Raw genomic sequence first — 105,000 nt, 5'->3', positions numbered from 1 at the left:
TTCTCTGCTTTTTTTGTTAATCTTCGGAATTGAACAATGGTGGCTTCATTGGTCCCCACGCGACGATAGATTATGAACCCCGTCAGGCCCGGAAGGGAGCAGCGGTAGTAATTGATTCGGGCGCCGAGGTGTGGCTTCTGAAGCTGCCGCCATATTACTAAAGAATGTCTATGAGTTATCTTGCGCTGGCGCGTAAATGGCGGCCACGTTCTTTCTCGCAACTGGTTGGCCAAGAACATATTAATAAAGCCATTAGCAAATCACTGGCCCAGCAACGTATTCATCATGCCTATCTTTTCACTGGAACCCGCGGCGTGGGGAAAACCAGTATCGCGCGCTTAATGGCCAAAGCACTTAATTGTGAACTAGGTGTCAGTGCCGAACCCTGCCTTTCCTGTGATACATGCCTCGCCATTGAGCAGGGCCGGTTTATCGATTTGATTGAAATCGACGGCGCCTCAAAAACACGTGTTGAAGACACTCGTGAACTTCTGGAAAATGTACAATATGCGACAACGACAGGCCGCTACAAGATCTATTTGATCGACGAAGTTCATATGCTTTCGCAGCATAGTTTTAATGCCTTACTCAAGACACTGGAAGAACCCCCTGCACATGTCAAGTTTTTGTTAGCGACCACCGATCCGCAGAAGCTGCCTGCAACTGTTCTATCCCGTTGCTTACAATTCAATCTTAAACCATTGCAGCCTGCGGTTATCATTAGTCAGATGGAACTTATTCTTAAAGAAGAAAACTACAGTTTTGAACATCAGGCTCTTGAGATTATTGCGCGAGCGGCTAAAGGCAGCATGCGGGATGCACTTAGTATACTTGACCAGGCTATTGCGACTGCTGATAATCATTTGACCGCTGAAATTGTGAAAAGCCTTTTAGGACATACAAAACAAGATTATGCCCTGCTGCTGCTGCAAGCTTTGCTTGCTGAAGATGCGGGAAGCATTATTAAAATAAGCCGCCAGATTGCTGCCGAAGGGGGGCATTTTATTTTTGTTCTTGAAGAACTGATCAATCATCTTCACCAGATTTCGGTCAGCCAGGCGTTATCTGGTTCTCATCCTTTGCTTGATTTTCCAGTTGAGACGCAAAGCCTGTCAAAGCAAATAACACCAGCAGATGTGCAATTGTTTTATCAGATTGCCCTTAAAGGCATTGATGAGATTCATTTGGCTCCCAGCCTTTTAATCGGTTTTGAAATGACACTGCTCCGCATGCTTAGTTTCAAGCCGGTTACCTCCCCTGTCATTCCTCCGCTTACAGGTGAGCAATTAGAGTCAGCTCCCCTTTCCAGAACACCAGAACCGCTTAAGGCTTTTGCCCAAGCAGAGGAAATTTCCCGGGATGAGCCAGGACCATCTGAAGATATTGCAATTCCCCCGCAGGAAATTGTCATGCATTTAGAAGAAACACCCGTTAAGGCCATGCCTTTACCTTCAGAGGCTCAGGAGGTTGCAATTAATACAGCTCCGACTCTCGTCGAGGAAAACTGGGCGCAAATTATACCCCAGTTAAAATTGAGCGGACTAGCCCTGACTGCAGTAGAAAATGCTGAATTTATTAAACGCAGCGACAAGGATATTTTTTTGCAAGTCGCCAAGGGACACCACTCCCTGTTTTCGCCCGGGATTACACAACGAATAGAACAAACTCTGTCTGCATTTTATAAAACCAATATCCGTATTAATCTGAGTGTTCAGGAAACCATACAAAGTTCACCCGCGCAGGTTAAACAAATAGAGCAAACAAAAAACATGCAGGAAGCAGAAAAACACTTAGAGGAAGACCCTTTTTTACAACAGTTAATTCAGGAGTTTTCCGGAGAGATCGTCAAAAATTCTATTGTACCTAACAAAGATACATTATAATTAGTTAATCAACTTGAATGAGGTAGCTACACATGGATATTAATCAAAATCTTGGCAATCTAATGAAAGAAGCCCAAAAAATGCAGCAAAAAATGCAGGAAGCACAACAAAAATTGAATTTGCTGACCGTTAGCGGCGAATCTGGCGGCGGCTTGGTGCGTATTAAAATGAAAGGCAACCATGATGCGGTCGAAGTAAAAATTAATCCTTCCCTGCTTGATGAAGAAGTTAGCATGCTGGAAGATTTAATTGCAGCAGCTATTAATGATGCCAATCGTAAAGTTGAAAAAGCATCTAAAGAAGAAATCAGCCAACTGACTGCCGGACTGAATATTCCAACCGATTTCATGAAAGAAAAAGACAAGGAATAATAAGTTTTATGAATGCGTTGACCAGGCTAGTTGAGGCACTGCGCTGTTTACCAGGGGTGGGTCCAAAATCCGCCCAGCGCATGGTTTTTCACCTGCTGCAACACCAGCGTCAACGCGGCCTGCATCTTGCTGCCTGTCTGGAGCAAGCCATGCAGCAAATCAGGCATTGCGAACGTTGTAACAATTATACAGAAACCGAATTATGTTCATTATGCCGTGATAATGGCCGTGAGCACACTGTCTTATGTGTCGTTGAAACACCTGCTGATGTGGCTGCAATCGAACAGAGCAGAGTGTTTAAAGGAAAATATTTTGTACTCATGGGTAAAATTTCCCCACTTGATGGATTGGGTCCTGAGGACATCGGCTTGCCGCGCTTACGCCACCTGGCACTGTCAGAGCAAATTGAGGAAATTATCCTTGCCCTGAGTCCATCGGTTGAAGCTCAAACCACCACCCATTTTATTCGAGAATTGTTTAGCGACTGCAGCATTCGCATCAGTCAGCTGGCACGGGGGATCCCCTCTGGCGGCGAGCTGGAGTTCCTGGATGTCACTACTATTGGTAATGCACTACGTAATCGAGCCCTTGTGAATGAGTAAAAGCCTTAGAATTACAGTTCTTTTTTTATTGCTTTTTATAACAGGTAATATCTTTGCCTCTTTCAACAAAAGCTTATGGCCTATCTGGGAAGTTAACAATCCATTGTCCAAAGCAGTTATTCAACATTCAGAATGGCAGGAATTTCTGCAAAAACATCTCATTACCAATGAAGAAGGAATCAATCTGATTGATTATCCCAATGTCAGGGAAACCGATCGTCTGCTATTAAAAAAATACATTGAGCGAATGTCAGGCATTAATATCAGCGAGTACAATCGAGCAGAGCAACTCGCTTACTGGATCAATGTGTATAACGCAATAACCGTGCATACTGTTGCCAGTTATTTCCCGGTAAACAGCATCGATGAAATCAATATCTCGCCCGGTTTATTCAGTATTGGACCCTGGGGGGCCAAACTGATTACTGTCAATAATATTTCATTATCTCTGGACGAAATTCAGAATCGTATCATTCGCCCTATATGGAATGACTCTCGTTGCCATTATGCCTTGAATAATGGCGCGATTGGTGCTCCAAACCTGGGGAAGCAGGTTTATACCGGCGAAAAACTGGAACAGCAATTAAATCTGGCGGCCTTTGACTATGTCAATTCTTTGCGAGGCGTGCAGGTTATTGAGGGTGAATTGGTCGTTTCCAAAATATACGACTGGTTTAGTGAGGATTTTGGGGAAACCAAACAAAATGTAATTAATCATATCAGGCAATTTGCCAAAGAACCGCTAAAACATCAGTTAAAGCATGTTAATACCATCGACAATTATGTTTACAACTGGCATTTGAATACAACTGTTAAAAATCAGGCGGGTTAAGATTACTTGCTATTCCAGCCTTTCAAGCTCAGAATGCCATTAGGGTTAACGAATATTCTACTCATCGGATGGTAACGCGTTTTAGGCAGATTATAAAACAGGGCATTTATAGCTTTGCAGGATTTAACCTGTTATTTCTCTTATTCCAACTTATTTACAGCTTCTCGTTAAGTGCCAGTTTTATCCACGCTGTAACCTTGCCCTGGAAAGTTTATGCAGAGTTAATTGCCGCCTTTTTGCTGCAAATTATCCTGCACGCTCTCCTGGCTCTGTTTCAGGTTTTCTTATTGTGGGGAATTACACCGATACCCATCTCCCAAAAGCACCTGGACCGGCGCATTCTTACTATCCTAATCACTTCTCTGAGTGCCATTCTAAGCCTTAACTGCTATTTTTTTCCCTTAAGCGCCTTTAGCAAATTGTTTGTTCCGGGACTTCCGCTCTTTCTGATCACTACAGCCCTTCTGATCTCATTGGGCTTATTATTGCTGGCAAGTCTGATTAGCCTTTATCGACTCTGTTTGCTAAATACAAAAGTGAGTATCAGCATAACAATATTACTGATTATTCTACTCCTGCCCTGGCCAAAAAAAGAGACCCGTTTCAGCACCAGTAAATCGCCCAATATTATCATTATCGGCGTCGATTCTTTAAGTCCAGACCAGGTTAGCAAGGCTCATACCCCATTCATCGCTCAATTTCTTGACAAGAGCGTGCATTTTACCAACACGGTCAGTCCTTTGGCGCGAACTTATTCTGCCTGGGCAAGCATTTTAACCGGACTTCATCCACTTCATCATCGCGCCAGAGAAAATCTTATCTCAAAGAAAGAAATTGACAGTGCCGCAAGCTTTGCCTGGACTTTGAAGAATGCGGGGTATCAAACTATTTTTGCCACAGACGACAGACGATTTAATAATTTGGGGGAAGAGTTTGGTTTTCAAAAAATTGTCGGCCCTAAAATTGGCGCCAATGATGTACTGCTAGGCTCCTTTTATGATTTTCCGCTCAGCAATTTTCTAATTAATTTTCGCCTTAGCCGCTGGCTGCTTCCTTACAATTACATGAATCGCGCCGGACATTTTGCCTATTATCCCGAAACCTTCGATAAGGAATTACAGCACTCCATTCTTGAGCTTAATACTAAAAAACCTGTTTTTTTAGCCGTACATTTTACCTTACCTCATTGGCCCTATGCCTGGGCAGCCTCTTCTGCAGCACAAGTTAAAAATGAATATAGTCTGGAAGAGCGGGAGGGACTTTATTTTACAGCGCTGCATAAAGTCGATCAGCAAGTTAAAACATTGGTTGAGTTCCTGCAAAAAACCGCAATCACTGATAACAGTCTTCTTATTTTATTAAGTGATCATGGTGAAGTCTTATATAAAAAAGGCTCCAGGAAAATCGATCCCCGGCTATATCAGGGCACCGGCTCAAGTCGCCTCGAGTCCTATTTTCCTCAAAAAACCGCTACTGAATTACAACGCAGCGCCGGACATGGCTCCGATTTATTAAGTCCGGACCAGTTTTTCTGTGTTCTGGGTATGGTAAGTTTTCAGCAGGGGGCAACCATTAGCCCAGTAAAAACTGTGCAGGACCGTGTGGTATTAATGGACATCGCACCCACTGTCTACTCTTATCTTAAAATTCACCCAACCTTGGTATCTGACGGCGTATCACTGGCAGGTTTTTTAGGAACACAAACCCATTTGAATGAGCAAAGCCGACCGGTTATGCTCGAAAGCGGATTTCTACCCAACTCTGCTCTAAGTAATGAAAAAGCAGTCGAATATGGCAAACTGCTTTTCTGGGTGAATCCACAAACCGATGATCTTGAAATTCGTCCCGATCGCTGGCCGCTTATCGATGCAATGAAGCTTTATGGAATATTGGATGGCGATTGGCTGCTTGCTCTTTATCCCGATAATGAGACCTATATTACGGTGATCCTGAATTTAAAAACCGGGGAATGGACTGATGAGGCCCAGTCGGCTTTCGCAAAACACTCACCGAGACAAAAACTGCTCGAACAATTGCTTAATTTTTACCAGAAGCAATTGTCAAGTTATCCGCAAACTCCGCCAGCGTTTAAAGAGATGCCGAAGATTTCTAATCCTCCCACATGAACGGGGTGACGACCGCCCGCGGAAGGCTTGTCTATCCCTGCTGAAGCTTTTCCAAGGACTTAAATAATGTCTCCAGCCTCGAATTCTTATTCATCTCTGGTGATGAATAAAGCGTCAGAATACGGCTTAGAGCCTGCAGGTTTCGCCTTCCAGGCTTTACTACTGTATCATGTTTGAAATCAGGGTAAGCCGCCATTAGAATATGGCGATTTTTTAATTCGCATAGTAAAGCGGCCATCAAGTCTTCCATAACCTGGTAGACACGAATGACTGCTAATCGCTCATTTTCCTTGAGCAACTCCACATCACGAATCATCTGACCCTGCGCCGCAGCCTGTAAAGTTCTGAGCAAATAGCGTGTATCTTTATTTGAAAAATAACCATACAGGTCGATACATTGCTCTGTGCTTAGCTGCTGATAGAGAATAATCATTTGCTGTAAAAATTCATTGCCTTCCGGTTCTGATACAGGAGAGACCAACTGACTTCGCAGATACATAGCGGCGTCAATCAGGCGATTGGGATTAAACCAGTATTTATACGCACGAAACAAATCATTAAGGCCCTGATGGATAAGATCATTGGTGGACAGGAAATTGGGCATTTCGCATTGCTGGAGAGCCGCCTTGATAATTTCTCTTGTCATCTCATTTATTTGAACGCAAATCCCGGGAGGTAATTCATCTCCATGAAAAAGATAATCCTGCACGGGATTATAGCCACGCTGTTTTAGATTATGCAAAATCGTTTGATGAATGACCTCGATAAAATAATGTAACTGACAGAGCGTATTTTTAACTTCGATTTCCTTTTCGGTACTCAATCGATTTCCGTATAACAATCCCGGTTGCGTTTTATAAAAAAACAGGGCATTGACCAGCTCGACATATTCAGGATCAGTCAATTGCTGATAAAAACCCAGACAATCGCGTTCGTTTAAATGCAAAAACTGCTCTTTGGCCATACTGACCTTGTCATTAAAGCGATTGGCAAAATGAATAATTGCGCCAAGCCATTCACTAACGGATTTCGCCTGTATTATTTTTCTCAGTAAGGGAGCCAGCAGTTCATTATCGCCGCAATTACCCTTTGGATCGTGGTCAAGGACCAAGGCTATTAAATTCCTGTAGTAAAATAATAAGCTATCAACGCTTCGGGCTTCATTTTCATCAGTACTGCCCTGCCTCCATTTAATGCGGCATTTTTCAATTCTGGCAATACATTGTGAATAAATTGTTTCAAACAAAAGCGGTGACTCCCAAACGGGATTAGCTACAGAGGAGTTCAGACGGGATAATTTTTCATACAGTCCAATTAGCTGATGGCAATATTCAACAATACTGCTCGTTTTGTAGGACGGGGTCGGCGACGATTCCAGCAAAGGTTTCAGCTTAGCCTCGTTAATTTTAATCGCATATTTTAATTCAGCCTTTAATCGGCAATTTTCATCAATCAACCAAGGTAACGGTACATGCATGGTTTCTGTCATCCCTTACCTCCTGCCCCCTCTCTGAAAGTATTGCTAAACTGTAACTGTGTCTGGCCTCACTGCCATTAATTTAGGAATTATTGTAAGTTGGGCCCTTGGCCTAATGGCGCTGCCTTAAGGCCTTCACCACTACTCTCTACGTCCCTCGGCTTGTCCCTGAGAGATGGTCACAAAATTTAACCATCCTATTAGAGCCTACGTAGGTAAAGTCTTAAAGCATTATCCCCCATTCCCTATGTCCCTCGGGCGCTTATTATTGATTGTAGCTTAGTCCCAAGGCTTTGAACAATAACAATTTTCAGTCGAAAATGAAGGTCCAGACTCCTTTAACACGCGATGAAATTAAAGTGTAATAGGTATATAATTGTCAAAATACTGTCTGTTGAAAATTACTGGAGTTTATTTATGCCCATGCATCGCAAGTCCCTGCTTTTCATTGACGATGCGCTCCCGGAAAGCCAAATGGCTGATTATTTTAATAAATTCAATTTTAATATTGTCTCGATTAAGAGCTTGTCAGAACTTGAAACAACTTGTGAAGTGCCTGTCGCCTTGCTTATTTCGGCAACACTTCTTGAAGCAAACCCGGCCAAAATTCATCAGATCTATGAACGTTTCAATGTGCCGCTAATTGTTATCAGCAATCAAGTCAATGAAAAACTCTGTGTAAACATGCTTGAAGCCGGAGCTGATGATTTTCTGGTTAAACCAATTCATCCGCGCGAATTGCATGCTCGTATCGGAGCGATCAGCCGACGAGTCGCAAGGGCAAATCAAAATGCAGAAGCAGAAAAAGAAGTATTACTTTTTTCAGAGTGGCGTCTTTATCCAGCATCTCGACAGGTTTTTAGCAATGATCACCATGAGCTTCTGTTAAGCGCGGGGGAGTATGACCTGCTTCATGCATTCGTTCGGCAGCCGCAGCAAGTCCTGGGGCGAGAGTTTTTGTTACAGATCACCAAACACTCCGATCTCCATCCATTCGATCGCCGTATTGACGTTCAAATTAGTCGTTTAAGGCAGAAAATTGAACTGGATGCCAAAAAACCCGCCCTGATAAAAACGATTCGTAATGGCGGGTATTTATTTACAGCACCGGTCGAAGTGCTGAAAGAGTCAGTGGAATCCCATTAAAATACCTTATCAATAAGTTGTCCAATCTCTACCGTAGTTGTGTTAGGATAATCCATCCTCGCTCAGATATTACCAATGATTAGAGAGTCCGATGATGGCAAATTTTAGAGTTAAGCCAATTCGATTAACCAAAAAACACATCCTTTTTGTGATATTGTCTCTTGTGATTATTGCCTATTGGCTTTTTCATACAAGCTCTGCCAAGGACAATAGCAACCCGGTAAAAGTAGTTGAAACACTGACATTAAAAAAAGCCGATATTCACGAGACCATTCATTTACTAGGTACTATTAGGCCCAAGCATGTTGCGGTGTTAACCGCAAAAGGCAGCGGAATTCTCGATATCATGGCCAACCCCGGCGAAACAATTTCCAAAAATGGATTAATTGCCAAAATCGATAATCCAGATAATGAAAAATCCCTGCAATTATCAGAAACTGCTGAGCAAATTGCTCGTCAGCAATATCAGCGCCTTGCGGATCCCGCGTTGATTAAAAAAGGCTATGTCAGTCCGAAAGAGGCCGATGAGCAAAAACAAATCTGGCTTACCGCCCAGAAAGAATTAGCTCAGGCAAAGCTTGATTTGGACAATCTGCGTTTTTATGCGCCTTTTGATGGCGTGATTGGTGTCTACAAAAAACGTGAAGGCATGCAAGTCACCCAGGGAGATGCAATCGTTACTATCTATGATCCCAAATCGCTGGCCGTCGATATCGATCTGCCTTGCAGCACCCTCCCAACAATACGGGTGGGGCAACCCGTGAAATTATTGAACCGGAATTATAAACTTTCCCATGTGCAGGCAATGCTGGATGAAGAAACGCACATGTGCCCTGCCGATATCGACATTGTTTGCAAAGATTGTCTGATTGGTTCAACCGTGGAACTGGATTTGCTTGTACGCGAACAGAAAAATGTAATCGTGGTACCCTCATCCGCCATTTTTCTCCGAAATGGCGCTCCATTCGTCTACATTCTTGATAATGGAAAAATCAAACTGGCATCCATTAAAACGGGACTCAAAGATAAATCGACGGTAGAAATTACTGAAGGCTTGCAAGAGGGGCAGAAACTGATTATTAAAGGGCAGGAGCGCCTATATCCAGGAATGTCAGTCAGTGAATTCAAACCACAGCCAACAAAAAATGCCTCATTATGAAAATCACCAGTTATTTCATTAAACATCCGGTCATAACCATTATTCTTAACGCACTCGTTGTGGTAGTGGGGTTACTGTGCATTCAGTCGCTCTCACTCAGAGAATATCCTGACATCACCTTTCCAACGATCAGTGTTAGTACCAATTACCCCAACGCCAGTCCGGATTTGGTCGAAACCGCTGTTACCAATATACTTGAAGACAATTTATCAGGGATTGAAGGTCTGGACACCATCACCTCTCAATCACAAAGCGGCTCTTCTGAAATCACTCTGAGCTTTCGCACCGGCACTCCGATGGACAGAGCATTAAGCGCCACCCAGGACGCGGTAGGTCTGGCGAAATCCTACTTACCCGCCGAAGTAAAATCCCCCCGCATCGAGCGCCAGCGCCAAAATACTGGTCTGCCATTTATTGGAATCGCGATTGAATCCAGGACGTTAGCTTTCGCCGATCTCACCCATTTTGCCAATCTCCGCTTAAAAAATGAGTTTCGCAGTGTTCCAGGCGTTTCATCAGTGAGAGTATGGGGACAGCCTTATACTTATAATATCAGCCTTGATCCTAAAAAATTATACGCGTTTGGCATCAATGTAGATGAGGTAATGAGCGCCCTTGAACGAAGCCGTGTTTCATTACCGGCAGGTAATTATCAAAACAAAATACCGAGCACCCTGAACTCTGACTTAAAATCTGTTGAGGATTATGAAAACCTGCTCATCAAAGCAGATAAAAAACATCCTGTTTTTTTAAAATCAATTGCCGATATTCAATTGATGAGCGATAACAGCCAGTTTCGAGTGCGCGTCAATGGCCATTCGGGTATCGTATTATCCATCAATCGCGCGAATGACGCCAACCCTATTGAGGTTTCCAGGCAAGTTCGAGCGACCCTGCAGGCGGTCCAGCAAAGCCTCCCCTCTTCAGTCCATGCCAGTATTATTCTGGATCAATCGCAATTTATTAATGCCTCTTTGCATAATATTCAATCGGCAATTCTTGAAGCAGTCATTTTGGTTCTTATTATTGTTTTTCTTTTCCTGAGAAATTGGCGTGCCACACTCATTCCTCTGGTAACCATTCCCATTTCATTGCTCGGCGCTATGATTTTTCTAAAGCTGTTCGGTTTCTCGATCAACTTAATGACGCTCTTAGCAATGGTGCTTGCGATAGGCTTGGTCGTTGATGATGCCATCATTGTTCTGGAAAACATCTGGCGTCACATTGAAAAAGGTGAAACTGCATTGAATGCGGCAATACTGGGTGCCAAAGAAATTGGCTTCGCCATTATAGCGATGACCTTTACCCTTGCCAGCGTTTACATGCCTTTTGCTTTCATTGATGGGATGCTTGGCCAGTTATTTGTTGAGTTCGCGGTGGCTTTGGCCGGCAGCGTTTTTGTCTCCGGCATGGTGGCTCTTACCTTATCACCGCTCATGTGTGCAAAATTTCTGGGTCATCATGCAACGCCCCGTTGGCCTCAAATTGACACACTGTTGGCAAACCTGACAAAACGGTACAACCATGCGCTTACGCTTGTCCTCAGCAAACGCTGGTTTGCAGCACTGGCCTCAATCCTCACCATCAGCATTTGCATTCTGTTATATTATAATACCCCTGCAGAAACCGCTCCCAAGGAAGATCGCGGCCTGGTTGGCATTTATACGCCGCCTCTTAGCAGCGAATCCCTGGATGATTTGGATGAAAAAGTCAGTGCGTTTGAAAAAACCACTAACGCCATCAAAGAATCGGATTACAAATTAACTTTTATGGGTGATTGGGGCGCTAGTATTTTACTCCCGCTGAAACCTCATTCTCAGAGATCACAATCGGCAGAGCAGATCGTTGAACATCTGCGCCCACAGTTTAAAGACATTCCCTCCGTAGATCCTTCCGTGTGGAGCTGGAATACTGGTTTGCCAGGGATTGATGATGCAGGCCAGGGAGCTGAACTTTCTCTGATTATTTCAACACCTGACAGCTTTCGTGATTTATTTGATCATGTTGAAAAATTAAAAGCGGTGCTCGACAGCAGCGGACAATTTGAATCTGCAAGTTACGATTTACGTCTGGATACTCTCGGTTACTCCATTGAGCTCGATAATAATGCCTTAAGTAAACTGGGATTAACCCCCGCCCAGGTCGCCAAAACCATTGAAGTGTTTTTCAGTGCCGATAAATCACTTACTTTTCAAAAAGATAGTGTGCTTTACAATTTAACAGTTAAAGGCAATCGTGCTCCCTGGACCTTAAACGAGCTTTATCTAACCACCCCGGAGGGCAAGCGGGTTTCCCTGGGAGCATTTACCGCTATGAATGCTAAATCCCAGCCAGCCACCCTTGAACACTATAAGCAAATGCGCTCCACCACCTTGCATGTCCAGTTTCCTGCCAAGAAATCTATTGATAAGGCAATGAAGCAGTTATGGAAATTATCCAAAACTGAATTGCCTTCCCAATACAAACTGACCTGGAGCGGTGCTGCAAAAGCGTATAACGAATCGTCTCATACCATGCTGTTCCTGTTACTTTTATCGATTTTGTTTATTTATGCCATTTTGTCGATTCAATTTGAAAATTTTATTGATCCGCTAATTATTCTATTTACCGTACCCCTAGCCTGTTCAGGGGCCTTAGCCGCTACCTATTTCTCCGGGCAATCACTGAATGTCTATTCACAGGTGGGTTTAATCACTTTAATTGGGCTGATTAGTAAGCATGGTATTTTGATTGTGGAGTTCGCCAATCAGCTTCGTGCGAAAGGGCTTGCTGCCCATGAGGCCGTGAGGCAGGCTTGTACTCTTCGCCTGCGTCCTATATTAATGACAACGGGGGCGATGATTTTTGGTGCAATCCCCTTACTGCTATCCCAGGATGCGGGCGCTGAGTCACGACATGCAATTGGAACAGTGTTAGTCAGTGGCCTGGCAATCGGCACTTTGTTTACACTCTTTGTACTGCCCGGTATTTATCTGCTGATCAACAGCAAACGCAAAGACAGGGTTAAATCCTGAAGCTCAGTGCCTCAGGGTTTGACTTTGGTTTCGCTCGTCCTGTTTACTTTTCGTATTCTTGCCGTTTTAACCATATTATCCCCTACCCTAAGGATCTCGATTTGAAAATCTTCAATTTGCAGGCAACTATCAGCTGTAGGAATATAACCCAAATGCTCAATAATAAGTCCACTGAGTGTGCGCGGCCCAATCATGGGTAATTGCCAGCCTAAACCGCGTTTCAAATGCCTGAGAGTGATGCTGGCGTCGACAATAATAGTCTCTTCATTTTCCTGCACAATGTCTTTACTCAGGGCGGCGATGTCCGTTGTAAATTCACCAATCACCTCTTCGAGAATATCTTCTATTGTAACCAGCCCCTGCAAATCACCATATTCGTCCACCACGAAACAACTGCGCTTTTTTTCCTTGCGAAAATTCAAAAGCTGCACATTTAAAGGCGTGGCCTCGGGAACAAAATAAGGCGCGTCCGCAATTTTCAATAGACTGTCCTTGTCCAGCCTTTCTTCAAGAACAAGATTTAACACATTGCGCACGTGCACCATTCCAAGCAAATCATCAATGCTGTGACGAAACAGAGGCAGGCGGGTATGCTGAGCCGTTTCCAGCTCATCAAGAATCTGATGCCAGGGCTGCTCCAAATCAATGCCAATCACATCAGCCTTGGGTATCATGATGTCTTCAACGGTCGCCTCTTCAAGATCCAGTAAACTAATCAGCATCCCCTGATGCTCGGCGGGCAATAAACCGCCCGCCTCATTAACGACAGAACGCAACTCCTCAGCGCTTAAGGCTTCTCGCTGAGCTTTATCCAGAGAGATACCAAACAGACGTAAAATCCAATTAGTGATAGTGCTAATCAGATAAACCAGCGGCGCCAGAATTTTTTGTAGAAGCAACAATGGCAAAGAGGAGCGAAACGCTACCTGCTGGGGATGCAATGCCGCCAGCGTTTTGGGAACCATTTCCGCCAAAACCAGAATAATCAAAGTGAGTACAAGGGTCGCCAGGGCGACCCCGGCATTTCCGTACAGCCTCTGACCTATCAGAGTAGCAATCATGGAGGCCGTGATATTGGCAAAGGTATTACCTATTAAAATCACTCCCAGCAATTTATCGGGACGTTGCAGCAACCTGGAAACCCGAACAGCCTGGTGATGATTCGTTTTAACCCAATGCTTCAGGCGATACCGATTAATCGACATGATGCCGATTTCCGTTCCCGAAAAAAAGGCGGAAAGCAGGATCAGAATAAAGAGAATAATCGATAATGTGACCAGTGAAAACTGCACTTGGATTCCTTATCCGGTTAAATAACAAACCGAATTATACTCTTTATAAAGTAAAGATTACACAGAGGGAAACACCTGTGGTACTATGATTATTTTTGAAATCAGGCAGACATTCCATGTTTGATAATTTAACCAAACGGTTGAACCAGGCGTTCAAAACGCTCACTGGACAAAGTCATTTTACCGAAGAGAATACACAGCAGGCGCTTCGCGAAGTGCGCATGTCCTTACTGGAAGCGGATGTTGCTTTACCTGTTGTTAAACAATTTATAGAGAAAGTCAGGGAAAAAACACTTGGCCAGGCAGTCGATGATAAACTCAAGCCCGAGCAGGCACTGATCAAAATTGTTCATGATGAATTAATTATCATTCTGGGCAGTGAGCGCTCAGAACTGAATTTTAAAACGCAACCCCCTGCTATTTTTCTTATGGCTGGTTTGCAAGGTTCCGGTAAGACAACCACTTCAGCCAAGCTCGCTCGTTATTTAAAAGAGCAAGAAAATAAAAAAGTCATGCTGGTGAGCGTAGACGTCTACAGACCTGCGGCCATTGAACAGTTGCAATTACTCGCCGAACAGCTTGATATTGCTTTTTTCCCAGCGCAGGCGCATGAAAACCCGCTCGATATTGCTCAGCGCGCGCTCGATAATGCTAAAAAACAATATATGGATGTGGTTATTTTCGATACAGCAGGCCGTCTGCATATCGATCAGGACATGATGGACGAAATCAAAGCATTGCATCAAACGGTCAAACCCGTTGAAACTCTGTTTGTCGTCGACAGCATGACTGGGCAGGATGCAGCCAATACCGCCAAGGCCTTTCATGATGCCCTTCCCTTAACAGGTATTATCCTCACCAAAACCGATGGTGATGCCCGTGGCGGAGCGGCTTTATCCGTGAAGGAAATCACTGGTCAGCCCATTAAGTTTATGGGAACTGGCGAGAAAATTGATGCCCTTGAACCTTTCTATCCTGACCGTGTCGCGTCCCGGATTTTGGGTATGGGCGATATCCTGACGCTGATTGAAGAAGTTGAGCGTAAGGCGGATAAAAAAAGCAGTGAGAAACTGGCACAGAAACTCAAAAAAGGGAAAGGCTTTGATCTGGAAGATTTCAAGCAGCAGTTATTGCAAATGAATAATATGGGCGGCATCAGCAGTATGATGAGCAAACTACCCGGCATGAGTCAGCTGCCACAGCAGGCAATGTCGCAAGTGAATGATAAAGCATTGGCAAAAACAATTGCTATTATTAATTCGATGACCAAAAAAGAACGTCGCCTGCCCAAGATTATCATTGGCTCCCGCAAGAAGCGCATTGCAGAGGGTTCAGGCACACAGATTCAGGATGTTAACCGCTTATTGAAACAATATGAGCAAATGCAGAAGATGATGAAGAAAATTTCCAAGCCGGGCGCCTTAAAACAAATGATGCGCGGCTTGGGCGGCCTTACTGGAATGAAGGGTATTTTACCCGATGATTTCAAATAATTGTCAGAATGTCTTCACATGTCGTGTGAATTTTCGTACAATACACGGCATTTTTACGTAACCACTCTTAGAAGAGGAAAATAATGGTCGTTATACGTTTATCAAGAGCTGGCGCTAAAAAGCGTCCATTTTATCACATGGTTGTTACAGACAGCCGCAAACGTCGTGATGGAAATTACATTGAACGCATTGGTTATTTTAACCCGGTCGCTCAGGGACAAGACATTCGTCTCCATATCGAAATGGATAAATTAACGCATTGGTTAAACGTGGGTGCACAATTATCCGATCGCGTAAGCGCTCTTGTTAAAGAACATAAGAAAGCTGCTAACGCTGAATAATGTGAGTGATTTAACTGATTGGATAATTGTAGGTCGTTTTGGTCGAGTTCATGGCATAAAGGGCCTTATTACGGTACATTCCTTTACTGAACCCCGTAATAATATTCTTGACTATGCTGACTGGCATATTTCTATCGCCAAACAGTGGCAACCTGTTGAGCTGTCACAGGTTGAACTCAGCGATAAACACATTCTCGTAAGAGTAAAAGGTTACAATGAGCGAGAAGAAGCGGCCAAACTGACCAATGTGGAAATTGCGATAAGCAGCAAGCAATTACCCGTGCTAGAGCCAGATGAGTTTTACTGGCACCAGCTTGTTGGGCTGAAAGTTATTAATCAATCCAATGAGCTATTGGGTACAGTCAGCGAGGTGATTGCGACTGGCTCTAATGATGTGCTGATTGTAAATGGTGAACGCCGTCATCTGATTCCCTATTTACCTGGTCATTACGTTATAAAGGTCGACTTAAGCCAGCAACAGATTCTGGTTGACTGGGATGCGGATTTTTAATGTTGCATCTTGGTGTGATTAGCCTCATTCCGGAAATTTTTGACAGTTTGAGCTATGGTGTAACAGGACGGGCGCTTGAACAAGGCCTTGCCCGAATTGAATACTGGACGCCGCGTGATTGGGCAAAAAGGCCTTATCGTCAGATTGATGACAAGCCTTACGGAGGCGGTCCTGGAATGGTTATGATGTATGAGCCCCTGCATGCCGCAATAGAGCATGCCAAAACGGCTCTGCCTTCAGGGTGCCGTACTATTTATTTGAGCCCGCAGGGCAGGCAGATTAAACAGAACGACCTGATTAGAATTGCCCAGGAGAAAACCCCTCTGCTTTTTATCGCAGGTCGGTATGAAGGGATAGACGAGCGAATTATCCAGCAGCACGTCGATGAAGAGTGGACGGTTGGCGATTTCGTAATGAGCGGCGGAGAATTAGCCGCAATGATTTTTATTGATGCAATTTTGCGGTTGCTGCCCGGCAGCTTGGGGCACGCGGGCTCAGCAGAGCAGGATTCATTTATGAATGGCTTGCTAGATTGTCCGCATTATACCCGCCCCGCGCTGGTTAACGGGCAGAAGGTTCCAGACGTTTTACTGAATGGTAACCATCGAGAAATTGAACGCTGGCGACGTAAGGCATCTTTAGGAAATACCTGGTTAAAAAGACCGGATTTATTAGAAAAAATCGAATTAAACGATTTGGACAGGGAATTACTGAGTGAATTTCAAAATGAACACAGTGATTCCTGCTAAAAAACGGAGCATTTTTCTACTGCAGCATACTGTTTGCAGCATTAAAAGGCTTTTAAAATGAATGCTCTCACGGAATAACCGAGAGAAGTAACAACCGGCAAGCTATGGACATCGATATATACCTGAGCTTGCAGCGACAGACCATACTTGAGGAGTGATGATTCATGACTAACATTATTGATCAGCTGAATGCCGAGCAAATGCAAGGCAAAAATATTCCTGATTTCAGCCCGGGCGATACCGTTTTAGTACAAGTAAAAGTAAAAGAAGGTACTCGTGAGCGTTTACAGGCCTTTGAAGGGGTTGTAATTGCCAAGCGTAACCGCGGTTTAAACTCAGCCTTCACCGTGCGTAAGATTTCTCATAACGTCGGTGTAGAACGTGTATTCCAGACTTACAGCCCAATCGTCGACAGCATTACTGTCAAACGCCGTGGTGATGTTCGTCGTGCCAAATTATATTATCTGCGTGATCTGGCTGGCCGTGCTGCTCGTATCAAAGAAAAATTAAGCAGCCGCAAAGACGACTAAGAGCAAGATGAGGCCTGTTGCCAATCAACTGACCTGCTTGCCTGAATTACCGCTCCATCATGCCGCGACTTGTCGCGGCATTCCTACATCTGGATCAAAGAGATCTTCACCTATTTACCAGGCGTTGTTTGCGCCAAAAGCCGTCTTTGCGAGCGTTAGCGAAGCAATCCATCTCCTTACTTTGTTCAAGTTTCGACCTGGATTGCTTCACTTTGTTCGCAAAGACAACAGATTAGTTGCTTGATTCTATTTGCGCAACAGCACATGGTGGAGGTCACAGTGTAGGCATTAGATAGAAAAAGCCCTGATTCCGCTTTGCATGCTCAGGGCTTTTTTAATCAGATGGATAAACCCTCTTTCTCCGCTGGGGCTTGAGCTTTATTGCCCTTATTCTCTGGCTTGTTATGGAAAAGGGAGAAATATTGGCGCGCCGTGATTGGATCCACAACAGGCTCAGCAATTACCTGCTTATAGGCCGCATGTTCATCCATTGCCACATCCGTCATTTGTTGATGACGAATGCCTTTCATATATTTGCGATGCATATCATGACAAATGGCTATAATGTTATAACTCGATTGGGCAGAGGGCTGATGATCAAGGGATTCCCTATCGAATTCATCGACAGCCTTAATACCTAAATTAGCAAGTTGTCGCATGCCGGTGTTGTCTTCGATTTTTTTAGGCCCCCAGAAACCTTTGTAGATTAAGGTGGTTATGCCTCGGGTAATTGGCTTGAGCAGCCAGGTCAGCGGGGTGGTCGCAATTTCTATCGCTCCCCTGACCAGACTGAATATCCCGTCCAAAAATCGCCAGGGATTCAAGCTCAGCAAGCCGACCAGCGTTTTAAGTAACCCACTGCCTACATTCAGCAACCCAACCAGGGGTTGTCTTAAGTCTTGTTTGAATGGATGCCATGAAGCAGATGTTTTATAAGGTCTGAAAAAGTCCGTAAACAGTTTAACAGTCTTTTTAAAATGATGAGTTAAAGGAATATATTTCCAATCACCCAAACCGACAGGATCATAGCTGCGATGCGGGTATTTACGCCATTGCTTTTCTCTGCTCACCTGATGCGCAGGGGCCTGCTGTAAATTAAAATACGCATTAAGCAACTCTTCAGATGAGTCAATGTCGTCCATCCATGAAATGCCCTTTACCTTTTGTACGGCTTCCATGATTCGCATTGGAGCACGAATATTGCGGCGGCTGTACTGGGACACTTCATGCACTTTTTTAGGTGCATAAACTTCGGTAAACCAGGTTTGATACTGATTGAGACTGAGCTCGAATTGTTCTTCATTAGCAAATCCATTATCAATATGCTTTTTCATCTGCTCAATAAAAATTGCAGTCGCCTCGTTTCCGGCGTTCAACCCCTTGAAATAGGAAAGTCCTAATTGGGCATCACCAGCCAGCTTAACATGGACTTTGGAGCCGTCTTTTCTTGCGACCTGCGTACTGATTTGTTTGGCATAAGTCGCCGGCGCTTCGTTGACGCTAACCCGCACCGAGTTCCAATCGATGAGAGAGGAATCTTCATGGCATTTTTCAATTTTAAGCTCAAGATAGCGGGTGAGAAAACTACGAATATCCTGAGGAAGATTCTTTGCCTGCTCGTTGTTTTTAAGATGAATAGGCTTTTGCGAGGTAGCGATGGACTTCAAACGATCAAAGACTTCTTTTGAAATCATCATTTGCATGGTAACAGGAGTTTGACCTTTTGCGAAATGCCCCACATATTCGCTGGCAATCATCCCGCCACGCGCCATATTCTGATAAAAGTTGACGGCTGCAACTTCTTCATTTTTATGTGAACCATTGACTTCGTAACGAAGCTGCAATACATAGTCAAATTCCTCCTTAACCTGATTATCTTCTCCAAAAAAGTGTTTACTGACGACGCTGTGAGTTCCATCCGCGCCAAGGATCAGCTTGGCCTCAGGATGACCTTCAAGAATCTTTTCTTCAATATTTTCCGGCGTGATGGCCTCGTGGATAATCCTTGTAGGCTCGCATCCTTCTTCACACTCCAGAGCCAGCTCTTTGAATATTTTTTCAAGTTCGCTAGTGCGAATATGCGGATCTTTTTTAAGTCGGGCCAGCAGAGGTTTAAGTGTTGGATGCTCCTCGGTTCCCGTCGCTTTCATTAATGAGTCCAGGTGTTGCCATTGCATGCTAAGCGTATGTTTGCGCTGGTATTCCGTATATTTTTCATAAATGACAATGCTTAAGTCGGGATTTAACTTCTTCATGGCCCAGGCATGAGCCAAACCAATAGGACCCGCACCCACTATAACCACATCTACCATAACTACACCACGCCAACTGATCAAATGTTGCTCTATTATACATAACAATGTTCAATAATCAAGCAGATTGAGATTGTGAAAGCACAGGCTTTAAGATTGGGGACCTTCCGATGAAGCGCGAAGAGAAGACGAGTCACAGCCAATGATACTTTGCAAACAGTGCATACCAAAAAACAAAAGCTGATTTTGTTTGTCAGCAATAACCTTCCCCAGGCTAAAAGGCGGTTGCAACCTTTTCAGATAATTAAATTCCCAGTCTAGCGGCTGTTGTGCCTTTATTTCATCAAGCTGTAACCTTATCTTATTCCAATCGATTTTGTTGGCCATTGAAACTCTGAAATACTCATTCAGAATTTTAACTAATCCAAAACGCACCGCAGTTACTTTCGCCTCATCGGCACGGTTCCTGGATGTAGGTGAAACCTGTTGCTCAAGCGGATTTTCTTCTTTTCCAGTGTTAAGGGAGTCGAGTGCTTTTGATAATAAATCTGCATACTCATTACAAAGGTCACAGTAGGGCTCAAGCGACTCAATATTTGCCCTCAACTTTTGAATTTCGCTGTTTCCCTTAAGTTCCTGAACTTCTTTTAGCAGTTTTTGCGTGCGTTTATCGAGCTCCTTATATTCTTTACGTAAAAATTTACTGTTAGCTTCTGCAGACAAAGCAGGGCATTGTCTTTCCATATGCTTAATTACGGCAGCGTTGTTCCAGGACTCATTCGACCCCCAGTCTTCATTAGTCGCATAGAACATCAGGAGCTGGTGTTTGAAATAAACCATATATTGCAAAGCGGCACTTATAAGATTAGTGCAGCCATATCCCGCAGCCCCCTTGAAAAGATTGACCCCTTGCGCCGCATAAAGCAGTTCAATATGCTTCATATCTTCAGGACGAAATCCATAGCGAATTAATTCAAAGACGCCTATCGGCAGCAAATCATCTCCTCCTCCCGCTTTGACACCGCATTTTTTTTCGAGATAAGCCGTCCAGTCCAGCGCACGGAGATAGTCACCATCCCTTAGAAAATCGAGATAATCTTTAGTCGTTAATGTCACGTTGATACTCCTTGCAAAATCAATCATCCCGTTAAAGAAATAATGACAACCGCCGATATTAAGTCAAACAATAATAAAAAAAGAGCCTGCCATGAAAAAAAGTATAGCGATCCTTTTGTTCATCTTGCCAGTTTCCTTAACATTTGCAAACTGTGATCCTGGTCGATTTCGCTGGGAGTGTGATTTACCCTTAAAGCCCAAGCCTTCAGCGTCTGCCCATTCACTGGTATATTGTGGAAACAGTTACGGTTATATGAGCACAGCTCAGTATGATATTTTGTCTCGCTATCATCGGCGAAGTATCAACATGGTGCTCAAAATTAATGGTGAATACGTCGACAGCCCCTGTATTCCAGCAGAACGATAGCCACACTGGTTAATTCAGATATAATAGGCTTTTTTCTATTCGGATATTAAGTGGCTCAACTGATCAATGAACAGCCTGTCAGAATTATTAGGAAGTCAATTAAACATCTATATTTAAGAATTAAGGCGCCGCATGGTGAAATCATCGTCAGTGCACCGCATAGAATGAGCGATGCCGCGATTGAGCAATTTTTACAGAGCCGCCAGTCCTGGATTATTGAGAAGCATAAAGAGGTTGCCGGGCGCTCACCTCAGCAACCTCTTGCTGCAAATCAGATTAAATTTCTGGGAAAAGTTTACTCTCTTGTGCAGAATGGAAGCTCAGGCAATCAAGTTCTCGGTATCGTTAATGAACAATTGCATTTCTCGAGCACTTTAAATAACGCTCAAAATCTTACCAGGATACTGGATAACTGGTATCGGCAGGAGCTTGGGCGTTTAATGGATACTCTGTTAAACAAATGGCAACCGATCATTAAGGTGTTTCCCAAATTCCTTGGCATTCGCGCGATGCGAAGCCGCTGGGGATCCTGCAATACCAGCAAAGGCCGCATCTGGCTAAGTCTGCATTTGATTCATCATCCACTAGCGTGTATTGAATATGTTTTTGTGCATGAAATGGTTCATTTGATCGAAGCAAGTCATAACCATTATTTTAAACAGCTGATGACGCAATTTTTACCAGACTGGAAAGAAAGACGAAACCTTCTCAATGGCAAATAGACTAATCTCGGCCCTACGCTAAAACTTCTCGCTCTCTTTAGCAAAATGGACTATGATTTCTGCTTTTTTCGAGGCAGTCGCAATAATTATTGTGTAAAGCTCTCGTATTTCTGGATGTTCATGGTCGATTCAAATCTGATTGATAATCTTTGTAATCAAGGGTTTCATATAATTGAGAACTTTCTGGGCGAAGAGCATGCCAGGCAACTTAGAACCAATGCCTTGTGCGGAGACGCTGATCAACGTTTTAAACAAGCTCGAGTAGGTAATTCCTCTGTTAGCCGGCAGCAGGAAATCAGAGGGGATAGTATTCTCTGGCTTGATCCCGATGAATTTGATTTGGCGGTAAACTATTATTTTCAGAAAATAAACCAAATCAGCCGCGAATTAAATAATGTCCTGTTCATGGGCTTGAATCAGTTTGAAACCCATTATGCCATTTATCAGCCCGGCACTTTTTATAAAAAGCATGTGGATCAATTTCAAAATAACAAGGATAGGCGTATTTCCTGTGTTTATTACTTAAATGAGGGCTGGAAGGCTGAAGATGGCGGAGCCCTGAAGGTGTATAACCAGGAAGAACAACTCCTGGTATCGATTTTACCTCAGGCTGATCGCTTCATTTGCTTTACAAGCGATCTTCCTCATGAAGTGGAGCTGACCCATCAGACCCGTGTCAGCATTGCCGGATGGTTAAAACGAGTAAGTACTCAACAAATTATTAATTCAGTCTGTTGAATTTATTTGCCGGTTGCTATTAAATGGATTGATGGGCTATTGCCGCATCAATCCAGGGAGCCGGAAATGAGTGTAAGCAAAGAGTTTATTTCGTTATTTAACGATTTAGTTGAGCAATACGGAAACAATAACCTGAGCCGGTATTTAAAATGGAATAAAGATACTCATGCTGATACGATCCTTGAAAATCTTAAATTTCTGCAAAGTTGTTTTGTAAAAACCCCGGATATTTTTGACGAAGACGACCTGCTCAATTTTTTAAAACACTCCGCTGTTATGTTGTTTAGCCAGGACCCTATTTTTCTTGCCCACATGGGCACATTCACTAATAAATATGCAGAGATCACACAAGAAGACCATCATATTGGCGTCACCCTCTCAATTAAATTCAATACTAAAAATTCCAAAGTCAGCCTGATTGGTAATTTAATGCAGGCGATATCCAGAGAGAGAGAAGCCCATTGTCTGGAAATAGAAGTCTATAAGTTAAAAATTAAGGAGCTGGAGGCTGAGAAAGCCAAGCTCTCTAATGAAAAACGTGAATTACAAACTCATAATGAAGAACTGGAGCGGCACAAAAATGACAATGAGGCAGAGTTGCATTCATTAAGAGAAAAAGTGACCCGCTATGAACATGCCTGGGATATGATTGAAGAAGCCAGCCATGCAGTTAACTTACAAAAAGTTATTGCAAATAGCCCCGCACCTCAACGGGTGCCTGAACCGATAATCAAGGTAGACAACTCGCCGGTTAAACAGCCGCCCATCCTCTCGCCTCCGCCGACAGGCTCAGATTTACCGACCAAACTCTCACCTGTTTTAAAGAGTGAAACAGAAGTTGAACCGCCAACCCAGCGCAAAGCACCACCAGCACCGCCTGTGCCTCCGCGGCCATTAAAAAAAGAAGGGGAAACCGCCAATACAAAACCCCCTTTAAAATTAAAGAAATTAGCCTCAAAACCAGGGCAACCACAATTTTTTGCCACTATGCAAGATGAGCTGAATTTTGTACTTAAAGCCAGGAGTTCTGCTCCAGTAAAAGAACCGGAAGAAAAAAAAGGGGAAAAAAAAAATTCCTGCCCGAATGGATCACGCCTGAGTTTATGAGCAAAATGGAGCAAATCAGGCAGGCCAACATTGATGCGGGATTAACAAACAATGATACCGACGATGAGTTTGATGAATTTAGTGAAGATCGCAATTCATTACAGCCGAGGTAAGCATTCGCTTTCGATTCTGCATAAAGCCGCGTTGCGGCATCAGAATCAAGCAACTAACCTGCTCTTTGTGAACGAAGTGAAGCAATCCAGATCGAACCTTGAACAAAGTTAAGAGCTGGATTGCTTCGCTGACGCTCGCAAAGACATTTTTCTTGCACCTACGATCATTCATGCAATAACGCTGCATAAAGTGCGAAACGGGGTAGCATACACTAATAGTGCTTGCTATTCGCTCCATTCAACGTTATTTTTCCTTTTCAATAGGCCACATTTTCATAATGAATTTGTTCACGGAACCTGGCAATGAACGCTTTGGAAATTAGACAATTACGTAAAATCTACGGCAATAAAGTTGAAGCATTAAAAGGAATTGACCTGACTGTAAAAACAGGCGATTTCTTTGCTTTACTGGGAGCTAATGGAGCTGGGAAATCAACCACTATCGGGCTTATCACCACATTACTAACCAAATCCTCCGGCAGCATTCGCATTTATGGTTATGATTTGGATGAACATCCCTATCTTGCCAAATCCTGTCTTGGTCTGGTTCCTCAGGAATTTAATCTTAATATTTTTGAGACCTGCGAGCAGATTTTACTTAATCAGGCTGGCTTTTACGGGATTTCACGCTCTACGGCGAGACCGCGGGCGCATTTACTGCTTGAACAATTGGGAATATGGGAAAAACGCCGCAGCATAGTGCGGCATTTATCAGGAGGTATGAAACGCCGACTGATGATTGCAAGAGCCTTAATGCATCAACCGAAAGTGCTCATTCTGGATGAACCAACCGCCGGAGTTGATATTGAAATTCGGCGAAGCATGTGGGACTTTCTGAAACAAACGAACGCGGAAGGGACAACCATTATTTTGACCACCCATTATCTCGAAGAGGCAGAGCAGCTCTGCAAACACATTGCAATAATTGACGAGGGGGTGATTATAAAAAACACCTCGATGCGCAGTTTGCTAAATAGCTTGAATCATCAGACCTTTGTATTTAACACACAGGAACCCATCGAACAATTACCCGTAATGCCGCTGTTTGAAACAAGCCTGATTGACTGCACGACTTTTGAGCTACGAGTGAATAACAGTGTCTCGCTGAATGAGGTATTCGCAGAACTTTCGGCGAATGGGATTAAAATTCAAAGCCTTCGCAATAAAACCAATCGGCTTGAAGAACTCTTTCTGGATTTAATCAATCATGACCATTAATCAACAGTTGATTGCTTTTTATACCGTAGTAAGACGCGAGCTAGTGCGTATGTTTCGCATCAGCTCACAGGTGTTTTTGCCGCCGGTTATCACCACAGCATTGTACTTTTTAATTTTTGGAACCTTGATAGGCCCGCGAATTGGAAACATCCAGGGGGTCAGCTATCCCGAGTTTATCGCCCCTGGTCTGATTATGATGACAGTCATTACCAATGCCTATGGCAATGTATCGACTTCGTTGTTTACCGTTCGCTTTCAGAAAAGTATTGAAGAAATCCTGGTCAGCCCGATGCATGATGGCCTGCTGCTCCTGGGATATGTAATTGGCGGTGTGCTTCGCGGTGTCATCGTCGCCTTTCTGGTTTTTCTGGTGTCCTGGTATTTCGTGCCTATTGATCCGCACCACCTGCCGCTGACCTTGCTTGTAGTGCTGCTGGTTTCTGCCATCTTTTCTCTGGCGGGTTTTACCAATGCAATGATCGCCAGAAATTTTGACGATGTCATGCTAATCCCTACTTTTGTGCTGACTCCCCTGACCTATCTGGGAGGGGTGTTCTATTCGACCGCTATGTTGCCCACATTCTGGCAGAAGCTTTCTCATTTAAATCCTATCCTTTATATGGTCAGTGCGTTACGCGGCGCAATGATTGGCAAACAAGAGATGAGCATGTCTTTGTCGATGTGCATTATTTTTGTCTTGATCGTACTATTAATTGCAGCTAATATGATATTACTGAAAAAAGGGGTCGGATTGCGTGAGTAAAACCTCACAAGGGAGGTCAGATGGCAGCAAATATTTTGACAAGCTATGGGGATGAGCTCGCACGCTTCATCAGAGAGCACAAGGAAGATGAACAAGTTTGCAAGCGTGCTTTGGAGCTCAAAACTGACCTGGAGAAAATTACCAGCCCCGAGGCGGCCCTGGAGCTATTTCGCAACTACAGCAAGAATAAAACTAATGCCAGCCAATTTACTCATTTTGCTCCTCTGTCGCTTTCGGGTATAGTTCAACGATGGGAAAGGGTGTTGACCACAAACGAGGCCAATAGAAAAGCGACCCGCAGTAAAATCGCAGAAATTGCTTTAACGCCAGAAGCTGAGGCATTACGTAAACTCTGCCTTGAGTTACTGGACAATAGCCATTGTATTCTGGAATGCCGCTTTAATGCAGTCATCGGACGATTAAACAAACCCGAGTTTACGGTCTTGGCAGATTATATGCTCGCTCTGGAAAACGCAGCGTTTCCAGTAATACTAAGACCAGGTGATATACTCGCGAGAACTCCCAGAAACTCTTTGCATGCTCAGGGTTTGCAATGGATGGCTAATATCTCAGCCAAATACTCTTTTCGGCATTTGCCGGAACATGCCTTAAACAGTGACGCCAATGATTTCATGCAAGACGTTTTAATTGTTTACAACAATATTTTTCCGGTTCCAAGCGTACAAACAGTTCAACAACCGGATGAGGACGATGAACGGCCCTGCTGCATAGTCTCCTAAACAATAGCATATTGGGATAATTACGATCTGATAATCCCAATATGTTTATATTAAACCCATCTCCAAATTAAAGTTCATTCCCACTACAGGGATTAGAGTGACTTTGCTACACTATAAAATCGAGCTGCTTATTCCCGTAATAAATTGTTTTTTTTATTCTCAACGCAAGCGTTGACGTCTTCATCAAACCTGTTATATGGTTAACAAATCAATGCTGATTTAGACAATACGTTGAAAAATTCGATGAATTGTTTAAGCGTTTTCATGGAAGAGAGCATTCATTGATGCATTTAGGGAGATGAACATGTTTGGACTTTTGGCGACAATGATCGGCACCAAGGTTGTTTCCGGTGAAGTCATCGCAGGCACGGCTGGTGTAATGGCCGGAACATTTCTGGGGAGCTATTTAACCTCTTTAAAAGCGCAATCTGACCAAAAAAAGCTTATTATGCAAATGAGCGGCCTGAATAAGGCGGCCGGAGAATTCATAAATTTCAATTTTGCAAGTATCCTTGAAATCACTGTCAAAGAATTAAACCTGCTGGATAAAGGCTGCGAGCTGCAATTAAATCTTGGAACCTTACTAAAGCCAGAACTGGACAAATTCTGCCTGCTTCATGAGAGTCCGGCAGACGGGAATATTTTCCAGATTCATATGCTGCAGGAGAGCAGCCAGCTCATGACCCCGCCCGATACGCTTGCCTCTTCCATTGAGCGAACTATTCACGAATATTTTGACAGCTACCTGAAAAACCGCGAGGTGATTAACTCTGAAAATCGCGCACTAGCCAAGGCTACTGTGCAAATCATGCGTAACACTACAGTGCTCCTAATCCAGGCAATGAAAGGAATAGCCCAGTTGCCGGGGTATGAAAATGAAGAACGCCTTGAAAAATTCAGAACTATTATCACAAGCTATTTTCAGAATATTTTAGACAATGAAGGTCTTACCGAAAATTATAATAAAACGATTGCTGATTATTTTGTAAAAACTCAGAAGCAGCGCACCACGCTCGCCCAAGAGGTACAGAAACATTTTGGTGATTTAATTGATCAATTAATTGTCGAGCAGCGAGAAATTAGCGTACAGACCATGTCTGTCCATTGTACCCGCGATCTCTATGACTTGAATAATCATTTAATGGAGTTATTTGCCCGTTTGTTTGATGCCCAGGCAGGAGCAGATGCCACCCAACTTTCTGCCTATAAAATAACCCAGAATATGCTAAGAGCAGATACTTCCCAGGCAACCGGAAAGGTTCCCTTTAATGAATATGGTATTTTTAAATTACTGAAACCGCTGGCAAAAGTCTCAGAAGGACTTAACCGTCTTGCCCAAGAGGAGGATGGATTATCTTTTGTGCGTTATCAGGATATTTTTGATAATCCCAAATCCATGAGTGATATTGCATCCTGGGATCCCAGATATGGTTTCTTAATTAAAACGCCTATCGATCAAAATTGCAGAGATCAGTTATCGCGGGAAATGATAGCCATTTTCAAGCTTTTATTTATTTGTCAGGCACTCGAGAAAGACTTTCTTGAGTCTGCAATTCAATATGGCTTTAAAGGGATGTCCGAAAAGGGGGAATACAAAGCCAGACGTTTGGTAATACATATTTTTTATCGAGAGGCAATGAGGCGCTTATCCGAATTCTTTGAGTATGCGCAGGTTAAGGAATTGCTGGATTTGATGAATGATACCAAATGGATGAGAAGCAAGAAGATGCCGCTCGTCAATCCCAAACAATCTTTCATGTCGATTACTGAACCTCTTGATGACAATAAGCTGATAAAACGCACCAGCTTCATTACTAATTCGGTATTCCAAAACAACCTTGAACAGCTGGAGTTTCTGCGCCGACGCATGCAGTATCTTCATGATGGACTTGATAAGCTTAAGAGTTATGAGACGGACGAACAAAGAACACCCTTTGATGCCAATAACCTCACTAAAGAAGACCGAATTTATCTGTTTAATATTGCCAGGACCTTTGAAGAATATGGTTTAACCCGCTTACTTGGCTTGAATCCTGAATTACCGTCACAGTTTTCAGAAATTGATAAGTCTGAAAATGAAGTATTCACTTCGCTCAAGTTTACCCAACTGCAATTGATGAATGTGAATGGTGCAGTTAATAAACTCTGCGGTAAATTGCGTATTTCCTCTTCATATACTGCTGGGAAAATTGCAGGAGGTCAGGTCAGCAGCTGTAAAATTACCTTTGGGGAAAATGAAGCGGAAATACCAGAGGGGCTTTATCAATTCCTCAAGCAAATGAACAGTCCGGTATATAAGTGGAACGCGACCAGCTCCCTGCTCGGTTTAGGAGCTGAACAGCTGGAATTCGTTTTACTTTATCCCAAACATGGGAGTTTGCTTTCATTTATTGAGTTTTATAAACGGCTGCGAGATTTTGAAAATAAGATCAGAGAGAAATGCCGGGAAGAACTTGCGCCTCCCCTGCACCAGTTTTTCCAGGCACTCGGAGATATCACCGCCCATATGGGAGAGCTTATCAGACAGATTGATATCAATGGTGAGCGTGTCAAAAAACTGCAAACCCGAAACAAGCTGTTAACAAAGGAAAATATCCAACAGCAAACGCAAATAGTCAGCCTTTCAAGTGATATTGCCAAAGTAAAGGGGCAATTTAGCGAAACACAGGATTTGGTCCAGCAATTGAAGGCAAGTAATAAAAAACATCTGGAAGATGTAAAAAAAATTGAAAAGGCAAATGAAGATCTTTTCACGACTATTCTTGCCGATTTTCATCGTAATGTGAAAGATATTAAAGAACTGAAAAGCACTCTGGATGATAAATTAAAAGATGTGCGGGAAATTCTTTCGGGTGATAACTCCAAAGTAGCCCAGGAAGCAAGTAAAGAGTTATCGCTGCTTAAAGAGAACATGCAGGGCAGAATTGGCAGCATTCTCGAACGGTTCAAGCTATACGAAGAGAGTTTTAATAGAGCGAGCGAGAATTTAAGAAATGATTTTCAGTCCTTGAAACTAAGCATGAGCAGGGAACAGGAACTCATTGAAGCGCTGGAACTAAAATTGAATGAAGCCTTGGTTGAATTGCAGAAACAAAAGGATCGCGCTGATTTTTATGAGGCCAAGGCGGATCAGGCCAGAGTAATCGTTCATAATTTTTCCAATCTTTTTGACTTCCTGGAAAATAAATTCAGCTCGCGTTTAAGCTTCTGGTCGTCTTATCGCACTGTAAAAACGGAAAACATTCTGAATTTTATCGAGCTGGTATTAAGTAATCAGCAATTTTTGAAGAATCATCTGGCTGAACATTCAGAACAGGATATTGAGAGGGAAATTAATACTTATCTGGATAAAAGTCAGGTGATTAACCGATACCATGGATTATTCAACAATAGCTCATCCAGAGCGCTGATCAAACATATCATTGTGCTGTTTCAAAGGGGTAATTTAATTAATGTATTGAAAAATGACGGGATTACCTATCATGATAGGAAAATCACGCTCAGCAATACGAATGAGCTGCATTTTACTGAACCTCAAAGCAATAAAGAATATTCAATAGCCTGCCGGATTCAGCCAATTAGTTGATATAAAAAGAGGTTTAAAATCAACCCTCACCCTAGCCTCTCCCAGCTTGGGAGAGGGATTTTCTTTTAGTCCTCTCTCCCCTCAGGGGAGAGAGTTAGAGAGAGGGGCTTTAAAATTTCCAGCATGGAAAGATAGCTTAGCCTTTAGCTTTTTTCTTTCTTTTTAAATCCAATCGCTTCCAGACGCTGCTCGGTGAGCGGATGAGTTGAAAAAGCACTGGTCAGTGATTTAACCGGGTCAATACTGGAGGGATCAAATAAATAGGAGGCCTGTCTTAGCTGTTCATGGGCAGTTCGTCCATATTCCTGAGTGTATTCCTCGGCATTGGCTGCATGATCTTCCGATATTTTAAGCAATGCTCTAGCCATTGGTTCATTATCGCGCATGAGTTCGACTGCCCCCGAGTCAGCCATATATTCTCGCGTACGGCTTAAAAATAATGCCAAAACGACAGTCAATATAGGCAATACCCAGCGCAACACCATAATAATCAGCAATAAACGATTATCCTGGTTTCGGCGATCGCGTTTGTAAATCATCGAATAAAAAAGCACATCAATCACTAGCAGCAAAATATTGCTCAATACAGCAACCATTAATGTCAGTTTAATATCCTGATGGCGGATGTGGCTTAATTCATGCGCCATCACCGCCTGCAATTCGGCGCGATCAAGCTTGTCTATTAAGCCTCTGGTTATAGCTACCATTGCCGATTTTTCGCTGTAGCCGCTGGCAAAGGCATTCATGTAGTTGGCTTCAATGAGAAATACCTTGGGCATATACTTCAGTCCCGCAGAAACGCGCATTTCTTCCACCACATTGTACAACTGCTTTTCCTGGAGATTCTGCGCTGTTTCCGGCGTAATTTCCCGGTATTCAGTGCCCATTAACATAATCCGGTCATACATAGCATAGGTGATAAGCAAGGAAACAACCGCTATACCTCCCATGATCAAGGTCGCGTAGGGAATTACCTGAAGAGTCAACAAGGCGTGAAAGGCCTGGCCCACAGTGAGGTTGGGATTAGTAGACTGCAGAACAAATGCATCGGCTACCAAACCCACCCCGGTATAGATCAGGATGAAAAGGAAGATAACTATCCTCGTTTTGCGCTGGTTTTTCTGTAACTGGGCTCGCCAGTCACCTACCGAAGCATGGTAGTCTGATAGCGGCATGGCTTACTCGGAAAACTTGACAGTATAATCTTCTCGCGCCTTGATTTGATCCTCCGGTAAAGACCAATACTCGAACTCTTTATTGAGCTTATCGGAAAAGAAATTAACCACCATTGCTTCTACGAAGGATTTTTTCTTGGCATAGTAGCGCTCGATGCTGTCATTATAGGCTTGTTTGGCGTAAGACAATTTGTTTTCTGTATTTACAATTTCCTCTTGTAGCTGAAGCATATTCTGGCTTGCTTTCAGATCAGGATATTGTTCAAATACCAGATTGATTCCAGATGCGATTTGCGAAATCTGATTCTCTGCGTCCATTCTCGCTTTTTCATCGCCAGAAGCCCTTGCGGCCTGTGCCTGATTACGTAAAGCAACCACATCTTTCAATGTCGTTTTTTCATAATCCATATATTTGTTAACTGTTTGTATCAAGGACTCAAACACTTTGAAACGGCGATCTAACTGGATATCGATTTGCTTTTTATTATTGTTAATCGCCTCGATCATTCCGATGAGGGTGTTATAGATGCTGATAACCCAAAAGGCCAGCAGCGCCAGGATAACCAAAACGAATAGCAGAAACTTTCCCATGTTAATCATCCAATTTTGTTTTATATTGAAGTTATAGCTATTTTTAGATAAAAATCAAATTGCTTTGTTTTATACCGATAGGTCGGCTTGCAAAAGCAGTGACTTGACTTTGTTTTTTTTGGTTCATAAAATGACAATTTTTAAAATTTTTCTTCTATGAGCGAACTTCATACTCACACCGAGCAAGACTCTTTTAGTACATCATTCAACGATGTCATTGAGCATGCCCGGTTTATTCAGGGGGCGAGCGATTCTTTTCAACCCCACCCATCAGGCATGCTCTGGGGTCTTGGATTCATGTACCTCGGTGTAGCCACTTCAACACCCGCCTTGACCATGCTTGGCTTGGGCTTATTTGTATGCCTTGGTTTGCGCTGCCATGAACGATTAAATCTTTACAATCCTTCTTTTTTTAGTTTCAGGCCAGAAAGACAGACGGATGAATTGGTATCTCCAGCAATGCAATGGGTATAAGAAGCCGCTTAACTACCTTTAAGCGAGTCTTTAAGACAAAACTGCCTCTTTTTTCTTCTTCAATAGAGCCTTCAAAAACAAACCGGTATAAGATCTCTTGTTTCGGGCGATATCTTCCGGGGTACCTGTGGCAATAATTTGACCTCCTTTGCTGCCCCCTTCCGGTCCCAAATCAATAATCCAGTCGGCCGTTTTAATCACATCAAGATTATGCTCGATGATAATAATCGTATTCCCCTGATCCCTTAAACGGAATAAAACGCTTAAGAGTTGCCTCGTATCATGAAAATGTAAACCAGTGGTCGGCTCGTCCAGGATATACAAAGTATTTCCTGTGTCGCGTTTCGATAATTCACGCGCCAATTTGATTCGCTGGGCTTCACCGCCCGACAAGGTGGTCGCGCTTTGCCCCAAACGAATATAGGACAAACCCACATCAATTAAAGTCTGACACTTTCTGGCAATGACTGGAATTGCATCAAAAAAGCTGCGCGCATCCTCAACCGTCATATCCAGCACTTCATGAATATTCTTACCTTTATACTGGATTTCCAGGGTTTCGCGGTTATATCGTTTGCCTTTACAAATGTCGCAAGCCACATAAATATCCGGCAGAAAATGCATTTCCACCTTAATCATCCCATCGCCCTGACAGGCTTCGCAGCGCCCGCCTTTCACATTAAAGCTGAAACGCCCGGGCTGATAACCGCGAGCCCGCGCCTCCGGCGTGCCGGAAAATAATTCCCGAATAGGAGTAAACAAACCGGTATAGGTCGCGGGATTTGAGCGCGGAGTACGCCCAATGGGGCTTTGGTCAATATCAATGACCTTGTCGCAATGTTCGAGACCACTTATTTTCTTAATCGAGCCCGGGGTCATCACACTGGCACGATTTAATTGATTTGCTGCCAAAGGATACAGAGTGTCGTTAATCAAACTCGATTTACCCGAACCTGAAACCCCCGTTACACAGGTCAATACGCCTAATGGAATACTCACATTGACATTCATCAGATTATTGCAGCAGACACCGGTCAGATGCAGCATGCGCTCATCGTCAACGTGTTTGCGTTGTCTGGGCACTTCAATAGAACGAACCCCTGAGAGGTATTGCCCGGTCAGAGATTTCTCTTCTGCCATAATTTCTTCCGGGGTTCCTGCGGCGATAATACGTCCGCCATGCACACCGGCTCCGGGTCCGATATCAAGAACAAAATCCGCAGAACGAATCGCGTCTTCATCATGCTCGACCACGATGACGGTATTACCCAGATTGCGCAAATGGGTGAGCGTTTTTAGCAGGCGATCATTATCGCGCTGATGCAAACCGATTGATGGCTCATCGAGAATATACATGACGCCTACCAGACCGGAACCAATCTGGCTTGCCAGACGGATACGCTGCGCCTCTCCCCCGGAAAGGGTTTCAGCGCTGCGGGCTAAGGACAAATAATCCAGACCCACATTGACCAGGAATCCCAGGCGCTCACAAATTTCTTTATTAATTTTACCGGCAATCTCGCCCCTGTTTCCACTCAGATGAAGATGCTTGAAGAATTCATAGGCCTTTTCAATAGAATAGTTGGCGATTTCTGGCAAATTGATATCATTAATAAATACATTGCGCGCTTCCTCTCTCAAACGAGCTCCCTTGCATAATTGACAAGGACGGGAAGATAAATATTTGGCCAACTCCTCACGCATCATCGATGAGTCTGACTCGCGGTAGCGGCGTTCCATGTTGGGGATCACCCCCTCGAAGCGATGTTTTTTAACCAGATAGCCGCCATGAGAGCGATGGTAACGGAATTCAATTTCCTCTTTACCGCTCCCATAAAGAATAATGTTTTGAACCGACTCAGGCAGATCTTCAAAGGCAAGCTCGATATCGAATTGGTAATGCTCGGCCAAAGACTCTAACAAGGGGTAATAATACGTGGTTTTTTTATCCCAGCCGCGAATTGCACCCGCACCAAGACTGGCTGTGCGATCATGTATGATTCGCTCTGGATCAAAATACTGATCAACACCCAGGCCATCACAGGAAGGGCAGGCTCCCACCGGGTTATTAAAAGAAAACAAGCGCGGTTCTAACTCACTCAAGCTATAACCACATTCCGGGCAGGCAAACTTGGATGAAAAGACAATGTCCTCGAAACTCCCATCAAGTGAAGCAACGATGGCAATGCCCTCTGCCAGGTTGAGCGCGTTTTCAAAGGACTCACTAAGCCGCTGCGCAATGTCTTCCCGAATTTTAAATCGATCAACCACCACTTCGATGCTATGTTTTTGACGCAGCGCCAGTTTAGGGGGATCGTCAAGTTCGCAGAGTTCGCCATCAATTCGAGCCCGTACATAGCCCTGAGCCTGCAATTGCTGCATTAACTGTAAATGCTCGCCCTTACGCTCTTTCACCACCGGCGCTAAAATCATTGCCCGCTGCTCTGCAGGGAGCGTCAGCACCTGATCTACCATTTGGCTTACCGTTTGAGCATGTAAATTATGATGATGGACAGGGCATCGCGGTTCTCCTACCCGGGCAAATAACAAGCGCAGATAATCATAAATTTCAGTGATTGTTCCCACAGTGGAACGCGGATTATGAGAGGTCGCTTTTTGCTCAATGGATATCGCCGGGGAAAGTCCCTCGATCGAATCCACATCCGGTTTTTCCATCATGGAAAGAAATTGTCTGGCATAGGCCGACAAAGACTCCACGTAACGGCGCTGCCCTTCCGCATATAACGTATCAAAAGCAAGGGATGATTTTCCGGAACCGGATAAACCCGTAATGACTGTTAACTGATTTCGCGGAATGTCCACATCGATATTTTTCAAATTATGTGTTCTGGCGCCGCGTATACTAATCCTGTGCATGCCTGACCTGCTTAAACAAAAAACAATCAATTATACCCTTTTGATTCCAGCTTGTGGAGTTAATTAAAGCGGATTATGCAACTGACGATAACAATAATAGCCTATTAGCAGAGATTATGATGACCAAACTGATAAAATCTTTTCTTTTAAGTCTTCTTGTATTTTCTTCGTTCAGCCACGCTGATGAATTTTCTTCATTAATTAGCGGAAAGGTGAAAGCCCGCCAGGTAATTATACCCGGGGGTGAAGAAATTCCAGGCAGATGAGTTGATTACTTCTGCGCACAAAGGACAGACCGCCCCCAACTGACTGAGCGATGCTTACCTGTGACAATGGCAATCTATGGTATAATTCCGTAAACTGGATTGATCTTTAGCCTGCCATGCGAATTTTTCTTTATTTTATTCTGCCTTTCTGTTTTTTAGGTTCAATTCACTCTGTCTATGCTGAACCCAATCTGAAAGAAATCGAACAAACCATCAGTGATTCAGTCATCACTGCTAAAATTAAGGCCAAATATACAAAAAACACGGATTTGAACCCCTTAAAAATATCGGTGTCTACAGAAAATGGCATCGTCACTCTAAGCGGACACGTTAATGATCGTCAGGCCTTTGTCGATGCCTTAACGCTCGCCAAATCAACCAAAGGCGTTAAATCGGTAGAGATTGAGGATCTGGTTATCAAACCGGTTAATATGGGATTAACCGATGCCTATATTACGGCAAAAGTTGAAGCAGCCGTTTTAAAAGCCAAGGTGTTTGATGATGAATCCATTCCGTTAGTGGGTATTAAAGCCAGCACCAGCAATGGTACCGTGACCCTGAGTGGAAAGGTCAAGCAGGAAAAATCGATTTTGGTTATTATTAAGCGCGTCAATCAGGTACGCGGGGTAAAAAAGATTATCTCTAAACTACAGGTAAACAAGGACGACTCATGACCTTATTTAAACGCTTCAAATATTTCCTATGGTATTTTGGAACATTCCAGGTGCCGCTGATTGGCCATTTACGCCCCAAACTTCTGGTATTAAATGATGATCAGATTGTAATGAAAATCCCATTGCGTCGACGAAGCCGAAATCACCTCAACTCTATGTATTTCGGCGCACTGGCTGTTGGCGCAGATGTCGCCGGCGGACTCCACGCTTTTTATTACGCCAATAAAGAAAAATTAAACCTTTCCCTGGTTTTCAAATCATTCCATGCCGAATTCCTTCGACGTCCGGAATCGGATGTTTTTTTTGTTTGTGATAGCGGCAAAGAAGTCAGAGCGGCGCTATTTGAATCTAAAGAAAGCGGCGAGCGCGTGAATAAAAAAGTAGCAATCGACGCCTTTGTCAATTATCCGGACAAACCGGAAAAGATTGCGGAGTTTATTCTTGAGCTATCGGTTCGCGTTAAATAAGCAATTCCGAGAAGATCCTCTCTCCCCTCTGGGGGAGAGAGTTAGAGAGAGGGGGCTTTAAAAATCTCAGGACAATCCCGAGAAACTATTTTTACCACCCTGCTTGACTTTATACATAGCATAATCCGCGCCGCGTAAAATGTCCTCGATGTTCTGACCGGCTTCTGGATACGTAACACAGCCTATACTGACCGATACTTTCACAATATTATTTTCCAGTACCAGAGGACGTGAAAGAGATTGAATCAACCGATTAGCCAGTACCGCCAACATTTCCTGATCAACTAAATCATTTACAATAATAATAAACTCATCGCCGGCAAGACGTGCCAGATAATCTTGCTTACGAATCGCTTTTCTAAACAGCTGACTTACTTCAATCAGCAGTAAATCTCCAATATGATGCCCAAAGCTGTCATTGACCTGTTTAAAACCATCCAGATCAAGAAACATCAATGCAAACCGGCTATTACTCCGCTTCGCACGGCTCAAGCTCATTTCGAGCATTTCAAGACATGCTCTCCGGTTGGGCAGTTGAGTGAGCTCGTCATGTAAGGCTAAATGTTTTAGCAGGTAATCCGCTTTTTTCCTTTCCAGTGCCAGACTTAATTGTGTAGCCAGAATATCGAAAAGACCTAACTCACTCTCATTGATGACTAATTTTTTTGTTGGATAAAACTCAAAAATACATTCCACCTTATCACTTAAAAAAAGAGGCACCGCAATCACCTGATTTAAAGTCAGTTTATTCCACTTATTAACCAGAACTGCTTTGAATTTTTCAATGTCAACGCCAGATAATTGTGACTTTCCTTCCTGCCATGCTCTCCCCGCCAGCCCTTCACCATAGGCCAGCGAAAAAGGAGGGAATTCCCCCTCCCCTAACAATTCAGGCTCAATCTCTTTTCTGGCCCAGATAGCCGTAGCCGCCATGACATTGGCGGCGGGGTTATAGCGATAAAGAACACCTTTGGAAAAGGGTGTTGTAAGGCCAATTAGCGATAAGCAGTTCCTCAGCGCCGAATCGATATCATCAGACATTAAAACCAAATGGGTTGATTGATCAATCAAGTCCATTTCCTTAATTTTTTTTGATAATTTGGCTTGAGTTAACTTAAGGGCACTAATATCGACGTGCGTACCCACAACCCGTCGAATTTTACCATCCGGATCGAGAATGCCCTGACCACGGCAGAAGATCCATACCAGCTTTCCATTCTGATGTCTGTAACGTACTTCCTGCTTGAAAGGAAAACGGCCTTTGGAAAGCAAATGTTGTTTTAAATTGTTTTCAACAATAGCAAAATCTTCAGGAATCACATGCTCTCTAAAAAAATTCACATGTGAACGAGAATAACTTTCATTTAAACCTAAAGAACGCAGCAATTTTTTAGACAAGCGGCATTCTTTCGTCTCCAGGTTAATATCCCACCAGCCATCAGTCGTTTCGTCAAGAATGTGATCGTAAAGAGCAATATTCTCGCGGAATAGGTTGACACTGTATTCACGAGCCATTAATTCCTGTTTTAAGGCATTGATATCCGAAATATCACGTAAGCTAAAAGAATATCCCAGGAACTCTTTTTCTTCATTCAGAAAAGGGCTGGCTTTTAACATTACCAGCGATTCTTCTCCATTGAGATTGGTCAACGACAGTTCCAGGTTTTTTATTGCTCCTCTGTCAGCCAGTATTTTAGCTATATCCCTTTTAATTTTTTTATCTTTTAAATGCAATACATCAAATAAACTACGTCCTATAATACCATTTTTTCTAAAATAGCCCATTGAATCCACAAAAGTTTCATTACACTCCGTAATTAGATTGCCCGTATCAATGAATAAAAGCATATCTGGGGAGTATTCATAAATGCGTTCATACTTGGCTTTCATTTCAGATAATTGCTGGCTTCTGTTTTGCATCGTACTGCGCAGCTTTTCATTTTTCATATTGACACTGTGTTTTAAATAATTAATGAATGCCAAAAGGCCGGTTATTATGAGGCCAAAAAATAAAAAGAAATCGGGCAGAACAGGGCTATTGCTGCGTAAATAATTGTTACTTGGCCAGATGAAAAACCGCAGTTCACCCGCCAGAGAATACACCTCCAGTTTGTGGGCAAACCGCAAATTGCCGCTGTTGCTTGTCTCATTAGACAAGCGTTCAAAAAGTACATGCTTGTTATCAGAAATCCTGAGATTAAAGCCTCGCGGCAGAAGACTGTTAATAGTATCGGATAGAAATTTTGTCAAATCGAAAAGCATAAGCCTGTTTGAGTCATTAGCACTCAGCAAACAGAGGTAATAATGATTATTGGGCGGCTTCAGAGAAATTACTGTTCGTATTCCGGAGTTTGGGGAAAGAGCATTATCACAGAGCCGCGACATCTCATCCTGATTCATCACCAATTGACTGCTATTGGACATTAAACCCTGGTTTGCCTGCCATTGAATATATACCAGACTTGGCATATCTTCCAGATAGTGAACAGCATCTTTTTTTAGCCGCTCATCGTCTATTGGCGAATCACTGACCCGATAAAAAAAGCGCCTCGCGGCTTCAGCCTGGGAGCCAAGAATTGCCTTGATTTCATTACTGACAACCATCGCTTCATTTTGAATTTTTTTCCGGACATTATATTCAAAATCCATATATAAAAACTGCCAGAACAGGATAAAAGCGAGCGTTCCAGTAACTACTATCGCAATAGTTTCGATTAAACCCACATAAAAACGCCGAAAACGCAGAAGAAACAAAACAATAAGTGAACTGCTTAAACATATAATGCCCAGAGCCGTTTGAATCGACATAGCGGTCAAACCCGACCACAGATAAACGGTTTTAATCTCAAGAAAATTAGAGATAGTAGACAGGAAAGTCAGGCCAAATACCACACAAACCAGGGCGAGTTGGGTGAAACGTATAATTCGCGAATGACATTTAAGGTGCATTAGAAGAGCAGTATTTAATAAAATTAAACACAAGGCCGTATTTGGAGCCATTCGTCCCGGATAGGTCACGTTTAAGTCCACATAACCAAACAGATCATCTACAAGAAAATTCATGTCGGTGAGATATTGGGCAAAGGTCAAAATTACCAGTAGATTGGCAAACTGGCTTAAAATTAAGGCGAGTGTTTTCCTGGAGGGCAAGGCCAATACAGAAATGCTGCTTAAGGCGATGCACAATGCAGTGTTAAACTGCATTGGATAGTGACTTCCTGTAAAGATATGAATTTTCGAGGCAGCCACTATCCACATCAGCATACCAGAAAGACTGATTAACAAAGACAGTGAAGCCAGTATTTTTATAGTAATGATATTGCGCAATTTCTGCATATTATTTAAAAAGAGCACTTCCTTGTCACTCCGTTTTTTTACCCCGAAAGGCTTTTGCTGATTACCAATTACTCCTCTTAAGTATAGACAATATAAATTTCATCCAATTTACCGGCTTTTTTTCACGCCCAGAATTTTGAGCAGTTGATCCGTAAGCTGACGAAAGAACTGACGTACCAATTGCCGAAACAAGGTGTTCTTGCTCAATTGATCAATCATTGAAGGGTCTGCCTGCTCCTTCGGTTTTCGTTTCTTACTTTCCTCAAGGGTCACATCGATAGTATTCTTTTTGCGCTCTGCAAGAATTTCGGCTGCTGAACGTGTATTGACCTTTCGCCGGTATTGCGATACCAGTGAGGATTGGTGAACCACTGAGCTTAGCTCTTGCTCAGTTAAAGCGCCCATACGCGATTCGGGCGCTCTAATCATGCACTGAATTAACGGCGTCGGCTGGCCTTTTCCATCCAAAGCACTTAGTAGAGCTTCTCCTATCCCTAAAGAGGTTAATAGTTGCTCCGTATTATAATAGCCCGTCGGTGGAAAGTTCTGAGCCACCAGCTTCATGGCCTGACGATCTTTAGCCGTAAAGGCGCGCAAGGCATGTTGTATTTTCAAACCTAACTGGCTGAGAATACTGTCAGGAATGTCTTTGGGCGTTTGCGTACTGAATATCAGACCAATCCCTTTTGAACGGATCAGTTTGACGATGGTTTCCAGCAAATTAAGCAGGGCCTTACTGGCATTTTTGAAGATCAGATGCGCTTCATCTATAAATAACACCAGTTTCGGCTTATCCGGATCCCCCAACTCGGGCATCACACGATACACATCCGATAAAAGCTTCAGCATAAAAGTTGAGAATAACTTGGGTTTATCCTGCATATCCATTAGTCTAAGAATGGAGATGATGCCTAATCCCTGATTCGTTGTGCGCATCAAATCCATCACGTTAAACGCGGGTTCTGCAAAAAAACTGTTACCGCCCTGTGTTTCGAGTTCGATAATTTTACGGGTAATAATACCTATGGACGAAGATGCGATTCCCCCAAAACGGGATTCTATCTCTGTCTTACCGGCATCTGTCTGCACATACTGTAGCAAGGCTTTGAAGTCACTTAAATCGATTAAGGGCAGTTTCTCTTCTTTTGCATATTGGAAGATAACGGTTACCACACCGGATTGCGTTTCATTAATGTCCAGCATTCGTGAAAACAGAATGGGGCCAAAATCAGCGACTGTCGCCTTGATAGGAACACCTTGCTGTTCCTCATTCAAAGTTAGAAACTCTACCGGAAAACCGCGTGGGATAAACGATAAATTCAAGTCCTGGCAGCGCCTTCGTAAAAAATCATTTTCCACCCCCGGAACCGCTAATCCAGAAACATCACCCTTGATATCCATGACCAGACTGGGAACGCCGGCGAGTGACAATTGCTCGCAAAGCACCTGCATGGTTTTGGTTTTACCACTTCCGGTGGCGCCTGCAATTAGTCCATGCCGGTTGAAAGATTTCAGTACCAGATTCACCGGAGAGTCAGGCAATAGCTTGTTATCAAGCAGAATTCCACCAATATCCATTACCGGATACTCAGCGGCGGCATATGCTTTGCGTAATTCCTCATTCATTTTTGCAACATCCTTGAAAAACTTATCTTTTGCCTAAGTATAATGCAGTTTACCGGTAATCAAGAGAACTTATCTTTATTCATCACCTTCTTGTAAAGAGTCTAATCATTTAATCTGGCAATTAGGGCAAAGACCATAGATATTCAGCGCATGGTCAGTCATTTTAAAATTGGCACGTTCAGCAATCAGCCGCTGACGTTCTTCAATCACCTCGTCGACAAATTCATCCACCCGCCCGCATTTAACACAGACCAGATGATCATGATGATCACCCTGAGTTAATTCAAAAACTGAATACCCTCCTTCAAAATTGTGTCGGGCAACCAGACCAGCAGCTTCAAACTGGGTTAAAACACGGTATACCGTGGCCAGGCCTACATCCTCGCCCATGTCTAATAATGCCTTGTAGACATTCTCGGCGCTAAGATGGTGTTCTTTAGACTGTTCAAGGATTTGCAACACCTTGAGTCTGGGCATGGTAATTTTTAATCCAGCGTCTTTTAACTGTTGGCTCTCTTCCACACAGGCTCCTTAAAAAGCTAATCGATTGGAGTGTCTTTCTATGAATGACATGCTATTATGGCGAAATTTTTCAGGACAGGCAAAATTATGCGATTGTTACGTTTATTACTTGCTCTTACAATTTCATTCGGCATTGCATCGTGCGCCTCTTATGATTTTTCAAGACGAATCGTTCAGCAGGGTAATCTTTTACCGCAATCCACTGTATCTCGGCTTAAGACAGGCATGAGCAAACAAGATGTCGCTATTTTATTGGGAAGCAGTCTTTTGAGTCCCACCTTTAATAATAACCGTTGGGATTACGCCTATACCTGGCGCAAAGGCAGCTCGCCACTTAAGGTAAAAAACGTTTCCTTATATTTCAGTAATGGCGTGCTGACTCGTATTGAACATTTTCCCTAGGCTTTAACGGTTAAGCCTGGCTGCAAGCCGGGTTTAACCAGCATACACAGCCATTTCATTTTACAGCTTTGGCTCGAATACGCCTTTTTTCTTTGGGGTCATTGGTTAATTTGCGATAGATCTCCACCCGATCCCCGCTTTTCAATCGCGTATCAGCAGATACTTTTCTTGAGAAAATCCCATAATCTAATTCCAAAACCTCAGGGTAGACGTCCAATACCCCAGATTGCCGAATGGCATCCCCCACAGAGGCACCGTCAGCCAGCGAACATCTAACCTGAAATATCTCTTGTTCCAACGGAATAAACACCACCTCAACGTCAAGCATACAAATTCTCTGCCCGGTCACAAAACGCATCTACCATCTTATTGGTAATCTGCTCAAAAATAGGGCCCAGCAACATCGAAAACATTCTGCCGGCAAACTCAAACTCGAGGTCGAAAGAGATTTTGCAACCGTCAGAAACCTCATCAAAACGCCAGAAACCTTCTAAATGGCTGAATGGCCCGTCTACCAAGCGAATTTCAATCATTTTATTTGCTTGCAAACGGTTACGAGTTGTAAATGATTTGTTCATTCCGGCAGCCGAGATGACCAATGTCGCCTGGACCTCGTCAGCATCTCGATGATGGATAATACTTTGACTGCAATATGGAAGAAACTCGGCATAATGTTCCACTTCATTAACCAGTGTATACATTTGCTCGCAACTAAATTTCACAATGCGTGACTTTTGTACAATCGTCATGCCTTTTCTCCTAGCAATCTTTTTAACCAGCTATCTAAGTCATTAATCTCGCTTTGACAGATAGAGTGTTCCATCGGATAGTCTTTTATGGTCAGATCATGATAACCCCTGGATTCTAAAAACCTGCAAGAGTAGTTAGTCCACTCGGGTAAAACGACATTATCAAAACGTCCATATCCCATAAAAAAAGGCGTTTCGCGGGGTAAATGGAACTGGCATTCACTGGCAAGAGGCAAATAGCCGGAAAGCGACACGACACCGCCAATTGCCTGGGGGCGGTTCAAGGCGGTATGCAAAGCCATCGCGGCCCCTTGGGAAAAGCCAGCTAATATAATCTGCTTTTCTGTCATTCCCGTTTCAAGCTGCGACTGGATAACCGCATTAATTTGCTTTTCGGATTCCTTAATTCCCTCGCCGTCTTCTCGATCGGTTAACTCAAAGCCGACGATGTCATACCAGGCCGGCATGTGCATGCCGCCATTTATCGTCACTGGCCTGACAGGCGCATTCATAAATACATGACGAACTGGTAAGGCGCTTATTGGATATTGAGATGCCAGCCCCGCCATATCAGAGGCATCCGCTCCCAAACCATGCATCCAGATTACCGAAGCCGTGGGAGATGTATCTGGCTCTTTTGTGTAAACGTTCAACAAAGATCTCCGAAAAAAGGGAAATTATCACCAATGCGCTACCACAGTGCAAGAAAAAGCAATAATTCCGTACAAAACCGACTTACTGACTCAATGATTGCCATTTATCCCTGAACAAATTGATCTCTGTTTTAAGCTCCACCATCTGGCAGAGTCATTAAAAGCATGATAGAATAAATCCCTATCTGTATTATCTATAGCCAAACAGTCCAATGATAAAGCACATTGAATCCTTTCTTTTGTACCTGAAAGACACAGAGTCCAAAAAACTGTCTTCTCAGGATTGGAAAGAAGCATGCCGCCTACATTCGACTGCCGATTCAGAAAACTCCGCTAAACGCTTGACAAAAGGGCTTGCAGATCAGCTCAATCTCCCTGAAGACTGCATTGGCCAATATATCTCAAAAACCGACTGCAGCAGCGACACCAAATGGTATCATTTTAATTATTTGCAGGAGAATTTTAATCAGGAAAAACTGACTTTATTTGCGATTCAGGCCTCGTCCCTGCTGCCTGCCGACAACGGTTTAAACCTGACGCCCTATGTCTGGTTTGAATTATACAAGCGCTTTGACACACAGGAAAAAAAGCGATTATCAAGGCCTTTTTTACAGCTGCATTTAGCTCGCCTTCAAAATCTTAATCATGATAATCTGATTGCCGCTTTGGCAGAAAAAAAACCGCGACGAAGTTGTACTCCCTTTTTTCATTCTCAACCCCCGCAAAAAAGAAAACGACAGGCCGAAGAGGAAATCGATTATTCGACTAATCGGCTCATTCTGGCGAAAACCGATTCTAATACATTTTGCCAGTCGCCGCTAAAAGACAAAGGCGTTCGCATAGCAGAAATTCAGCCGCAAAGCCCGAGAGAGAGCTCCGGAACTTATATAAAAGTAGGAAGAACGCCGGGCGGCCGGGAAGCGCGTCTTGCCTATAGAACAGAAACTTCCGAGTTATGGACCCATTCGACTCCTGATAATAATCCGCATTTCAACGGCGCACTCAGAGTACCCGGGCAGTCTGTGGCCACCTTAAAAGCACGATTCAAGCGAATCTGGGAACGGGCTGGCAAGGTAACATTCACGGCAACGCTTCATCAGATTGAAGAGAATCAGAATAAAAAGCGTCCATGCAGTCAGTTTTCAATCTTCCGAGCTGCCTGCAAGGACGTGTTTGAAGCACATGGCGTTGAAATCGACGCCGAGTCCACAGGTCATATGTTTCACTGGACGCATTTAATTGCCTTATTCCTGGGAGGCGGCCATGATCAGCAATCGGTTGTCGCTGCAACAAGAGCTGCCAATCTCAATATACTGGAAGCTATCGAAAACGACACCGCAGAAAAGCTTAAGCAACAAGAACCAAAAGTTCCTTATGTACACATTGAAGTGACACCTTTCTATCAGCAAGATAATTTAATTCCCCAATCCCTGCACTTTGTGCTGCGCTGGGCAGAAACCAATGCGCTTGGAGTAACCGTTGCACGCCAGAAAGAGCATTTTATCAATGCCTGCTCTCATCAACGTTACAACAAGGCCATGCTTGATACCTTTAAAACACTGGATCAATTGGAAACGGAGCGAATCAGTACGCTGGTGATGGCCTAATCTTTTCGAAGTCAGCATATCCTGGCAAACCGCTCAAGAAAATGCCTTGTTTTATGGATCGCACACTAAACAGACTGTGAATCATTTACACCGCGGCTCTTTTATATCAAACTGACGATGATTATACTTAAATACAGACATGGAGTTTTCTATGAAATTATCAGGAAAGATCCTTGGGCAAGTGCTGTTGCTAGTTGTGTTAATAGCCAATGTATCAGCCTGCGGCCAGAAAGGCCCGCTTTATTTACCAGAACAAACAGCCCCTGAATCCTGACCAACCCGAGAGCCAAAACATGAGTCTGAAATTCACAAAGATGCACGGTTTAGGCAATGATTTTATCGTCATAGACGCAATTAACCAAACTGCCAATTTAACTGCCAAAGAGATTATCACGCTGAGTGATCGTCACCGCGGCATCGGCTTTGATCAATGCCTCATTGTTGAACCGTCAAAAGATAAATCACTTGATTTCTTTTATCGCATCATTAATGCGGACGGGCAGGAGGTGGGGCAATGCGGAAATGGGGCACGCTGCATTGCCCGCTTCCTCTACCATTACGGCCTGACTACCAAAAAGAAAATACGTGTCGGGACGCATACCACTAAAATGCAATTAATCCTGAATAAAGATGACTCTGTAACCATTGAAATGCCGCCGCCCAGCCTGAATCCCAGGGAGATCCCGTTTCTGGTTACTCAGCAGCAGGACTCTTATATATTATCATTGGCAAAGGGAAACAATGTCGCCGTTCATGCCATCAGCGTCGGCAATCCCCATGCGGTAACCCTGGTAAATGACATTCAGAAGGCCCCGGTAAATACTCTTGGCGAGGAGATCAGCTTTCATCCCCTGTTCCCGGAGCAAGTCAACGCAGAGTTTATGGAGATTATCACCAATGATCGCCTGCAAGTCCGTGTCTATGAGCGAGGCTGCGGTGAAACACAGGCCTGTGGAAGCGGGGCAGTCGCAGCAGCAGCCATCGGCCGTCTTTTTTACCAGATGGAAGAAACTATTCAGGTCGATTTACCCGGCGGACAGCTCCACGTAAAATGGCAAAATCAGGCTTCACCCATTTATCTGACTGGTCCTGCCACTTTTGTCTATGAAGGAACTTTACTGTTATGCGGATAGTGATTTTGGGAGCAGGTCAGGTCGGTGGAACGCTGGCACAGAATCTGGCCAGAGAAAATAATGATATTTTCTTAATCGATCAGGACGAAAGCCGCCTGCAGGAGTTGCAGTATCGTCTTGATATACAGACTGTGCGCGGAAATGCGGCCTATCCCAGTGTATTAATTGAAGCAGGTATTGAACAAGCTGACATGCTTATTGCGGTTACTAATAGCGATGAAATTAACATGATGGCCTGTCAGATTGCCTACAGCCTCTTTCGTACACCGAACAAAATCGCACGCATCCGCTCCCATAACTATTATAAATATCCAGAGTTATTTCAGGATGAGCATGTTCCGGTTGATGTATGTATCAGTCCTGAAAAACTGGTAACTGATCATATTGAAAATCTTATTGATTATCCCGGTGTATCTCAGGTTCTCGACTTTGCTGACGGCCATGTACTAATGGTGACTATCAAGCCGTTATCCTCTGGTTTAATGGTAGGCAAGACTATCAGACAACTTCATGAACATCTGCAGGGGATTGAAGCGCGCGTTGTGATGATCTTTCGCGATAAGGACGTACTCTCACCGCAGGATGAGATGCAGGTTGCCAGCGGCGATGAAGTCATTTTTATTGCCTCCCCAGAAGCAATTAAAGAAGCACTGATAGCTCTTGGACGCTACACTCACCCCAATCGACGTATCATAATTGCTGGCGGCGGACATATTGGTACCGAACTGGCGCAGGCTCTGGAGCGTCGCTATCGGATTAAAGTGATTGATCGCAGCCCCGATCGGACCCATGATTTGGTGACGCAATTGCACAAAGGCACTGTATTACAAGGTGATGTCGCTGATCGTGATCTTTTAGTCAATGAAAATATCGAGTTTACCGATGTGTTCTGCGCAGTAACTAATGATGATGAAGTCAATATCATGTCATGCCTGCAGGCAAAACGTCTGGGCGCCCGCCAGGTAATGGCTCTGGTTAATCGCAATGCCTATGTGGATCTCATTGAAGGCAGCAACATCGACCAGGCAATTTCACCCCAGCTGATTACCATTGGCAGTATTCTCACCAAACTGCGCCGCGGGAATATGGTTAAAGTCTATCGCTTTCAACATAGCGAAGCAGAGGCTGTAGAATTAGTCATTCATGGCGATGAGCACACTTCTAAAGTGGTTGGACGTCCAGTCAGTTTATTGAATCTACCTGCAGGCTGTTCAATAGCAGCCTTATTTCGTGATGGTCAGGTATTAATGGTTAATCCTGAACTGATATTGCAATCAGGAGATCACATCATCCTTCTGATTTTAAAGAAAAAATATATCAGCAACATTGAATCGCTCTTCCAGGTGAGTTTGAGTTTTGTAGGTTAGTAATGCAAATTAAAACGATTTTACGCATTCTTGGCATTTTGCTCATGCTGTTTAGTATCAGCATGCTCACTCCTATCCTTTTTAATATCATTTTCCGGGAAGATTTTCTATGGCCCTTTGTAATAGCCTTCCTTTGTACTTTTGGTACAGGCGGTTTGTTATGGCTGCTCTTTCGCCAAAGCAGAAACGAACTTAAAACCAGAGATGGCTTTCTAATTGTCGCCCTTTTCTGGACGGTTCTTTGTTTATTTGCATCGCTGCCCTTTCTGTTTGCAATACAGAGTCCCAATCCCATTACTGATGCATTTTTTGAGTCGGTTTCGGGTTTAACTACGACCGGTGCTACAATTATTAGCGATCTTGACAGCCTTCCGCATGCTGTTTTGTTTTACCGCCAGCAGCTGCAATTCCTGGGAGGGATGGGTATCGTAGTCCTCGCGGTGGCCATATTGCCTATGCTGGGAGTTGGTGGTATGCAGCTCTATCGGGCTGAAACCCCTGGCCCAATGAAGGATAGCAAACTCACCCCGCGGATTGCCCAAACCGCCAAAGCCCTATGGTCAATCTATGTGTTATTAACTTTGCTGTGCATGCTTTGCTATTGGATAAGTGGAATGGATTGGTTTGATGCGCTGGGAGAAAGTTTCTCCACCGTTTCCACGGGAGGCTTTTCCATGCATGATAACAGTTTTGCTTTCTATCAAAGTGAATTGATTGAATCGGTCGCCTGCTTTTTTATGCTGTTGGGAGGAACAAACTTCGCACTTCATTTTTTTACCTTCAAAAAACGAAGTCTTAAACATTACTGGCAGGATGAAGAATTTCGCACCTATATCAGCTTTTTATTAGTTTCCACTCTGATTGTGACCGGCAGCCTGGTCATTTATGACTTCTTTGATATCAGCCATAATACTGTGATTACCGTATTGTTTAACATCATTTCTCTGGCAACCACCACAGGCTTTATTGCCGAACCATTCAATGACTGGCCTACTTTTACACCTATCTTGCTAATTATGCTCGGTTTAATTGGCGGCTGCGCCGCCTCGACCAGCGGCGGCATCAAAGTCATTCGAGTGCTGCTCATATTTAAGCAATCCAGGCGAGAAATGATTCGCTTAGTTCATCCGAATGCGATTGTGCCCATTAAAATTGGCAAGCATTGTCTGCCTGAACCCATTTTGCAATCCATGTGGAGTTTTATTTCGGTATTTATTGCTTTATTTATTCTCTTGCTGTTAATTTTTATGGGATTCGGCAATGATTTCCTTACTGCATTTTCCGCAATTGCCGTTTCTATTTCCAATTCAGGCGCTGGTTTAGGAGCAATCAGTGAAAATGTGGCCGTCTTAAATCACTGGAGCAAATGGGTTCTTATCTTTGCTATGATTGCCGGACGCCTGGAAATTTTTTCTTTATTGATTTTATTTTCCCCTCGCTTTTGGGAACGCTAGGTTCTGTGAATAAATTTTATTGTGAGCGAAAATGCGGATAATTGAGTGCTAATATGTTTTTGAATGAGGCGAATAGCGAGCTCTATTTAACGAGTTCAAAGACATATTGGCACCAGTTAGCCGCATTTGCAGCCACAATTAAAATTTGTTCACAGAGCCTACAAGTTGCTGTAACAAGGAGGTTTTAAATGCCCAATCAATTTGTCGACTCATTACTGGCCAAAGCCGATCTTCCTGCTTTATTAATTGCTTATCAATCAGACAAACCGGATAGCAGCCTCTTAAGTAAGCTTGTTGATGATTTGGCTCAACAACATTCATTTGATTTATTGGAAACTTTATTAAGAGTGATTGAAACGGGAGGAACGGAAGACAAACTGGAGGTGATTACCACCAAAATATCCATTCATTTTCTTTCACGACTTCTCGAGCAGGATCAACAGGAAGCACTTAAAGCAAGCTTCGATAGAATCAATGAAACTCCTGACTTATGGCCGCAATGTCTGCTTGCTCTAAGCACCTGGATTAAGTCAGGCGAGCGCAGGACTGCCTTAACCAGTTTGCTGGCCATTTTATCTAATACGCAGCGGGAAACGCTTTATGCCGCCCTGACCGATAGACCCGAAAAGGATGCTGTCTGGCTCGGTGAATTGATTGGCTACATCCTGAAGAATGAATCACTTCAAGAACCCGAAGTGAAAGCGCATTTGCAGCGCCTGAGCACCTGTCTCCTGCTTTCTGCAGCGGAAGTACCGGCACAATCCATTAACAGTCTGTCACTCTTGCTTGAGGATGAGGTGCTCATTGACAGTATTTTAAAGCTGCGGGCCATCGCCTCTACCTATGCCAAGGAAAATCAGGAAGCTCACGGACGATTTGCCTCATCCAGACAGACTTATCTAAACAAGTATGAAAATCTTATTCAGGCGCTCGCCATCAGAGCCAAAGCCTCAGAAGGTGCATATCAGAAAATTATTGCGGATAGACCGAACCTGGCAAATTGGCTAATGATCGCCCGCTTGAAAAGTCCAGCTGAAAAATCTTTGGAAAATCTGGTCTCGGAAGTCCTTACTCATTATCTCCTGTTTAACTGGGAAGACTCACAGTTTGTTGCCGAAATAATTCCGGTGATGGTTACGGTCTGCAAGGAAAGCAGCGGAAAAGAGCTGTTCAAACAGTTTTTCAAACAAGATAAGCTCAATACGGTTTTTTGTATCCGCTTTTTAAGTGAGTATTACAAGAAAACTGAGGAACTGGAGCAATTGCTCCAGTTCGTGAAAGATATAAGCCGGAATACTCCAGACCAGAGTTTCACCATCAACTTTTTAACCCAGAACTCCGGTCAATCCCAACGACTGACTGAAAGCTTGCTCAATCTGCTCGAATTAGATCAGTTAATTCCTATTTGCAGCCACATTCTGGCATTGCAACAAATTTTTCACCCAGAGGAATCGCTTTGTAAACAATATTGCCGCGTGCTTTGCGATAAATTGAAATCGTCCGCCAATCAGGCAGCGGATTGCAAACGGATAGCGCAGACAATTGCCATTTTACCCAAGAAATCCAGAGCACAGCCTTTGGAACTTATTTCCTCTCATCTAAATGGGGTTTCCAAATTATCAATGGCATGGCTTTCCGCCCTGTTTGAAACCAATATAAAAAAAATCCTGCTCTTTCCTTTTCTTTTAAATTTGATAAGGACAATATCGGCTAAAGAACAACAGCAACTCCTTGAATTGCTCAGCAAAGAGGAATTTTATCGATTTTATATCCATTTACTGCGTAATCAAAATACTGACGAAAAGTTTAATTTCTTAAGTGATTATCTGAGAAAGAAAGAAAAACATTCTTTTTTTGAACACTTACTACTGCTGACGCCTCAGGTCCATCAGGAAATTCTCGACGCTGTACTGCCAGAAGTTGAAACATCCCATCTCATCCAGCTAATCGTCAGTTTAATTAAAAAAGCAAAACAGGACAGCAGTTATCTGGCGCCCTTACATCAGTTACTGATGCAGTTTTGCACTCGCCTGCAAGCGACGCTGGATAGTTCGGCTCCAATACATCAATGGATTAAATATAATGATGAGGGTGACAGGAATGTGGTCACGCTCATTGCAGAACAGCTGTTTACCACACCAGCCTGTTTTCACTCTCTGTGCTCACGCTCGTCCCTCCTGCAAGACTACACCCCGCAAATTCTTCAGGGTGTACTGGTTAATAATGCGGATAATGACCTGAAGTTACGTGCAGTCCGCATCCTCGATTTAATTACTTATAATCCGGAGAAAATGGATGAACACGCCTTGCGCCTCTTACATTTCTACAGAAACCAAGCCTCTGTTTTGCAAAAAATCTTTAACAATCTCTACAAAGTGGAGCATTTGCTAAGCGCTGCTGGCAAGAATAATTTCAATGCACTAAAGCATAGCTGCTGGAAATTACTGCATGCCGGACAATACAGTGAAAACGCATGCCAATTATTACTTTGTACACAACTAGGGCAATGCCAAACTCTCAAAGAGCTAACTATCACGCTTACCAACCATCCTGGCTCCATACTCAGCCCTGATTACCTAAGCCAGATTGATGATGAGTTACTTGAGAAAATTCCCAAGGCGGATCTCATCAACATACTGTTTCAATCACTGGAAGGCCCTACCTTAAATAACTGGGAGAAGGTGAGAAAGACAGTAGACTTACAGGAAACAGCGCAATTATTTATTCATCAACTTATTAATCAAACCAAGTCGCAGGCTGAAAACCCTGTTTTGGACAATCAGGTTTTTCAATTTATTGTAAGCCTGCGCCATTTTAAAAAAGCTATATCAGGCCTTTCCCAAGAGGAACTATTTTGGCTCGTTGATACTGGAAAAACCGAAGAAATTGTTCAAAACTTCCCCGACTGGCTGAAACAGCTTATCAAAAATGGCCAATTCGATACGATTGACCGGGCAAGCCTGTTCTCTTTATTGCCAAGAGATCAACACTTTCTGCAAACGGTCTATGCGTTGCCTGAACTACAGTTTTATTTGCCGAAACTTTTCATTGAATTAGCACACAATGCACTCTCAGCTATCCATTATCCAATTCTGGCTGAACAGTTAAAATTGTTTACCCCGGTAGACAGAGAGAGGCATCTTGCAGACGCACAACGGCAAATTAAACCGGAATTAGTGAATCTGGATGTGATTCCCGTGTTTAACCGAATGTTAATGGAGCTCGATTTAAATCATGAGCAGGAATCTCATCGCGCATTGGTTTTAGACCAGATTGAATTTTTTGCGAAACTATCCTCTAACTCTGCGGTTCATAGAGCCAACCACTATCAGTTTGTTCAAGAGTTTCAGCAGGTCACATTTAACAATATAGCAATTTTGCGGCAACGGCATCCCGCATGGACGGCGATTATCCTTGGCAGCCAGCAATTTCCACAGGCAGTTAATTTTTGGCTTACCGACCTGCCCGAGGCTGATATTGAGCATCATCCGTTCACCAGCACGCTGCTTGAGCATTATGACATTATCCAAAATCAAGACTTTATGGATAGCGATTGCTGCCAGGAGTTTGTCCAATCCCTGCTTATGAAACCTCCTGCCAAAATAACAGAAGAGCAGTATGTTCTCTTGTTTCACAAGCTTACACCCGAAAGGCAAAAAAAACTGGCTGTCAATGTCTTGGAACAAAGCAAACTCGAGGACGTTCAATGGTCTTCGCTGATTACCCTGGCCAGAGTATTATCAGTACAGGCTTTATATGAGATTTTTTTACACAGTCAGACACTTTTCGTTTTTGTCGATCTAATTGCCAGGCATCCGGAAGGTATTCACAGCCTGGCACCCGCGCAGATTGACAGATTGCTGTCTGAGCTAACCTCTGCGGAGCAGCTGTGTCGGATATTGAATAGCCAGACACAGCCCAAACTAAAATTTAATTTCGTCAACAGTCTGTTCCAATGTTTGCAGCGCAATCATCTGGCCCTTGCCGACTGGTTGAATAAAATTAACGCAGACGAGCAGGCATTTGCTGCACTGGCAAATTATACAGAAGCAAACGCCTGTCAGGAGCAGCTGCACCAACTCATTATGAAGTCCGCTGCACGACGCCAGCAGATACAGAGTTTTTTAAAAAACCCGGATTGGGAAATGCCTATTGAGAGTGCAGGTCTTCTAAATCAGTATATGCGCGATGCCTGGCTGCATCCCTGGAAAGGCTGGCAATGCCATCCTCTTCTTTTTAAGTATTTGGGTTTTGCCGACGAAGTAATCGCCATGCAGGCACAAATGGAATTCCTTGAAGAAATCATAAAGCTCAATCAATTTTACGAACCATTGGCCAATACGGGAAATGTTTCTGAACATACTATCGTGTCAGCCCGTTGGCTGCAAAGGCTGCCCCTGATTGAAGGCGTTCTGATGGAACTTGGGGAGGAGGCAGCTAATCCCTCTCACCCATTAGCGAATACCGGACTCGTTAAAAATATAATGCAACCCTTGCTAAAGCAGGGAAAAGGAATTGCTGAACAGGTCGTCAATGACTTGCCCAACTTAGTCAGTGATATAATTAACTCCTTCGATCCACTCGGTCAATCTCAAGGCCTGCCGTTTGATGCGCTTAAACAGGAACAAATTCAAACCATTCAAAGCGCATGGCGAAAATTTAAGCTCCATCTTACAGCAATTGAATATTATTCCTCACCTCGTCTGCATGCCTTGTTTAATCCTGAGTCTTATTTTGCGCGAATTAATATGAAGCGCATTAGCCTGCTACCTAAAGCAGAAAGTGATGCCTTGGCTAATGCCCAGACTATTCATAAAGAATGGCAGGAACAACAGCAGTTTTTAATCAGCATGAAATTTAATGAGCTGCTGGATGTTTTTTTTAGAGATCCCCATATTCTACAGGATATAAAAGTCCAGGAATGGATTTTGGACAACTGTTTGTTTACACAATCAGGAATAAACATTATTCCTCCCTTGTTATACAAACTACTCAGTGCCGTATCTCCCTCATTACTAATAACTCATCTGCAGCAAAGAGAAAATCCCGTACATGCAGCGAATCTGGCTAAATTTAGCAAGCTGCTAACAAAATATCCAAGTATTGAGGAGTTAGTGTCGGTACTCTATGGCATGGACAGTGAAAGTCTCGAAGAGTTATTGACCTGCACCCGTTTTTACCGTTTAGCTTATGCCCCCTTACTTTTGTCCATGGTACAGAAAGCCCAGGCTTCAGGCATTTCAAAAAGGCAGGCCGGGCTTGTGACTCTACCCGAATCCCTAAGCCAGCATTTGGAACTGCAATGGCTGCACACTGAAATTCAGCATTTACACATCAATGAGGAAAGGCTAAAAAAACACGGACGAATGATTGCTGCTGAAGTATTAAAGAGCGGGCATAATCATTATGATACAGAACGCCTGGCTGCGTTAAGAAGCCCAGGTCTTAAGCTTGGTGCGGCTGAGCTTGCTGTTATTTTTAACAGTTATGCGCCCGCCTTCAACCCGCCTAATGAAGAGATTACCCGAGAATTTTTACTAAGCTTTAGTTATTTGCTTGAGAATGAGCAAAATCTAAACCTGATTCATGCCCTTAATGAGCGGCTATTACAACATACCATTAGAATTGCGCTTGAAAATCCAGCCTCTCACTATCAATTTCTGAATACCCTAAGCCATCACCCCAGCTCAACCAGGTTTTGTATTGAGCACATCAAAAACCGTTTACAACAACACTTAGCGAATTATTTTCCTGAAACTGCGCCTGCCCCCGCTTGTCTGGCCGAATTGACTGCGGCACAGTTTGGACAATTAACCAGAGAGTCTGTTGCCTCGCTTGCGACCTTGCAAAAACTGATTTTCTCTGTCGAACCCGCTGCTGAATTCACTATGTGGCTGAATACAGCGTCAGCCTCTGTAAAAAAAGATGTTATCGATTTCTCTGCTATTGCCTCTATGAATTCCATTCTTCAGCATTGGAAGGAGCACAATAACATTGAGGTATCGGCACAGCTAACCGAAAATCTGTTGCTAGTGGAAACCTTGCTGTCATCAGACGATGAGGCGTTTTTACAAAGAATAAATGAACTTTGTACCTCAGTCTATCGAGACTATCCCGCGGTGTATTTTCATTATCTGGCATTAAGTTTTAACAGAACAAAACAATCGCATGATTTGCTGGACAAGCTCAAGCGATGGATGCTCGATATTGGTGAACAGCAAGCTGATCAACTTCAATGGCTGGACAAATTAATTGGACTGCTTATTCATGCGGGATTAGTAGAGGAATTTTGCAATGAATTGCACTTGTATCCTGAACCATTACGTCAGTGCATATTGATTAGCCTGGACCAGAAAACGGCTATTGATGACCGGATTTTGACGTTATTTACTCCGTTAATCAGCTGGAAATGGATCAAAGAGCAATTACTGGCAAAGAAAACAGGGGCGAATCCTGCCTGGCTAAGAATAGCCTTATTGGAAAAGCAGCATCAGCAGGCTGTTTTAGAAGACGAGCAATCAATTAAGGAATTTCTTGACCTGTTAATGGTCTGCCGATTCCCGATTGATGCGCTAATGGCTCTTTCTAAAGAGATTGGCAATTCCTGTTTAAACAATTTACTAGTCTTCCATCTGCTGAGCCGCGCAGATTGCCTGCTGCAATTTCCGGGACTAACACTGCTTGACAGTCTGAGCTTAACCGCAAGTCGTCCCACTCCTCTGCGCCTCAGCTCATTGTCGCAGCATATCAAGCTGCCACTGGTGCCGGAAGCGAGTCTCAGCGGCTTGCAGGCAGAGGCCGCAGCCGAAATACTTTGTTCATTCAGACAATTTAATCATTTAACGCCCGAAATCTTGAACAATCTGCTCGAGTGTATTGCTGAACAAAGGTCATCCTTCCTCCTCTATTGGTTTATACATTATGCCCGCCTGCCTGGAGCTCAGAAGCCTTTAATCATCCTGATGAATAGTCTGCCTGATTTTGCGATACTCCTGGAACAACTGGAAAATAAGATACGTGAGGAGATCCTCTTTCGGATTATTGACGCGCGCTTTAAGAACAAACTGCCTGATATACAGCAGCCCGCTTCTTTGACGGACTTATGCAGCGGAGTTCATCTGGATCACTGTATTCATTTATACCTGCACCGAAATCAGGAAGAACCTGCCCTGGTTCAGTTTATTGGCGAGCTCATCCATTCTCTGAAGCAGAGAGAAGCTAAACTGACCAATCAGAGCATGCAATTATTACTCAGTCTCTATGAAGATAATCATTTTGAGTCACTCAAAGAATCAATTATTGAGATTACAAAAACCTACCGATATAGCAATACCGTTTTTTCAGACTGCTCTATTTTTTATGATGATGGACGCATTAATAGCAAAAGAATGCTGGAGCCTGTTTGGCTTAAAGCAAAAAGCGAGGGAACTACCTCATCCAGCCCAGCCAAAAGACTCTGGCAAACCAGTAATCTCCCGGCAACAGAAACTACAGAAAGCGAATTTCCATCCCCTTGGGAAAATAAGGCTTTATTAAGCGCAATTAGTCAGACTGAAGAAACCATCAGTTTTTTAAGTTATTTTTTGATTCATTTCAATGGCAAGCCAGAAATGTTGCAATTATTTCTGGAAGATTACCTGGACTCTCATCCACAGTCTCTGGTTTCATCAGATCAGCAAGAACTGCTCGAAAAAGTCAGCTGGCTGTTAACACAGCCTGACTTAAATAAAGAGACAGGCAATGTGTTGTTCAATTGTCTAACTAATTACCCGCAGTTGTTAAATAACCGAATCAAATTTCATTTGCTCTGTTTTAATGCGGAAAAATACTTACAAATTCCAGGAATGCAGAAAAAATATGATGAGCTGGTTCAATTTTGTAAAGAAATGAAGCCCTTCGCTCAAGCCTATCCCGAGGTAGCGGCTCATCTCCAACGCGCAAAACAGGAAGCAAAGTTTGAACGCAAATTAATGGCAAAATCAGGATGGTTCTTATCGTTTCGATTATGGTGCAGGCGTTCACTGTTCTACGGGTGGGAAAACTGGTTCAAACCAAGGTCACCCCGTTATGTGCTTCCATTTGAAAACACAGTTGATTCATCCCGCTTTAGCTATCAGAAAATGGATGCCCTTGCTGAAGGTTCAGTCTTGCCCAAGGATCTGGAACAATTGCTAAAGCATACCCGTCAGGACGTCTCACCGAGGAGCCTGAACGCCTTATATGAGGCATTACGCCAGTTTGAATGGCAGTCTTTGCCATTCAATGAACTGAACCTGCGTGAGCAGATTGAAAAAACCTACCAGAAATTAAGTAATCTAATGCCTGGGAATTCAAAGATAGAGCGCTGGCTAACTAATCATAAGGAGTTGTTCATCGGCAATCGCCATCAATTACTTAGCTTGTATATACAAAATAATCAGTTAGACGCAATTCATTTAATACTGGAACAGGAAAATGAGCTTTCCTCATTTGGTCCTATGGTCAGCCAGTTAAACAATGTGCAGGATATAGCCAGTGAGCAACAGCAGCAGAAAACGACGCCGATAAGAGGCCCTGGTCAGACACGTTCTGTCTGTCATTTGTTTGGCTCTGGTTCTTCTTTTGCTGTTACGGGCGAAAGTCTGCCAGCTACCGCAGATTTCGCTTTAAGCTGAAAGCGAAGTTTGATGCTAAGAATATTAATCACGAGGCCGGAGAGCACGAATAAAGCGGCCTTTATTTTCCAATCCTGAAAAGGCTCATCCAGGAACAAGGAAGAGCTAATCATACCCACAACAGGAACCAGTAAAGTGTAGGGAACAATCACCGCTATGGGATAACGGCTCAATAGCCAATTCCAAAGCCCATAGCCCACCCAAGTCGAGATGTATACGATATAAAGCAACGACCCAAGACCTTTCCAGCTGAGATGATGGAGGGTATTGCCCAATGAGTGAATACCATCAAAAGCCAGAGCCAGAATGAGCATGGGGATAAAGGCAACAAAACTGCCCCATACCACAACCGCCATCATATTCACTTTAGGACCTTTTTTGATAATTAAATTACCTAATCCCCAGGACGCAGCAGCACCGAGTAAACATAAAAATCCACCCAGGGAGACCTGACTGTCAAAGTGCAAGGCAACCAGGCCAATTCCAATAAAAGACACTAGCGCACCAATGATTTGCCAGAGCCCGGGTTTTTCTTTAATAATCAGGAAGGCAAACAACATGCTAAAGAAAACCTGAGTCTGGATAATTAACGAAGCCATTCCTGGCGTCATTCCCATGTACATGCCTACAAAGAAAAAAGAGAACTGCAGAGCAAAGGTTATCAACCCATAGAGAATAATAGAACGAAGTGGGATTGCAGGCGGCTTGATGAATAAAATAGCGGGTATACTGGCAAGCCCAAAGCGTAGCGCACAAAGCATGAGCGGTGAAATTTCCTGAAGCCCCAGTTTGACAAAAAGAAAATTGACTCCCCAAACTACGACAACTACAAGCGTAAATAACAAATGTAATGCAGGCATTTTTTGCTGATCAAAGGGATTTAGGGAATCATTCTAGCTCAAATATATTAGTTTGTACCAGTAAGTATAATTTTTTTTCAAATTTATTACATATGGGCTGATCTTGAAACTAAGCTTGATCCTTTAATTTCCAACGCTTATGCAGCCATAACCATTGTGCTGGATTGGCAAGAATTATCTTTTCCAAAGCCTGATTATAAGCCAGAGTATTCTGATAAAGTGATTCCTGGGTATTGCCATAATCCTGCCAGACGATAGGCTCATAGAACTCCAGAACATGCTTGCCGTTCGGCAAACGATAACCAGCAGCCGGAACTACCGGAACCCCAGTATGACGGGCAAAACTGGCAAGGCTGCGATAGGTTCCGGCCTTTTTTCCAAAGAACTCGGCAGCAATCCCATCCCGATTTACCAGCGAGGCATGCTGATCCAATACAAAAATGACTGCATGGTTATTATCCAGGGCATCACAAACCTGTTGTAAAGAATTCTTTTTAGGAATAACGTTCAACCCGGCACGGTAATATCTGCCAAATAGAATTCGCTCAATCGTTTTATTACCTAATGTGCGTCGAATAAAATGAAATTGTCCCTGAAACTCCTGGAAATTAAGGATTCCACCAAGCGGTGCAAACTCCCAATTACCAAAATGACCTGTTAAAACCAGCACTCCCTTTCCCTTACCGGCAACGGCCAGCATGCGCTCATGTCCTCTGACTTCCACACATTCCTTGAGTTTTTTCTGGCTCATAAAGCGCAATTGCAGGCCTTCCTTTATTGAAATCAGCAGGTGCGAGTAAAAGGCCTTTGCCAAGTGCTGCTTTTCAGAGAGGCTTAATTGATCACCATACACCTGATCGATATTGGCCATTACTACCGCTTTCCGATAAGGAAAATATCTGAACATTAAACGGCCTAAACGGGTAGTCGGCAAACTATTGATTGTATGCACTGATTCAGTCACAGGATTTAATCACCACACAAACATTCATACTGGCAAAGCCACGGTTGATGATCAACGCAGTGCGCTGATTCGCAAACTCCCGAGTGCTTGCGCTTAAGTTTAGCTCGGCACACTGAGCGTCTGGCTCAGTCAAATTGGCAATACCAGGAATGCATTTTTCAGTTATCGCCCTGGTCGTTAAAACCGTATCCAGCAACCCGGACGCGGTCAGGGTATGCCCCATTGCCCATTTATAGGCAGTTACCGGAACAGGCGCTCCCTGAACCAGTTCCTGAATGGCAAATGCTTCACTTAGATCAGATTTGGCATTGCCATTTCCATGAGCCACAATGAGATCGATATCAGCAGCACTCAGATTACAGGATGTCAGCGCTTGCTGGAGTAAACGCGCAAGTGAAGCTCCCTCCGCTTCCAGGGAAAACAGTCCAGCGGCCTCGGTGGAAGCAAGCCCGCCTGCGACTTCGGCCAGGCACACCGCTCCACGCGCTCTCGCGCTTTCTTCACTTTCGAGAATTAACGCGGTAGCTCCCTCAGCTAATACGGTGCCGTCATGCTCTTTATCAAAGGGCTTCAGGTGGCGGTCACTTAAAACGCCCAACTGGTTATAATAGAACAGCGCCTGCGGTTCGACGCCGGCGTCATAGGCAACCACGACCGCCCGATCAGCCTGACCTTGCTGTATTGAGTGATAGGCCTCAATCAAAGCCTGAGTTCCGCCTGCCGCATGGTTGGTTATATTATGGTTCGGGCCTTTAAAGCCGTAGGTAATCCCTGAATAGGCGAGCACATTGTTTGGAAGTATGCGTAAGAGCCACATGGGATGGACTTCATTAAATAATTGTGCGGCAAATTCCTGCATATTACCTTGTGACTTGGCAAGCAAGGGCAGAAAATCATACTGCTGGAAGTATTTGTTTCCCGGCGAGCCCACAAAAACGGCTGTTTGCTCATTGAAATGCTCGGCAGATTCCAGACTATCCCGATAGTCAATCATGCCGCTATGCTTAATCGCCTCCACCGCAGCATGTATACCCATCGCATCGTGTCTGGATATCACTTTCATTAATTTGCGATCAGGCAAAGCACGGCCAGGGTTGAAGTCTTTTAGTTCGCCGCCTAAACGAGCGGGCCACGAAGATAAGTCCCACTGGCGAATTTCTTCAATTCCTGTTTCGCCGGTTAAAACAGCATTCCAGGTTTTATCAAGGGTTTCACCGCAGGCGGTCAAAGCACTCAGACCAGTTATAAAAACCCGTTTTTTTTCGTTATTCATGAACAGATCCGCCAAACTCAGGATGTTTAAATAAAAGACAACTATTGGAGCCGCCAAATCCAAATGAATTGGACAACACAACGCCAAGGGATTTTTCGCGAGGGCCATCACTTACATAATCCAGATCACAATCCGGATCCCGAGTGGTTAAATTGGCCGTCATGGGAACTTGCGCATGCTGTATGGCAAGCACCGACAATGCGGCTTCCAAAGCCCCTGCCGCAGCAATCAGGTGGCCGGTCTGACTTTTGGTGGAGCTGACAGGCAAGCTATAAGCTCTCTCTTTGAAAACGGCTTTAATCGCATTGGTTTCACTAAGATCATTCATCTTGGTTGAAGTACCGTGTGCATTAATATAATCCACATCGCGGGCGGTAACGCCAGCATCAGCCAAGGCGCGTTCAATTGCCTGGCGGGCTCCATCACCATTGGGATGAGAGTCTGTGATGCGGTAGGAGCTGAGCGAATTCCCCTCTCCTGCAAGTTCCGCATATATCCTGGCACCTCGCGCCTTCGCCCTGTTCCAATCCTCAAGAATCAGAAACGCGGCACCTTCACCCAGTACAAAGCCATTGCGAGTGCCATCAAAAGGCCTGCTGGCAGTTGCTGGATGTTCATTATAAGTAGACAAAGCACCCAGAAGACAGAAACTGGATAACCCCAAAGGATTAATCATCGAATCAAAACCACCGGCCAGCATATAATCAGCCTCACCTCGGCGCAGCACCTGCAATGCCAGACCAAGCGCTTGCCCTCCTGAAGCACAGGCAGTATGTACTGAATTCGCATAGCCTTTGATTCCAAATTGCTGAATCAAAAGAGAAAGCCCTGAATTGGAGGTGGTTTTTCCAAAATCAGTCAGTTTATAGAAATCCTGCGTGTTTTTATTTAGCTCTGCCCAGTTGATATTTCCGTCAACAGCACAGGCTTTCTGGAAGCGTTGCAAGTATTCAAATTCAGCAGTCATCATGCCGCTGCCAGTGACTACACCCCAACGCGCTGCAGTATCAGCCTGCGGCTGAATTCCTGCGTCAGCAAATGCCTGCCGCGCCGCCTCCAGCGCAAAGCGGGTAAATGACATCGCAAAGCGGGTATCTTTGCTGCGCAGGGATTCGCAAAGCTCAAAGGATTTTACTTCGGCAGCGATATGTGCTGGAAATCCGGAGGCGTCAAATTGTTGAATTGTACTAATTCCCGACTGACCCGACATCAGATTTTGCCATGTGGAACTCACATCATTTCCCAATGGAGAAACAATGCCCAATCCGGTAATCGCTACTCGCTTTTTAGACATATTAATTTACCTTTCGCTGCCAAACCATTTCAAGAACACAGACTCTTTTCCCGTCAACTTCACTGCGGAAAACAAGTACCAGCTGCTCTTCATCCTGTTTCTTTAACTGAAGCTGGCATAGCACAGTATCGCCAGGATGCACAAAATCATTCATCTTGATTTTACGGAGTTCTTTAATTTTGAATTGATTCAATAATCCCATTCGCTCAATGAAATACCTTGCCAAATGGATTTTACACTCCAGCAAGACGGTCATCGGCAGTACTGGATTGCGGGGAAAATGATCTGGGAACCAGGGCGCTGCCCGGGTAATGCGCTTCTCAGCAGTCAACGCCAGACCAGGCTCTTCCTTCAGCACGCGGTCAAAAGTCATCGGATAGGCAATCGGTTGCCGCGTCGCATAAAACAGATTCTCGTCAATAGCCTGACTGCCGGCATTCCAGTCACCGGGGCGATTAATTTCAGCAAATTGCTCTCTCACCTCTTGTTCGGCAATAAACTGACTCATAGGCAGCAATGGGCCCAAGGCGCCATCTACTGTAAACACGAGGTCATCATTCACACGGGCAATGCTGTGATATTGAACCGCAGTATCGTCCAGCGAGTCGATAAACGACTCGAGATACAGAGTTTCTCCGAGATAGGCTGGACGATGCAGGCTGGCACTGGCAACAACCCCGGCAACCGGCCGATTGGCAAAATCCTGGGTATGCATGACATTCCAGGCCGCAAGCTGCCCCAGGGTTTCGCCTATAAATGAAGCAGGAAACACAAAGCGTCCTGTTTCATCTTGCTGTAAGTAGCCATCATCAGCAGTGATATGTTTAACACCGCGAATAAATTCACCCGGCGATAAGTGCAAGATCCTGTCGACAAATAGAAAACGCATCAAGCTACAGATTCGCTGGTTTTTTGTTCCTGTACTGCACTTACAACCAATTTGCAGAACGTTTCTACAGTAAACAGCATTGGAATTTCATTTACTTTCATGTTCGCTTTGAAATGCTGGGCAGGAACTTCACTTAAATAATTTTTCAGTGCCTGCATTCCCTTAACACTTAAGACACCGCCTTTCTCAAACTCGTCTTCAGGCAGATCTCCCCGTGCATTTTTCTCCAGTTGACCCCGCGGTATCTTAATACCAAACTCTTTTTCCAACTGAAATACCAAATCGAGGAAGTCAATTGATTCTGCGCCCAAATCGGCAATTAAACGGCTGTCAAGCGCAACATCTTCTTCATCAATAACCAATACATCAGCGATAATTTCCCGAACCTTGGGGTAAACGCTTTCTACATTCATACTTAATCCTCAGCAGTCTTCTAGCTTACAAATTTCAGGATTATAACATAAAATTTTCGCAATCAGCTACGAAATTGACGAAGCTCAAAGCTATCTGATAAATTTTACCAGTCAAAGCCCAGGCTTCTCTAATCAACCGACCTTGCTGTAGCCCGCGTCGACAAATAGTGTATGCGCATTAATCATTTGTGCCTCAGGCAGACAGAGAAGATAAACCGCATTTGCCACATCCCCTGTCGTTAATGGTCTGGAGGCCAATGAATGCGCCTGATATTCATCGAGAAGTTGTTCACGGTTTGGAAAATGTTTCAGAGCATCAGTATCAACCACCCCTGCTGAAACGGTATTAACCGTTACCTCATACTCAGCCATTTCCAGGCTCAGAGAACGGACCAAGGCTTCCAGGGCAGCCTTTGAAGCCCCAATAAAAGCATAATTAGGAATCGCGCGATGAGCGCCAAGGCTTGACAAAGCAATCACCCTGCCGCCGCGCTGCATCAACTCTCGTCCTTCAGACACTAAATGATTGAGGGCCAGAGCATTGGTTTCCATACACCAGCGCCAGTGTTTTGTAGACATTTTTAGGGCGGGCTTCAATACACCGCTAGCCGCATTACTGATCAGAAAATCAAGCCTGTCAAAATGCTCGCGAAAAATTGCAAACATATCCTTGACCGAGGCGTGATCAGCGACGTTTGCCTGAATGGCACAGGCTTTTCTTCCTAAGGACTTAATCTCCTCTACCAGTTCCAGGGCTTCATCCGAACTATTATAATATACAATTGCTATATCACTACCCGCTTTTGCCAATTTCAGGGCACAGGCTTTGCCAATACCTCGGGCGCCGCCAGTAATCAAAGCCACTCGATCATGAAACACTAAGGACATATTCAATTTCCCAAATATAAAAAATACGCAAGCTACCCTGATTAACGAGTACTGTCAATCGTTCAAAAGGCTTGTGTCAAGGGCATCAAATTTGTACCATCTGTGCTTTGTAATCATTGGCTTTGTCTGAATGAACTATTCTCTGCCTAAAACTGTTGTTCCCATTGCCATGCTGTTCTCTTTTCGCATGCTTGGTCTTTTCATGCTCATTCCTGTATTTTCTGTTCTCGCAGTTCAATTGTCCGGAGCCACGGCGAGCCTGATTGGAATTGCTTTGGGCAGTTACGGATTAAGTCAGGGGATTTTACAAATTCCCTTCGGTCTCCTTTCTGATCGCTATGGCAGAAAGCGCATGATTACCATTGGCTTGATTTTATTTGCCGCGGGCAGCCTCTGGGGCGCATTGACCCACTCTATTTATGGAATGATTGGAGCACGCATTGTGCAGGGTATGGGCGCAATTGGCAGTGTGCTTATTGCATTACTGGCTGATCTGACTGAAGATAAAGATCGTACCAAAGCCATGGCTATTTTAGGATTAACCATTGGCACGTCCTTTATTGCAGCAATGATAATAAGTCCTGTACTTACCCATCACTATGGGCTTTCGAGCATTTTCTATCTGACCTTTGTTTTATCGCTGCTCGGCCTGACATTTCTTTATACCCTTGTTCCTACACCGGCACAGGAAAGCTTTCATGCAGAAAGCGAAACCAATCCGCAATTGCTGCGTACTGTATTGCGGGATAGCAAATTACAGCGCTTAAACGCCGGTATTTTCTTTCAACATCTGGTTTTAACCTCCACCTTCTATGTGGTTCCCATGCTTTTAAAAGCCCAAATACAGCAAGGTAATTTAGGCCAGCAATGGCATTTCTATTTACCGGTATTACTTTTGTCCTTTATAGTCATGCTCCCCTTCATTTATATTGCAGAACGCATGAAAAAAATGCGTTTAATCTTCCTGACAGCAGTAGGCCTTACAGCCCTGGCCCAGCTCTTACTGGCAGTTATTCCATCAACACTATCCGCTTTGTTTATCCTGATTTTTATATATTTTGTCGCCTTTAATATTCTTGAAGCGTCTTTACCATCCATCATTTCCCGTCAGGCGAGTAAAAGCAATAAGGGCACCGCGATGGGGGTTTATTCAACCAGCCAGTTTCTAGGAATCTTTACCGGTGGTCTGCTGTCTGGTATCAGCTATCAATATGTCGGTATTTCAGGTTTATTCATTATGAACACTCTATACAGCCTGATTTGGCTTTTGCTTAGCTGGCCAATGAATGACATCAGTGCGAAAAGTGAAATTCAGAGTCGTACATGAATCGTAAAACTGGTTCAAAGGTAGAGATCAGAGGTCCTGATGGCAGCAAGGAATTGCCTGATCTCGATATAGCATAAGATTTGTTTCAATCACCGAAGCTCTATGAATTGTTGGCTTAAATTCGTTATAATCCTTTCCTAACTCGCAAGAACCTCAGGAGAAATGTAAAAATGGCACGTGGAATTAATAAAGTAATATTAATAGGCAATATTGGCGGTGATCCCGATGTTCGGTATATGCCTAATGGAAACGCAGTAACCACCTTATCAGTGGCTACCAGTGAAGCATGGAAGGATAAACAAACTGGTGATAAACAGGAACGCACTGAATGGCATCGCGTAGTCTGTTTTAATAAACTGGGTGAAATCGCCGGCGAATACCTGCGTAAAGGCTCAAAAGTCTATGTGGAAGGCAGCCTGCGCACCAGAAAATGGCAGGATCAACAAGGCCAGGATCGCTATACTACCGAGATAGTAGCCAATGACATTCAAATGCTTGACGGCAAAGGCAGTGCCTCCTCTAATTACAGCGATATGCCACAGCAGGCACCCGCTCAACAAGGAATGGGAAAGCCGCAGATGAGCTCCGCTGCTCATAATGCCTTTGATGAACTGGATGACGATATCCCCTTTTAGTAAGCACTAGAAGTAAACGTGTAAATTGTTTTTCCAAGAGCCCATATTTAATGGGCTTTTGTTTAATGAGCAGAACCAGTATCGTTAATGATATAGAGAATGCCCAGATTAATATCAAAATTGAATCAATCATGAAATATACCCGAATCGGCTCCCTTTTTTTTATCTTACTCTTTTCCGGGGCGTCCTTCTCCATTCAAAATCCCTCGCCTCATCTGGAATCGCTGACCATAGCCTCCATTCATAAGGGAATTCAAAATAAGCAATTCTCTTGCCTACAGCTAGTAACCGCCTATCTTGAACGCATTAAAAAATATGATTTAAGTGTCAATAGCCATGCACCTATCAATGCCTGGACTGAAATTAATCCTTCCGTTCTAACGCAGGCAGAGCAGTTGGATTTGTCTTTCAAAGAAACAGGTCTAATGTCAGGAACACTCCACTGTATTCCCATAATTTTAAAAGATAATATCGATTCCTTTGATACGACCACAACGTCTGGCTCTTACGCTTTATTAGGTAGTCAGCCGGTACACGATGCTTTTCTGGTAGAGAAATTGCGGGGTGCAGGTGCTATTATTCTGGGCAAAGGAGGGATGGATGAGTTTGCCTGGGGGATGTTTGGGATCAGCAGCCGCAGTGGAAGAATCGGGAATGTTTTTGATACCAGCAAGAATCCCGGTGGCTCTAGTGGCGGGTCAGCAGCTGCCGTCAGTGCAAGCTTCGCTTTGCTTGCTATTGGCACTGATAATAGCGGCTCGGTCAGGATTCCAGCTGCTTTCCATGGGTTAACAGGGCTTCGTCCAAGCACCGGATTAATTAGCCAACATGGTATTTTCCCTATGGGCAATCTGGACGGAACAGCGGGTCCAATTACACGTACCGTACAGGACCTGGCAATTTTACTGGATGTTATCGCCCAATCCGACTCCAGGGATCCAAAAACAATGAATATTCCGAGGGTAAAAACCTATACCGCGTTTCTCAATAAGAAGGGCCTGGTTGATAAACGAATTGCTGTTGTACGTAACGTTAATGGCCTTGATCCATTCAATAAAATGCCAGCGAGCATCAACAGAATAATCAAGAGTGCTATTGCAAATATGCAGCAAATGGGCGCAACCATCGTTGATATTAACCTGCCAGCTTTCGATAATGATCGTCAGAATAATCAGGCGGGAGAGATTCAGGATATTGATGCCTATCTTGCATCTTTTCCATCAACAAGAAGAAGTTTCCGTGATATTTGCCAATCCAATCGCACGAGAAATTTCGGCTCACTTAAAGATTGTCTTCACTTTATGGCAAGCATGGCCGACAAATCAGGCAGTTCGCATCAAAGAGCTTTAACCATTTTTGCCCAAAACAGAGCCTATATACAAAAAGTAATGGATCAAAACCATTTGGATGCCTTACTGATGCCCATTACTAGCCAAGGAACAGCTACCTATGATGCCATGACGGTGAACACCTGGCGTGCGCCCATCCCATCGAACGCAGGCTTGCCGTCTATTAGTATTAATGTGGGATATAGCGATGCTTTGCATATGCCGGTTGGAGTTGAACTGATTGGCAGGCAATTTGAAGAAGGGAAGCTCATAGAAATGGCCTATGCTTATGAAAGTCAAACATCTAAAATATCACCCCCAATGCCAGAAGAAAATTCGGCTTTATCAAGGCTGTCAATCCCTGAATTGAATAATTTATTTACTTTGTTAGGTAAAAACGCTTACGAAGAAATACTTATAAACAGCGAAAAGAATACCGACAAAGGAAGTGAATTGACTGCTGAAAAATTCAGAAAAATCACTGCCGACACGATTGAGAGAATGAAACCAGGCCCACAGAAATAATCAGGCTCTTGGCGAACAAATCCATTGTCACTACCAGGCCTATGTACTCGCAAACCAGGTTCGCACACTGAGAGATCTTGCATTCTCAGTAAAAACAGGTTATGACATGAACCAGAGTCAAGCCAGAAGTTCTACCACTGATAGACTTTAATCAGGAGAGTTACACTTAGAACATAGGATGAGCCAGCCTTGTATTTCCTGTGGTTCTACTGCAATAGAATTACTAAATTAATCCGAGCAGGAGGCCATATGCCAAAGAATTTTCTCAGTTTTTTTTGTATAGCGAGCAGCAGATCCAATAGAGGAGAATCATCTGAACCGGTTCGTTCTCCATTGGCTGACCATATTTACTTTCCGGATGTTGCCTATAAGGGTCATCCATTTATCTGGAAATATAATCGGCATAACAATACAGCCTCCACAAATTTTAAACTCTTGGGTACCGAAGAATACAATAAAGAGGAATTATCTAGTTATCTACGCCAGCATAAGGCAGATATTACCGTAACAGAGAGTCAGGCAATCATCCATGATGTACGGGTGCTTCGCGTTAAATATCCGGCAATTTCAATATTTGAAAAAACAGACACGGCGCTTCGCAGCACCCGCGCTGAAAATGGATCAACTCTGGCTGAGCAAAGACGAAGTTCGGCGGAGATTTATTTCCCGTCTATTTCCATGAATGGAAATCCATATTTATGGTACTTTTACCGCAGTCGCAACATTGCCATTTGGACTGGCACACTCGTTAATGGCGCTGAAGGGTATAATCACGAGGAACTCAAAAGTAAACTCATGATGATACCCGGGATAACTATGGAAAACGAAGAAATCGCGGTAACAAATGTTTATGACTTCTCAATTAAGCATTCGCTGAAATATCATGAGGATGAGGCCGCTCTAGCAGATGTTCACAACAATCGAAGAGTTAGTTACCCTTGAGAAAATAAAGAATATAAAAAATTGAAGAAGAAATAATTGGCTAAAAGCTTAGAGATGAATATTGCAAGTCGGTACAAATAAAAAAGCCCACAACTGTGGGCTTTTTTATACAACGAATCTATTCTTCGTTTTGAGCAGGTCTATCGACAAACTCAACAATGGCCATTGGTGCATTATCGCCTGCACGGAAACCACATTTAAGAACGCGCACATAGCCGCCTGGGCGTTTATTAAATCTTGGCCCCAGGATAGTAAATAATTTACCAACTGCTTCTTTTGATCTTAAGCGATTGAAGACATGTCGTCGTGAAGCAACTGAATCTTTTTTACTAACAGTAATCAGAGGTTCAATATACTTACGGAGTTCTTTTGCCTTAGGTAAGGTAGTTTTAATAACCTCATGCTCAATCAGAGAATTGCACATGTTAGAAAACATTGCCTTTCTATGGCTACTTGTACGGCTGAAACTTCGGCCAGAATTACGGTGACGCATTTGATAAGACTCCTATTAATCGCCTAGATTAGCTGGCGGCCAATTTTCTAATTTCATTCCTAAAGATAAAGAACGTGATGCTAAAACATCCTTTATTTCAGTTAAGGATTTTTTTCCTAAATTAGGGGTTTTCAAGAGTTCATTTTCAGTTTTTTGAACCAAATCCCCAATATAATATATATTTTCTGCTTTCAAACAATTTGCTGATCTTACAGTCAACTCCAGATCATCAACTGGTCTTAATAGAATAGGATCAAAATCATTTCTTTCTTTATTATCCGCTCTTGATTCTTCGAATTTCATATCGACAAAAGCATGTAATTGACGCTGCAGGATAGAAGCTGAAATACGAATAGCATCTTCAGGATCCAATGTTCCATTGGTTTGTAAATCAATGGTCAGCTTATCAAGGTCAGTACGGTTTTCAACACGAGCACTATCAACAAAATAAGCGACTTTCACTACAGGAGAAAAGGAATTGTCAATCTTCAATTTACCTACAGATTTACGCTCCAGATCATTCTCATAGTCACGAACAAATGAGTCAGTGGAATGGAAACCAACACCACGCTCTACTTTAAGCGTCATATCCAGTTTACCATTCTCGTTCAAAGTGGCAATGACCAAATCCGGGTTCACAATTTCCTGCCCTTGATTCAGTTGAATGTCACCTGCAGTAACTACACAAGGACCTTCTTTTACAAGACTTAAAGTGGCTTCATTACCGGAGGCAACTTTAATAGCCACTTGCTTCAAATTAAGCAGTATGTCAACAACATCTTCCTGTACACCTTCAATAGTACTGTATTCATGCAGAACACCAGCAATCGATACTTCAGTGATTGCCCATCCTGGCATAGAAGACAAAAGAATTCTTCTTAACGCATTCCCCAGCGTATGGCCATAACCGCGCTCGAGAGGCTCAAGTACGATTCGTGAACGATTGATTGAATCAGTTTGCACCTTAAGCACTGTTGGCGTCAGCATTTCGTTTATTTCAGTATACATTCAGCTATGTCTCCGAGCTTACTTAGAGTAAAGTTCAACAACCAGATTAACGTTAAAATCAGATGATATATCATTTAACGTAGGTGCAGATGTAAATGTACCTTTCATTGAACCAGAGTCAGCAGTTAACCAATCGCAAGGAGCACGTTGTTCGGATAAAGCGATAGCTGCTTTAATACGACCTTGTTCTCTTGCTTTTTGTCTAACTTCAACTTTATCACCAGCACTCAAAATGAATGATGGAATATTTACCAGCTGGCCATTCACCAGAATAGCTTTATGAGTAACAAGTTGTCTGGCTTCAGCTCTAGTGCTGGCAAAACCTAATCGATAAACAACATTGTCCAATCGGCTCTCAAGAAGGACCATCAAATTTTCACCTGTAGAACCTTTCATGCGAGCAGCTTTTTTATAGTAGTTTCTAAACTGACGTTCGAGAATACCATAATAAGTTCTGATTTTTTGTTTTTCGTCTAACTGCAGACCATAGTCACTCAAGCGACCTTTTTTGTCACCATGCTGGCCAGGTTTCTTTTCAGAACGGCATTTGGATTTAAAATCACGAACGCCACTTTTTAATAATAGATCAGTGCCTCTTCGTCTTGACAATTTGCACTTTGGGCCTAATTTTCTTGCCATTAGTTACTCCTGAATCTTATACGCGACGTTTCTTGGGAGGTTTACACCCATTATGGGGTATCCCTGTGACATCAGTAATTTCAACAATTTTGAAATCCTGAGAGATAAGCTCTCGAATCGTTGACTCACGTCCTGGGCCAGGACCATGAACGAATACTGCAACAGATTTCATACCATATTCTTTTGCAACAGCAGAGGCACGTTCAGTAGCAACCTGTGCAGCATAAGGAGTGCTTTTACGCGATCCTCGGAAACCAGAACCGCCTGACGTTGCCCAGCACAGAGCGTTACCCTGTCTATCAGTAAAAGTAACAATTGTGTTATTAAAAGAAGCATGAACGTGCACAATACCATCGGAAACGACACGTTTTACTTTTTTTCTTGTCTTTTGCTGCTTAGCTTTATTTGTAGCCATCTTACTATCCTGAATTATTAATTACTTGTGCCTTTGCGTCGCCCTTTACGGGTTCTAGCATTGGTTTTAGTTCGTTGTCCACGCAGAGGGAGTCCACGTCGATGTCTAAGTCCTCGATAACATCCGAGATCCATCAATCGCTTGATATTCATGGAAACAACTCGACGCAGGTCACCTTCCACAGTCATTTTAGCAATTTCGGTACGCAAGGCTTCCAGCTTCTCTTCAGGAACCTGGAATACTTTAGTGGACTCTTCAATACCCACTGTTTTACACAAATGTTTAGAAGTTGTTTTACCTATACCAAAGATTGATGTCAGTGCAATCACTATATGTTTGTTATCTGGTATATTTACACCTGCAATACGAGCCATTAATTTCTCCGTATGTTTACTTTGCTCTGCCGGAAAGGGACAGAAGAATACTATTTTATTGGATTAAAATCAAGCAAGATTAACCTTGCTTCTGTTTATGTCTAGCATCTTTACATATAACTTTGACATTTCCATGACGCTTAATAATTTTGCAGTTACGGCAAATACGCTTAACTGATGCTCTAACTTTCATTCATAACTCCGAGTAATAATCATAAAAGACCAGGTAATTTAGTACCTTTAAAATTGGCCTTTTTCATCAGTGAATCATATTGTTGAGTCATTAAGTGCGCCTGAACCTGTGCGACAAAGTCCATAATCACAACAACAATGATTAAAAGTGAAGTTCCGCCAAAATAGAAGGGTACATGCCAGGTGTACATTAATATCTGTGGCAGCAAGCATACCAGTACAAGGTAAATAGCGCCAATTAATGTTAGCCGGGTCATTACCGAATCAATATATTTTGTCGTCTGCTCACCAGGTCGAATCCCTGGAATATAAGCACCTGACTTTTTCAAATTATCAGCTGTATCTTTAGGGTTAAACACTAAAGCAGCATAGAAAAAGGCAAAAAACAGAACAGCTACCGCATAGACGATCAGATATAAAGGCTGACCGGGCGATAAAGCCATTCCAATATCAGCTAACCAGTCCATTCCTTTTCCCTTAGCAAAAAACTGTGCAAGTGTCGCAGGCAGCAGAATAATGCTGGAAGCAAAAATAGGCGGGATTACTCCAGACATATTTATTTTCAACGGCAAATGACTGGTCTGTGCGGCATATACTTTGCGACCCTGAGTACGTTGAGCATAGTTAACTCTGATACGCCTTTGAGCTCGTTCCATGAATACAACAAACCCGGTTACACAAACTACGATCAATGCAATCAAAATCAGACTCAGAGCCTGCATTTGCCCCTCTTTGACTTGCTGGAACACAGATGCAATTGCATTAGGCATACTGGAAACTATTCCAGAGAAAATGATAAGCGATATACCATTCCCGACGCCCTTTTCAGTAATTTGTTCACCTAGCCACATCAAAAACATCGTACCAGTAACCAATGTGACAACAGCCGTAAAATAAAATGTGAAATCAGCATGCAAAGCAATGTGCTGTCCAGCTAACCATCGAGCCATACCTAATGATTGAAAAACTGATAACAACAATGTCAGGTAGCGCGTGTATTGGTTGATTTTACGACGCCCTTGCTCACCTTCTTTCTTCAACTGCTCCAACTTGGGAGAAACGACTGAAAAAAGCTGAATAATAATCGATGCGGAAATATAAGGCATTATACCAATAGCAAATACAGTGACTCGGGATAATGCCCCACCAGAAAACATATTAAAGAGGCCAAAAATAGTATTTTGTTGTTCGCCAAAAAAATTGGCCAGTTTCTGTGGGTCGAGTCCAGGGACGGGTATATGCGCACCTAAACGGTAAACAAGAATCCCAAGAATGACAAAAAATATTCTGGTCTTTAATTCAGTCAACCCACTTTTGGGTTGACCTGCTATTTGCTTCCGGTTTTTCATAATTAGTCTTCTATACTTCCACCAGCCTGTTCAATCATTGCACGAGCTCCTTTGGTCACAGGAATCCCTTTCAATTTGACAGCAACATTGATCTCACCAGAAAGAATCACTTTAACGTTTTTAACCGCTGTATTAATCAGTCGGTGCCGACGCAAAGTATCCATATCAATGATTTCTTCTTCAATGGAAGCGAGTTCACTAAGTGTGATTTGATCATTGTATTTGCCAATGCGGGATTTGAAACCCATTTTAGGCAAACGTCTTTGAATAGGCATCTGACCGCCTTCAAAGTTGATCTTGTGGTATCCACCAGCACGGGCCTTCTGCCCTTTATGGCCTTTTCCGCTTGTCTTACCCAGACCAGAACCAATACCACGACCCAAGCGTTGCTTAGGACGTTTTGAACCTGGATCAGGCGAAAGTGTATTTAATTTCATTAGGCACACTCCTCTACACGTAACAAGTAGTGAACAGTATTCACAAGACCGCGGATCGCTGGAATATCCTGATGAATAACAGAACTATTTAATTTACCCAGGCCTAATTGTTTGACAATTAGAATATGCTTGGGCTTTCTACCTATTGTACTTTTTACCAAAGTAATTTTAATTTTTTTGCTCATGATTAGCCTGCCATCACTTCTTCAACAGTTTTACCGCGTTTAGCAGCGACATAATCTGGAGTTCCAATATTTGACAAAGCACCGATAGTTGCTCTGACGATGTTGCTTGGGTTAGTTGAACCAATACTTTTAGCAAGAATGTTTTGGACACCCAGTACTTCGAGAACAGCTCTCATTGCACCACCAGCAATAATTCCGGTACCTTCACTGGCAGGTTTCATGAATACCTTGGATGCACCATAGCTCCAGGTAATTTCGTGATGTATTGTATTTCCAGCCAATGGAATATAAGTCATATTCTTACGTGCTTGTTCCATCGCTTTCTGAATAGCAATCGGCACTTCACGGGCTTTACCACGTCCGTAACCAACTTTACCTTTTCCGTCGCCAATGACGACAAGTACAGCAAAACCGAATACTCGCCCACCTTTTACTACTTTCGCTGTTCGGGTCACAGAGACTAGTTTCTCTTGATACCCTTCAGTCATTTTGGATTCTTCAAATGCCATCACTGTTCCTTAAAAATTCAAACCAGCTTCACGGGCACCATCAGCAAGTGCCTTAACGCGGCCATGATATTTGTACCCAGAGCGGTCAAATGCAACATCGGTGATTTGATGTGCCTTAGCTCGTTCGCCAAGTAGTTTTCCTACCATTGTCGCCTGCTCAACTTTAGTACCTTTAATAGAACCTCTTGCTTCTTTATCAACTGTGGAACAGGAAGCCACTACACGGTCACCATTTTCACCGGGTACTATAATCTGAGCATAGATATGTGTAGTACTACGATAAACCACAAGGCGTGGACGACCGCAATACTTTTGTCTTGCTTTTGTTTTGGCTCCGCGTCTTACACGTGCATTAATCTTACTCATAATTTAAACCCTATTTTTTCTTGGCTTCTTTACGCGCAATTTGTTCACCAGCATATTTCACACCTTTTCCTTTGTAGGGCTCTGGTGGTCTGAATGCACGGATTTCAGAAGCAACCTGACCTAATAATTGTCTATCAATTCCTTTAATGATGATCGTAGTGTTGTTTGGACATTCAACAGTCACACCAGTAGGCAATTCATATTCAATGGGATGTGAATATCCCAATGATAAGCTGACAGACTTTCCGCTAGCTTGCGCTCTGTATCCAACACCAACGAGTTCCAAGGTAACAGAAAAACCATCAGTTACACCTTTAACCATATTGTTTAGAAGCGCACGGACTGTACCTGCCTGCGCCCAGGCATTGGGGTCATTAGAGGCTGGGCTAAAAGTGATTTTAGCATCATCTCTTGTAATAGATACAAGCTTATTGACATGTTGTGTCAATTCACCTTTTGGACCTTTAACAGTCATTTCATTTTTTGATAAAGTTAGCTCCACATTTGCAGGTAACTGTATCGGAGCTTTTGCTACTCTTGACATATTATTCCTCGCAAAAATTAAGCTACTTCACAAAGCACTTCACCGCCAACACGATTATTTTTGGCAGCGATGTGAGTCATTACACCTTTTGAAGTTGATAAAATGGCAATACCAAAGCCAGGAATTGATGACAACTCATTAAAAGGTTTGTAAACACGTAAGCCCGGTCTGCTAATACGTAAAATACGCTCGATGACAGGACGGCCGTGATAATATTTTAATTTGATTGTAAGAGTCTTGTGATTATTCTCTTCAGCTTGTACTGAGTAATCGAGAATGTAACCTTCCTCTTTCAATACGCGAGCGATTTCTTCCTTCAACTTTGATGAGTTGAGGGTTACGCTCTGATGCTTAGCCAGTTGACCATTTCTAATTCTCGTCAACATGTCAGCAATAGGATCATGCATACTCACACTTATTCTCCATAGAACCTTTGTTTACCAGCTGGACTTTCTACCACCGGTGACGTTTCCAGCAACTAATTGTTGACGCAGACAAATTCTGCACAAGCCAAATTTCCGATAGACTGCATGAGGGCGCCCACACTGCTGGCAACGCTTGTTCTGTCTAACTGGATTTGAATTAACAGGTAATTTAGCAAGTTGAGCTTGGGCGTCCATAATGACATCAAAATCGTTAGATGATTTGATCAGAACTTTAAGCTCACTACGCTTTTCTCTATATTTATTTACAAGCTTTGAACGCTTTCTTTCTCGTTCGAGCATTGATGTTTTGGCCACAGTAAATACCCTTCTTAATGTTTGTCTCTGTCTTTTAATGGCAAGTTAAACGCTTCTAGCAAAGCCCTTGCTTCCTCATTCGTTTTAGCACTTGTAGTAATACAAATATCTAAGCCACGGATCCCATCAGTTTTATCAAAATCAATCTCGGGGAAAACGATTTGCTCATGAATTCCCAGGCTATAATTGCCTGTTCCATCGAAAGATTTGGGGTTAAGACCGCGGAAGTCTCTTACACGTGGCAAGGTAATGGTGATTAAACGATCAAGAAATTCATACATCTTTTGTTTTCTTAACGTCACTTTGCATCCAATAGGCCATCCTTCGCGGATCTTGAAGCCTGCAATAGATTTTTTTGCTTTAGTGATAACTGGCTTCTGGCCTGTAATCAGAGTCATGTCATCGACTGCATGATTCATAATTTTCTTATCGCCAACCGCTTCGCCAACACCCATATTTACTGTTATTTTAAGGATCTTGGGAACTTCCATTACGCTTTTATAGCCGAATTTCTTCATCAATGATTCGACTACATTTGATTTGTAGTGCTCTTTAAGTCTTGCCATTTTCAATCACCCTGACTAAACAATATCAACTAATTCATTGTTTGATTTAAAATATCTGACTTTCTGATTCTTGCCATTCTTATCAATGAGCTTGAAACCAACTTTGTCAGCCTTTTTGGTTTGAGGATTGTACATAGCTACATTAGAGATATTAAAGGGTGCCTCTGTTGATACTATGCCGCCTGGCTGATTAATCTGCGGGTTCGGCTTTACATGCTTTTTAATCATGTTTGCCCCTTCAACCACAACGGCCACACCTAAAACCTTTTTTACTTTGCCAATATGGCCTTTACTCTTACCAGTGATAACAATTACTGTATCGCCTGATCGGATGCGCTTCATAATTTATCCCTCTTACAATACTTCTGCTGCAAGAGAGATGATTTTCATGAATCGCTCTCTCAATTCGCGTGTTACTGGACCAAAGATACGAGTCCCAATAGGCTCGTTTTGATTATTTAATAGCACTGCAGCATTGCCATCAAACCGAATCAACGAACCATCATCACGGCGGACACCTTGACTGGTTCTAACGACAACAGCCTTCATCACCGCACCTTTCTTAACTTTACTTCGAGGTATTGCATCTTTAATGCTCACTTTGATGACATCTCCTACTCTCGCATAGCGACGATGAGATCCACCTAGCACTTTGATACACATTACCTTGCGCGCTCCGCTATTATCAGCTACATCGAGCACTGTCTGCATTTGTATCATTCTACTCTCCAGCTCTAATTTCGACCAGAAAAAGGCTGCTGATTATACCAGCCTAATTGGAATTTTAAAAGTCATTGCAAACGAATCAGGAAATAACTTCAACCAATTCCCAGCATTTTGTCTTAGAAAGAGGTCTCGTCTCTCTAATTCTGACTGTATCGCCAATTTTGCAAACCTGCTGTTCATCATGAGCATGGAGTTTTGTTCGGCGCTTCATGATTTTACCATATTTAGGATGCTTAACTGTTCTCTCTACTAATACAACAATGGTTTTTTGCATTTTGTCACTAACAACTCGACCAACCATTATTCTTGCATTTGATTCACTATTCGACATGACTCTTTCCAACCTTTTCAGTCATAACTGTTTTTACTCTAGCAATTGTCTTTCTGACCAGACCAACCAGGTGTGTTTTTTCAAGAGAACCACTTGCTCTTTTCATACGCAGATTGAATTGCTCTTTTCGTAACTGGAGTAATTCCTCACTTAATTCCTTGATAGACAAGTTTCTCAATTCATTTAAAGTTTTCATTACATCACCTTACGTTCTTCAAACATTACCTTAAAAGGTAATTTGGCTTTTGCCAAGTTGAAAGCTTCTAATGCTAATTCTCTGGACACCCCTTCCATCTCAAACAGGATTTTACCTGGTTGGATTTGAGCCACCCAATATTCAACACTACCTTTACCTTTACCTTGACGAACTTCAAGAGGCTTTTGTGTAATGGGTTTGTCAGGGAATACACGAATCCAAATTTTTCCACCCCGTTTAATATGGCGTGTCATGGCGCGACGAGCCGCTTCAATTTGTCGAGCAGTCAAACGACCACGTTCAACCGCTTTTAGACCAAACTCTCCGAAGCTTACATTGGAGCCACGTTGGGCAAGACCACGGTTACGGCCTTTCATTTGTTTACGATATTTAGTACGTTTTGGCTGTAGCATGATTATAAATCCTCACTCATTTACTGCTGTCAGCGTTACGATTCTTTTGCGGAAGAACTTCTCCCTTAAAGATCCAAACCTTAACACCGATGATACCGTAAGTTGTTTTAGCTTCAGCAGTACCATAATCAATGTCAGCACGGAATGTATGTAGAGGAACACGTCCTTCACGGTACCATTCACTTCGAGCAATTTCAGCGCCACCTAGTCGACCGCTGACACAAATTTTGATCCCTTTAGCGCCTGATTTCATTGCAGAAGTAACTGCACGCTTCATTGCTCTTCTGAACATAACACGTTGCTCGAGCTGCTGTGCAATACCTTCAGCTACCAGAGTAGAATCAAGTTCCGGTTTCTTCACTTCTTCAATATTAAGGTGTACTGGAACCCCTAACTTGGAAGAAATCTCGCTTCGCAGACCTTCTATACCACCACCTTTCTTTCCGATAAGGATACCTGGTCTAGCTGTATGAATCGTGACTACTGCATTATTTGCAGGCCTTTCGATTTGAATACGGCTAATCGCTGCGGCATACAACTTCTTTTTAAGATCTTTTCTTAAATTAATATCTTCATTCAGGAGCTGTGCGTAATTTTTGCTGGCATACCATTTTGAATTCCAGCTTTTTACTATGCCCAAACGGATACCAATAGGATTTACTTTTTGTCCCATTCTATTATACCTCGTCAGATACTTTAATTGTAATGTGGCAAGTACGTTTGGATATACGATTCGCACGTCCTTTGGCACGAGCTCTGATACGCTTCAGTGTAGATGCTTCATCAACACAGACAACGCCTACATGCAGCTCATCGATATCTGCACCATTATTATTTTCTGCGTTTGCAATGGCTGATTCCAAAACTTTGAGCATCAGAAATGCTCCCTTTTTTGGTGTAAAACGTAAAATGTCTAGCGCTTTTGCTACGCTCACTTTACGAATCATGTCTGCGACTAACCTGGCTTTCTGTGCAGAAAGGGGCGCATTTTTTAATTTTGCAGTAACTTCCATCATTGCCTCTACTTACCTTTAGCCTTTCTGTCACCAGAATGGCCTTTGAATGTGCGGGTCATAGCGAATTCGCCCAATTTATGGCCAACCATGTTGTCAGTGATAAATACTGGAACATGATCTTTCCCGTTATGGACAGCGATAGTTAAATCTATCATGTCTGGAGTAATCGTTGAGCGTCGTGACCAGGTTTTAATTGGTTTTTTAGACTTTGCATCAATTGCTGCTTTAACTTTGACAAGCAGATGTGGATCAATGTGTGGACCCTTTCTTATCGAGCGTGGCACGTTAATATCCTCTTAGCTAATTATTTCTTTTTACGAGATCTGACAATAAATCTATCAGTTCGTTTGTTACTGCGTGTCTTATAACCTTTTGTCGGCACGCCCCAAGGAGTCACTGGATGTCTTCCGCCAGAAGTACGGCCTTCACCACCACCATGTGGGTGATCAACAGGGTTCATCGCAACACCACGTACAGTGGGTCGGATTCCACGCCAACGCTTGGCTCCTGCCTTACCTAAAGCACGAAGACTATGTTCGCTATTGCTAACTTCACCAATTACTGCTCTACAACTGGCCAATACTTTTCGCATTTCACCGGAGCGTAGTTTTAAAGTAGCATAAGCGCCTTCTTTAGCAACAATTTGACCGCCACATCCAGCACTACGTAAGAACTGAGCACCTTTTCCAGGTTTTAATTCAACACAGTGGATAGTTGTACCAACCGGAATATTTCTTAATGGTAAAGCATTGCCCACACTGATAGGAGAATCTTCACCACTAACAACAGTTGCGCCAGCTTCTAATTGAGCAGGTGCAATAATGTACCGCCGTTCGCCATCTTTGTAAACAAGTAATGCAATTAAAGCTGATCGATTCGGATCATATTCGATACGCTCAACTCGAGCTTCGATACCATCTTTATTACGTTTGAAGTCAATTATACGATATTTACTGCGAACACCACCACCAATGTGTCGAACAGTAATACGTCCCTGGTTGTTTCTTCCACCAGTCTTATTTAACTTTTCAACCAGAGCAGCGTGAGGTTGTCCTTTGTGGATATGATGGTGTACAACCTTTAATTCACCGCGCTTTCCGGGTGACGTTGGTTTTGATTTTAATAATGCCATCGTCGTCTACCTTATTCTTTTACGCTAAAATCGATATCATAGTTTTCGTGTAAAGAAACAAACGCTTTTTTCCAGTCGCTTCTTTTACCAGCTAACTGGCGAAAACGCTTGGACTTGCCTTTGACATTCATTACAGAAACATTTTTGACTTTAACATTAAACAATTCCTCTACTGCTCTTTTAATCTCGTTTTTGGTGGCAGTTTTGAGAACTTTGAAAGTAAATTGCTTGTATTTATCGGCCATCACAGTCGCTTTTTCAGATGTGTGTGGCTCTCTTAATACCATTAGTAAACGTTCTGCGTTCATTGTAGCAACTCCTCAATGCTTTTAAGTGCTTCGCCTGTGATTAGTACTTTTTCAAAGCGCAGTAAACTCACGGGGTCAACTGAAGCAACGTCGCAAATGTCGAAATCAATCAGATTGCGTGAACCCAGGTACTCGTTTTCTCCAACTTCATGCATTATGATTAAAGCATTTGTCAAGTCATACTCTTTCATCTTGGCAATAAAGTCTTTGGTCTTGTTAGAACTGCATTGAAAGTCACTAACGACAATCAGATTTTCATTACGGATAAGCTCAGATAAGATGCTTCTTATAGCGCGCTTATACATTTTTTTGTTTAGTTTTTGGCTATAATCACGTTTTTTTGATGCAAACGTAACCCCACCCGAACGCCAAATTGGGCTGCGGATTGTACCGGCACGTGCACGGCCAGTACCTTTTTGTCGCCAAGGTTTTTTTCCGCCGCCACTTACCTCAGAACGGGTTTTCTGAGCGCTGTTTCCGCTTCGAGCATTATTCATAAAAGTAACTACAGCTTGATGGATCAAGCCTTCGTTGTAGTTATAATCGAATACTTGCTCATTTACACTTAAAGAAGTGTTGGTATCTTTAGTAATAAGTTCCATTATTGATCCCCTGCTTTGATCTTAACTGCGGGTCGTACTTCCACTCTGGCTCCAGGGAATCCAGGAATAGCACCCTTTATCAACAGTAGGTTTCGTTCAGCATCAACTCTAACCAGCTCAAGGTTTTGAGTAGTGCATCTGACATTACCCATATGGCCTGCCATTTTCTTGCCTTTGAACACTCGTCCTGGCGTTTGGTTCTGCCCAATTGATCCAGGAACACGATGCGAAACAGAGTTACCGTGTGTTGCATCTTGCGTTCTGAAATTATGGCGTTTCACGGTACCAGCAAAGCCTTTACCCTTTGATGTACCTGTCACATCGACATATTGACCGGGAGTAAAAATTTCGGCTACTGAAATAGTCTGCCCAGCAGAAAAGCCATCAAGAGAAGTGACTCGGAATTCTCCGATCATATCTCCAGCTTCTATCTGAGCTTTTGCAAAATGACCAGTAAGCGCTTTGTTTACACGGCTTGCCTTTTTTTCACCGCCTGTTATTTGTACAGCCATATAGCCGTCAGATTCAAGCGTTTTAAGTTGAGATACACGATTTGGCGCAATTTCTATTACTGAAACAGGAATTGACTGCCCTTCTTCAGTAAAGATACGTGTCATACCAACTTTTCTGCCAATTAACCCTATCATTGTAATACCTCGTTAGTATTCCTATCTGGAACGTTATTCGTCATCCAGACTTATCTGAACATCGACACCAGCAGCCAAGTCCAGTTTCATTAATGCATCTACTGTTTTTTCAGTGGGGTGCACTATCACAACCAGGCGTTTATGGGTGCGTAACTCATACTGATCTCGCGCATCTTTGTTAACATGTGGGGAAATCAGTACAGTAAATTTTTCTTTCTTAATTGGCAGTGGTATTGGCCCACGGATTTGTGCGCCAGTACGTTTTGCCGTTTCAACTATTTCACGTGTTGACGAATCAATCAAACGATGGTCAAACGATTTTAAACGAATTTTAATATTTTGATTACTCATTTTACTCACTCGATGATTTTAGCCACGACACCGGCACCAACAGTACGACCGCCTTCGCGAATAGCAAAGCGCAGACCTTCATCCATCGCAATGGGTGAATGCAGACTAACAGTCATTTGAACGTTGTCGCCTGGCATTACCATTTCAATTCCTTGTGGAAGTTCACAAGAACCTGTTACGTCTGTCGTTCTGAAGTAAAACTGAGGACGGTAACCATTGAAAAATGGAGTGTGACGGCCACCTTCATCTTTTGAAAGCACGTATACTTCTGCTTCAAATTTGGTGTGAGGCTTGATTGTACCAGGTTTTGCCAGTACTTGTCCTCTTTCTACGTCGTCTCGTTTCGTTCCTCGTAACAACACGCCTACGTTATCTCCTGCACGACCTTCGTCAAGCAGTTTACGGAACATTTCAACACCAGTACATGTGGTCTTTTGAGTGTCGCGTATACCAACAATCTCAACTTCCTCACCTACTTTAACAATTCCGCTTTCAACACGGCCAGTAACTACTGTTCCACGGCCAGAAATTGAGAATACGTCTTCAATCGGCAATAAGAATGCTTTGTCAATGTTACGAACTGGTTCTGGAATATAGGAATCCATTGTCTCAACCAGCTTCTCAATAGCTGCAACACCGATATCACTCGTGTCGCCTTCCAGAGCTTTAAGCGCTGAACCAACAACAATCGGAATATCATCCCCAGGAAATTCATAGCTGCTCAGCAGGTCTCGAACTTCCATCTCGACCAGTTCTAATAATTCCGCATCATCAACCATATCCGCTTTATTCAGGAATACTACAATGTAGGGCACACCAACCTGGCGGGATAACAGAATATGTTCGCGAGTTTGAGGCATTGGACCATCAGCAGCTGATACTACCAGTATCGCTCCGTCCATCTGCGCAGCACCAGTAATCATGTTCTTGACATAGTCCGCATGACCTGGGCAATCTACGTGTGCATAGTGGCGGTTTGCTGATTCGTACTCAACATGCGCTGTAGAAATTGTAATTCCACGCTCACGCTCTTCAGGGGCTGCGTCAATCTGATCATACGCTTTCGCTGTACCACCAAATTTCTTCGCCATAATCGTTGTTATAGCTGCAGTCAGTGTGGTTTTACCGTGGTCAACGTGACCAATCGTGCCTACATTTACGTGCGGCTTCTTTCGCTCAAACTTTTCCTTCGCCATTTTCAAATAACCTCATTAACTTTTATTGTTTCTTAATAATCGCTTCAGCAATATTCATTGGTGCTTCCGCATACTTAGCGAACTCCATTGAATAGGTAGCTCGACCTTGTGTCGCGGAACGCACATCTGTGGCATACCCAAACATTTCTGCTAATGGAACTTCCGCACGAATTACCTTTCCTGCAGGAGAGTCTTCCATGCCCTGAACCATGCCTCTCCGGCGGTTCAAGTCTCCCATGACATCCCCCATATACTCTTCAGGGGTTACAACTTCCACACTCATTATTGGCTCAAGAAGCACGGGTTTTGCTTTTTGAGCACCTTGTCTAAATCCCAGTGAGCCAGCAATTTTGAACGCCATTTCACTTGAATCCACTTCGTGGAATGAACCATCGAAAAGTGTGACTTTAACATCTACTACAGGGTAACCAGCAATAACACCATTTTGCATCTGCTCCTGAATTCCCTTATCTACAGCAGGAATGTACTCTTTTGGAATAACACCCCCAACAATAGCATTGACGAACTCATAGCCTGAACCTGGCTGTTGTGGCTCGATCTTCAGCCATACGTGACCGTATTGTCCACGTCCCCCAGACTGACGAACAAATTTACCTTCCTGCTCTACCACTGCTTTGATCGTTTCACGATAAGCAACTTGGGGTTTACCCACATTGGCTTCTACATTAAACTCACGCTTCATACGGTCCACAATAATCTCGAGGTGTAACTCACCCATCCCCTCGATTATCGTTTGACCGGATTCTTCATCAGTATGAACACGGAAGGAAGGATCTTCCTGTGCAAGTTTACCTAAAGCTATTGACATTTTTTCCTGGTCAGCTTTGGTTCTAGGTTCCACTGCTACAGCTATTACTGGATCTGGAAAGTCCATTCTTTCCAAAGTAACCACATGGTCTACGTCGCAAAGTGTATCGCCAGTCGTAACTGTCTTTAAACCAACAGCAGCTGCAATATCGCCAGCCTTAACTTCTTTTATTTCTTCTCTTGAGTTGGCATGCATTTGCAAAAGGCGGCCTATCCGCTCTTTTTTCCCTTTCACGGGATTATAAATGGTATCGCCACTTTTTAATACCCCTGAGTAGGTACGAAAATAGGTCAGCGTGCCCACAAAAGGATCGGTGGCAATTTTAAATGCCAAAGCTGAAAATGGTTCATCATAAGATGTTTTACGATGCAACTCATTTCCGTACTCGTCAACGCCTTTAATATCAGGGATATCAATAGGAGAAGGTAAATAATCAACCACACCATCCAGGACAGCTTGGACACCTTTGTTCTTAAAAGCTGAACCACAGAACACTGGTACAACTTCATTACTCACCGTCCGCTTGCGAATGGCATGCTTAATTTCTTCTTCTGTAAGCTCTTCGCCTTCCAGATATTTTTCCATTAGCTCTTCAGACGCTTCAGCTGCTGCTTCAATAATTAAAGCCCGATACTCTTCACATTGCTTCATCATCTCTGCCGGGATATTCTGATAAGCAAAAGACATACCTTTACTATCTTCATCCCAATGAATTGCTTTCATTTTGACAAGGTCAACCACCCCAATGAAAGCATCTTCCGCGCCTATTGGCATTTGTACTACTACAGGATTGGAGCCAAGACGTTGTTTAATCTGAGCTACAACTCGGAGAAAATTTGCCCCCATCCTATCCATTTTATTTACAAAAACAATGCGTGGAACGCCGTATTTATCAGACTGTCTCCACACTGTCTCAGATTGAGGTTCAACTCCTGAAACCGCATCGAACACAACGATAGCACCATCAAGAACTCGCAATGAACGCTCTACTTCAATCATGAAGTCAACATGCCCTGGGGTATCAATAATATTGATACGGTGTCGTGGAAATTGCTTATCCATTCCTTCCCAGTAGCAAGTTGTAGCAGCTGAGGTAATTGTTATACCGCGTTCCTGCTCCTGAACCATCCAGTCCATTGTAGCAGCGCCATCATGTACTTCACCCATTTTATGCGACATTCCAGTGTAGAAAAGAACACGTTCGGTCGTGGTCGTTTTCCCTGCATCGACATGGGCTGCAATGCCGATATTTCTGTAAAGTTCTAATGGAGTAGACACGGAGTTTTCTCTCTCTGTTAATTCCAGCGAAAATGCGCAAAGGCCTGGTTAGCTTTAGCCATTCTATGAGTATCTTCACGTTTTTTAACTGCAGAGCCTTTACTTTCAAAAGCATCTAACAACTCACCTGCCAAACGCAGCATCATTCCCTTTTCGCCACGAGATCTGGCAGCCTGAACAATCCAGCGCATTCCCAATGCAATGCTTCTATCAGTACGCACTTCAACTGGAACCTGATAAGTAGCACCACCGACACGTCTTGATCTTACTTCAACACTTGGACGAACATTATCAAGTGCTTGCTCAAAGTATTGCAGAACAGTCGTTGAACCGCCTACGCTTCCGGCATCGCCTGACTCGTCTTCACTCTTACGATTTTTCTTGACGCGCTCATGTAGTACGTCCAGGGCATCATAAACAATCTTCTCAGCAATGGATTTTTTTCCACTGATCATTAATACGTTGATGAATTTTGCCAACAGCTCACTATGATGCTTAGGATCAGGCAGAATTTCACGTTTGGGGACTTCTCTTCTTCTTGGCATGTCAAATTCCTACAATCAGATTATTTTTTATCTTTCGGCTTTTTAGTACCGTATTTAGAACGACCTTGTTTACGATCATTAACACCTGATGTATCAAGGCTGCCACGCACTGTGTGATAACGAACACCAGGCAAGTCTTTAACCCGGCCGCCACGAATCAGAACCACGGAGTGTTCCTGTAAGTTGTGCCCTTCCCCACCAATGTAGGAGGTCACTTCAAAGCCGTTAGTTAATCGAACACGAGCCACCTTACGCATAGCTGAGTTAGGCTTTTTAGGTGTGGTTGTGTATACACGTGTACAAACACCTCGGCGCTGTGGACATGATTCCAAAGCTGGGACGTTACTTTTCTTTTTAGCGTCCACTCGAGGCTTTCTTACTAACTGATTAATAGTAGCCATTTATTATTAACTCCGAACTATCTCTTTTATAGTGATTTCGTATGCATAAGGAGGCCGGATTCTATTACAGTTTCAGCGGATTTGTCAAGACTTATCCACTGAAACTCCAAGCCCGGATCAATGATCATGGTTATCTGCATTAAGTGCTTCACTCAATGCATGTTCCACGTCACTGGCTGTAACCGTATGCGAGATGTGCTCAGAACCAGCTGTCTTTGCACGTTTTGCCTTGCGGCCTTGATGATAGGCATAACCTGTTCCCGCAGGAATCAGTCGACCAACCATCACGTTTTCTTTCAAGCCTCTTAAATCATCTACTTTTCCGCTAACAGCCGCTTCCGTCAACACACGCGTTGTCTCTTGGAACGACGCAGCTGAAATAAATGATTCAGTTGCAAGAGAGGCTTTGGTGATACCTAATAAAATAGGTATTCCCATAGCAACTTGTTTCCCGTCTGCTTGCAATTTGTCATTTTCCTGCAGCATGATGCTTTCTTCTACCTGTTCACCTACCAGGAATTTGGAATCACCAGAAAATGTTATCACTCGCTTACGAAGCATTTGTCTAACAATTGTCTCGATATGTTTATCGTTAATTTTCACACCCTGTAAACGGTATACATCCTGTACTTCATTAACGATATAATTTGCCAGGGCACCAACACCCAGTAAACGAAGTATATCATGCGGGTTCAATGGTCCCTCTGCAATGACTTCACCTCGCTCAACATGCTCCCCTTCAAACACGGAGATATGACGCCATTTAGGTATCAATTCTTCATGGAAATTACTTTCAGAAGCTGTAATGATCAAGCGGCGCTTACCTTTAGTTTCCTTACCAAAATTGACCAATCCGGACGTTTCTGCCATGACCGCAGCGTCTTTCGGTTTTCTAGCTTCAAACAAGTCAGCAACACGCGGTAAACCCCCGGTGATGTCACGGGTTTTAGATCGTTCCTGTGGTATACGAGCGATAACATCCCCTACACCTACCAGGCTGCCATCTTCGAAGTTAATAATCGCATCAACCGGCAAGTAGTACTGAGCAGGCACATTGGTACCAGCCAGATAAATCTCATCACCGTCATCAGAAACCAATTTGACCATCGGTCTTAAATCGCGGCCTGCAGCGCTTCTTTGTTTAGCATCAATAACCACGATATTACTTAAGCCAGTTAACTCATCAGTTTGACGGTTCATGGTCAGACCTTCAATAAGATCAATGAACTTCAAACGACCGCTAACCTCGGAAATTACTGGATGGGTATGCGGATCCCAGGTAGCAATAATTTCGCCTGCCTCTGCTGCCATATTATCATGAACAGTCAGTACCGCACCGTAAGGCAGCTTATAACGCTCACGTTCCCGTCCGAAATCATCAACAATTGACACTTCCCCTGAACGTGAAACAGCAACCAGATTTTTATTTTCGTGCGTTACGGTTTTAATGTTATGGAGTCTAATAACCCCTTTATTCTTAATTTGAATATTGTTGGCAGCGGTTGCCCTGGACGCAGCTCCCCCGATATGGAAGGTTCTCATCGTCAACTGCGTACCAGGCTCACCAATAGATTGAGCTGCAATGATACCAACAGCTTCTCCGGTGTTTACAAGATGTCCTCTGGCTAAATCACGGCCATAACATTTGGCACATAAACCAAAACGAGTTTCACAGGTAATCGGTGAACGTACCAGAACCTGGTCAATCCCATAGCGCTCCAGTTTCTCAACCCAATCCTCATCAAGTAAAGTTCCTGCTGTAACAATCGCATCATTCTGATTGGGAATAAATACATCTTTAGCAACAACACGACCTAATACGCGTTCGTGCAATGGTTCTACAATGTCACCACCCTCGATTAAAGGCTGCATTAAAATGCCGTTTTCAGTTCCGCAATCAATTTCGGTAATAACAACGTCCTGTGCAACATCCACTAATCGACGTGTTAAATAACCGGAGTTTGCAGTTTTTAATGCGGTATCCGCAAGACCTTTACGAGCTCCGTGAGTCGAGATAAAGTACTGGAATACGTTTAATCCTTCCCGGAAATTTGCAGTAATAGGCGTTTCAATAATTGAGCCATCTGGCGCCGCCATCAAACCCCGCATACCTGCAAGCTGTCTTATCTGTGCCGCAGAACCCCGTGCACCAGAGTCAGCCATCATAAAGATTGGATTAAATGACTCTTGTCTTACTTTCTTACCGGTTCTGTCGGTTACTTCTTCTGTTGCGATTCTCGCCATCATCGACTTGGCTACCATTTCATTGGTTCTGGACCAAATATCGATAACCTTATTATAGCGCTCACCATTAGTTACCAGACCGGAACGGAACTGTGATTCAATTTCACGAACCTCATTGTCTGCCTGCGCGATAATATCTGCCTTATCTTCAGGGATTTCCATATCTTCAATACCAATGGACGCGCCTGCACGAGTAGCATACTTAAAGCCGGTATACATCAACTGGTCAGCAAAAATTACGGTTTCTTTCAAACCGAATTTTCGGTAGCAGGTATCCACAACTCTTGAAATAGCCTTTTTTGTCATCGGTCTGTTAATGACAGTGAATGACATTCCTTTCGGCAATATATCTGAAAGAATAGCTCGACCGACTGTTGTATCGACCAATTGATATTGTCCTTCTTTATCTTCAGAAGGCATACGAATTTTTACCTTGGCATGAATATCAACATAGCCAGCTTCATAAAAGTTTTGTGCATCTTGCGGGCTGGCGAAAACTTTGCCTTCGCCTTTGGCATTGAGCCGTTCGCGAGTTAAATAATAAAGACCAAGTACCACGTCCTGGCTGGGAACAATGATTGGCTCACCGCTCGCAGGAGAGAGGATATTATTTGTAGACATCATCAACGAACGAGCTTCCAGCTGTGCCTCCAAAGTAAGAGGTACGTGAACAGCCATCTGGTCCCCGTCAAAGTCAGCGTTGTATGCTGTACATACTAATGGATGAAGCTGGATTGCCTTGCCTTCGATTAATACAGGTTCAAAAGCCTGAATACCTAAACGGTGTAATGTCGGTGCCCTGTTAAGAAGAATCGGATGCTCGCGAATGACATCGTCCAGAATATCCCATACGATCGGCTCTTCCCGCTCGACCATCTTTTTAGCGGCTTTGATTGTGGTCGCCAGGCCGCGAAATTCCAATTTACTGAATATAAATGGCTTAAATAACTCCAAGGCCATTTTCTTTGGCAATCCGCATTGGTGGAGTCGGAGTGTAGGGCCCACAACAATTACTGAACGGCCGGAGTAGTCAACACGCTTACCAAGCAGATTCTGGCGGAAACGACCTTGCTTACCTTTAATCATATCAGCAAGTGATTTTAATGGCCGTTTGTTAGTTCCTGTAATTGCACGTCCGCGTCTGCCATTATCAAGCAAGGCGTCTACAGATTCCTGAAGCATACGTTTTTCATTACGCACAATGATGTCAGGGGCATTAAGATCAAGAAGGCGCTTCAGTCGATTGTTTCTGTTAATAACGCGTCGGTACAGATCATTTAAGTCAGAAGTAGCAAAACGGCCACCATCGAGAGGAACCAAGGGGCGCAGGTCTGGTGGTAATACAGGAAGTACATCCATGATCATCCATTCGGGTTTATTTCCTGACTCATAAAATGCTTCCAGTAATTTCAACCGTTTGGTGATTTTCTTGATCTTGGTTTCAGAATTGGTTGTCGGCAATTCTTCACGAAGGTTTCTGATCTCTTCTTCAAGGTCGATTTGACGAAGTAAATCGCGAATCGCTTCAGCACCCATTCGCGCGTCAAACTCATCACCATACTCTTCCATCGCCTCAAGATAGGTTTCATCATTCAGCAGTTGACCACGCTCAAGCTCGGTCATGCCTGGTTCGACTACAACAAACGCTTCAAAATAAAGAACTCTTTCGATGTCACGTAGCGTCATATCAAGCAGCAATCCAATACGGGAGGGTAAGGATTTAAGAAACCAGATATGGGCAACCGGGCTAGCCAGTTCGATATGGCCCATTCGCTCACGACGTACTTTTGCAAGCGCCAATTCAACACCGCATTTTTCGCAAATAACACCACGGTGTTTCAAACGTTTGTATTTGCCACAGAGACATTCGTAATCTTTTACTGGGCCAAACGTTTTGGCACAAAATAGTCCATCACGCTCAGGCTTGAAAGTCCGGTAGTTAATTGTCTCCGGCTTTTTCACCTCTCCGTAGGACCATGAACGAATCAGGTCAGGCGATGCTAATGCAATTTTAATTGCATCAAATTCTTCACTTTGACCCTGTTGTTTGAGAATACCAAGCAAATCACTCATTACTGGTGGTTTTCTTATCGGGTTGTTGCTTAGATCAGCCAAGTCTATGTCTCCAAAAAAATTATTAGTGAGAATTTATACGATTAATTTCTAATCGTGGTTCAATTCTATATCGATACCTAATGCACGAATTTCTTTTAGCAAAACATTGAATGATTCAGGCATTCCAGGATCCATGCGATGATCCCCATCAACAATATTCTTATAAATCTTGGTTCGTCCGCCAACATCATCCGATTTAACAGTCAACATTTCCTGGAGTGTGTACGCAGCACCATAAGCCTCAAGCGCCCATACTTCCATCTCTCCAAAACGCTGACCACCGAATTGAGCTTTACCACCTAATGGCTGTTGTGTAACCAGACTGTAGGAACCTGTAGAACGCGCATGCATCTTGTCGTCAACAAGATGGTTCAACTTCAACATATACATATAGCCTACAGTAACCGGATTGTCGAATTCCTTACCAGTGCGTCCATCAATCAGGATAGTTTTGCCATCGGGCCGCAAACCAGCCAGCTCCAGCATGGACTTGATTTCTTTTTCTGTTGCTCCATCAAATACCGGAGTAGCCATAGGTACTCCTGCGCGCAGATTGTCAGCCAGAATACGAATCTCATCATCATTCAAAGCATCAAGATTAACTCTTTCCATACTGTCATGATTGTAAATTTTGTTCAGGAAAGTGCGTAACTCGGCAACTTGCTGATTGGCTTCCAGCATATTGGCAATTCGGTCACCCAAACCCTTAGCAGCTAAGCCAAGATGCGTTTCCAGAACCTGTCCAATATTCATACGTGAAGGAACACCCAATGGGTTCAGTACGATATCAACCGCAGTACCATCGGCCATGTAAGGCATGTCTTCAACGGGCACAACAATAGAGATAACCCCTTTATTCCCGTGACGTCCTGCCATCTTGTCACCAGGTTGAATACGGCGTTTGACAGCAAGATAGACCTTAACAATCTTTAATACTCCAGGCGCTAAATCATCGCCCTGAACAATTTTCTTACGGTTATCATTAAAACGCTTTTCCATCTCTTTACCGAGCATCTCAAGCTGCTTGGATAACTGCTCAAGTTGCTGCGAAGCAACCTCTTCATCGATACGAATATCAAACCATTTTTCTCTTGGAATAGAATTTAAATAGTCAGCGGTAATCGCGCTGCCCGGCTTAACACTTCCTGGTCCGCCAGTTGCATTTTTATCAATGAGCAGATTATACATACGATGATAAATATCTTCTTCACGAATCCGTCTTTCATCAATAAGATCTTTACGAACCCTTGCCAAATGCTCATCTTCAATACTTTTCGCTCTGTCATCTTTTTCCAAACCATCACGAGTGAACACCTGAACGTCAATAACAGTACCGTTCATTCCTGAGGGAACTCGTAATGAAGAGTCTTTTACATCTGATGCCTTTTCACCAAATATCGCTCTAAGCAGTTTTTCTTCTGGCGTTAACTGTGTTTCGCCTTTTGGAGTCACTTTACCAACAAGAATGTCGCCAGCTCCTACTTCAGCTCCGATATAGACAATTCCAGATTGATCCAGATTTGCCAAGGCTGATTCACCTACGTTAGGGATATCAGCTGTGATCTCTTCTGTGCCAAGCTTGGTGTCTCGAGCAATACAGGTTAATTCCTCGATATGAATAGTTGTGAATCGATCTTCCTGTACAATTCTTTCTGAAATCAGAATAGAGTCTTCAAAGTTGTAACCGTTCCAAGGCATAAATGCGACAAGCAGATTTTGCCCCAGAGCAAGCTCTCCCATATCGGTACATGGACCATCAGCAAGAATATCTCCTCGCTGAATCAAATCGCCTTTAGAAACGATGGGCCTCTGATTAATACAGGTATCCTGGTTCGAACGGAAATATTTTGTCAGGTTGTAAATGTCTACACCCGCTTCCCCGGCAGTTGTTTCATCATCGTTGACTCTCACCACAATCCGTGAGGCATCAACCAAATCAATTATACCGCCTCGTTTGGCAACTACAGACACTCCAGAATCAGAGGCTACAGTTCTTTCCATTCCGGTACCTACAAGCGGCTTTTCGGAACGGAGAGTAGGAACAGCCTGACGTTGCATGTTGGAACCCATCAATGCACGGTTCGCATCGTCATGTTCAAGAAAAGGAATCAGTGAGGCTGCAACAGAAACGATTTGCTTTGGTGACACATCCATATAATTAATTTTATCAGGAGTGGTCAGTGAAAACTCATTTTGATGTCTGCATGGAACGAGATCAGCCAGAATAGTGCCGTTTTCATCGACTGGTACACTGGACTGCGCAATGTACTGATCAACTTCCTCTATTGCAGAAAGGTATTCAATATCATCGGTAACTCGACCGTCAATTACCTTTCTGCAAGGTGTCTCAATAAACCCATAATCATTTGTTCTTGCGTATACTGACAATGAGTTAATCAATCCAATGTTTGGTCCTTCAGGCGTTTCAATGGGGCAGACGCGACCATAATGAGTAGTGTGAACGTCACGGACTTCAAAGCCGGCTCGTTCACGGGTGAGTCCACCTGGGCCAAGTGCTGAAACACGGCGTTTATGGGTCACTCCCGATAAAGGGTTAACCTGATCCATAAATTGCGATAACTGACTGGATCCGAAAAATTCTTTAATAGCCGCAGATACAGGCTTGGCATTAATTAAGTCCTGAGGCATAAGATTTTCAGACTCGACAAGACTTAAGCGTTCCTTGACAGCGCGTTCCACACGAACCAGGCCCACACGGAATTGATTCTCGGCCATTTCACCGACACTTCGTACCCGACGATTACCCAAATGATCAATATCGTCAACCATTCCAATGCCATTACGTATGTCAATCAGTGTTTTAATCACCGCCAGAATATCTTCTTTAGTGAGAATACCTAATCCAGTATCTTCTTTTCTTCCAACCCGACGGTTAAATTTCATTCGACCAACAGCAGACAGATCATAACGGTCCTCTGCGAAGAATAAGTTCTTAAATAATGCTTCAGCTGCTTCTTTAGTTGGCGGCTCGCCTGGACGCATCATGCGGTAAATTTCGACCAGTGCTTCCAACTGACTCGTGGTTGGATCAACTTTTAGTGTATCTGATATATATGAACCATGATCGAGGTCGTTTGTATAAATTAATTCAAAGCTTAGAATGCCTTGATCGGCCAATTGATCGAGGAGTTGATCAGTGACTTCATCGTTTGCCTGAGCAAGCATTTCACCAGTACTTGTATCAATGACATTTTTGGCCAGCGTTTTGCCAATCAGATAATCTCTTGGCACAACCAGGTCCTGCATGTTGCTCTTTTCCATCAGCTTGATATGGCGGGCTGTTATACGACGGCCTTGTTCGACGATTATTTCACCGCTATCAGGCAGTTTAATATCAAAGGAAGCAATTTCACCTCTTAATCTGGAAGGAACCAGATTGATATGAAATTCTCCATTTCGTAACTGGCAGATGGTGGATTCAAAGAATTCAGATAATATTTCTTCAATTTCAAAACCTAGCGCACGCAATAGAATTGTAACTGGCAGCTTGCGGCGGCGATCAATACGGACAAATACACAATCCTTGGGATCAAATTCAAAATCAAGCCAGGAACCACGGTATGGTATAATTCGCGCAGAGTATAAGAGTTTACCTGATGAGTGCGTTTTGCCACGATCGTGCTCAAATATAACGCCAGGTGAACGATGTAACTGGGAAACAACAACCCGTTCGGTTCCGTTTACCACAAATGTACCGACATCGGTCATTAAGGGGATTTCACCCATAAATACGTCTTGTTCACGAATATCTTTAATTGGTTTTGGTTCGCCAGCTGCATCTTTGTCGAGTACTACAAGTCGAATCTTTACTCGTAGAGGAGCAGAATAAGTCAAGCCACGCATCTTACATTCTTTAACATCAAATGCCGGCTCACCCAATTTGTAACTAACATACTCAAGACGTGCATTCCCTGAAAAACTTACAATGGGAAATACAGATGCAAATGCTGCATGCAGGCCAGTTTTCTGTTGTATATTGGCCTTTGAATTGGCATCAAGAAAATCGGTGTATGACTTTAGCTGAATATCAAGAAGGTTGGGGATTTCCATCTTGTCAGACTGCCTCCCAAAGCTTTTGCGAAATCTTTTTTTCTCAGCATGTGAATAGTGTTGAGCTTCTGCAATTGCCATGGTAGTTCCTCTGTAAAATTATTGAGATAATCAAACGCACAAACCCAGCCATGTAAACATGGCCGGGTTATCTAAAACCAAATCAATGGTATTACTTAACTTCGATTGAAGCACCAGCTTCTTCAAGCTCTTTCTTGATAGTAGCAGCTTCGTCTTTAGAAACGCCTTCTTTAACAGTAGAAGGAGCGCCTTCAACGAGGTCTTTTGCTTCTTTCAGACCCAGACCAGTGATGCCACGGATGACTTTAATAACGCCTACTTTGTTAGAACCGAAGCTTGTCATAACAACATCGAATTCAGTTTTTTCTTCAACAGCGGCGGCAGCGGCAGCTGGAGCAGCTACAGCAACAGCAGCAGCGGCAGCAGAAACGTTGAATTTTTTCTCCATTTCTTCGATTAAGTCTACAATTTCCATCACGGTCATGTTAGAGATAGTCTCTAAGATCTCATTTTTTGAAACAGCCATTACTAGCTCCTAAGTTTAAAATTAATAAATGTGGTTTATTTTGTATCTTTAATTGCAGCAATAGTCCTAACCAATTTGGCATGAGGTTCTGCAAGTGTACGTACAAATTTTTCGACTGGCGCTTTCATCACATACATCAGCTTGGCTAATGCTTCATCACGTGTCGGCAGACTTGCTACGGCTTCCAGATGTTCTGCACCGTATACTTTTCCACCTACAGATAATGCTTTGATTTCAAGCTTATCAAATGTTTTGGCGAATTCCTTCAGCAATCTAGCTGCATCACTTGGTGCTTCAAGTGATAAAGCAATAAATAAAGGACCAACCAATTTGTCGTTCAGACAGGCAAATTCCGTTTTCTCGAAAGCACGTCGAGTTAATGTGTTTCTTACTACTCGTAAGTAAACATTGGATTTGCGTGCTTCAGAACGCAATTGGGTCATTTGATTAACAGTCAAACCACGATAATCCGCAACAACAGCAGATATAGCCCTGGAAGCAACTTCGCTTACTTCGTCGACTACCGCTTTTTTTGCAGCTAATGTTATCGTCACGTTAATGACCTCCTAAGTTGATCAAATCAATAAATCGATTTGACAGTTATGGTGGCCGTCTCAGAGAGATCCCGGAGCCGGTTCACCGTCTGCGCAGGGTATTAAGCTTTCGCACCTGCGGTCTTCGACGGCATTGAACCAAGTCTATGCCGTGAAAGCTTTTAAAAGGGCGTTTATATTACACGGGTAAGGATGCAATATCAATAGGCAATCCCGGTCCCATTGTAGAAGACAAAGTAATCTTTTTCAGATAAACGCCTTTAGAAGAAGCGGGTTTCGCTTTCTTAAGATCAACAATCAGCGCGCTTATATTTTCAATTATATCGTCAGCGCTGAAATCCAACTTACCGACTGTACAATGAATAATGCCATTTTTATCAGTACGGTAACGAACCTGACCTGACTTCGCATCGGAAACAGCCGCTTCGACGTTAGTGGTTACTGTGCCAACTTTTGGATTTGGCATAAGTCCGCGTGGGCCTAGAATTTGACCTAACTGGCCAACGATTCGCATCGCATCTGGAGTCGCAATTACGACATCAAAATCCATTTCTCCAGCTTTAACTTTTTCAGCCAGATCTTCAAAACCGACAATATCTGCACCAGCATTCTTAGCCTTAATTGCATTGTCGCCTTGTGCAAATACAGCTACTCGAACTGTTTTACCAGTTCCCTTGGGCAGGTTAGTAGAGGTTCTGACCACTTGGTCTGATTTCCTGGGATCTACACCCAAGTTAACACTAATATCAATGCTTTCTCTGAAATTCTTACTTGCAAATTTCTTTAAGAGTTCAATTGCTTCGTGAGCGTTATAGTAGTGGTTAGGTTTAACATTTTCACGAATTTGTTGTATTTTTTTGCTTAACTTTGCCATGATCTGTCCCCTTATTCCACGCCTTCAACTTCTACGCCCATGCTTCTTGCTGTACCTGCGATAGTACGAACAGCAGCATCCAAACTGGCAGCAGTCAGATCAGGTTCTTTAGTTTTGGCAATTTCTTCAAGTTGTTCACGATTCAGGCGTCCAACTTTATTTGTGTTAGGTTTTCCGCTACCACTGGCAATACCAGCTTTCTTCTTGATTAGTACAGAAGCAGGAGGCGTTTTGGTAATAAACGTAAAACTGCGATCACTATATACAGTAATGACAACTGGAGTTGGCAAGCCTGGTTCCATATTCTGTGTAGCCGCATTAAATGCCTTACAGAATTCCATGATATTCACACCACGCTGACCTAATGCAGGGCCGACAGGTGGGCTTGGATTTGCTTTACCAGCAGGTATTTGCAGCTTTACATAAGCTTCGACTTTTTTTGCCATTATTTACTCCTTAGTGGGTCAACGCTAACGCAATTCAGAATTAGCTCCCCGGTTGCTGTTATCAGGTTTTTTCGACCTGGCTAAACTCAAGCTCGACAGGTGTAGAGCGTCCAAAAATAAGAACAGCCACTCTTAATTTGTTTTTCTCATAGTTAACTTCTTCAACTACACCATTGAAATCAACGAATGGACCTTCTTTGACGCGGACCACTTCACCTGGCTCGAATAGAATTTTGGGTTTCGGCTTGGTCACGCCATCTTCAACCCTTTGCAAGATAGCTCTTGCTTCTTTATCTGAAATTGGTGTTGGTTTTTGGTTGGCATCCCCTTTTGCAGTGCCACCAAGGAAACCAAGAACCCGAGGTATTGCTCGAATCATATGCCACGTGGAATCATCCATAACCATGTGAACTAAAACATAACCTGGAAAAAACTTTCTTGTGCTCTTACGCTTCTGCCCGGCGCGCATTTCTACGACTTCTTCGGAAGGAACAACTACTTCGCCAATTTTTTCTTCAAGATTTTGATGAAGGGCGCGTGCTTTAATTTCACGCATAACGAAATTTTCATAGCCTGAATAGGCATGAACTACATACCACTGTTTTGATTTCTGTTCTTCCACTATTGTCAGCCCAAATGTGTTATTTTTGCGATTGCCCACATCATTATTGAATCAATTCCCCAAAGAATAAATCCAGTTGCTGCAACCATGATCATAACTATTGAGGTAGTTTGCACAGTTTCTTGACGTGTAGGCCAAACTACTTTTTGAAGTTCAATCTTTGCTTCCTGTGCGAATGCAAAAACTTGCTGTCCTTTATTGGTAAAAAAACCTATTACGAATATGCTAACTAGCCAACCAATCCAAATCATAACTTTGATTGGAGATGAAACAGTATAGTAATAAGTACAAAAAAAAGCTGCTATAGTTACTAACAGCATTCCTGTCCATAAAACAATTTCTTTAACGCTTAGGTTTGTTTTCATCACAATCACGCTTTTGGTAGTTGGCAGGCCAGGAGGGAATCGAACCCCCAACCTGCGGTTTTGGAGACCGCCGCTCTGCCAATTGAGCTACTGGCCTAACTCCTTGCTTCTTGGTGTGAGAACTATTGCTCTCACACCATTTTACTCTTTACTCGATAATTTTTGCTACGACACCGGCACCAACAGTACGACCGCCTTCGCGAATAGCAAAGCGCAGACCTTCATCCATCGCAATGGGTGAATGCAGACTAACAGTCATTTGAACGTTGTCGCCTGGCATTACCATTTCAATTCCTTGTGGCAGTTCACAAGAACCTGTTACGTCTGTCGTTCTGAAGTAAAACTGAGGACGGTAACCATTGAAAAATGGAGTGTGACGGCCACCTTCATCTTTTGAAAGCACGTATACTTCTGCTTCAAATTTGGTGTGAGGCTTGATTGTACCAGGTTTTGCCAGTACTTGTCCTCTTTCTACGTCGTCTCGTTTCGTTCCTCGTAACAACACGCCTACGTTATCTCCTGCACGACCTTCGTCAAGCAGTTTACGGAACATTTCAACACCAGTACATGTGGTCTTTTGAGTGTCGCGTATACCAACAATCTCAACTTCCTCACCTACTTTAACAATTCCGCTTTCAACACGGCCAGTAACTACTGTTCCACGGCCAGAAATTGAGAATACGTCTTCAATCGGCAATAAGAATGCTTTGTCAATGTTACGAACTGGTTCTGGAATATAGGAATCCATTGTCTCAACCAGCTTCTCAATAGCTGCAACACCGATATCACTCGTGTCGCCTTCCAGAGCTTTAAGCGCTGAACCAACAACAATCGGAATATCATCCCCAGGAAATTCATAGCTGCTCAGCAGGTCTCGAACTTCCATCTCGACCAGTTCTAATAATTCCGCATCATCAACCATATCCGCTTTATTCAGGAATACTACAATGTAGGGCACACCAACCTGGCGGGATAACAGAATATGTTCGCGAGTTTGAGGCATTGGACCATCAGCAGCTGATACTACCAGTATCGCTCCGTCCATCTGCGCAGCACCAGTAATCATGTTCTTGACATAGTCCGCGTGACCTGGGCAATCTACGTGTGCATAGTGGCGGTTTGCTGATTCGTACTCAACATGCGCTGTAGAAATTGTAATTCCACGCTCACGCTCTTCAGGGGCTGCGTCAATCTGATCATACGCTTTCGCTGTACCACCAAATTTCTTCGCCATAATCGTTGTTATAGCTGCAGTCAGTGTGGTTTTACCATGGTCAACGTGACCAATCGTGCCTACATTTACGTGCGGCTTCTTTCGCTCAAACTTTTCCTTTGCCATCGGAAAATCTCCCCTATAGAAAGTTGATAATTGTATGGTGCCCACAACTGGACTCGAACCAACGACCTCTTCCTTACCAAGGAAGTGCTCTACCGCCTGAGCTATGTGGGCTTTAAGCTACAGACTGATTTGATCCTCTAATCTATTAGCTCATTTGGAGCGGGTGATGGGAATCGAACCCACGCTATCAGCTTGGAAGGCTGAAGTTCTACCATTGAACTACACCCGCTTTTTTCTTTTTTTAAAAATGGTGGAGGGGGAAGGATTCGAACCTTCGAAGGCTGAGCCGTCAGATTTACAGTCTGATCCCTTTGACCGCTCGGGAACCCCTCCAAAAAGAATGCCATTTTCTTTCAGGAATTTATTAAAGTCAAGTACATTACTGTACTTGACTTCATTTAAGATGGTGCTGGCACTAGGAATCGAACCCAGGACCTACTGATTACAAGTCAGTTGCTCTACCAACTGAGCTACGCCAGCATTATCAATTTTCACTTTCACTTGAAAGTGGTTCGTCACTTTTGTGACTATTTAATAAAGCCCTGGCGATGACCTACTTTCACATGGAGAAACTCCACACTATCATCGGCGCGAGTCTGTTTCACTTCTGAGTTCGAGATGGGATCAGGTGGTTCCAGACTGCTATAGTCGCCAGGAAAACGGGTTGACCGTGGGACACAGCTTCGTCTTGGCGAAGCCGGCCTCGGCCGGTAAAGAGTCGAAATACAATCGAGATAATAATCTCTGCACACAGTCATTCATTTGTTTGTTGTCCCATACAACCCAAGACAACTCAGGTTATATGGTCAAGACAATCAGCCAATTAGTACGAGTTAGCTTCACACATTACTGCGCTTCCACACCTCGCCTATCAACGTCGTAGTCTTCAACGGGCTTCATGGGAAAACTCATCTTGAGGGAGGCTTCCCGCTTAGATGCTTTCAGCGGTTATCCCGTCCGAACTTAGCTACCCGGCAATGCGACTGGCGTCACAACCGGTACACCAGAGGTTCGTCCACTCCGGTCCTCTCGTACTAGGAGCAGCTCCTCTCAATTTTCCTACGCCCACGGCAGATAGGGACCGAACTGTCTCACGACGTTCTAAACCCAGCTCGCGTACCACTTTAAATGGCGAACAGCCATACCCTTGGGACCTGCTTCAGCCCCAGGATGTGATGAGCCGACATCGAGGTGCCAAACACCGCCGTCGATATGAACTCTTGGGCGGTATCAGCCTGTTATCCCCGGAGTACCTTTTATCCGTTGAGCGATGGCCCTTCCATACAGAACCACCGGATCACTAAGACCAACTTTCGTTCCTGCTCGACACGTCCGTCTCGCAGTCAAGCACCCTTTTGCCTTTACACTCTTGGTACGATGTCCGACCGTACCGAGGGTACCTTTGTGCTCCTCCGTTACTCTTTGGGAGGAGACCGCCCCAGTCAAACTACCCACCATACACTGTCCTCGTCCAGGATGACTGGACCAAGTTAGAACCTCAATAATAACAGGGTGGTATTTCAAGGTCGGCTCCATGCGAACTGGCGTCCGCACTTCTTAGCCTCCCACCTATCCTACACAGTTATCATCAAAGTCCAGTGCAAAGCTGTAGTAAAGGTTCACGGGGTCTTTCCGTCTAGCCGCGGGTACACGGCATCTTCACCGCGATTTCAATTTCACTGAGGCTCGGGTGGAGACAGTGTGGCCATCGTTACGCCATTCGTGCAGGTCGGAACTTACCCGACAAGGAATTTCGCTACCTTAGGACCGTTATAGTTACGGCCGCCGTTTACCGGGGCTTCGATCAAGAGCTTCTCCGAAGATAACCCCATCAATTAACCTTCCGGCACCGGGCAGGCGTCACACCCTATACGTCTTCTTACGAATTTGCAGAGTGCTGTGTTTTTAATAAACAGTCGCAGCCACCTGGTCTCTGCGGCCCTCAGATGCTTACAACGCAAGGTCTTCACATCCAAGGGCGTACCTTCTCCCGAAGTTACGGTACCATTTTGCCTAGTTCCTTCACCCGAGTTCTCTCAAGCGCCTTAGTATTCTCTACCTGTCCACCTGTGTCGGTTTCCGGTACGGTTCTCTATAAGTTATGGCTAGCAGCTTTTCCTGGAAGCGTGGCATCAATGACTTCTCTGCACCCCGTAGGGTCAGAACCACCTCGTCCCTCAGCGTTAATGAAAAACCGGATTTGCCAGGTCTTTCCGCCTAAAAACAGGTACCGGGGCTACCAACGCCCGGCTCACCTAGCCTTCTTCGTCCCCACATCACCACTTATAAAAAGTCCAGGAATATTAACCTGGTTCCCATCGACTACGCTTTTCAGCCTCGCCTTAGGGGCCGACTCACCCTGCTCCGATTAACGTCGTGCAGGAAACCTTGGACTTCCGGCGAGAGGGCTTTTCACCCTCTTTATCGTTACTCATGTCAGCATTCGCACTTCTGATACCTCCAGCCCACTTCTCAATGAACCTTCATCAGCTTACAGAACGCTCCCCTACCACGCATGCCTCGAAGGCACACATCCGCAGCTTCGGTAAATAGTTTTAGCCCCGTTACATCTTCCGCGCAGGCCGACTCGACCAGTGAGCTATTACGCTTTCTTTAAAGGGTGGCTGCTTCTAAGCCAACCTCCTGGCTGTCTATGCCTTCCCACATCGTTTCCCACTTAACTATTATTTAGGGACCTTAGCTGGCGGTCTGGGTTGTTTCCCTCTTCACGACGGACGTTAGCACCCGCCGTGTGTCTCCTGTGATTCAATTAGCCGGTATTCGGAGTTTGCATCGGGTTGGTAAGCCATGACAGCCCCCTAGCCGAAACAGTGCTCTACCCCCAGCAATCACTTCACAAGGCGCTACCTAAATAGCTTTCGGGGAGAACCAGCTATCTCCGGGCTTGATTAGCCTTTCACTCCTAGCCACACCTCATCCGATAATTTTTCAACATTACCCGGTTCGGACCTCCACTTGGTGTTACCCAACCTTCATCCTGGGCATGGCTAGATCGCCCGGTTTCGGGTCTACTCTCAGCGACTCGCGCCCTATTAAGACTCGATTTCTCTACGGCTTCCCTATGCGGTTAACCTCGCCACTAAAAGTAACTCGCTGACCCATTATACAAAAGGTACGCAGTCACCCAACCAAAGTCAGGCTCCCACTGCTTGTACGCAAACGGTTTCAGGTCTATTTCACTCCCCTCTCCGGGGTTCTTTTCACCTTTCCCTCACGGTACTGGTTCACTATCGGTCAGTAAGGAGTATTTAGCCTTGGATGATGGTCCACCCATATTCAACCAGGATTTCACGTGTCCCGGCCTACTTGTTCGTGTGCTTAGTTCCTTATCAGTGCTTCGTATACGGGGCTATCACCCTCTATCGCCAACTTTCCCAAGTTGTTCTACTCACACTCATAATAAATCACACCAGGCTCTTCCCCGTTCGCTCGCCGCTACTAGGAGAATCTCGTTTGATTTCTTTTCCTTCGGGTACTTAGATGTTTCAGTTCCCCGAGTTCGCTTCCTTAACCTATGGATTCAGTTAAGGATAATCACCGTAGTGATTGGGTTCCCCCATTCGGACATCTCTGGATCAACGCATGTTTCCAACTCCCCAGAGCTTTTCGCAGGATTCCACGTCCTTCATCGCCTCTTACTGCCAAGGCATCCACCGTTTGCGCTTCTCTTCTTGACCATATAACCTCAATTAACTCAAAGTCATACGACAACAACAAAAACTTGCAATACTAATGCGCTTGTACTTCTTCTCTTTACCTAATTGTTAATGAACTTCTGGACACGCCAGACCACAATACACTGACTCGCAATGCATTCTCATCTGATTTATCCCGAGACGGTCTTGGTGGAGCCGGGGAGGATCGAACTCCCGACCCCCTGCGTGCAAGGCAGGTGCTCTCCCAGCTGAGCTACGACCCCATCTTTTTTTTTACTTCGGCTTCGTTGCTTTACTCTTCGTTATCTTGCTGCGCTTGTTCAGTCACATACTTGTGTATGCTCCTTCACGCGCTTAGCAAGATGCCTCGATTAAAGCAAAAATCCTCGTAAAAACTTTCTCCGAACCTTTTCTGCTGGTGTCACTTGCTGCGCTTGTGACGCCTTTTTAGGCGGCGGGGACTGAGCTTACTTGGCTTTTTTGCTTTTGGCAAATCGCTTCGTTTTATGGTTTTTGGTGTCGCTTGCTTTGCTGCGACTTGTAGATTGCTCTACTAAACCGAGTCTCGTCTCTTTTTCACTCTGAAAACAAACTGTGTGGGCGCTCGAATCAACTCTCATGCTCTTATTTCATGTTAAGGAGGTGATCCAGCCGCAGGTTCCCCTACGGCTACCTTGTTACGACTTCACCCCAGTCATGAATCACACCGTGGTAAACGTCCCCCCGAAGGTTAGACTATCTACTT

General features: G+C 43.6%; 97 protein-coding genes, 6 tRNA genes, 3 rRNA genes and 1 other RNA gene (1 of these 107 only partly in view). 37 read left to right on the top strand and 70 right to left on the bottom strand.

Annotated elements, in window-relative coordinates; translation table 11 throughout:
- Positions 1–46 precede the first annotated feature (46 nt).
- The 6 genes from ffs to DYH61_RS01570 all read left to right on the top strand — a co-directional run bounded on the left by ffs (position 47) and on the right by DYH61_RS01570 (position 5,814).
- An RNA gene (gene ffs / locus DYH61_RS01595) (signal recognition particle sRNA small type) lies at positions 47–143 on the top strand.
- 27 nt (positions 144–170) lie between these two features.
- The gene (dnaX, locus tag DYH61_RS01590; RefSeq protein WP_058508010.1) at positions 171–1,883 is read left to right on the top strand and encodes a DNA polymerase III subunit gamma/tau; all 1,713 of its coding nucleotides are present in this window, start codon (positions 171–173) and stop codon (positions 1,881–1,883) included.
- A 32-nt stretch (positions 1,884–1,915) separates the two neighbouring features.
- Positions 1,916–2,254 carry a YbaB/EbfC family nucleoid-associated protein gene (locus tag DYH61_RS01585; protein WP_058508009.1) on the top strand — a complete coding sequence of 113 codons (339 nt, stop codon included), beginning with the start codon at positions 1,916–1,918 and terminating at the stop codon, positions 2,252–2,254.
- Between the two features lie 8 nt (positions 2,255–2,262).
- The gene (recR, locus tag DYH61_RS01580; RefSeq protein WP_058508008.1) at positions 2,263–2,856 is read left to right on the top strand and encodes a recombination mediator RecR; all 594 of its coding nucleotides are present in this window, start codon (positions 2,263–2,265) and stop codon (positions 2,854–2,856) included.
- Complete coding sequence (locus tag DYH61_RS01575; RefSeq protein ID WP_058508007.1) at positions 2,849–3,688, top strand: DUF547 domain-containing protein; 840 nt, start codon at positions 2,849–2,851, stop codon at positions 3,686–3,688. Before recR ends, DYH61_RS01575 begins: the two co-directional genes overlap by 8 nt.
- Before the next feature lie 197 nt (positions 3,689–3,885).
- Positions 3,886–5,814, top strand: a complete 1,929-nt coding sequence (locus DYH61_RS01570; RefSeq protein WP_160037288.1) for a sulfatase-like hydrolase/transferase — start codon at positions 3,886–3,888, stop codon at positions 5,812–5,814.
- A 31-nt stretch (positions 5,815–5,845) separates the two neighbouring features.
- Here DYH61_RS01570 and DYH61_RS01565 read toward each other — a convergent pair whose 3' ends face one another.
- Positions 5,846–7,303: a hypothetical protein gene (locus tag DYH61_RS01565; RefSeq protein ID WP_058508005.1), complete on the bottom strand. Its 1,458-nt coding sequence runs from the start codon at positions 7,301–7,303 to the stop codon at positions 5,846–5,848.
- Between the two features lie 405 nt (positions 7,304–7,708).
- On the opposite strand from DYH61_RS01565, the gene DYH61_RS01560 reads away from it, so the two are divergent.
- The 3 genes from DYH61_RS01560 (at position 7,709) to DYH61_RS01550 (ending at position 12,610) form a co-directional block, all read left to right on the top strand.
- Positions 7,709–8,437, top strand: coding sequence for a winged helix-turn-helix domain-containing protein (locus DYH61_RS01560; protein WP_058508004.1), 729 nt, complete (start codon positions 7,709–7,711; stop codon positions 8,435–8,437).
- Positions 8,438–8,528: 91 nt separating this feature from the next.
- A complete protein-coding gene (locus tag DYH61_RS01555; RefSeq protein WP_065236164.1) occupies positions 8,529–9,596 on the top strand; it encodes an efflux RND transporter periplasmic adaptor subunit in 1,068 nt (355 codons plus the stop codon).
- On the top strand, positions 9,593–12,610 hold the full coding sequence (locus DYH61_RS01550; RefSeq protein ID WP_058508002.1) for an efflux RND transporter permease subunit: 3,018 nt from the start codon (positions 9,593–9,595) through the stop codon (positions 12,608–12,610). Before DYH61_RS01555 ends, DYH61_RS01550 begins: the two co-directional genes overlap by 4 nt.
- A gap of 11 nt (positions 12,611–12,621) precedes the next feature.
- On the opposite strand, the gene DYH61_RS01545 is transcribed toward DYH61_RS01550, so the two are convergent.
- On the bottom strand, positions 12,622–13,902 hold the full coding sequence (locus tag DYH61_RS01545; RefSeq protein WP_058508001.1) for an HlyC/CorC family transporter: 1,281 nt from the start codon (positions 13,900–13,902) through the stop codon (positions 12,622–12,624).
- A 116-nt stretch (positions 13,903–14,018) separates the two neighbouring features.
- Between DYH61_RS01545 and ffh the strand changes: the two genes are divergently transcribed.
- From ffh to rplS, 5 genes are all read left to right on the top strand, one after another.
- Positions 14,019–15,395: a signal recognition particle protein gene (gene ffh, locus DYH61_RS01540; RefSeq protein ID WP_058508000.1), complete on the top strand. Its 1,377-nt coding sequence runs from the start codon at positions 14,019–14,021 to the stop codon at positions 15,393–15,395.
- A gap of 83 nt (positions 15,396–15,478) precedes the next feature.
- On the top strand, positions 15,479–15,736 hold the full coding sequence (rpsP, locus tag DYH61_RS01535) for a 30S ribosomal protein S16 (RefSeq protein WP_058507999.1): 258 nt from the start codon (positions 15,479–15,481) through the stop codon (positions 15,734–15,736).
- Position 15,737: 1 nt separating this feature from the next.
- Positions 15,738–16,247, top strand: a complete 510-nt coding sequence (gene rimM / locus DYH61_RS01530) for a ribosome maturation factor RimM (protein ID WP_058507998.1) — start codon at positions 15,738–15,740, stop codon at positions 16,245–16,247.
- Positions 16,247–16,996 (top strand): tRNA (guanosine(37)-N1)-methyltransferase TrmD, encoded by a 750-nt coding sequence (gene trmD / locus DYH61_RS01525; protein WP_058507997.1) that lies wholly within the window; start codon positions 16,247–16,249, stop codon positions 16,994–16,996. The genes rimM and trmD overlap by 1 nt, the downstream gene beginning before the upstream one ends.
- A 164-nt stretch (positions 16,997–17,160) precedes the next feature.
- On the top strand, positions 17,161–17,526 hold the full coding sequence (gene rplS / locus DYH61_RS01520; RefSeq protein ID WP_058507996.1) for a 50S ribosomal protein L19: 366 nt from the start codon (positions 17,161–17,163) through the stop codon (positions 17,524–17,526).
- A gap of 338 nt (positions 17,527–17,864) precedes the next feature.
- On the opposite strand, the gene DYH61_RS01515 is transcribed toward rplS, so the two are convergent.
- Complete coding sequence (locus tag DYH61_RS01515) at positions 17,865–19,838, bottom strand: FAD-dependent monooxygenase family protein (RefSeq protein ID WP_058507995.1); 1,974 nt, start codon at positions 19,836–19,838, stop codon at positions 17,865–17,867.
- Between the two features lie 90 nt (positions 19,839–19,928).
- Positions 19,929–20,894: a hypothetical protein gene (locus tag DYH61_RS01510; RefSeq protein WP_058507994.1), complete on the bottom strand. Its 966-nt coding sequence runs from the start codon at positions 20,892–20,894 to the stop codon at positions 19,929–19,931.
- Between the two features lie 91 nt (positions 20,895–20,985).
- Between DYH61_RS01510 and DYH61_RS01505 the strand changes: the two genes are divergently transcribed.
- The 8 genes from DYH61_RS01505 (at position 20,986) to DYH61_RS01470 (ending at position 30,248) form a co-directional block, all read left to right on the top strand.
- A complete protein-coding gene (locus tag DYH61_RS01505) occupies positions 20,986–21,261 on the top strand; it encodes a hypothetical protein (RefSeq protein WP_058507993.1) in 276 nt (91 codons plus the stop codon).
- Between the two features lie 50 nt (positions 21,262–21,311).
- Complete coding sequence (locus DYH61_RS01500) at positions 21,312–21,983, top strand: M48 family metallopeptidase (RefSeq protein ID WP_058507992.1); 672 nt, start codon at positions 21,312–21,314, stop codon at positions 21,981–21,983.
- 120 nt (positions 21,984–22,103) lie between these two features.
- The gene (locus tag DYH61_RS01495; RefSeq protein WP_058507991.1) at positions 22,104–22,721 is read left to right on the top strand and encodes a 2OG-Fe(II) oxygenase; all 618 of its coding nucleotides are present in this window, start codon (positions 22,104–22,106) and stop codon (positions 22,719–22,721) included.
- Between the two features lie 66 nt (positions 22,722–22,787).
- Complete coding sequence (locus DYH61_RS01490) at positions 22,788–23,828, top strand: hypothetical protein (RefSeq protein ID WP_058507990.1); 1,041 nt, start codon at positions 22,788–22,790, stop codon at positions 23,826–23,828.
- Between the two features lie 416 nt (positions 23,829–24,244).
- Positions 24,245–25,159 (top strand): ABC transporter ATP-binding protein, encoded by a 915-nt coding sequence (locus DYH61_RS01485; RefSeq protein ID WP_058507989.1) that lies wholly within the window; start codon positions 24,245–24,247, stop codon positions 25,157–25,159.
- Positions 25,149–25,922, top strand: a complete 774-nt coding sequence (locus DYH61_RS01480; RefSeq protein ID WP_058507988.1) for an ABC transporter permease — start codon at positions 25,149–25,151, stop codon at positions 25,920–25,922. The genes DYH61_RS01485 and DYH61_RS01480 overlap by 11 nt, the downstream gene beginning before the upstream one ends.
- Before the next feature lie 20 nt (positions 25,923–25,942).
- Positions 25,943–26,662: a hypothetical protein gene (locus DYH61_RS01475; RefSeq protein ID WP_058507987.1), complete on the top strand. Its 720-nt coding sequence runs from the start codon at positions 25,943–25,945 to the stop codon at positions 26,660–26,662.
- A 304-nt stretch (positions 26,663–26,966) separates the two neighbouring features.
- The gene (locus DYH61_RS01470; protein WP_058507986.1) at positions 26,967–30,248 is read left to right on the top strand and encodes a coiled-coil domain-containing protein; all 3,282 of its coding nucleotides are present in this window, start codon (positions 26,967–26,969) and stop codon (positions 30,246–30,248) included.
- Positions 30,249–30,391: 143 nt separating this feature from the next.
- On the opposite strand, the gene htpX is transcribed toward DYH61_RS01470, so the two are convergent.
- On the bottom strand, positions 30,392–31,423 hold the full coding sequence (htpX, locus tag DYH61_RS01465; RefSeq protein ID WP_058507985.1) for a zinc metalloprotease HtpX: 1,032 nt from the start codon (positions 31,421–31,423) through the stop codon (positions 30,392–30,394).
- Between the two features lie 3 nt (positions 31,424–31,426).
- Positions 31,427–32,014: a LemA family protein gene (locus DYH61_RS01460; protein WP_058507984.1), complete on the bottom strand. Its 588-nt coding sequence runs from the start codon at positions 32,012–32,014 to the stop codon at positions 31,427–31,429.
- A 156-nt stretch (positions 32,015–32,170) separates the two neighbouring features.
- On the opposite strand from DYH61_RS01460, the gene DYH61_RS01455 reads away from it, so the two are divergent.
- The gene (locus tag DYH61_RS01455; protein WP_058507983.1) at positions 32,171–32,488 is read left to right on the top strand and encodes a hypothetical protein; all 318 of its coding nucleotides are present in this window, start codon (positions 32,171–32,173) and stop codon (positions 32,486–32,488) included.
- 30 nt (positions 32,489–32,518) lie between these two features.
- Here DYH61_RS01455 and uvrA read toward each other — a convergent pair whose 3' ends face one another.
- Positions 32,519–35,365, bottom strand: a complete 2,847-nt coding sequence (uvrA, locus tag DYH61_RS01450; protein ID WP_058507982.1) for an excinuclease ABC subunit UvrA — start codon at positions 35,363–35,365, stop codon at positions 32,519–32,521.
- Between the two features lie 116 nt (positions 35,366–35,481).
- On the opposite strand from uvrA, the gene DYH61_RS15575 reads away from it, so the two are divergent.
- From DYH61_RS15575 to DYH61_RS01435, 3 genes are all read left to right on the top strand, one after another.
- Positions 35,482–35,631 carry a hypothetical protein gene (locus tag DYH61_RS15575; RefSeq protein ID WP_157072300.1) on the top strand — a complete coding sequence of 50 codons (150 nt, stop codon included), beginning with the start codon at positions 35,482–35,484 and terminating at the stop codon, positions 35,629–35,631.
- A gap of 116 nt (positions 35,632–35,747) precedes the next feature.
- Positions 35,748–36,305, top strand: a complete 558-nt coding sequence (locus tag DYH61_RS01440) for a BON domain-containing protein (RefSeq protein ID WP_058507980.1) — start codon at positions 35,748–35,750, stop codon at positions 36,303–36,305.
- On the top strand, positions 36,302–36,772 hold the full coding sequence (locus DYH61_RS01435) for a PaaI family thioesterase (protein WP_058507979.1): 471 nt from the start codon (positions 36,302–36,304) through the stop codon (positions 36,770–36,772). The genes DYH61_RS01440 and DYH61_RS01435 overlap by 4 nt, the downstream gene beginning before the upstream one ends.
- Before the next feature lie 66 nt (positions 36,773–36,838).
- Here the strand turns inward: DYH61_RS01435 and DYH61_RS01430 are convergent, their stop codons facing one another.
- The 3 genes from DYH61_RS01430 to fur all read right to left on the bottom strand — a co-directional run bounded on the left by DYH61_RS01430 (position 36,839) and on the right by fur (position 42,256).
- Positions 36,839–40,126 (bottom strand): sensor domain-containing diguanylate cyclase, encoded by a 3,288-nt coding sequence (locus tag DYH61_RS01430; RefSeq protein WP_133129111.1) that lies wholly within the window; start codon positions 40,124–40,126, stop codon positions 36,839–36,841.
- A 90-nt stretch (positions 40,127–40,216) separates the two neighbouring features.
- Positions 40,217–41,734, bottom strand: a complete 1,518-nt coding sequence (locus DYH61_RS01425) for a helicase HerA-like domain-containing protein (protein WP_058507977.1) — start codon at positions 41,732–41,734, stop codon at positions 40,217–40,219.
- Positions 41,735–41,839: 105 nt separating this feature from the next.
- Positions 41,840–42,256, bottom strand: a complete 417-nt coding sequence (fur, locus tag DYH61_RS01420) for a ferric iron uptake transcriptional regulator (RefSeq protein ID WP_058507976.1) — start codon at positions 42,254–42,256, stop codon at positions 41,840–41,842.
- A 57-nt stretch (positions 42,257–42,313) separates the two neighbouring features.
- Between fur and DYH61_RS01415 the strand changes: the two genes are divergently transcribed.
- Entirely contained in the window at positions 42,314–42,658 is a 345-nt protein-coding gene (locus tag DYH61_RS01415; RefSeq protein ID WP_058507975.1) for an outer membrane protein assembly factor BamE, read from the top strand.
- Positions 42,659–42,713: 55 nt separating this feature from the next.
- On the opposite strand, the gene DYH61_RS01410 is transcribed toward DYH61_RS01415, so the two are convergent.
- Genes DYH61_RS01410 through DYH61_RS01400 form a run of 3 tightly spaced genes read right to left on the bottom strand, consistent with a single transcriptional unit; the run spans position 42,714 to position 44,060 of the window.
- Positions 42,714–42,986, bottom strand: coding sequence for an RnfH family protein (locus DYH61_RS01410; RefSeq protein ID WP_058507974.1), 273 nt, complete (start codon positions 42,984–42,986; stop codon positions 42,714–42,716).
- Positions 42,979–43,407 carry a type II toxin-antitoxin system RatA family toxin gene (locus DYH61_RS01405; RefSeq protein ID WP_058507973.1) on the bottom strand — a complete coding sequence of 143 codons (429 nt, stop codon included), beginning with the start codon at positions 43,405–43,407 and terminating at the stop codon, positions 42,979–42,981. Before DYH61_RS01405 ends, DYH61_RS01410 begins: the two co-directional genes overlap by 8 nt.
- Positions 43,404–44,060 carry an alpha/beta hydrolase gene (locus DYH61_RS01400; protein ID WP_083499243.1) on the bottom strand — a complete coding sequence of 219 codons (657 nt, stop codon included), beginning with the start codon at positions 44,058–44,060 and terminating at the stop codon, positions 43,404–43,406. Before DYH61_RS01400 ends, DYH61_RS01405 begins: the two co-directional genes overlap by 4 nt.
- Positions 44,061–44,272: 212 nt before the next feature.
- Here DYH61_RS01400 and DYH61_RS01395 point away from each other — a divergent pair, with 212 nt between their 5' ends.
- The 6 genes from DYH61_RS01395 to DYH61_RS01370 all read left to right on the top strand — a co-directional run bounded on the left by DYH61_RS01395 (position 44,273) and on the right by DYH61_RS01370 (position 58,275).
- Positions 44,273–45,667: a DNA/RNA non-specific endonuclease gene (locus DYH61_RS01395; RefSeq protein WP_058507971.1), complete on the top strand. Its 1,395-nt coding sequence runs from the start codon at positions 44,273–44,275 to the stop codon at positions 45,665–45,667.
- A gap of 151 nt (positions 45,668–45,818) precedes the next feature.
- A complete protein-coding gene (gene lptM, locus DYH61_RS01390; RefSeq protein ID WP_103989332.1) occupies positions 45,819–45,941 on the top strand; it encodes an LPS translocon maturation chaperone LptM in 123 nt (40 codons plus the stop codon).
- 19 nt (positions 45,942–45,960) lie between these two features.
- Positions 45,961–46,800 (top strand): diaminopimelate epimerase, encoded by an 840-nt coding sequence (gene dapF, locus DYH61_RS01385; protein WP_058508050.1) that lies wholly within the window; start codon positions 45,961–45,963, stop codon positions 46,798–46,800.
- A complete protein-coding gene (gene trkA, locus DYH61_RS01380) occupies positions 46,791–48,167 on the top strand; it encodes a Trk system potassium transporter TrkA (RefSeq protein WP_115343294.1) in 1,377 nt (458 codons plus the stop codon). The genes dapF and trkA overlap by 10 nt, the downstream gene beginning before the upstream one ends.
- A 2-nt stretch (positions 48,168–48,169) precedes the next feature.
- Positions 48,170–49,621: a TrkH family potassium uptake protein gene (locus DYH61_RS01375; protein WP_058507969.1), complete on the top strand. Its 1,452-nt coding sequence runs from the start codon at positions 48,170–48,172 to the stop codon at positions 49,619–49,621.
- A 188-nt stretch (positions 49,622–49,809) separates the two neighbouring features.
- A complete protein-coding gene (locus tag DYH61_RS01370) occupies positions 49,810–58,275 on the top strand; it encodes a hypothetical protein (protein WP_058507968.1) in 8,466 nt (2,821 codons plus the stop codon).
- Here the strand turns inward: DYH61_RS01370 and DYH61_RS01365 are convergent.
- From DYH61_RS01365 to fabL, 7 genes are all read right to left on the bottom strand, one after another.
- The gene (locus DYH61_RS01365) at positions 58,197–59,135 is read right to left on the bottom strand and encodes an EamA family transporter (RefSeq protein WP_058507967.1); all 939 of its coding nucleotides are present in this window, start codon (positions 59,133–59,135) and stop codon (positions 58,197–58,199) included. The genes DYH61_RS01370 and DYH61_RS01365 overlap by 79 nt on opposite strands.
- 109 nt (positions 59,136–59,244) lie before the next feature.
- A complete protein-coding gene (locus tag DYH61_RS01360) occupies positions 59,245–60,099 on the bottom strand; it encodes a lysophospholipid acyltransferase family protein (protein WP_058507966.1) in 855 nt (284 codons plus the stop codon).
- Positions 60,092–61,372 carry a beta-ketoacyl-[acyl-carrier-protein] synthase family protein gene (locus DYH61_RS01355; RefSeq protein WP_058507965.1) on the bottom strand — a complete coding sequence of 427 codons (1,281 nt, stop codon included), beginning with the start codon at positions 61,370–61,372 and terminating at the stop codon, positions 60,092–60,094. The genes DYH61_RS01360 and DYH61_RS01355 overlap by 8 nt, the downstream gene beginning before the upstream one ends.
- Positions 61,365–62,666, bottom strand: coding sequence for a beta-ketoacyl-[acyl-carrier-protein] synthase family protein (locus tag DYH61_RS01350; protein ID WP_058507964.1), 1,302 nt, complete (start codon positions 62,664–62,666; stop codon positions 61,365–61,367). Before DYH61_RS01350 ends, DYH61_RS01355 begins: the two co-directional genes overlap by 8 nt.
- Position 62,667: 1 nt before the next feature.
- Complete coding sequence (locus DYH61_RS01345; protein ID WP_058507963.1) at positions 62,668–63,555, bottom strand: ApeI family dehydratase; 888 nt, start codon at positions 63,553–63,555, stop codon at positions 62,668–62,670.
- On the bottom strand, positions 63,555–63,968 hold the full coding sequence (locus tag DYH61_RS01340; protein WP_058507962.1) for an acyl carrier protein: 414 nt from the start codon (positions 63,966–63,968) through the stop codon (positions 63,555–63,557). Before DYH61_RS01340 ends, DYH61_RS01345 begins: the two co-directional genes overlap by 1 nt.
- 132 nt (positions 63,969–64,100) lie before the next feature.
- Positions 64,101–64,856 (bottom strand): enoyl-[acyl-carrier-protein] reductase FabL, encoded by a 756-nt coding sequence (gene fabL, locus DYH61_RS01335; RefSeq protein WP_058507961.1) that lies wholly within the window; start codon positions 64,854–64,856, stop codon positions 64,101–64,103.
- Positions 64,857–64,986: 130 nt separating this feature from the next.
- Between fabL and DYH61_RS01330 the strand changes: the two genes are divergently transcribed.
- The 4 genes from DYH61_RS01330 (at position 64,987) to DYH61_RS01315 (ending at position 69,613) form a co-directional block, all read left to right on the top strand.
- Positions 64,987–66,183: an MFS transporter gene (locus DYH61_RS01330; protein WP_058507960.1), complete on the top strand. Its 1,197-nt coding sequence runs from the start codon at positions 64,987–64,989 to the stop codon at positions 66,181–66,183.
- 170 nt (positions 66,184–66,353) lie between these two features.
- Entirely contained in the window at positions 66,354–66,818 is a 465-nt protein-coding gene (gene ssb, locus DYH61_RS01325) for a single-stranded DNA-binding protein (RefSeq protein WP_058507959.1), read from the top strand.
- Between the two features lie 65 nt (positions 66,819–66,883).
- The gene (locus DYH61_RS01320) at positions 66,884–68,671 is read left to right on the top strand and encodes an amidase (RefSeq protein ID WP_234999862.1); all 1,788 of its coding nucleotides are present in this window, start codon (positions 66,884–66,886) and stop codon (positions 68,669–68,671) included.
- A gap of 249 nt (positions 68,672–68,920) precedes the next feature.
- The gene (locus tag DYH61_RS01315) at positions 68,921–69,613 is read left to right on the top strand and encodes a hypothetical protein (RefSeq protein ID WP_058507958.1); all 693 of its coding nucleotides are present in this window, start codon (positions 68,921–68,923) and stop codon (positions 69,611–69,613) included.
- Positions 69,614–69,731: 118 nt separating this feature from the next.
- Here DYH61_RS01315 and rplQ read toward each other — a convergent pair whose 3' ends face one another.
- From rplQ to DYH61_RS01065, 50 genes are all read right to left on the bottom strand, one after another.
- Positions 69,732–70,106 carry a 50S ribosomal protein L17 gene (gene rplQ, locus DYH61_RS01310; protein WP_058507957.1) on the bottom strand — a complete coding sequence of 125 codons (375 nt, stop codon included), beginning with the start codon at positions 70,104–70,106 and terminating at the stop codon, positions 69,732–69,734.
- A gap of 15 nt (positions 70,107–70,121) precedes the next feature.
- On the bottom strand, positions 70,122–71,114 hold the full coding sequence (locus DYH61_RS01305) for a DNA-directed RNA polymerase subunit alpha (protein ID WP_058507956.1): 993 nt from the start codon (positions 71,112–71,114) through the stop codon (positions 70,122–70,124).
- 18 nt (positions 71,115–71,132) lie between these two features.
- Complete coding sequence (rpsD, locus tag DYH61_RS01300; RefSeq protein WP_058507955.1) at positions 71,133–71,753, bottom strand: 30S ribosomal protein S4; 621 nt, start codon at positions 71,751–71,753, stop codon at positions 71,133–71,135.
- Positions 71,754–71,769: 16 nt separating this feature from the next.
- On the bottom strand, positions 71,770–72,168 hold the full coding sequence (rpsK, locus tag DYH61_RS01295) for a 30S ribosomal protein S11 (protein ID WP_058507954.1): 399 nt from the start codon (positions 72,166–72,168) through the stop codon (positions 71,770–71,772).
- Between the two features lie 17 nt (positions 72,169–72,185).
- On the bottom strand, positions 72,186–72,542 hold the full coding sequence (gene rpsM, locus DYH61_RS01290) for a 30S ribosomal protein S13 (RefSeq protein ID WP_058507953.1): 357 nt from the start codon (positions 72,540–72,542) through the stop codon (positions 72,186–72,188).
- A 79-nt stretch (positions 72,543–72,621) separates the two neighbouring features.
- Complete coding sequence (gene rpmJ, locus DYH61_RS01285; protein ID WP_083499241.1) at positions 72,622–72,735, bottom strand: 50S ribosomal protein L36; 114 nt, start codon at positions 72,733–72,735, stop codon at positions 72,622–72,624.
- Positions 72,736–72,754: 19 nt separating this feature from the next.
- Complete coding sequence (gene secY, locus DYH61_RS01280; protein ID WP_058507952.1) at positions 72,755–74,083, bottom strand: preprotein translocase subunit SecY; 1,329 nt, start codon at positions 74,081–74,083, stop codon at positions 72,755–72,757.
- A 2-nt stretch (positions 74,084–74,085) separates the two neighbouring features.
- On the bottom strand, positions 74,086–74,520 hold the full coding sequence (gene rplO, locus DYH61_RS01275; RefSeq protein WP_058507951.1) for a 50S ribosomal protein L15: 435 nt from the start codon (positions 74,518–74,520) through the stop codon (positions 74,086–74,088).
- A complete protein-coding gene (rpmD, locus tag DYH61_RS01270; protein WP_058507950.1) occupies positions 74,520–74,705 on the bottom strand; it encodes a 50S ribosomal protein L30 in 186 nt (61 codons plus the stop codon). The genes rplO and rpmD overlap by 1 nt, the downstream gene beginning before the upstream one ends.
- Positions 74,706–74,707: 2 nt before the next feature.
- A complete protein-coding gene (gene rpsE / locus DYH61_RS01265; RefSeq protein ID WP_058507949.1) occupies positions 74,708–75,214 on the bottom strand; it encodes a 30S ribosomal protein S5 in 507 nt (168 codons plus the stop codon).
- 9 nt (positions 75,215–75,223) lie between these two features.
- Positions 75,224–75,580 carry a 50S ribosomal protein L18 gene (gene rplR, locus DYH61_RS01260; protein ID WP_058507948.1) on the bottom strand — a complete coding sequence of 119 codons (357 nt, stop codon included), beginning with the start codon at positions 75,578–75,580 and terminating at the stop codon, positions 75,224–75,226.
- Between the two features lie 10 nt (positions 75,581–75,590).
- A complete protein-coding gene (rplF, locus tag DYH61_RS01255) occupies positions 75,591–76,124 on the bottom strand; it encodes a 50S ribosomal protein L6 (protein ID WP_058507947.1) in 534 nt (177 codons plus the stop codon).
- Positions 76,125–76,141: 17 nt separating this feature from the next.
- Positions 76,142–76,531 (bottom strand): 30S ribosomal protein S8, encoded by a 390-nt coding sequence (gene rpsH, locus DYH61_RS01250; RefSeq protein ID WP_200823634.1) that lies wholly within the window; start codon positions 76,529–76,531, stop codon positions 76,142–76,144.
- 30 nt (positions 76,532–76,561) lie between these two features.
- Entirely contained in the window at positions 76,562–76,864 is a 303-nt protein-coding gene (gene rpsN, locus DYH61_RS01245; RefSeq protein ID WP_058507945.1) for a 30S ribosomal protein S14, read from the bottom strand.
- A 14-nt stretch (positions 76,865–76,878) separates the two neighbouring features.
- On the bottom strand, positions 76,879–77,430 hold the full coding sequence (gene rplE / locus DYH61_RS01240; protein ID WP_058507944.1) for a 50S ribosomal protein L5: 552 nt from the start codon (positions 77,428–77,430) through the stop codon (positions 76,879–76,881).
- 15 nt (positions 77,431–77,445) lie between these two features.
- Complete coding sequence (gene rplX, locus DYH61_RS01235) at positions 77,446–77,772, bottom strand: 50S ribosomal protein L24 (RefSeq protein WP_058507943.1); 327 nt, start codon at positions 77,770–77,772, stop codon at positions 77,446–77,448.
- Positions 77,773–77,784: 12 nt separating this feature from the next.
- On the bottom strand, positions 77,785–78,150 hold the full coding sequence (gene rplN, locus DYH61_RS01230) for a 50S ribosomal protein L14 (protein WP_028388517.1): 366 nt from the start codon (positions 78,148–78,150) through the stop codon (positions 77,785–77,787).
- Positions 78,151–78,235: 85 nt separating this feature from the next.
- The gene (gene rpsQ, locus DYH61_RS01225) at positions 78,236–78,487 is read right to left on the bottom strand and encodes a 30S ribosomal protein S17 (protein WP_058507942.1); all 252 of its coding nucleotides are present in this window, start codon (positions 78,485–78,487) and stop codon (positions 78,236–78,238) included.
- On the bottom strand, positions 78,477–78,683 hold the full coding sequence (gene rpmC, locus DYH61_RS01220) for a 50S ribosomal protein L29 (protein WP_058507941.1): 207 nt from the start codon (positions 78,681–78,683) through the stop codon (positions 78,477–78,479). Before rpmC ends, rpsQ begins: the two co-directional genes overlap by 11 nt.
- Complete coding sequence (rplP, locus tag DYH61_RS01215; RefSeq protein ID WP_058507940.1) at positions 78,683–79,096, bottom strand: 50S ribosomal protein L16; 414 nt, start codon at positions 79,094–79,096, stop codon at positions 78,683–78,685. Before rplP ends, rpmC begins: the two co-directional genes overlap by 1 nt.
- A gap of 16 nt (positions 79,097–79,112) precedes the next feature.
- A complete protein-coding gene (gene rpsC / locus DYH61_RS01210; protein ID WP_058507939.1) occupies positions 79,113–79,769 on the bottom strand; it encodes a 30S ribosomal protein S3 in 657 nt (218 codons plus the stop codon).
- Between the two features lie 4 nt (positions 79,770–79,773).
- Positions 79,774–80,109, bottom strand: a complete 336-nt coding sequence (rplV, locus tag DYH61_RS01205) for a 50S ribosomal protein L22 (protein ID WP_058507938.1) — start codon at positions 80,107–80,109, stop codon at positions 79,774–79,776.
- A gap of 8 nt (positions 80,110–80,117) precedes the next feature.
- A complete protein-coding gene (gene rpsS, locus DYH61_RS01200) occupies positions 80,118–80,396 on the bottom strand; it encodes a 30S ribosomal protein S19 (RefSeq protein WP_058507937.1) in 279 nt (92 codons plus the stop codon).
- 20 nt (positions 80,397–80,416) lie between these two features.
- Positions 80,417–81,244: a 50S ribosomal protein L2 gene (gene rplB / locus DYH61_RS01195; protein WP_058507936.1), complete on the bottom strand. Its 828-nt coding sequence runs from the start codon at positions 81,242–81,244 to the stop codon at positions 80,417–80,419.
- A gap of 11 nt (positions 81,245–81,255) precedes the next feature.
- Positions 81,256–81,552, bottom strand: a complete 297-nt coding sequence (gene rplW / locus DYH61_RS01190) for a 50S ribosomal protein L23 (RefSeq protein WP_058507935.1) — start codon at positions 81,550–81,552, stop codon at positions 81,256–81,258.
- A complete protein-coding gene (gene rplD / locus DYH61_RS01185; RefSeq protein WP_058507934.1) occupies positions 81,549–82,154 on the bottom strand; it encodes a 50S ribosomal protein L4 in 606 nt (201 codons plus the stop codon). The genes rplW and rplD overlap by 4 nt, the downstream gene beginning before the upstream one ends.
- Positions 82,154–82,801: a 50S ribosomal protein L3 gene (rplC, locus tag DYH61_RS01180; protein WP_058507933.1), complete on the bottom strand. Its 648-nt coding sequence runs from the start codon at positions 82,799–82,801 to the stop codon at positions 82,154–82,156. Before rplC ends, rplD begins: the two co-directional genes overlap by 1 nt.
- 33 nt (positions 82,802–82,834) lie before the next feature.
- Positions 82,835–83,152, bottom strand: coding sequence for a 30S ribosomal protein S10 (gene rpsJ / locus DYH61_RS01175; RefSeq protein WP_058507932.1), 318 nt, complete (start codon positions 83,150–83,152; stop codon positions 82,835–82,837).
- 5 nt (positions 83,153–83,157) lie between these two features.
- On the bottom strand, positions 83,158–84,348 hold the full coding sequence (gene tuf, locus DYH61_RS01170) for an elongation factor Tu (protein WP_112220499.1): 1,191 nt from the start codon (positions 84,346–84,348) through the stop codon (positions 83,158–83,160).
- Between the two features lie 22 nt (positions 84,349–84,370).
- Positions 84,371–86,455, bottom strand: a complete 2,085-nt coding sequence (fusA, locus tag DYH61_RS01165; protein ID WP_058508196.1) for an elongation factor G — start codon at positions 86,453–86,455, stop codon at positions 84,371–84,373.
- A gap of 17 nt (positions 86,456–86,472) precedes the next feature.
- Positions 86,473–87,000: a 30S ribosomal protein S7 gene (gene rpsG / locus DYH61_RS01160; protein WP_058508195.1), complete on the bottom strand. Its 528-nt coding sequence runs from the start codon at positions 86,998–87,000 to the stop codon at positions 86,473–86,475.
- 20 nt (positions 87,001–87,020) lie between these two features.
- The gene (gene rpsL / locus DYH61_RS01155) at positions 87,021–87,401 is read right to left on the bottom strand and encodes a 30S ribosomal protein S12 (RefSeq protein ID WP_045098305.1); all 381 of its coding nucleotides are present in this window, start codon (positions 87,399–87,401) and stop codon (positions 87,021–87,023) included.
- Between the two features lie 117 nt (positions 87,402–87,518).
- A complete protein-coding gene (gene rpoC / locus DYH61_RS01150; RefSeq protein WP_058508194.1) occupies positions 87,519–91,718 on the bottom strand; it encodes a DNA-directed RNA polymerase subunit beta' in 4,200 nt (1,399 codons plus the stop codon).
- Positions 91,719–91,808: 90 nt separating this feature from the next.
- The gene (rpoB, locus tag DYH61_RS01145) at positions 91,809–95,912 is read right to left on the bottom strand and encodes a DNA-directed RNA polymerase subunit beta (RefSeq protein WP_058508193.1); all 4,104 of its coding nucleotides are present in this window, start codon (positions 95,910–95,912) and stop codon (positions 91,809–91,811) included.
- Positions 95,913–96,003: 91 nt separating this feature from the next.
- Positions 96,004–96,378, bottom strand: a complete 375-nt coding sequence (gene rplL / locus DYH61_RS01140; RefSeq protein WP_058508192.1) for a 50S ribosomal protein L7/L12 — start codon at positions 96,376–96,378, stop codon at positions 96,004–96,006.
- A gap of 35 nt (positions 96,379–96,413) precedes the next feature.
- Positions 96,414–96,932 carry a 50S ribosomal protein L10 gene (gene rplJ, locus DYH61_RS01135; RefSeq protein WP_058508191.1) on the bottom strand — a complete coding sequence of 173 codons (519 nt, stop codon included), beginning with the start codon at positions 96,930–96,932 and terminating at the stop codon, positions 96,414–96,416.
- A 178-nt stretch (positions 96,933–97,110) separates the two neighbouring features.
- A complete protein-coding gene (gene rplA / locus DYH61_RS01130) occupies positions 97,111–97,806 on the bottom strand; it encodes a 50S ribosomal protein L1 (RefSeq protein WP_058508190.1) in 696 nt (231 codons plus the stop codon).
- An 11-nt stretch (positions 97,807–97,817) separates the two neighbouring features.
- Positions 97,818–98,252, bottom strand: coding sequence for a 50S ribosomal protein L11 (gene rplK / locus DYH61_RS01125; protein WP_058508189.1), 435 nt, complete (start codon positions 98,250–98,252; stop codon positions 97,818–97,820).
- A gap of 61 nt (positions 98,253–98,313) precedes the next feature.
- A complete protein-coding gene (gene nusG, locus DYH61_RS01120; protein WP_172463590.1) occupies positions 98,314–98,877 on the bottom strand; it encodes a transcription termination/antitermination protein NusG in 564 nt (187 codons plus the stop codon).
- Between the two features lie 2 nt (positions 98,878–98,879).
- Complete coding sequence (gene secE / locus DYH61_RS01115; RefSeq protein WP_058508188.1) at positions 98,880–99,239, bottom strand: preprotein translocase subunit SecE; 360 nt, start codon at positions 99,237–99,239, stop codon at positions 98,880–98,882.
- 21 nt (positions 99,240–99,260) lie between these two features.
- Positions 99,261–99,336, bottom strand: a tRNA-Trp gene (locus DYH61_RS01110).
- A gap of 51 nt (positions 99,337–99,387) precedes the next feature.
- Positions 99,388–100,578, bottom strand: a complete 1,191-nt coding sequence (tuf, locus tag DYH61_RS01105) for an elongation factor Tu (protein ID WP_112220499.1) — start codon at positions 100,576–100,578, stop codon at positions 99,388–99,390.
- A gap of 35 nt (positions 100,579–100,613) precedes the next feature.
- A tRNA-Thr gene (locus DYH61_RS01100) sits at positions 100,614–100,689 on the bottom strand.
- 44 nt (positions 100,690–100,733) lie between these two features.
- Positions 100,734–100,807, bottom strand: a tRNA-Gly gene (locus DYH61_RS01095).
- Between the two features lie 19 nt (positions 100,808–100,826).
- Positions 100,827–100,911 (bottom strand) — tRNA-Tyr (locus DYH61_RS01090).
- Between the two features lie 71 nt (positions 100,912–100,982).
- Positions 100,983–101,058 (bottom strand) — tRNA-Thr (locus tag DYH61_RS01085).
- Between the two features lie 60 nt (positions 101,059–101,118).
- A 5S ribosomal RNA gene (rrf, locus tag DYH61_RS01080) occupies positions 101,119–101,234 on the bottom strand.
- A 146-nt stretch (positions 101,235–101,380) separates the two neighbouring features.
- Positions 101,381–104,276, bottom strand: a 23S ribosomal RNA gene (locus DYH61_RS01075).
- A 166-nt stretch (positions 104,277–104,442) separates the two neighbouring features.
- Positions 104,443–104,518: transfer RNA gene (locus DYH61_RS01070), tRNA-Ala, on the bottom strand.
- Between the two features lie 372 nt (positions 104,519–104,890).
- Positions 104,891–105,000: ribosomal RNA gene (locus tag DYH61_RS01065) — 16S ribosomal RNA — on the bottom strand (it continues 1,434 nt past the right edge of the window).
- Together the 16S, 23S and 5S rRNA genes with 5 tRNA genes alongside form the textbook arrangement of a ribosomal RNA operon.

The sequence above is a fragment of the Legionella quinlivanii genome, from assembly GCF_900461555.1.
GTDB lineage: Bacteria > Pseudomonadota > Gammaproteobacteria > Legionellales > Legionellaceae > Legionella_C > Legionella_C quinlivanii.
Note: the sequence above shows the minus strand (reverse complement) of the source record. Positions and strands in the feature narration are given on the sequence as shown.

Coding starts and splice junctions, on each gene's coding strand:
- dnaX (WP_058508010.1), top strand. CDS start 171: ATGAGTTATCTTGCGCTGGCGCGTAAATGGCGGCCACGTTCTTTCTCG.
- DYH61_RS01585 (WP_058508009.1), top strand. CDS start 1,916: ATGGATATTAATCAAAATCTTGGCAATCTAATGAAAGAAGCCCAAAAA.
- recR (WP_058508008.1), top strand. CDS start 2,263: ATGAATGCGTTGACCAGGCTAGTTGAGGCACTGCGCTGTTTACCAGGG.
- DYH61_RS01575 (WP_058508007.1), top strand. CDS start 2,849: ATGAGTAAAAGCCTTAGAATTACAGTTCTTTTTTTATTGCTTTTTATA.
- DYH61_RS01565 (WP_058508005.1), bottom strand. CDS start 7,303: ATGACAGAAACCATGCATGTACCGTTACCTTGGTTGATTGATGAAAAT.
- DYH61_RS01560 (WP_058508004.1), top strand. CDS start 7,709: ATGCCCATGCATCGCAAGTCCCTGCTTTTCATTGACGATGCGCTCCCG.
- DYH61_RS01555 (WP_065236164.1), top strand. CDS start 8,529: ATGATGGCAAATTTTAGAGTTAAGCCAATTCGATTAACCAAAAAACAC.
- DYH61_RS01550 (WP_058508002.1), top strand. CDS start 9,593: ATGAAAATCACCAGTTATTTCATTAAACATCCGGTCATAACCATTATT.
- ffh (WP_058508000.1), top strand. CDS start 14,019: ATGTTTGATAATTTAACCAAACGGTTGAACCAGGCGTTCAAAACGCTC.
- rpsP (WP_058507999.1), top strand. CDS start 15,479: ATGGTCGTTATACGTTTATCAAGAGCTGGCGCTAAAAAGCGTCCATTT.
- trmD (WP_058507997.1), top strand. CDS start 16,247: ATGTTGCATCTTGGTGTGATTAGCCTCATTCCGGAAATTTTTGACAGT.
- rplS (WP_058507996.1), top strand. CDS start 17,161: ATGACTAACATTATTGATCAGCTGAATGCCGAGCAAATGCAAGGCAAA.
- DYH61_RS01515 (WP_058507995.1), bottom strand. CDS start 19,838: ATGGTAGATGTGGTTATAGTGGGTGCGGGTCCTATTGGTTTGGCTCAT.
- DYH61_RS01505 (WP_058507993.1), top strand. CDS start 20,986: ATGAAAAAAAGTATAGCGATCCTTTTGTTCATCTTGCCAGTTTCCTTA.
- DYH61_RS01495 (WP_058507991.1), top strand. CDS start 22,104: ATGGTCGATTCAAATCTGATTGATAATCTTTGTAATCAAGGGTTTCAT.
- DYH61_RS01490 (WP_058507990.1), top strand. CDS start 22,788: ATGAGTGTAAGCAAAGAGTTTATTTCGTTATTTAACGATTTAGTTGAG.
- DYH61_RS01485 (WP_058507989.1), top strand. CDS start 24,245: ATGAACGCTTTGGAAATTAGACAATTACGTAAAATCTACGGCAATAAA.
- DYH61_RS01480 (WP_058507988.1), top strand. CDS start 25,149: ATGACCATTAATCAACAGTTGATTGCTTTTTATACCGTAGTAAGACGC.
- DYH61_RS01475 (WP_058507987.1), top strand. CDS start 25,943: ATGGCAGCAAATATTTTGACAAGCTATGGGGATGAGCTCGCACGCTTC.
- DYH61_RS01470 (WP_058507986.1), top strand. CDS start 26,967: ATGTTTGGACTTTTGGCGACAATGATCGGCACCAAGGTTGTTTCCGGT.
- htpX (WP_058507985.1), bottom strand. CDS start 31,423: ATGCCGCTATCAGACTACCATGCTTCGGTAGGTGACTGGCGAGCCCAG.
- DYH61_RS01460 (WP_058507984.1), bottom strand. CDS start 32,014: ATGGGAAAGTTTCTGCTATTCGTTTTGGTTATCCTGGCGCTGCTGGCC.
- DYH61_RS01455 (WP_058507983.1), top strand. CDS start 32,171: ATGAGCGAACTTCATACTCACACCGAGCAAGACTCTTTTAGTACATCA.
- uvrA (WP_058507982.1), bottom strand. CDS start 35,365: ATGCACAGGATTAGTATACGCGGCGCCAGAACACATAATTTGAAAAAT.
- DYH61_RS15575 (WP_157072300.1), top strand. CDS start 35,482: ATGATGACCAAACTGATAAAATCTTTTCTTTTAAGTCTTCTTGTATTT.
- DYH61_RS01440 (WP_058507980.1), top strand. CDS start 35,748: ATGCGAATTTTTCTTTATTTTATTCTGCCTTTCTGTTTTTTAGGTTCA.
- DYH61_RS01435 (WP_058507979.1), top strand. CDS start 36,302: ATGACCTTATTTAAACGCTTCAAATATTTCCTATGGTATTTTGGAACA.
- DYH61_RS01425 (WP_058507977.1), bottom strand. CDS start 41,734: ATGAATGAGGAATTACGCAAAGCATATGCCGCCGCTGAGTATCCGGTA.
- DYH61_RS01415 (WP_058507975.1), top strand. CDS start 42,314: ATGGCGAAATTTTTCAGGACAGGCAAAATTATGCGATTGTTACGTTTA.
- DYH61_RS01410 (WP_058507974.1), bottom strand. CDS start 42,986: ATGCTTGACGTTGAGGTGGTGTTTATTCCGTTGGAACAAGAGATATTT.
- DYH61_RS01405 (WP_058507973.1), bottom strand. CDS start 43,407: ATGACGATTGTACAAAAGTCACGCATTGTGAAATTTAGTTGCGAGCAA.
- DYH61_RS01395 (WP_058507971.1), top strand. CDS start 44,273: ATGATAAAGCACATTGAATCCTTTCTTTTGTACCTGAAAGACACAGAG.
- lptM (WP_103989332.1), top strand. CDS start 45,819: ATGAAATTATCAGGAAAGATCCTTGGGCAAGTGCTGTTGCTAGTTGTG.
- dapF (WP_058508050.1), top strand. CDS start 45,961: ATGAGTCTGAAATTCACAAAGATGCACGGTTTAGGCAATGATTTTATC.
- trkA (WP_115343294.1), top strand. CDS start 46,791: ATGCGGATAGTGATTTTGGGAGCAGGTCAGGTCGGTGGAACGCTGGCA.
- DYH61_RS01375 (WP_058507969.1), top strand. CDS start 48,170: ATGCAAATTAAAACGATTTTACGCATTCTTGGCATTTTGCTCATGCTG.
- DYH61_RS01370 (WP_058507968.1), top strand. CDS start 49,810: ATGCCCAATCAATTTGTCGACTCATTACTGGCCAAAGCCGATCTTCCT.
- DYH61_RS01365 (WP_058507967.1), bottom strand. CDS start 59,135: ATGCCTGCATTACATTTGTTATTTACGCTTGTAGTTGTCGTAGTTTGG.
- DYH61_RS01355 (WP_058507965.1), bottom strand. CDS start 61,372: ATGAATAACGAAAAAAAACGGGTTTTTATAACTGGTCTGAGTGCTTTG.
- DYH61_RS01350 (WP_058507964.1), bottom strand. CDS start 62,666: ATGTCTAAAAAGCGAGTAGCGATTACCGGATTGGGCATTGTTTCTCCA.
- DYH61_RS01345 (WP_058507963.1), bottom strand. CDS start 63,555: ATGCGTTTTCTATTTGTCGACAGGATCTTGCACTTATCGCCGGGTGAA.
- DYH61_RS01340 (WP_058507962.1), bottom strand. CDS start 63,968: ATGAATGTAGAAAGCGTTTACCCCAAGGTTCGGGAAATTATCGCTGAT.
- fabL (WP_058507961.1), bottom strand. CDS start 64,856: ATGTCCTTAGTGTTTCATGATCGAGTGGCTTTGATTACTGGCGGCGCC.
- DYH61_RS01330 (WP_058507960.1), top strand. CDS start 64,987: ATGAACTATTCTCTGCCTAAAACTGTTGTTCCCATTGCCATGCTGTTC.
- ssb (WP_058507959.1), top strand. CDS start 66,354: ATGGCACGTGGAATTAATAAAGTAATATTAATAGGCAATATTGGCGGT.
- DYH61_RS01320 (WP_234999862.1), top strand. CDS start 66,884: ATGAGCAGAACCAGTATCGTTAATGATATAGAGAATGCCCAGATTAAT.
- DYH61_RS01315 (WP_058507958.1), top strand. CDS start 68,921: ATGCCAAAGAATTTTCTCAGTTTTTTTTGTATAGCGAGCAGCAGATCC.
- rplQ (WP_058507957.1), bottom strand. CDS start 70,106: ATGCGTCACCGTAATTCTGGCCGAAGTTTCAGCCGTACAAGTAGCCAT.
- DYH61_RS01305 (WP_058507956.1), bottom strand. CDS start 71,114: ATGTATACTGAAATAAACGAAATGCTGACGCCAACAGTGCTTAAGGTG.
- rpsD (WP_058507955.1), bottom strand. CDS start 71,753: ATGGCAAGAAAATTAGGCCCAAAGTGCAAATTGTCAAGACGAAGAGGC.
- rpsK (WP_058507954.1), bottom strand. CDS start 72,168: ATGGCTACAAATAAAGCTAAGCAGCAAAAGACAAGAAAAAAAGTAAAA.
- rpsM (WP_058507953.1), bottom strand. CDS start 72,542: ATGGCTCGTATTGCAGGTGTAAATATACCAGATAACAAACATATAGTG.
- rpmJ (WP_083499241.1), bottom strand. CDS start 72,735: ATGAAAGTTAGAGCATCAGTTAAGCGTATTTGCCGTAACTGCAAAATT.
- secY (WP_058507952.1), bottom strand. CDS start 74,083: ATGAAAAACCGGAAGCAAATAGCAGGTCAACCCAAAAGTGGGTTGACT.
- rplO (WP_058507951.1), bottom strand. CDS start 74,520: ATGAAATTAAATACACTTTCGCCTGATCCAGGTTCAAAACGTCCTAAG.
- rpmD (WP_058507950.1), bottom strand. CDS start 74,705: ATGAGCAAAAAAATTAAAATTACTTTGGTAAAAAGTACAATAGGTAGA.
- rpsE (WP_058507949.1), bottom strand. CDS start 75,214: ATGGCATTTGAAGAATCCAAAATGACTGAAGGGTATCAAGAGAAACTA.
- rplR (WP_058507948.1), bottom strand. CDS start 75,580: ATGAGTAAGATTAATGCACGTGTAAGACGCGGAGCCAAAACAAAAGCA.
- rplF (WP_058507947.1), bottom strand. CDS start 76,124: ATGTCAAGAGTAGCAAAAGCTCCGATACAGTTACCTGCAAATGTGGAG.
- rpsH (WP_200823634.1), bottom strand. CDS start 76,531: ATGCATGATCCTATTGCTGACATGTTGACGAGAATTAGAAATGGTCAA.
- rplE (WP_058507944.1), bottom strand. CDS start 77,430: ATGGCAAGACTTAAAGAGCACTACAAATCAAATGTAGTCGAATCATTG.
- rplX (WP_058507943.1), bottom strand. CDS start 77,772: ATGAAGCGCATCCGATCAGGCGATACAGTAATTGTTATCACTGGTAAG.
- rplN (WP_028388517.1), bottom strand. CDS start 78,150: ATGATACAAATGCAGACAGTGCTCGATGTAGCTGATAATAGCGGAGCG.
- rpsQ (WP_058507942.1), bottom strand. CDS start 78,487: ATGTCGAATAGTGAATCAAATGCAAGAATAATGGTTGGTCGAGTTGTT.
- rpmC (WP_058507941.1), bottom strand. CDS start 78,683: ATGAAAACTTTAAATGAATTGAGAAACTTGTCTATCAAGGAATTAAGT.
- rplP (WP_058507940.1), bottom strand. CDS start 79,096: ATGCTACAGCCAAAACGTACTAAATATCGTAAACAAATGAAAGGCCGT.
- rpsC (WP_058507939.1), bottom strand. CDS start 79,769: ATGGGACAAAAAGTAAATCCTATTGGTATCCGTTTGGGCATAGTAAAA.
- rplV (WP_058507938.1), bottom strand. CDS start 80,109: ATGGAAGTTACTGCAAAATTAAAAAATGCGCCCCTTTCTGCACAGAAA.
- rplB (WP_058507936.1), bottom strand. CDS start 81,244: ATGGCATTATTAAAATCAAAACCAACGTCACCCGGAAAGCGCGGTGAA.
- rplW (WP_058507935.1), bottom strand. CDS start 81,552: ATGAACGCAGAACGTTTACTAATGGTATTAAGAGAGCCACACACATCT.
- rplD (WP_058507934.1), bottom strand. CDS start 82,154: ATGGAACTTATTACTAAAGATACCAACACTTCTTTAAGTGTAAATGAG.
- rplC (WP_058507933.1), bottom strand. CDS start 82,801: ATGATAGGGTTAATTGGCAGAAAAGTTGGTATGACACGTATCTTTACT.
- rpsJ (WP_058507932.1), bottom strand. CDS start 83,152: ATGAGTAATCAAAATATTAAAATTCGTTTAAAATCGTTTGACCATCGT.
- tuf (WP_112220499.1), bottom strand. CDS start 84,348: ATGGCGAAGGAAAAGTTTGAGCGAAAGAAGCCGCACGTAAATGTAGGC.
- rpsG (WP_058508195.1), bottom strand. CDS start 87,000: ATGCCAAGAAGAAGAGAAGTCCCCAAACGTGAAATTCTGCCTGATCCT.
- rpsL (WP_045098305.1), bottom strand. CDS start 87,401: ATGGCTACTATTAATCAGTTAGTAAGAAAGCCTCGAGTGGACGCTAAA.
- rpoC (WP_058508194.1), bottom strand. CDS start 91,718: ATGAGTGATTTGCTTGGTATTCTCAAACAACAGGGTCAAAGTGAAGAA.
- rpoB (WP_058508193.1), bottom strand. CDS start 95,912: ATGGCAATTGCAGAAGCTCAACACTATTCACATGCTGAGAAAAAAAGA.
- rplL (WP_058508192.1), bottom strand. CDS start 96,378: ATGGCTGTTTCAAAAAATGAGATCTTAGAGACTATCTCTAACATGACC.
- rplA (WP_058508190.1), bottom strand. CDS start 97,806: ATGGCAAAGTTAAGCAAAAAAATACAACAAATTCGTGAAAATGTTAAA.
- rplK (WP_058508189.1), bottom strand. CDS start 98,252: ATGGCAAAAAAAGTCGAAGCTTATGTAAAGCTGCAAATACCTGCTGGT.
- secE (WP_058508188.1), bottom strand. CDS start 99,239: ATGAAAACAAACCTAAGCGTTAAAGAAATTGTTTTATGGACAGGAATG.
- tuf (WP_112220499.1), bottom strand. CDS start 100,578: ATGGCAAAGGAAAAGTTTGAGCGAAAGAAGCCGCACGTAAATGTAGGC.